A 102,060-nucleotide genomic window follows, 5' to 3' on the forward strand; every position below is an offset into this window, starting at 1 on the left:
CGAGTTCCTCGCTGCGCCAGTTGAGATCCTCACCCACAATGGCATCGTCAGCGGCATGCGCTGCATTCGAATGGAGCTTGGCGCGCCCGACTCCTCAGGCCGTCCACGCCCGGTGCCCGTTGCGGGCAGCGAGTACGAACTTGAGGCCACTACGATCATCCCGGCAATCAGCCAGGAGCCTGACTTCCAGGGCTTGGACTCTCTCCACACAGGCAAGGACTGGCTCAAGGCGGACCCAAACGGTGCCATGCAAGTGCCCGGTGTTTTTGCCGGTGGTGACGACGTCGAATTAGGCTTGGTGACGATAGCTATCGCCCAGGGCCGATTCGCCGCAGAGGCAATCGAAGCCTACATCAGCGGCAAAGCTCTCGATAAGCCCCAGCAGCCGCCCGTGATCACCTCTGACAAGGTCAAGCTCGAGTTCTATCCGCCGCTGCCACGCCATGACCGACAGCACGTTGCGGTTGCCGAGCGCTTACCGGATACGGAAATCGAACTTGGTCTCACCGAGGCCGAAGTCCTTGAAGAAGCCAAGCGCTGCATGTCCTGCGGGATGTGCATGGATTGTGAAACCTGCTGGATGTACTGCACCAACAACTGTTTCGTGAAACTGCCGAAAGGCGAGCACTACAAGGTGAAGATGGAGCTCTGCAACGGTTGCAAGAAGTGCGCCGATGCATGCCCCTGCGGTTATATCGAAATGCACTAATAAACGAAATACACGAGGTGGAGACAGATGCCTACATTCGAAGTGGAAGGAAGAAAGTACGAAGTCGATGAAGACGGCTTTATGCAGGAGCCCGAACGCTGGAGCGACGAAGTAGCGAAGGACTTTGCCCACAGCGAGGGGATCGAGGCGCTCACGGAAGAGCACTGGAAGATGATCCACTACATCCGCGATTACTACGTTCAGTTCGGAATCGCGCCGATGGTGCGCAAGCTCTGCAAAGAGACCGGGTTCCCTCTGAACAAGGTATATCAGTTGTTCCCGTCGGGGCCAGCCAAGGGTGCTTGCAAGCTTGCCGGGCTGCCAAAACCGACCGGTTGCGTGTAGGCCCATGCAGGCGGACGCTATCGTCGAACCATGGTTCGCGAGGACGGTGGAATTGTATCCCGAGTTGACGGCGCGTTTCCTCACCGCCGAAGAGGATCCCTTCCGCAATCCCGTGGGCCACGCCTTGCGGCAAAGCCTTGCCACTCTCGCCAACGAACTCGTTGGCGAGATGGACAAGGAGAAGATCGCAGCCGCTCTCGACGATATCGTGCGCATCCGCGCCGTTCAGGATTTTTCCCCGAGCGAGGCCGTGGGTTTCATTTTTCTTGCGAAGCCGATCATTCGTCGGCTCACAACCTCCGATTACGACTTTTTCGATAGACGGATTGATGAGCTCGTATTGCTGGCCTTCAACGCCTACATGCGGTGCCGGGAGCAACTCGCTGACGTTCGCATCCACGAAGCACAACGTGCGCTCGGCCGATACTGGCACCCGGAACAAGGTTGAGAAATCATGGCTGCCCTTTACTCATTCCTTGCTGTTGCGGTCGTGATAGCGGTCGCCGCCCTGGCGGGACGATCGAGCGAAGGCCGTTTCCTCCTCTACACGGTGATTCCGTACACGGCCGCCGCAATCTTCCTTGGCGGCTTCTGCTACCGTGTAATCGCCTGGGCAATGTCGTCCGTTCCCTTCCGAATCCCTACAACTGCCGGTCAACAGAAGTCTTTGGCGTGGATTCGAAACGCTAAGCTCGACAATCCGTTCACGGGTTTTGCGGCAGTCGGACGGATGGCGGTCGAAGTACTGCTCTTCCGTTCGTTGTTCCGCAACAATCGGTCGCGCCTCGAAGACGGACGTCTGATTTTTGGCGAGAACAAGTATCTCTGGCTGGCAGCACTGTCGTTTCACTGGTCGCTGCTGGTCATCCTGCTTCGGCATTTGCGCCTATTGATCGAGCCGGTTCCTGCTTTCGTCCTCTGGCTGGAGAAACTCGACGGCTTCTTCCAGGTGGGGACCCCAGCGATATACATGTCCGACATCGTTGTGATCGTCGCACTGGCTTACCTCCTGCTACGCCGTTTCCGGGATCCGCTGGTTCGCTACGTGTCGCTCTTCACCGACTACTTCGCGCTGTTTCTGCTTCTTGGTATCGCCATCACCGGATTCACGATGCGAAACATCACCCGGGTTGATGTGGTCTCGGTGAAACAGTTCGCACTCGGAATCGTCTCGTTCCATCCGGCGGTGCCGCAAAACCTCGGCGCAATGTTTCTGGTTCATCTCGCGCTCGTCGCAACACTGGCGGCGTACTTCCCCTTTAGCAAGCTCATGCACATGGGCGGAATCTTCCTCAGCCCAACGCGCAACCTTGCCAACAACAACCGTGCCCAGCGGCACATTAACCCGTGGAACTATCCCGTGAAGACGCATACCTACGCCGAATGGGAAGAGGAATTCCACGACAAGCTGGAAGCAGCGGGTATCCCGCTCGAGAAGGAACATGTCGGAACCTCTCACGCAGATTGAGATAAAACCGCGGCCTCCTCGCGGCGACTGGCAGGATCCGAAAGTCGAGTTCCGCAAGGGTGTGTACTGCTACGCCGCAGCGCCCAAGAACCTGAAGGCACTTGGTCTGCCGAACGCGCGTGAATGGCAGCCCTTCGACGCCGACTGGAAGCTGCCGCCGGACTGGAAAAAGATCATCCTCGACGGGATGCGCGAGCGCATGCGTCGCTTCCGCTCCTTCCGTCTCTTCATGGACATCTGCGTGCGCTGCGGAGCGTGCGCCGACAAGTGCCATTTCTATCTCGGATCGAGCGATCCCAAGAACATGCCTGTAGCCCGCGCCGAGCTGGTGCGCTCGATATATCGGCGCTATTTCACGATGACCGGGCGCATCTTCCGCGGCCTCGCAGGCGGCCGAGAGTTGACCGAGGATGTCATCAAGGAGTGGTACTACTACCTCTATCAGTGCACCGAGTGCCGGCGCTGCTCGGTCTTCTGTCCTTATGGCATCGACACCGCCGAGATCACGATGATCGGCCGTGAACTGCTGAACCTCATCGGATGCAATACCAACTGGGTGCTCGAGCCCGCCGCCAACTGCTTCCGCACCGGCAACCACCTGGGAATCCAGCCGCACGGCTTCAAGGACAGCCTCGAGTTTGCCGCCGATGAACTCGCCGAGATCACCGGCGTACGCGTGGACGTTCCCATATTCCGCAAGGGCGCCGAAGTTCTCTTCGTCATGCCTTCGGCCGACTACTTCGCCACACCGCATTACTACACCCTACTCGGCTACATGATGCTTCTTCATGAGATCGGCCTGGACTTCACCTTCAGCGCCTATGCCTCGGAAGGCGGCAACTTCGGGCTCTTCAGTTCGCACGAAATGATGAAGCGGCTGAACGCCAAGATCTACGACGAAGCGCGCAGGCTGAAGGTCAAGTGGATCCTCGGCGGCGAGTGCGGCCACATGTGGCGCGTCTTGCACCAGTACATGGACACAATGAACGGTCCCGCCGACTTTCTCGAGGTCCCGGTTTCTCCCATCACCGGCACTCGCTTCGAGCACGCGAAGTCAACGCGGATGGTGCACATCTGCGAGTTCACCGCCGACCTCATCCACAACGGCAAGCTGAAACTCGATCCCAGCCGCAATGACCACTGGAAGGTCACTTGGCACGATTCCTGTAATCCAGCGCGCGCCGTCGGATTGTTGGAGGAACCGCGCTACATCATTCGCAACACGTGCCACAACTTCCACGAAATGCCGGAGAACACGATCCGCGAGCAGACTTTCTGCTGCGGCAGCGGCTCCGGGTTAGGCTCCGATGAAAACATCGAGATGCGCCTGCGCGGCGGCTTCCCTCGCGCTAATGCAGTCAAGTACGTGAAGGAGAAGCACGGAGTCAACCTGCTGGCGTGTATGTGCGCAATCGACAAGGCGACGCTGCCGACTCTGCTCGAGTACTGGGTTCCCGGCGTCGAGGTCGGCGGCGTTCATGAGCTTCTTGGAAACGCTCTCGTCATGAGCGGCGAGAAGGAGCGTACGACAGATTTGCGCGGCCAAACACTCGCGCAGGAGGTGGTCCATGCGTGACCGGATACTCATCTCCGTAGGCTTGCTCCTGTTCCTGGCTCTCTTTAGCTACCCGGCCTGGCATGCCGTGTTTGCCGACACGAGCACCGCCGGGCCCAAAATCGAACTTCCGCAAAACGAGAAGACTTGTGTTGCTCCGCGGGAAACCATGCGCGCCGCGCACCAAAAGTTACTGATCCAATGGCGCGAGAACGCCGTCCGCAATGGCGACCTGACCTATACGGCATACAACGGCAAGAAATACCACGTGGGGCTTTCGACCAACTGCATGCAATGCCACCACAACAAGGCCCAGTTCTGCGACAGCTGCCACACCTATGCCGGCGTTTCGGGTCCCTACTGCTGGGACTGCCACGTCGCTCCAACGCTGACTGCGCGGAGGACCCCATGAAGATCACCCGAAAGGAGTTCCTCACGATCGCAGGTCTGGCCGGCGCCGGCGTGGGTGCCACCAAACTGGTTCGCGCCATCGAACCCGCTGAGCCAATGACAGGGTCAAAAGGGAAGCAGTTCGGCTTGGTCATCGATTTCCAGAAATGCCGCAACGATAAAGGTTGCGAACAATGTCTCACCGCTTGCCGGCTCGCCCACAATATCCCTCAAATCCCCGAGCCGGCACATGCGGTGAAGTGGATATGGAAGGAACCGGTCGACAAGGTCTTCCCCTTCCAGCAGAACGACTACACACGGCAGATGTTTTCCGGCCATGTGTTGCCGATCCTCTGCAATCACTGTGCCGACCCTGCCTGCACGCGCGTTTGTCCTACGCAGGCGACCTGGAAGCGACCTGAAGACGGGATCGTCATGATGGACTGGCACCGCTGCATCGGTTGCCGCTACTGCATGGCCGCATGTCCCTACGGCTCGCGCAGTTTTAACTGGGTCGATCCGCGACCCTACATCCATCCCGAAACCGCTGATTTCCCCAGTCGAACCAAGGGTGTGGTGGAGAAGTGCAATTTCTGCGAGGAACGGCTGGCTGTCGGCAAGCAGCCGGCATGTGTCGAAGCCTGCGCCGAGAAGGCGCTCGTCTTCGGTGACTTGAATGATCCGAACTCCCCCGTCCGCGAACTCCTGCGAACGCGCTTTGCGATTCAGCGCCAGCCGGAACTGGGGACGGGACCTTCGATCTTTTACCTGGTGTAAACGACTATGTTCATGCTCGAAAAGGCGATCGTCGGCAGTCGCAGGTACTGGAGTTGGGTGGCACTTCTGCTGGCGGTGATCGGCCTCGCTTTCTCCGCCTATCTCCGTCAGTTCACCCAAGGTCTGGGAATCACCGGCATGAGCCGCGATGTCAGTTGGGGCCTCTACATTGCCCAGTTCACGTTTTTCGTCGGCATTGCCGCCTCTGCCGTGATGGTGGTCCTTCCCTACTACCTGCACAATGTCAAGGCGTTCGGCCGGATCACAATTGTTGGCGAGTTCCTCGCGATCTCCGCTGTGACCATGTGCATGCTCTTCATCTTTGTGGACATGGGCCAGCCGACGCGCGTGCTCAACGTGATGCTGCATCCCAGCCCGCGCTCCATCATGTTCTGGGACTTCATCTCACTCACTGGCTACTTGCTGCTGAATTTCGTGATATCGCTGGTGATGCTTAGCTCGGAGCGCGAGGGCGTCGCCCCGCCTCATTGGATCAAGCCCGTCATTATTCTTTCGATCCCGTGGGCGGTCAGCATTCACACCGTAACGGCCTTTCTCTACAGCGGCCTGCCGGGTCGCGGGTTCTGGCTCACCGCCATCATGGCGCCGCGCTTCCTCGCCTCGGCGTTTGCTTCCGGACCGGCGCTGCTCATCTTGCTCTGCCTTCTGCTCCGGCGTGTCACCTCGTTCGATTGCGGCAGTGAAGCGATTCGAAAGCTGAGCGTGATCGCGACATATGCCATGTCATTGAGCGTCTTCTTCGTTCTGCTGGAAATCTTCACTGCGTTTTACAGCGCGCGCCCGGAAGAGATGGAGCATTTCAAGTACATCTATATCGGCTTGAATGGCGATCGCCATCTCGCCTGGTGGATGACCCTGTCCGTCACGCTCGGCGTAATCGCGCTCGTGTTGCTGCTCGTTCCGAAGCTCCGTAACAACGAGAAACTTCTGGCCGTCGCTGCGGTCTGCGTCTTCGGCTCACTCTGGATCGAGAAAGGCATGGGCCTGATTATCGGCGGCTTCGTGCCTTCGCCGCTCGGCGACGTTACTCGTTATTCGCCCACGTTGCCCGAGTGGACAATCGCAGCCGGCATCTGGGCCATAGGTGCATTAATGATCACCGTCTTCTGCAAGATCACCATATCCGTCCGGGAGGCGAATTGAAGATGGCACAGATCGGAAAAGTGTATTTGGTAGGTGCAGGGCCTGGTCATCCCGAGTTGCTCACCATCAAGGCGGCCGAACTGATCAAGACCGCCGACGTAGTCATCTATGATCGCCTGATCCAGGAAGAAGTACTCGCGCTGGCGCGCCCCTCTTCACAACGCATCTACATGGGCAAGCCAGTCGGCAAACACGACTCGCGCCAGGATGAAGCGAACGAGTTGATGGCGCGAAAGGCACGCGAAGGCAATATGGTGGTCCGCCTGAAGGGCGGCGATCCTTTCCTCTTTGGCCGCGGCGGCGAAGAAGCTGAATACCTGGCGGATCACGGAATTCCCTTTGAGGTGATTCCCGGCGTCTGCTCGGCCCTTTCGGCGCCACTCAGCGCGGGAATTTCGGTTACGCATCGCGACGCGGCTTCCGCAGTGGCTATCGTGACCGGCCACAATGCTGATAGCACCGAGTCGCGCATCGATTGGAATGCCCTCGCGAAAATAGACACCCTCGTTTTCCTGATGTGCGTTCACAATCTTGAAAAAATCGCGGACAGCCTGATCGCCGCGGGTCGTTCACCCGAAACGCCGGCCGCCCTCGTGCAGATGGCTTTCTGGCATGATGAGGCGGCCCTGACCGGCACGCTTTCGACGATAGCCGCGGACGCAAAACGGTCAGGCATCAAGCCGCCGGCCACATTGGTGATCGGCGAAGTGGTTCGTCTGCGCGAGAAATTGAAAACTTCACAACGGGACTTGCAGCGCGTTGGCCACACTTCCGGGCTCCCCGGTCCCGCCCCCGATGAACTCCTTCGTCTAGCAACAGGGAGTTTCGGATCGCAGGTCCTGGGATGGGCTCTCGAGACCGGCATCTTCGACTTGCTGGAAGAAGCGCAGCCTGTTTGCGATGTCGCGTCCGAACTCTCGCTTGACGCGGACGCTCTGAACGAAATCCTGCAATCGCTGGTGGCCCTGCGCCTTCTCGAGTTCCGTCCGGAGGGATATCGCAACCTGGAACTCGCATCGCGTTATCTGCGCCGGCAATCGTCCCAGAGCCTCCACGCAGCCCTGCTCTACCACGTGACACAGTTCTGCCGCTGGGATCGCCTGAGCGAGTTCGCACGCCACGGCAAACGAGCAGGCGATCCAACGCGGCATAGCGAGTTGCGACTGCAGATGGCCGAGTGCCTTGCCGCATTTGCCGCTCCTGCCGTGGCCGACCAGATGGAGCTTCCGACGCTGGCTCCGGTCCTGGTCATCGGTTGGGGCGCGAAGGCCTACCGCGACGTCATTGCGCAGCGGTGGCCCTCGCTCGAAGTCCGCGAATGGAATGTCTTTCGCGACCAGCCTTACCCCGCTATCCCGGGCCGGTACGGAGCCGTGATCCTTTCCGGCGTCCTGGAGTGGTGTGGTGCGGCGGAACTCGAGTCCTTGCTCGGACAGGTGCAGTTCGCGCCGGGTGCACTGTTGTTCTGCCAGGACACGCTGCTGCCCATCGGAGTGCAACCACCGCCGCACGTCTCGTTGCGCATGCTCGCGCTCCAGGTCGCAAATGGCCATTCGCACGCGTGGTCGACTACGCGGTTAACCACTTCACTGCAGAAATTGGGCTTTGCCGTTGAGCAAGGTAAACCCGTACTTGCGGGTTCCGCGCTGATCATCGCGCGCAGCCCGCAAACAGTTAACGCAGCACTAGTCGCTGCATCGGCCGCGGACTGACGCGGCCCAGGAGGATGTATGCCAGAAACAGTATCAGCCGAACAAGTCGCTGAAGATATGTATGCCATGGTTGCCGAATGTGCCGGCAAGCGGAACATCAAGCCCGGAGACCTGATCAAGGCAATGGTGGCGAAGTACGGCGAAGCTGCCTGCAGCCGTGACACCTGCAAGCAGGCTATTCGCATCCTGATCGAATCCAGCCGTTGCGTATACAGCTACCTTGGCGGCTCGTACATTCAGTTGCCGCCCAAGGAGGACGTCGCGAGCTCTAACTGACAGGATGCCACTGGTGAAAATCGTGAACAGTCATCCCTTGCCTCGTCTCATGGTGGCCGGCCTCACTGGCGGCAGCGGAAAGACGCTTGTCTCCATGAGCCTGCTGATCGCCGCGCGACGCTCCGGCGTCCCCGTGTGCGGATTCAAGAAGGGACCTGACTACATCGACAGCAACTGGCTCAGCTGGGCTTCGCGGTGCCGCGCCCGCAATCTCGATTCCTATCTCATGGGTTTCGATCGCGCAGCCGCCTCATTCGAGGCGACCGCCTGCGGTGGGTTCAACCTCGTCGAGGGCAATCGCGGAGTTTTTGACGGGCTTGACGCCGTTGGCACCCACAGCAGCGCCGCGCTCGCCAAGCGTCTCCAACTTCCAGTGATCCTCGTCCTGAACGTGACCAAGGTTACCCGTTCGGCGGCGGCATTCGTGCTCGGTGCTCGCGCCCTCGATCCCGAACTCAATATCGCCGGCATCGTCTTGAACAACCTTAACGGACGCCGCCACGAACGAGTTGTGCGCGATGCGATCGCGTCCGCCTGTGATATCCCGGTGGTCGGCGCGGTGCCCAGACTCGATATCTCCGAACTGGTCCCGGAGCGTCATCTCGGACTGGTTACACCGGAGGAGTTCCCCGTCCTCAGTGCCCTTGAGCACCAGCTCGGAGAGATCGCGTCGCACAATGTAGATCTTGATGCCATCCTGCGAATCGCCGCCACTGCCCCGCCCCTCACGATCACACCACTCCCCGAGACGACTTGCCGCTGCGGTTCCGGATTGAAGATCGCCTATATAAAGGACCGCGCGTTCAGCTTCTACTACGCCGAGAACCTGGAAGCTATCGAGCGCTCCGGAGCACAACTGGTCGAAATCTCAGCGCTGTCGAATTCCGAGCTTCCGCCGGACATCAACGCTCTCTACGTTGGGGGCGGTTTTCCCGAGACGCAGGCTGTGACGCTTCGTGCCAACGAGAGTTTCCTTCGATCGCTGCGGAACGCCGCCGAGCGAGGCCTTCCTATTTACGCCGAGTGCGGCGGCCTCATGCTGCTGTCGCATTCCATTCTCTGGAAGGGGAAGTCGTTTCCAATGGCGAACGTTTTCCCATTCGATGTGCAGGTGCAGTCGACCAAGCAGGGACACGGGTACACCGAACTGCAAGTGGACCACCCAAATCCTTTCTTCGAAATGGGAACGAGTTTACGAGGGCACGAGTTTCACTACTCTCACGTGGTCCTTGAAGGTACAGTGCCCGCAACCGCCTGCGCTGTACGGCGTGGCACAGGGATCGGGAATAACCGCGACGGTCTCATCACGAAAAACGTTTTTGGCAGCTACACCCACCTGCACTCTCTTGCCACACCGGAGTGGGCCAATGGGCTGCTGAAGGCGGCGAGGCGATATGCCGATTCGCATGCCACTCTGGCAGTCGTCTCGGAGAAAGCGTAAAGGCGAAGGCTAACCGTCCTCCTAGTGGGGTGCCGGGTACCAGGTACCGGGTGCCGGGTAAACCTCAGACGGCGTGATACGCCCTCCCCCGGCTCATTCTCTGGAATCAACGACAGTTACGTGGTGAATACTCGTCGCGAATTCGATAGCATTGTTTCCGCGCGATGCTGACCAAAAGTCAATCACGTTCTACCGGCAAAGAACGCGATGGTGAGACCGGGCTGGATTATTTCGGAGCAAGGTATTACTGGTCAAACATGGGCAGGTGGATGTCACCTGATTGGAGCGTTGAGCCAAAGGCCGTGCCGTATTCTGACCTCGCCGATCCACAGACACTTAATCTATATGGGTACGTGCGAAATAATCCGCTTGGCCATCCTGACGTTAATGGGCACTGCCCCCAATGTATCGTCGTGCTGGGGTGGGCTGTCGGAGTCGAACTTGGCCTATGGACTGGTGGCAGCATTTACTTTCACCTGCAGAAAGCGACTGCTGATGCAAAATATCAAGAGGAGACGGGAAGGCTTTACATAGACGCAAACAGGTTTCCGAATAGTCCTGGCTATTCACAACTCGATATCAATTCGCTCGCCCGCCAGACTACACTGAGTCAAGTCCAGACCTTTAAAGATGCGATTCAGGTCGGCCAAGACATCAATTCGATCGCTGGCAAAGGAAACCTGACGAGGGGCTCAGGAACCGCCACGGAAAAAGCAATCGGGGTGGGCCTGAGTACAGGGACTAAGACGGTTAGCGATTTTGTGAAGGATACAACTCCGACGACGCAGAATAAACAGCAAGACACTCAACGGACAGGCCAGCAGCTAAATCAACCGAAACCGACGCAGCCACCTCAGACTCCACCGCCGGTACCACAATCGGCTACGCCGAAACCACCACCACCCGTGTGCATTTCGAAGACGATGTGTTGATGGAGTAACGGAGGTCTCGTAATGTTGACTTTTGGCCGTTCAGGCAATCGATGTCTCGTAATCTTTTCACTATTTATCTGCGTGGTAATCTTTTCGCCTTCCATAATTGCTGCGGCATCGCGGATCATCTTTGGCACGGAGGTTTTGTTCCACGGGATGCTTATAGAGATTCCTCGAGGGTGGGTCCTTGTGCCGAGGGCGTGGCGGAACACCCCCAGTCCCGAGCTGATCAAATTACCAGTCACCCTATTCTCCAAATATCACCTTGGACACATGAGTTTTGCTGCGGAAAGCGACGCGACAAACTTCACCGATGAGAGCCTCGATAAGTGGAAACACGCAGTTGAATCACTCTATGTTCATCGCGGGTATACAGTTCATGGTCCCGATGAAATGAGTGGCGGAGAATCGACCTGTATTGTTGCCCTCGCGTCCGAGACTGAGCCGAATGCAATTGCTTTTTGTTATCTACAGAAGGGCAGGTTCAGTGCATCTTTCCAAGGTAAGAACGATGATCTCGACCAGTTCTTGAGGAGCATTCGAAATCTCAAGGTAATACAAACGTCGCCGGGAACGTAAGGAAACAGGCCCGCTGAGCGAATCAGCAGGCCGTTTCTCATGCAGCGGGATGCGTCTTGGAAATTCGGGGGAAATTCGGGGACAGACGGAAAATTCCCCAATTTCTGCACAACCCATCGCAATCTCACCGTATGACGTTCTTTGCCGGTGAAATGGTTCACTCACTGCACGCAGCCACAGTGGCAGAACTAGTAATGCGATACTCCATCGCATCTAGACTACTTAACTTAAAATTGGGATCACGCAATACGGTTCGAAAATCGAATGAAGGTGTCGGCCCAAGATAGATGCCAACGATGCCCTTAGAATAGGTATAGTGGAACAAGTAATTTGGAGCAGCGTCGAAAACCATCCATAAGTTGTTGTGCAGCACCGAAACGAGCTTTGGACGAAACCTGAGGCGCTTGTAATCTCCGTACGCCGCATCCTTGCACTGTCGAAAGTAGGCGAACGCAAATCCATGGTGGTCCGTCAGACACACTTCGAATTTGTCACTGCAATCCTGCAGTCCCGTACTTCGTGAGCGCGGTGTATCAAGAGTTCCAGTCCGCGTATCCAGGTTTATGGTGGCTCCATTCGATGCAGTAAATGTAGCCAGGAAACCGGCGTGCTCCGATGATCCCGACTGTGCCGTCGCTGCCGAAAGCAGCGTCACGAGCACAAAGAATATTCGTATACTACACTTCATTGGCAACCCCCTGGTATATCGCAGTCGAACGGAGCACCGACAGCTTCTGACATGCGCTTGCCGGCCGAGCTCGTGCCTTGTTCACGCGGCCACGAAATCATAGGCGTAACCGGATATTGTTGCGTCAACGCCTCTCCAAAGTGGGTTTCATGACCTAGCTCATGAAACGTCAAAGTAGTGAGCCCCACGAGCGGAGCCTCATTGCGGGCAGACGCGGCGTTAGCGTAGTCCGACACCGCCTGAGGATTTAGCTCGCTATGACCGGAGAATGAATCTCCTTTCCAGGTGCCACCTGTTCCGCCGCCAGCGCCGCCGTTATTGAAACCCTTGTTCGTCACGTCAAAATGTGTCCCGTTCCAAACAGCCTTGATCTCCTTCCCCGTCATTGACCCAATGACCTTACCCTTCGAGTCTTTGATATCAAATTTGTCCTTGTCATTTAGAGCATTCACGGCCTTGTCATACTTGTTCAATACCCCTTCCAGTTGCTTGCCAGCTTTTGTGCCTGCCGACCCCGTGTTCGGGTCCACATTTACCTTACAAGTCCCATCCTTGTAGTGATCGGCGCAGTGCCCATCCAGGTCGGCACGACTCAGAGGATTGTTCCTTACGTATGAGTACAGGTTCAACGTCTGTGGGTCACCGAACAATGCGTAGGGCACAGTCGTAGGTTTAGCAGCCCAATCGGGCGTCATGAACCTGCCCATATTCGAAGCGTTGTATCTAGCTCCGAAGTAGTCCAACCCGGTTTCGGAATCGCGTTCTTTGCCGGGTAGAACGTGATTGGGTTGACGTAAGCATGGGAAACGAAATCGTGCCCAATAAGGCTTACAGGGTCACAGATTTCTTTTCTTCCCGTTTTGGAACTGCCCGAAAATTTTCCTCATCCCCAACCACCAGCCCTCTTGACCACCCGAGTTACAATGGTTCTGGACACAGTCTTTCCAGCGGCGCCCCCAGTGGGCGCCGCCGCTTTTGGTGCCCTACCCTTCTCGGCCGCAGCCGGCGAGAGGGTGGGGCTGTTCGCTCTTTCACAACTCGTCGCATATCAGGGCACAGCTTCAGCCATGCCGTCTCGTATTCGTATCAGGGCACGGCTTCAGCCGTGCCGGAGGGACCGCAACCCCGCCGGGGCTTCATGCCCGACATCTGTCGTTGTCAGAAGATACGCGTCGCGTCGCACTTGACGCGACATAGCAGGCGTCGCCGTCCTCATCCTTTTTCTTTTACGGAGACTGAGAACGGAGAACGAGGTTTTGCTAATGGCTAATGGCTAATTGCTCACTCGCAAGCCACTAAAAATAAACACACTTTGATATTTTCAGATTTAAGCCCTTGTCCCTCAATATTTTACCGGGAAAATTTCCGTAAAATATTGAAAACAACGATTCGCAAAATAGGGGGGTGGGTACCCTGGGTACCCAGTAACGAGCTGTTAAGCCGGGCCAGCGGCCAGCCGAAGTCTCAGTTTCCTGGCGGTGGCAGGATTGGGCTGCCGGTGGAAACTGAGTTGCCGCGCAGGATGACGTCGCGAGCCTGGATCTCCTCCGGGCGTGTCTTGTGACACCACGCGCACTGGGTCATCTCCGGTTTCTTCTTCTCCACCGCTTTCTTCCGGTGACAGCCAAGGCAAGTGCGGTGCATGGCGTCAACGTAGCTGGGCGCAACGTAGGTCTTGACCTGGATGAGCGACTTCGGGGGAACCAGGTCCTTGTGACAACGATCGCAACGGACGGCGGTGGCGGCGGTTCGCGCCAGGCCGGGAGTGTGGCACTGATAGCAGGCGATGTTGGCACCATGGGGAGAGGCGTGCCAGTCGTGGCGGAAGACGTCGACAGCCTGGTACATCTCGCGATGGCAGGATGCGCAGTCGGAATTTTTGCTGCGCGGCAGGTTCATGTGGTGGCAGAGGACGCACGAGTCCTTCTCGCCGAGGCGCTTCTTGTGCTCGTCATGCTTGAAGGCGACGCCGGTGCCATCCAGGTTGGCATCGATCCAGAGCACTTCTCCGCCGCGTGCACGGTGGGCGGGTGTGGTTTCGATCCCTTGTTTCTGCGCGGCATTGGCGGTTAAGAGGCCAAAGCCAACAGCCGCAGCGACAACCGCCGCAAGCGAATAGACTGTGCGCGCACCAATCGCGTGCACGTCGAGCCAGGTAGTAGTGACCTCGTCGAATTCCGGGAGATGCCTGGGATCGGCCAGTGGATCCACGGGGCGTTGCTCCCAAACGCGGAAGTGCTCCATGATGAAGAGGAAGAGCAGCGTCGCAGCCGACACAATGCCAACGCTGATCGCCACTTCAGTCCATGCAGGAACATAGAAGCCGCCATTGGGCCGCAAGTGCGCCAGACCGCCGGTGTCGATGCGGTTGAAGACGACGCCAAAAACACCGATAGCGGCTCCCGCCCATTGTCCTTCGCGAGTGCGACGCACCTTCGGAATGGAAAACAGAACCAGCGGCACTACGGCTATCACGCAGATCTCGAACCAGAACAGGAACGTTCGAACATCCGCTGCAAACAGGTACAGTCCCTGATGCCGGATCAGCAGATCTCCGAAACGCAGTGCCAGGTACAGTACGAGTACCCATCGCACGGCTCCGGCGAACGAGGCCATCAGGTCCCGCTCCGGCTTGCGGCGATAGAGAAAGGCCGTGAAATGGCTCTCGAAGATGACCATCATCATGCCGAGTGCAATGGCGGAGATGAGGAACAGCAGCGGGAGCACCGGCGAATACCACAACGGCGAGAGCCGGTACGGCATGATAAGGAACAGCGAACCAAGCGAGGACTGGTGCAGGGTCGAGAGGCCGATTCCAAGCAGTACAAGCGGCAATCGCAGCCGCACCAGGAAGCTGCGAACCTTTGCCAGGCGCGGAAACTCCTCAGCCGGGACGGGCAGAAACTCGAGCGACAGAACAGTGAGGTACAGCATGACGCACCAGCCCACCTCGAACAGCGCTGAGCGCGGATTCCAGTAGACCATCATGTGCCAGATGTTCCACGGCAGTCCGAGATCGAAGAGGAGGCTGAACGCAACAGCGGCGTACCCGAGAAAAGCTGTCAGCACGGCAGGACGAACGATGGAGTGAAAGCGCTCGAGTTTGAAGATATAGACAGTCGCGGTGACGATGAAGCCGCCGGCGGCAAGCGCGACGCCACCCATTACGTCGAACCCGACCCACAATCCCCAGGCGTTTCCGTCGCCGAGGTTCGTGGTCGCGCCGAGGCCGAAGTAAAAGCGCGCTGCAGCGACCGCAGCCGCGAGTCCTACCAAAGTCCACAGCAGAAATTTAAGTTTCTGAACTCTGTCCATCCTCGGACTCTTTCTGGCGCTTGATTCGCCGCTCGATTACCCAACTGACGCCACCCATGAGCGCCAGCATTCCACAAAAGACAAACGGGACGCTCTCCATCGCGACCGAGGTAAGCGTCGGCAGGGCCGTCCCAGCGACTGAGGTGTTTCCGGTGAGGAACGACAGATCGACGCCCGAGATGTAGAGCACCGATGAGCCCCCAGCATCGCTTTCTCCCCAGACCTTGTTGAGGTAAAGATCGGGACGCAGTTCGATGCGACGGTGCGCCTCGGCGAGCAGAGCATCGCGATCGCCGAAGATGGTGGCCTTGGCGGGACAGGCTTCCGTGCATGCAGGCTGCTGCCCCTGCTTCACGCGGTCGTAGCACAGGATGCATTTGCGCACGTACGGTACGGCCGCTTCCCAGTCATAGCGGGGGATCTCGTAGGGGCACGCCATCATGCAATAACGGCAGCCCATGCACTTCACCGGGTCGTAGATTACCGGGCCGAACGAAGTCTTCTGCATCGCTCCGACTGGGCAGGCCGACACGCACGCGGGCTCCAGGCAATGGCGACACTGTTTGCGAACGTGCGAGTTGGCGGGACCGTCCACAACCGACGTCCAGTTGCGCGCGGTCAGGCCGTCGCCAACGTCCCATCGTCGCGGAACGTCGGGCGCAAGATGGTTTGTTTTCTTGCACGCGGCTACGCACTCGCCGCAGGCAATGCACTTGGTGACGTCCGTGAGGATCGCTGGCTTCATGAAACGCGGACCTCCTCCGATGCTGTGCCGGTTTTTGCGGTTGACGCTTGCTCTTCCGCAGGCGAAGGAGGCTCGAGGCGCGCCTTGGGAAGCCAGTTTGGCCGATCTTCGTAACCAAGCGTCTCGGCAACCCTGTCTCCACCCCCGACCGGAAACTTCCATGCCACTGCGGTGACGACCTGCGAAATTGGCGCAAGCACGCAATGCGCAATTCGAGTGAACGGCAGCAGCGCCAGGATCAGGTCGGCCGAGTAAACGTGCAGCAGCATGAATTGCTGATAACCATTTGCCGAAAGGCGCGCGTGCGAGCAGACAAACCCTGTGGCAAATGGTACGAGCAGCAGCGCCGGCCAGAGGTACTCCTGCAGCCCGCTCAACTTGCGGGTGGCGGCGGGAATCGCTCGTCCGAGGAGAAGCCCAATGCCGGCTACCAGCGTCGTTACGGTCAGAATGTCGGCGAGGCGCTGCGGAATGGCTCCCCAGGCAAAACCGGTGGAGCGGCGCCACAGGAGTACGTGCGCGGCGGCGAAGAGCGGTACAAGGATCAAGCCAATGTGGAATATCACCGACACGGCGCTGTATACCGGTCGCTTTCGCAGCAGGCTGCGGACTGGTAACAGCCAAGTCGCGGTCTGTAGACGAACGTCTTTCCAGTTGACGATTCGGTCCCAACTGCGGCGGTACGCGCCAGCGACACCCATCACCGTGAGTAACAGGATTCGGGCGAGCCCCAGGACCAGCACGGAGAACGACATCACGAAGAGCGGCCCGCGGCCAAATTCAATCCAAGTCTCCAATCTGTCCCCTCCGAAATGCCTAATCGAAAACGATGGCCTTATAGAGCAGGTCGTGCAGTCCCACGATCTGGCAGTCGATATGGTTGTCTTCCACCAACTCGCGGAGTTGCTTCTTGCAATTCGCACACGGGGCGACACAGTACTTCGCGCCGGTCGCGCGAATCTGCTCGGCCTTCGCGAGTCCGCCCACGGTAGTTCGGTACGGACGTATCTCGTCGATTGACACTGTCCCGCCCCCGCCGCCGCAGCAAATGTTATTTCGCCGGTTCGGCGTCATCTCCACGTAGTCGGAGCAAAACGCCTTGAGCAGTTCGCGCGGCTGTTCGAGGATCCAGCCCGGCCGTGCGATGTTGCAGGGATCGTGGTAGGTAATTCGTTCCGTTATTGCGCCCGGCTTCAGCTTCAGGCGACCTTCCTTCCAGGCCCGGTAGGTGTACTCCATGATGTTGATCACCGGGCGGCCATTCCGGCCCTCGCAGAAAGCCGGGTAGAAATACTTCGCGACGCGCGAAGCGTGGCCGCATTCCCCGATGATGATCTTCCTGGCGTGGAGACGGTCCGCCTCGGCCTTGATCTTCTTTACTACGTGCTCGAGCACCTGGTCGGAATAGAAGAGGCCGTAATTGATGCCATCGTAGTAGCCGGTGCCGATCGTCCAAGTGTCGCCCGTGGCTCGGAACACAGCGGCGTTTCCCATGAGGGTATCGGCTTCCATCATGAAGTCGGAAACGGCGGGGAAGAAAATGTACTCAGCACCATCCTGATCGATAGGAAATGGCACATCGACCCCGCGCTCCTCCTTCATCGAATCCGAGAGGAACTCCAGCGAATCCAGGAGTGCAGGAAGCGGGATCGCGGAAGTGTTGCCCGTCTTTCCTGTCAACTGTTCGCGCACGCTGACGGCCAGGGCTCGCGGCACGATTCCAATCTCCGAAAGTATGTACCGTCCGAGATGCGTGATCAGTGCGTGGTCTACTCCGACAGGACACTCGAAGACACAGCGGCGGCAGGCGGTACAGTTGTAGAACGCTGCGGCCATCTCCTGTACCTGGTCGTCAGTCAGGCCCGGGTCTCCGAGCAAACGGGCACGTAACATGCCGGCCACGGTGAAGTGTCGCCGATAAACGTTCAGCAACAGGCTGGACCGGTAGCATGGCACGTCGTGCGGATCGCCGGTCGCCTGGTAAACCTGGCAGCTCGTGGCGCAGCGCGCGCATTTCGCGATCACCCGAATGTAATGATCGAGGGCGACACGGTAGTTGGTGTGTTTCAGGATCGCCGCGAATGCCTCGAGGAAGCGCCTTGGCCGCTCCTTCACGTCGAAATCTTCGACGTGATAGCGGACCGGCAGCTTCTGCCGGGCGATGACGTCCTGCTTTTTTACGGTTGAGAAGGCCCTTTGCCGCTGCTCTTCGCTAATTCGCTCCATGGCACTATGGCACCCGAGCTGCCTATGCGGAGTGCGAGAGCGGTTCTGGACGAGCGGGCAATGAACGGGAGAAACCGTCTCTGACGCGGATTTCTGCGAACTTGCCAACCGGGCCAGCGCACTTCAAGAAAAGGCGCGATCAAGTCGTTACAACCAAAAACGGTATCCTGCCGCACATGCTGGCGCAAGCTTCCATATCACAGAAGATTGTGATTGAAGCGGGTTCCGCGAATGATAGACAAGTCTGACTCAGACACCAGAGGCCCGGCTTCGAGGAATTCATCATCTGCGGCCCTGGAAGTCCACTGAGCCTGATCTTTCGTCATGGGAATTGGAAGTCGGCTCGTTTTCCAATTTGCGCAGGACAAAGCGACAAGCCGCCTGTATGGATTTTGAGGCGAGCCGACGGGGCGCGCCGAAAAGAGTATAGACAGCTATGACAATGGCCACTACGAGAAACGCCGTTTCATGCATTGAGGCACCTCCCACTGGCCAACATGGCCATGGCAATCAAAGCCTGGAGCGGAAGACCTCGATGCGCATTCAATCCCGCGGATTTCGAAGAACAAGTCTCACGTTAACGGCCGGAACGAGAGATCACGCCGCCTGGACCTTTGGTCGCCGATGAAACTTCCCTGTACCAGTTCGTCCTTGTGGCTGATCTCTCAATCCTGCAAAGTGCTTTAGCGATGTGCCGCGACCGCCGACTCCTTCCAGTGCGGATCGACCTTGCGCTCGTCGTAGCCGACAAAGAGCTGCCGCGGACGAGATATCTTCTGTTCGGAATCGGTCAGCATTTCCTGCCACTGCGCCAGCCATCCGGACATTCGCGGAATCGCAAACAACACCGTGAACATCGCCGGCTTGAAGCCCATCGCTTCGTAGATAATGCCCGAATAGAAGTCGACGTTGGGATAAAGCTTGCGGCTGACGAAGTATTCGTCTTCCAGCGCGATCCGCTCCAGTTCGAGGGCGATCTCCAGCTTACGGTTGATTCCAGTGACGGAGAAAACCTCGCTGGCGGTCTGTTTGATGATGCGTGCGCGTGGATCGTAGTTCTTGTAAACGCGGTGCCCGAATCCCATCAGCTTGAATTTTCCGTCCTTCACCTGGCGAATGTATTCGGCGATGTTTTCTTTTTTGCCGATCTTGTCGAGCATGACCAGCACCTCCTCGTTGGCGCCACCATGCAGGGGACCTGAGAGGGCCGCGGCTGCGGCAGCAGCTGAAAGGTAGGGATCGGCATGCGAACTGCCCGTGCTGCGCATTACGTTTGCGGAGCAGTTCTGTTCGTGATCAGCGTGGAGGATGAAGAGCACGTCAAGTGCGCGGGCAAGCTTCGGATTGGCAACATACTTCGGCTCCACCATCTTCCAAAGCATGTTCATGAAGTTTTCCGTATACGTCAGATCGTTGTCGGGATAGATGAACGGGAACCCGACGCTGTGCCGATAGCCGTAAGCCGCGATGGTTGGAATCTTTGCTATGAGCCGAGCAATCTGGAGCCGGCGGTTCTCGGCGTTCGAGATGTCGCGCGCTTCCGGATAAACCGTGGAGAGTGCCGCGAGGGTACTGACCAGGATGCCCATTGGGTGGGCGTCGTAGCGAAAGCGCTCCATGAAGGTACGGGTCGTCTCATGGACCATGGTGTGATGGGTAATCAGTTCGATCCAGCTCTTTCGCTGCGTTGCATCGGGCAATTCACCGTGGAGGAGGAGATAAGCGACGTCGAGATATGTGCAGTGTTCCGCAAGTTGCTCGATCGGGTATCCGCGATACCGCAGGATTCCGCGGTCTCCGTCGATAAAGGTAATCGCACTTCGGCACGAAGCGGTATTCATGAATGCAGGGTCATAACCCATCAGGCCGAAGTCTTCCGGTGAAGTCTTGATTTGACGGAGATCCATTGAGCGGATCGCGCCGTCCTTGATGGGAATCTTGTACTGTTTGTCTGTTCGTTCGTCGACAACCGTGAGCTGATTGACGTTCATTTACCTTCTCCTTTTCCCGCAGCGGTCGAATGTTCAAGACGTGCAGTTATGATTCCATTCGTGTGGCCTTGGAGAATTACGGCCGCCCGGCGAATTGTCAGGCGAACAAGTCCGGAAAGATAGTGGTGCGCGGACGCTGTGCGCCGAAAATGGCAAATATGTTATGGCGGCTACAAAGACATTTCTGTGCGACGGCTCACAGGAAGATGTTTGGCTTGGGAGTGGGCTTTGGGGGCGTACGGCGCAGCAACTCAGATCAGGCCACTGAACTAGTTGGTGCCGGGAGGGGGGGTCGAACCCCCACGAGGGGTGAACCTCGGCGGATTTTGAGTCCCCCTCCCGATTCTCTCAAGTGCAGCAAACCCACATATTTACAGGCTGCAATGCAAACGGGCTAGTTTGTCTGGTGAGGTTTGGTGAGGGTCTGTTTCGGCCGGTTGGTCACGAATTGGTCACGTTTTACTGCTGATGTTCGTGACCGTCGTGAGCTTTCCCATCCCACTTGTACCCTGGGTCGTTGAAACTCGGCTTCGCGCTTCTCAGCTTCATCTTTGTGAACAGGGCCGCTGCTTCCGAGAGAGTCAGTACGACAACAACAGGTATCCACCATGCATCCGCGAAACTCTCAATCGCACCCGGTTGACGTCCGGGCTTGAAGCCAATCGGCGCCGTCAGAAAGCCGTATGCTCCGGCCAGAACCCAAATTGCGACAAAGATCAAAAAGACAATCAAGCTGCACACGGATACGATTCTGCTGAGGGAATTTATTGTCTCGTAGATGAGATCGCGCAGTTCTTCCAGCGGATCTTGGAATCTTTTCGGCATTAGTGGTCGGGAAGACCACACGGAGTATGCAATCGCGCTGCAACTCATGAGCCATCCGATGAGACCTGAATTGTCTTTGTGTTGAGGATCGCTTACCCAGACTAGCGTTAGCCCAATTGCGAGAATCGCGCCGCCAATGATGAGACGCAAAAGTACTCCAAATGTATCTTGCATGTTGAGCCCCATCTTTCTCGGCTTACTTCAGCCGTTTGACGAGAATTGTCTCGTTTTCATCCTCAACCTTCATGCGGCAACCAGATGAGGTTTCGTAGATTGTCACTTCTGGCCGATAAGAATAGCTATACATATAGGAATACTCGGCTTGCTCCCAAATCTGCCCGTTATCGAGTTTGAAGACCGTTTCGCCCTCCCATCCCTCGAAATCTCCAGTGATGTTGCTCTCGACAGCCGGACTACAAGGGGAAGAGGAGGATGGTACAGGAGCCGTTTTCTTCGCTGGAACAGTGATGTTTCCGTTCTCTGTCTCCTCAATCAACATCCTCGTGTACCGACGAAGCCATCCCGTGAAGGCGAGGCGCTGCGCGGGACTTAATGTCATGACGCCAGTGCTCTTTTGCTCCTCCGGGGTCATGAATTTTTCGATAGAAATTGAACCAGAAGCATTTTGGCAGACGGCGCCCGGTATGATTCCGCACAAACAAAACAGAACAACAGCCACGGCCAAAAACCGAGACATTACCCTATTCTCCTATTCTTGAAAGTACCCCACTCGGAGGCTCCGGTGCGGGGGTGGAGCTTCCTTGTCGCGTGTGGAGTTGGGGGAGCGTCGAACGTGCCGATGATAGGCACGGGAGACCGAGATTTCAAGAAAATCTATTCGATATGGTTATCAAAGTAATTTGAGCAGCCACGGCGGCACGGCGCGGGATTCCGCCTCCTGAAACCGTTGCAGATGGCGGTAGTAGGTCCGCCAGTGCATTCCTTTCGGTTTGAACAGCGGGTCATCAATGATTCCCGTTCCGCCTAGTTTCTCGTGGATGTCTTGCGCCTTGCGTAATGCGCGATAGTGCAGAACTTCCCTCTGGCACGGATAGGTGAGGTGGAGGCACTGCCGGCACGCGAATACCCCCGCACCATAGAGAATCGCGGCGCACCGTCCGCACGCTGGACATCGGAACCATGCACGCTTTCCCCCATAACGACACGGCACCCACTCCACGGCAACCGGATACCGTTTCTCTTGCCATTCGCCAAGCCCGCGCCGTGTTTTGTAGCGCAGCGTGACCGCATCTGGCGAAGCGGAAAGATAGATAAACGCAAAGCGCTCACCGCCTCTAGACCAGTTCACCGAGCCCGACCAACCTGGCCGCAAATAACCCTGCCTCCGTAGCCATCGAACATCGAGCGCGACATATTCAATCGTTGTATCGTGGAGTTGTTGGCGTCCCATTCGTCTTCTCCCGCACACTACCCAGAGAATGAATCGAAATCATTTGCGAACTTAGCCTATTTTTGATCTTTTTGCCTCCTGTCTTCCACGCTAGGATGGGCATGAGCCGGATAGCTGCTGACTGATCATCGGCGGCGACAAGGCGGGGCGCCTTCCCGTCCCCGCCTTCTTTGGCACTCCAAAACCGGGAAGGTCACGGAAGGGTGACTGATGACGGCACGGCGCGGGATTCTGACCCGCAGAAGTGACTTGGTACTCAGGGCGGGTAAGCATTCGGAACCAAAAACTCCGGGCAACTGGTTCACGATGCTGCTCGGGTATCCGACACCAATCGGAAAGAGTACGCTTCCCCAACTGGCGCTAGACAATTCCCACTCGAGGTTTCTTAGGAAGATGTGCGGAGGGGTGGATCCTCGGTTGGAGCAGAAATTTGCACGGCTGGTGCTTGTGAGTCTTCACTACATCCGAGAGGCCGGTGCCGACGGCGCGCGCCCAACAAAGAAGATGAACGGGCGCAAGACAAGCGAACTAGTTCGGAATGTTCGGCGTTCGCGTAATTCTGCACTCAACGCGGCTGAGGTACTCTTGGGACAGATCGAGCGCTTAATCCCACTCTTGCCGGACATTCCAAATCCCCCTATCGAGGAGCTGGCTAAGTTCGCGAAGGAAATGAATCAACTCGCAGACCGGCTCGAATCTCAACTGAGGCAGAACCATGGGTCCCGCTCTCGCCGAAAGCCTCGGCCCGAAAACATTGAAATCGTGGACCTGGCGGACTTTGTTCATCGGATGACCGGACGAAGGCACTGGGATCCACTTTCGCGATTGATTTCCTTCGCACTCTGCGACCCGCAGTTCGACGCGGAGCGACTTAGGCACTTGTTTAAGTACCACACGCGCTTGAACACAAGCATACAGCTGCGACCGGACCGGAGAATTTGGGGCGCGAAGTCTGCGCCGACTTCTTCCATGGAAAAACAAAAGGACTAGCTGCAACTCCAAATTACTCCACTAGATTAGTTGCACGGTTTGACTAGATTCGAGTGAGAAAGGAACAGCGCCCGTTCCGGGTCAAGGAAAGCGGACGCTGTAGGTGAATCTAGTGACCGTATTAGAAAACAGTTCCCCACGTGTTGCAAGCCGTCGTTTATCTCGCGTGCTTGCTCTCCTCAGTCGCGCATCGCGTCAATTAGACTGTGCTTCTCAATCGGCGCCCGACCGATACAACAGAGATCGTCTTTACAGCCTCTCAACCGGGCTGCGCGAACTGAGCATCCCGTTGTACCGTCTCGCCTCCACGCTGGAGAAAGGAGGTGAGGACTAGTGGGCGAGCTATGGCGCAATTACCCGGCAGCGCTTCCCCTGTGCACTCCGCAAGGGGCGCCAAAGAAGCATTCAAAGCGTATTCCGCAGGCTGACATTTTCCTGAAATTGTTGCGCGCAAGACGTGTAGAGGGAAGACCCGTTCAGCTTCCTGAAATTCGCGATTTGGGAATTTATCAATACACAGCCAGAGTATTCGAGCTACGCGAGCGCGGACACGTCATCGAGAACCAACTTGAGCGGGTTAATGGTCAGGTTCATAGCTGCTACTTTCTTACGCACGATGCGGAGGAGGATGCACGATGATGAGCGCAACCGTGCTTCCCTCACCTCCTACTCAATCCGAACGACAAACAACCGTACGCCAGATGTGGGAAGGGGGACCGCTGCGAAGCTGGTCCTCTATCAAATCCTCGAAGGCACCACTCGGATACAAGAACGGCTTTGTGGGTTCCTACGTCTGCGCAGTATGCCTTGAGCCGTGCGACGGAGTTTACCTCATCCGGGAAGGCTCTAGGTGGCTTTGCGGGCCATGTAAAGCGGAGGTCTGCTCCCGATGAAAGAACCTTCGCACGATGCAATCGAGTGGCGGGAGTATCCCCGCATTCTTCCCGGTGAGTATCGGGCATATTGCCGATGGAGCAAGCGCTACAAAGACCCTGGGTTCCGGCGCTGGCTCTGCCTGTTAGGTTGGGACGTTCTCAGCCCTGACCTGCTGCGCGTGATTGCCCGCGTTCCCCTGTGGTTCTCGCTTGGCAGTGGAGAGAAACCGCAGGCGTCTCGCCGGGGCCATTACCTGAAAGAGTGGACCCGGGCAAACGGGGCGCCACCTGTTCGCGGTGACCGTCTCTCTCCCCGCGTCTTCGTTCACAGAATGGCAACCGTTCAGATTGGCGATACCGACAGCCCTGCTCCGTATTCAGTAGTAAAGCGCATCCTCGAATGGGAAACGGGGCGCGCCGGTTCTCCGGGTCACTCGTTCAGCAAGTCACACAATCAAGAAGAGCAAGCGAATAGGCCCGACAGATCAGAGGGTTTCAGGGAATGATTGTCAATTCGCTGGCTTCGGCCCGAGCCGGGGTCGAGGGTGCAACTCACTCCAGCGCACACCCAAGGGGCGGGCCTGTGATTAGGCCCGCCAAAGGCAAAAGCGGAGGATTCAATATCCGCCGCGTCCTTCTAACAGATTGATTGTAAACGAGCTACAAAGGTGCGTGACTTACACGTGACCGATATACAGGAGCATGATGCAGGCGAAATCGACACCGAAACGGCTATTCCGGCTGAAAATGGCGGCCGAGTATCTGAGCGTGAGTCCGTGGAAATTGCGCCGTTTGATTTCCGATGGGAAACTGCCTGTGGTTCAGGATGGTGAGGGCGGGCCTTTCCTATTGGATGTGCGCGACTTAGACGGATTCGTAGAGCGAAACAAGTCTTTGATTTCCTTTTGATTTTTCGGGGAAATCAAATCGCTATTTTCTTGACATCTTGCCTAGCGTTACGTAAGATGAGTGCATGAAGAAAAACCCAGCAGCACAGGCACTTGGGAAACTCGGAGGAAAGGCGCGGGCCAAGGCCCTGACCGCCTCCGAGCTTTCCGAGATCGGCAAAAAGGGGGCACAGGCGCGGAAGAAGAATCTCACAGCCGCGCAGCGCTCCGAGATCGCACGGAAGGCCGCACAAGCCCGCATAGCGAAGTACGGCCAACAGCAACGAAAGGAGAAACAGTCATGAGGAAGAAAAAGGGAGAAGGGTGCATCTACCAGAGACCCGACTCCCCTGTTCTGTGGATGAAGTACTCCCGCAATGGTAAGACCTTTCGTGAATCCACGAAAACTGACGATCCCGATAAGGCCGGGAAGATGTTGAAGCGGCGCCTTGCCGAGATCATGACCGGAACCTTTGTGGGACCGAAGACTGAGCGCATCCGAGTCGATGAATTGGCCGATGATTTCCTCCGCGAATATCGGATCAATGGCCGCAAGAGCCTTGCCGATGTCGAGACGCGCTGGAATGCCCATCTAAAGCCATTCTTTGGCGTCCTGAGAGCCGTTGAAGTTGCGAGCAGTGTTATCGCTCGTTACGTCGATGCGCGCCAGCAGGAAGGCGCCAGCAACGCGACAATTAACCGCGAATTGGCCGCATTGAAACGGATGTTCCGATTGGGAATGTTGGCAACTCCTGCGAAGGTGCTCCGCCTCCCTGCTTTCCCCAAACTGAAAGAGAACAACGTGCGAAAGGGGTTTCTCGAGGATTCCCCGTATCGGAAGTTGGTAGAAGGTTCTGAACTGTGGTTCCGTACCCTTGTCGAGTGTGGCCGCACTTACGGTTGGCGCGTTTCGGAACTGTTGGGCCTCCGCAAACGGCAGGTCGATTTGGCGCAACGTGTAATCCGCCTGGAACCGGGGACAACGAAGAACAGCGAAGGCCGCGAAGTGATCATGACGGATGTTGTTTACACGTTGCTAGCGGCGTGCGTGATCGGCAAGAAGGCCGACGATTTTGTGTTCACGCGGAAGAACGGAAAGCCTGTCCGCGATTTCCGAAACACTTGGGAGAACGCTTGCGTGCGTGCGGGAGTTGGAAAGATCGTTTGCGCTCGCTGTTTTGCTCCCAAGATCTCGGGCCAGCATTGCCCGAAGTGCAAAGCGAAGCACTCGAAGTACACGGGCCTCATCTTCCACGATCTCCGCCGGACCGCAGCACGGAACCTCCGCCGCGCTGGAATCGCGGAAGGTGTGATCATGAGCATTGGCGGATGGAAGACTCGCTCCGTTTTCGAGCGCTACGCAATCGTGAGCCGGACGGATATTGCCGATGCCATGCGGAAACTCCAACAGACTGAAAAGGCCCTTGAGATAAGTCACGAATTGGTCACGTTGCCCACCTCACAGAAAAGTGACCAACTTGCAGCGGCGCCAGCCGTTATGCAGAAGTTCCACACTGCCTGATGTTTAGGTGGTGCCGGGAGGGGGGGTCGAACCCCCACGAGGGGTGAACCTCGGCGGATTTTGAGTCCGCTGCGTCTGCCAGTTCCGCCATCCCGGCAAAAGGAAGGCATATTCAGTATCGCACAAGAGGAGTGGGATACAAATGCCCTGAACGCACCTCAAACTCAGGCACCGCGGGGCCCCTGCAAAAGCGGAGGCGGCGGACGGCAACTCGGGAGATGCCTTTTCGGCTCGAAAGAAGGATGAAAAGGAGAGTAAGCGGGAAGAGCGGTTTTCTACAGCACCATTCCCTGAGTCTCGTGGCGTGCTCGATCCTGGTTTCGTGGATTTTGTTGTATCGCGTGTTCGACTCGAAAACTCATTGGGGCTCGTTTTTTGGAAATGCGATTGCCGACTGGACCGGGGTACTCGTGATGGTGTTGGCAACCAAGCACCTGTATGAAAGCGGGTCTGAAGAGAGTAACGAACCGCCGGCCGGATTCTTTCCTGCCGCATTCCGCATCGTGCAGAAACATTCGCTGACGATTTTTCTGGTCATGACGGGAGCGGGGTGGATCTTGCTTTTCATGAGGTCGGATCCGACGGGTAAGTGGGGCCAGGTTGTCAGCAACATAGTGTCTGAATGGACCCAACTGCTGGGACTCGTACTTCTCACCAAGAAATTACGAGAGTGGCACTCGAAGGAGAGCAAACCCTAGTTTTTTCGTCGTTCATTCCTCGTCCTTCGATAGCGATTACAAATGGCTTGCGCTACGAAGACGAAGAACAGAACAGGAGAAAGAAGCCATTCAATCTTTTAGTATCTGGCGCGAAATCACCATACGCTGGATTTCGCTGGTGCCTTCGCCGATGGTGCAGAGCTTGACGTCGCGGTAGAACTTTTCTGCCGGATAATCTTTGATAAAGCCGTAGCCGCCGTGGATCTGGACGGCTTCGTTAGCGACGCGCACGGCGACCTCGCTGGTATAGAGCTTGGCCATCGAAGACTCGAGCGTAGTCTTCTTGTGATTGTCCTTGAGCCAGGCGGAGCGCAGGGTCAGGAGCCGCGCCGCGTCGATCTCGGTAGCCATGTCTGCGAGTTTCCATTGGATCGCCTGGAATTCGCTGATGGCTTGGCCGAACTGTTTGCGCTGCTTGCTGTACTTGAGCGCCGATTCGTAAGCGCCCTGCGCCATACCGAGCCCGAGCGCGGCAATCGAGATTCGCCCGCCATCGAGGACCCGCATGGCGTCGATAAAGCCCTGACCTTCCTGCCCGAGAAGGTTTTCGGCAGGAATCTCGCAATCTTCGAAGATCAGCTCCGAGGTGTCACTGGCACGCAGGCCGAGTTTGTTCTCTTTCTTTCCCGGCCGGAAGCCCTTGGTTCCCTTCTCCACTATGAACGCGGAAAGACCATGCGTATGGGCGGCTTTGTCGGTTACGGCGATGACAACGTAAACGTCCGCGTGAGCGCCGTTGGTGATGAAGGTCTTGGTTCCGTTGAGCACCCATTTGTCGCCCTTGCGAACGGCCGCGCAACGAGCGCCGCCAGCATCCGAACCGGAGCCGGGTTCGGTCAATCCCCATGCGCCAAGAAATTCTCCGCTGGCGAGTTTCGGAACGTACTTCTGCTTCTGCGCCTCAGTGCCGGCGATGAAGATGTGATTCGAGCAAAGCGAGGTATGGGCCGCGACGATGATACCGACGGAACCGTCTACCCGTGAGAGCTCTTCGACGGCAATCACGTACTCGATGTATCCCATTCCGGCGCCGCCGTACTCGGCCGGAAAGATAACGCCCATGATGCCCATATTTCCGAGTTCTTTCACAATCTCGGACGGAAAATGCGAAGCTTCATCCCACTCCAGAACGTGCGGCCCAATTTCGCGCTCCGCGAACTCGCGGATACTCTTTCGCAGTTGTTGCTGCTCATCATTCAGTTGAAAATCCATACGGGCAGGCTCCGGGCGAGAATTCTTACAGCTAATGGACTAATAAGAAGAACTAATACTTATATCATACCTAGGCGCAGACGGAACCCTCGGTAGATAAGAATCTCGGCGCCGCGCAAACGAAGATCGAGCGGTATCAGCTATTTCGCAGTATGAGGGAGGATAGGCAGACGGCGAGGATGAAGTATTGTATCGATTCCCAGATTGTGCCGAGTTTTCTGCTAGAACGAGCGCGTTTCCCAAACCTTGGCGCGAACGCGGCTGATCAGGGCATTGTCGTCCAGAAGGCGTTTTTCCTGCTTGAACGAATAGACCTGGGACCCATTAACCTCGATCGCAAGGTCGCCCGAGGCCCAAGCCATGCGCGGTTGCATACCCCGCATGATCAGCATCTTGCGAAGACGCTTGGCGGTGCTGCGAAGGTTGAATTCCCAGAAGCAACGGCGAATGGTGATTTGGTGTGTGGCCATTTTGCTGTCTCCCCCACCTATGCGGAGCGTAGATTTTTAGCCCACCACGGGAAGAAGCTACATCAACTTCCGATCAGAAAAGAGTAAAAAATCCGGCGGGATAATTACGAACGTAATCGCGCGATCGGGCAATCTGGTAATCGGGTTGAGGAAGATAGAGAGCCCGCCATGCATCGTTTTTCCGTTACGCGAGTTCCAGATTACCCGTTTAAACGCAGGGTGGGGTCCAGTTGGCGATCCGGCTGTTGGCTTCCGCTTCACGCTTGATGTGGCCGAGCAGGTGGTGAACTCCTTCTTCAATCAAGCTTTTGGCTTTGGGACCGAGGAGGAGCAGAGGTGCACCGGAGTATTGCTGCAGCGTGCGAATTTCGGTGTCGTCGTTGGGTAGGAGTTTGAAGATGAACCATTGCTCTCCGGAAACGCCGCTGCCACTGGCCCGCCAGTGAATCAGGATAGGCTTCTCGGCTTCCACAATCTCGGGCACAAGCGTATAGGGTATCGGCTTATGCAGTTTGATCCGAAACCGCGACCCCGCGGTCCACGGCTCGCCTCTAACCCATTCCGCCGAGTCGATCGCTTCGCGATCGAACTGAGGCCATCGGCGTATGTCCTGAATGGCCAGCCACACATCATCCGGATGACAGTGAGCAATTACGGAATGATCAATTTGAATGGACATGTAACTACAGTTGCACGTCGCCGTTTGTCAGTTGCTTATGCATACTTCAATCTTTGCAAACCCACACGGAGAGCGACTTCTAAATATAGTGATGCTTGATACCTTGAAAAGGACGAAGAATTTTGCGATCGCAAACTGCGGCCAATTCACGCATGCGCGCGCGCGCCGCAAATCGCTTCGACCGCTTCCAGGGCCCGTTGACAGTCGGCGCGGTTTACGTCGCAATGAGTTACGAAACGCATCAGTTCGCGATTCACGGCACCAGCCAGGACATTGTGCTCGGCGAGTCGCTTGGAGAACTCCTGCGCGGTAACACCGGTCCCACTTATGTCGAATACGAGGATATTCGTCTGAACGGTCTTCAAGTCGATCTTGATGCCGGGAACTTTCGAAAGACCTTCCGCGAGGAACTTGGCGTTGTCATGGTCTTCATAAAGACGTGATGGAGATTTTTCGAGCGCGATCAGGCCGGCAGCGGCCAGGATTCCAGCCTGGCGCATGCCGCCACCGAGCGTTTTGCGGACAGAACGCGCACCCGTGATGAACTCTTTCGAGCCAACCAGGAGGGAGCCGACTGGCGCACCGAGTCCCTTGGAGAGACAGAACATCACCGAATCGAACTTACGGGTGAGTTCGGCGACGGGTTTGCCAAGCGCAGAGGATGCGTTGAAGATGCGAGCGCCATCAAGGTGGACCTTCAAGCCGATCTCATGAGCGTGGTCGCAGACGTCGTCCATGACCTCCTGCGGAATGCACACTCCGCCCGCCATGTTGGCCGTATTCTCCAGCACGATAAGACCCGTCGGCGCGTAATAGTAAATCGGCGGCGAAATCTTGGACTGGATGAGGTCCCACGTGAGGTAACCCTCGGGCGAGTAGATAGTGCGGGGTGAGCAGGCGCTGAACAGCGACATCATGCCCATCTCGTAGTTGTAGACGTGGGCACGCTGCTCGCAGATGACTTCCTGCCCGGGCCGCGTGTGCAGTTTGATGGCAATCTGGTTGCCCATCGAGCCGCTAGGAACAAAAATCGCGGCTTCACGACTGAAAATCTCGGCGGCACGAGTTTCCAGACGATTGATCGTAGGATCTTCGCCGTAGACGTCGTCGCCGACCTCGGCCTCGGCCATCGCATGTCGCATCTCGTCGGTGGGAAGCGTAACGGTGTCGCTACGCAGATCGATCTTGTGAGGTTTGAACTTGGGAGAATTTGCACACGGAATACCGGTCATCGGGGCCTCTCATGGAAAGATTAACGCAAAGAACGCTGCGGACGCTGAGAAAACTAATCGACGAGGAAGCGGGAGAAGACTTCATTGGATAGGAGGCGTCCGCGGTCTGTGAGTCGAAGCCAGTTCTCATCGGTTGAAAGCAGGCCTGATCCCGTCAATTCGCTGATTTGTTCGCGATAGCGGTCGACGGCGTCGCGGCCAAAGTCGTTCGCGAGGGTGTTGAGATTCACTCCGCGGTTCAGGCGAAGACCGAGGAAGAAGGTTTCTTCCAGAGCATTCTTGTCGGCTACCTCAGTGAGGGTGAGTGGGGCACCGGCGAGGAGCGCGTCAATGTTATCGCTGGTGGCGAAACGAACGGCCGTGTGTGACGGATCCGGGCGAGAAGCGCAGAGCATCGAGTGAGCATCGACGCCGAAACCGAGGTAGGGCTGACGAAGCCAATATTTGAGATTGTGGCGCGAAGCGTGGAAAGGGAGCAAATGGGCCTTTGACTCCGCGCTTTCTTCGCTACGCTCAGGATGACACGTCCCAGGGTTAGGAGCGAATTTCGTGTTCCGCGCAAAATTGGATATCTCGTACTGGTGGATTCCGGCGACCTTCAGGGTTTCGCAGGCTTTCAGGTATAAGTCGGCGACGAGGTCGTCGTCAGGGACATGGTGGGCGTGGTATCGGGTGCCACCGGCGATGAGTTCACGGCCCAGGCGGGAATCCTCATCGACTTCGAGCATGTATACGCTGACGTGCGGAACGCCAGTCGCAATCGTCTGCGCGAGCGAGTAGTCCCAGGATTCAGCGGTCTGGTGCGGCAGCCCAGCGATCAGGTCGAGCGAAATTTCCGCGATCCCGGCCGCTCGCAAGTTGGCAATATCAGCAAGCGTGATCTCGCGAGTGTGTAGCCGCCCTACCGAGCGCGACTCCTGGTCAACAAAGGACTGCATTCCGAGAGACACACGGTTTACGCCTGAGTCCACGAGGACTGTCAGGATTTCCGGCGATAGCGTGCCGGGAGCGACCTCGACCGTGATCTCGGAACCGGGCAGCACGTCGAAGTTGTCGCGGACTGAGCGGAACAGGGTTACGAGCTGGTCGGGAGCTAAGACGCTCGGGGTTCCGCCGCCCAGGTAGACGGAATCGACCTCACGTTCAAACCTGCCGCCCATCTCCTTCGCGACCTGCTCGGCTCGCGCCAGTTCTCTTTCCATGTACCCGACATAGCTGTCGAACAGTGGGCGCGAGAACACCCCCGATGCGAAGTTGCAGAACGAACACTTCGTCCGGCAGAACGGAACCGAGAGGTAAAGGCCGAGGGGCATAGGAACATCTTAAATCGGGCAATCACGCCACCGGGCCCGAATCGCCCAATGGCGCGATTCCTTATCTGCTGCGACCAAAATGCCGTTTCCACGTCTAAAATAGGAACGGATGGCCATTCAAGAGGAAGAGGTACTGGGGAAAGCGTACGACAGCCGCCTGATGAGGAGGCTGCTCAAATATCTGAGCCCCTATAAACCCCAGGTGGTTGTTGCGCTTACGGCGATCATCCTGAAGGCCGGGTGCGACGTACTTGGTCCCTACCTGACCAAGACCGCTATCGACAAGTACCTGTCCAGCAACGCCGGTTCCGGCAACTCCTTCCTCGACCCGATTCTCAGTTCCAAGCCGATGGTTGGCATCGCGCAGATTGGCTCGATGTACATCGGGCTGCTCGCTGCCGGGTTCCTGTTCGACTTCCTGCAGACTTACTTCATGCAGTGGACTGGGCAGAAGGCGATGTTCGACCTTCGCGCCGAGATATTCCGCCACCTGCAGCGGATGCACATCGGCTTCTACGACAAGAACCCTGTTGGGCGCCTGGTGACGCGGACGACGACCGACGTGGACGCGCTGAACGAGATGTTCACCTCGGGTGTGGTCTCGATCTTTGAGGACATCTTCGTACTGGCGGGGATTCTCGGGATCATGCTGTACATGGATTGGAAGCTGGCGCTGATTACCTTCTCGGTGCTTCCGTTCATCTTTATCGGGACAAAGATTTTCCGCGACAAGGTTCGGGACAGCTACCGGCGCATTCGCGTGGCAATCGCGAAGATTAACAGCTCGATGCAGGAGCACATCACAGGCATCGTCGTACTACAGCTGTTCAACCGGGAGCACAAGGCTTACAAGAAGTTTGAAAAGGTGAACCAGCAGCACATGGACGCGTTCAAGGACGCGATCATGGCACACGCGGTGTACTACCCGGTGGTGGAAATCCTCTCGTCGGTCGCAATTGCGATGGTGGTCTGGATAGGGGGCAATGAAGTTGTCCGCCACTTCCAGGCGATCTTTCACCCGCAGCCTGGCGGCATACCGGTGCACTACGCGCAGCCGTGGCTGTTGCTGCGGGACCCCAAGTATGACGTTATAGCAATGGGGACAACTCTCGGCGTACTGGTCGCCTTCATGCAGTACGCGCAACGTTTCTTCCGTCCGATCCAGGACCTCAGTGAGAAGTACAACATTCTGCAGTCGGCGATGGCGTCGGCGGAGCGCATTTACAAGTTGCTCGATACCAAGGCGGAAATCGTCTCGCCGGCGGTGGTGAAACGCGCGGAGGGGCCCGGTCGAATCGAATTCGATCACGTGTGGTTCGCCTACCGGAAAATGCCGAAGGACGGCGAGGAGCCTGGGCAGTATGTAGTTGTGCCGCCCGTGGTCGCTCCGGAACTGGACGTGCAGAGCGAGCATGCGATCCAGGAGCGCTCCGACGAAGAGTGGGATTGGGTGTTGCGCGACGTCTCGTTTGCGCTCGAACCGAGTGAGACCGTGGCCATCGTTGGCCACACGGGAGCGGGCAAGACCACTCTGATTTCCCTGCTGCTTCGCTTCTACGACGTCCAGAAGGGCTCCATCAAGATTGACGGCATCGATATCCGCGAAATGGACTTGACGGAGCTTCGCCGCCGCTTCGGCGTGGTGTTACAGGACCCATTCCTCTTTACCGGAACAGTGGAAGAGAACATTCGCCTAGGGTCGAGTTGGATTCCTGACGAATCCGTGGAAGAGGCTGCCGAGGAAGTGAATGTTGCCGACTTCATTCGCTCGCTGCCGGACGGATTCAAGTCGAAGGTGCGGGAGCGCGGATCGACACTGTCCACCGGCCAAAAGCAGCTCATCTCTTTCGCCCGAGCGCTGGCGCACAATCCGAAAATCCTCATCCTCGACGAGGCCACATCGAGCGTCGACACGGAAACCGAGTTCCGCGTTCGCGAGGCCCTGACGAAACTGGTCGAGGGCCGGACCTCGCTCATCATCGCTCATCGCCTCTCCACGGTGCAGCGCGCGGACAAGATCGTCGTGATGCACAAGAGCAAGGTCCGCGAGATGGGCACGCACCAGCAACTGCTCGCGCAGCGCGGGATTTACTACAAGCTCTACCAACTGCAGTACAAAGACCAGGAGATACCGATCATCCCCACCGAGCCTACCGTTCAGCCCGGAGCGGTTGTGGGCGACGACTAGGAGTAGTTCCCAGTTCCAAGTTCGTTCCTCGTTCTTCGAAAACCCTGACGATTTTCGGTGTGGGTTTTGACGAAGAACGAACACCCTCTTCAGCACACTGGGAACCGAGGACTGGCAACTGGTTCTCTGTTATCCTTCCCCCATCCATGCGCGTACTGATCTCAGCCGGAGAAGCTTCAGGAGAGATGTATGGTGCGGGGCTGATCGAGGCCCTGCAGAGGCTGGCTGCTTCCCGGGGCTTAGGGTCCATCGAGTTCTTCGGCCTCGGCGGAGACCGCATGCGCAAGGCTGGATGCGAAACCGTCATCGAAGCCAGGGACGTAGCGGTAGTCGGCATCTTCGAGGTCGTTTCGCACCTTCCTTCCATTTATCGCCGATTCCACAAGCTGGTTCGTGAGGCGGAGCAGCGACGCCCCGATCTCGCGGTCCTGATCGACTTCCCGGATTTCAATTTTCGGCTAGCGAAAGAACTTCACCGGCTGGGAATCCCGGTCATTTATTATGTCTCGCCCCAACTCTGGGCCTGGCGTTCCAGGCGCGTCGAACTTGTAAAGAAATACGTGCGGAAGATGCTGGTCATTTTCCCATTCGAGGAGCAGTGGTATCGAGAACGCGGGGTTACGGCAGAGTTTGTGGGTCACCCGCTGGCAGGAACCGAGGCAGCGGGTGACGCCGCGGCGGAGAGTTCACAGATTGCCCTTTTGCCGGGCAGTCGCCGAAAGGAAATCCGGTTCAATCTGCCGTTGATGCTGGACGTTGCCGAGAGCCTGGCGCCGTCCTACAAATTCGTTCTTCCGGTCGCCTCCACTGTGGACGATACCTTTCTCTATTCCATCGTTCGCCGACACTGGAGCTGCGAAAACCCGACATCAAAGATCACCTTATGTCGAGACGTTCGGATTGCCTTGACGCAATCCCGGGCGGCGGTGGTGGCTTCGGGGACAGCAACGGTCGAGGCGGCGGTAATCGGGACGCCGTTCGTGATGGTCTACCGCATGGCGCCCCTCAGCTATGCGCTTGGCACCAAGATGGTGAACGTTCCCTTTTACGCGATGCCGAATCTGATTGCGGGGCGACAGGTCGTGCCGGAACTCGTGCAGGAGAACTATATTGCGGAAAAGGTTGTCGCGGAGTTGAGTGCGATCCTCCCCGACGGCCCTCAGAGAGAGGGTATGCTGGAGGGACTGGGCGAGGTTAGGAGAAGGCTGCGCGGGTCCGATCCCGGCAATAGCAATGCCTTCGAGAGAGCAGCAGCGGCCGTACTGAACGCAGTAAACGGCACCCTCCGAAGTCGCGCATCGACCAACGGGAGTGCTTGAGACTCCTCGATCCGCCAATCCATTTTTCGCCTAATTTGTCGCGGCGTACATTGGCGCTGTATTCGGCCTGTTCGCGTTCGTTGATTTTCTTGTCTAAACTTTGTCAGGACGGCAACTCTGGTGACCTCGTTGGGGTTCAGAGCTTAGTAGCCCAGGAACAGTTGCACGAGGATTACTGCAAACGCATCTTTTAAGTAGGAATCCACATCAAGTACTATTTACAGAGACAATCAGGAGTTTTAACCGGATGAAACAAGCACGACGTCCCTTGGGGCGTGCTGTCTTGGTGGTCTTTGCCTTAATAGCCGGTCTGTTCTTGTCGCTGCACCTGGCAGCGGCTCCCGATAAGGCGAAGATCCAGATCGATGACTATGTCATCGACGCCGCGGTCAATCCCGCCACGCACCATCTTTCCGCCCACGCCAAAGTCCACTTCACGGCACTGGAAGACCTCAGCGTCGCAGTTTTCACATTGAACAACGGGTTGAAGCCCACGAAGGTAACCGACGACCAGGGTCACACGCTTTCCGCCGAGCGCGTCACGCAGGATTCGACAATTCGCGTGATGTTTCCTAACGGCATGATGAAAGGCCAGTCGGCGACGCTCGACTTCGATTACGAAGGCGCATTGATCTCCGTCGAAGACAGTCCGGTACAGGGCCTCAAACTCGCGTACATCGGTGATCCGGTCAGCTATCTCCTCTACCCCGGCGCGTGGTTTCCGATGACCGGCTATGGAACGGACCGCTTCAGCTCCGTGATCAATGTCAGCGTGCCTGCCGGCTACACCGTGATTGGCAGTGGCGGATCAACTACTGCTGGGGCGGCAGTCACGACCGCAATCAAGCCGGTTGAGTCCGCGCCTGAAGAGAAGGCTCCCGCACTGACACGTCGCACCAAGGAACCCGCCAAACCCGCCAAGCAGACGCGCAAGCCTCCGGTTCGCGGACGAAAAGCCCCCGCGAAAACTGGGGAGAAGCAGGCAGAGAGCCTTCCCACGGAAATTCCTGGCGGGCAGAAGTTCACCTTTGCATGGACGAAGGCGAGTTTCCCGGGGTCTATCTTCATCGGCAAGTTCGTTCACCAGCACTTCTCGGAGGCTGGCGCGACGATCCACGTCTACTTCCTGCCGGATAAACAGAATTTGGCCTCGACCTACGCCGACACGGCATCTCGTGAAATGTCGTTCTTCACCACCGTCTACGGCATTCCGCCTTCACCGACATTGAAGATCGTGGAGATACCGGACGATACCGTGCCGGTGGCATGGGCACCACAGATTGCGGCACTGTCAACGCGGGCCATCAGCCAGAAGGTTAACTACCGTTTGCTGGCGAACACGATTGCTCACCAGTGGTTCGGAGTCGACGTGAGCCCGGCGACTGAAAAGGACTGGTGGATCATGGATGGAGGTGCCCGTTACTCCGAGGAACGCTACGTCGAGTTCGCGGCGGGAAAGGCCGGCGGGCAGGAAGTCGTAAAGGATATGTCGGTCGGTGCGCTCGCGTATGAGAGCGTTCCGCTTGGCCAGGTGGCAACCCTGAATCCGTTCGACCCGGTCTTCCAGTCGCTCGTAACCGACAAGGGCGGCATGATCTTTCACATGCTCCGCTACGTGGTGAACGAGAACAACTTCGACAAGATCATGCGAACGTTCTTCCAGGAGTACGCCGGCAAATCGGTGACTACTGCGGACTTGAAATCAGTCTGCGAGAAGGTTACGGGCCAGCAGATGACCTGGTTCTTTTCGCAATGGCTCGATTCGACAGGCGCGCCTGAATTCAAGAACAAGTACACGATCTACCGCATCGCCAAAGGATTCCGTGTGGTCGGCGAAATCTCGCAGGATCTCGACCTCTTCCGCATGCCCGTACAATTGAAGATCGAAACGGACGGCAAAACCGAGCAGAAGACGATCGACGTCGTCGGCACGAATTCCAGCTACTCGGTGGAAACATTTGGCCGTCCGAGGAAGATCACCATCGATCCCAACGATCACGTGCTGAAGAATTCGCCGGACCTGCGTCTTCGAACCGCGATCATGCGCGGACAGCAGTTGGTCGCGCAGGGGAACCTCGCGGAGGCGTTGCGCGAATTCCAGAAGGCGCTCGACATCAATCGAAACAGTTCGCTGGCTCACTATCGTATCGCCGAGGTCTTCTATCTGCAGCACAACTACCAGGCCGCGGCAAACAGTTATCGCGACTCGCTTAACGGCGACGGGGATCCGAAGTGGACCGAGGTTTGGAGTCACATCCAACTCGGCAAAATCTTCGATATCACCGGCCAGCGCGAACGCGCGGTAAACGAATACCGGCAGGCCCTGCAAACCGGCGACAACACGCAGGGAGCACTCGATCAGGCTCGGCAATACATCCAGAAGCCGTTCGAGCGCGAGGAGCGCAGCGGAGACTAATGCTGTAGATAGTGAATTGCGGAGCGCGATTTCTGCCCCATTCCGGCTTTGCTCGGAGTGGGGCTTTTTTCTTGAGTATTACCAATATCAGGCAGGTGAAGCTCCGGGCACTGCTCCTTCACTTCGCACTCCAGCATATCCTGCACGAGCAGGTCCCAGCCGACAAAGCCCGTGAACACATGATTCGGAGACTGTTCCGGAGTTGGCGCCAATCCTTCGCCGGTTTCGGCGTCGTAGCACTCGTGCATCGAACCCCATTTCTTGATGTCCGCAAGAACCATTCGGCCAAGCTTCGCGGCCAACAGCGAGGCCTGCTCGTTGAAGCCATAACGCCTGAGCGCGATGAAATCGAGGTAGTTTGCATTGATCCAGATTGGTCCCTGCCAATTCGAATATGGCTTGATCATGCTCACGTTGTTGTAGTCTGGATCCCGTTTCGAGAGGCTGCGAATCCCATAGGGCGCCCACATTTGATCGGGCGACAGCAGGTAGCGGCGAATCATCGCCTTCGCGCTCTGTTGCGGCAGGATGTCTTCGATGAGCGGCACGAAATCGGAATAGGTAACGCGCCGAACTGGCTCGCCGTTATCGCGACGGATATTAAAGAAGATCTCGTCTTTTTCGAACCACAGGTGCTTCAGCATCGCGGCGCGAAGCGCCTCAGCCTTTCGGTGGTATTCCGCGGATTCTCTTTGCTTTCCCAGTTTTTCCGCAAGCCAAGCCATTGCTTTGTATTCGCGGAATTGAAATGTGCAAAGATCCACCGCAAGAATAGCGTTCTGGTCTTTCGGATCATTGGTTAATGCGACGTTGTTGTCGGCACCTGATTGGATTGCGTTGTTCCAGAAAAACAGTCCCCACTTGGGGTCGAATTGCGTCTTTTCGCGGTAAGCGATGATCCGCTGTAGTTGACCCCAGATCGGCGCGACCCACCCATAATCGCCGAGTCTCTCCGATGCTATGACCGCGCCCTGCGCAAGGAAGGGCTTCATTGCAAACTTTCCCATCAACGGCTGCGGACCCTCGGTCGTGACTCTTCCCGCTACGTACCCGTCCTGATCGATGGCATCGGCAAAGTTCAGCACCCAGTATTTCAGGTACTTCGCTTTCCCCCGGCTTTGGTCTGCAAGGTGGACGCCGATGAAGAACCCGTCCCAGTCCCACATCTGTTTGTAATACCCGGCCGGAATCAGGTAGTCGTACTTGATGAAGCCCTCGGCGGGCCTGATCGATTGCGGCTCTAGTTTGGCGTAAGCAGAACTCACGTCCGCGAGTAAGTGTTTCAGATCGGGGGGATTCCGCTGCGGTTGCGCGAGCGTTATAAGTGGAAGCAGGACGAAAATCGCCGGAAGTGTGCGCATTTAGGTGCCAAGTATGCCCCTGAGGGTTAAGGAGAGTCTAGACCGCACAATCCTTTGCATCTCCCTGTAACTTCTCGATAGCGTGCGGCACTGCGGCCCACACCGCCGCAAGGCTCTCGACTGCGCCAGCGGGACTGCCGGGAAGATTGATAATCAATGTACGTTTACGGATACCGGCAACTGCTCGCGAAATGATCGCAGTCGCAAGTTTCTCGCGGCTCGCCGCTCGCATCGCCTCCCCGAAGCCCGGGAGAACCTTCTCGACGACTCGAATCGTGGCATCCGGTGTGACATCCCTGGGAGAGACGCCGGTCCCACCGGTCGTCAGCACGAGGTCGGCTTCGCCGAGATCGGCAACATCCGTCAGGTTCTGCGCAATCTGGTCCTCGTCATCTGGCAGGATGACCGCATGCAAGACATCAACTTCATGTTCGCGGAGCCATGCCGCGAGCGCCGGACCGCTTATGTCGACCCGCTCGCCGCGTGATCCTTTGTCGCTAATGGTGAGAATGACAGCTTTCATTGAGCTTCGTTTTATGCGGCACGCCCCGCCCGGTAAGCACGAGGATTCAATCCGAACTCGTTCCGGAATGCGCGATTGAAATTCGAGACATCTCCGAAACCGGAATCGAGAGCGATGTCGAGAATTCTTGATGGTTCGACCCTGATCCGTGCGGCAGCATCGCGCAGCCTTGCCCGGCGGACATATTGGTGTGGTGTAAGTCCCGTTATTTGCTCGAAAACGCGCAGAAAATGATAGGGACTGAGTCCCGCTTCGCACGCCAGTTCTTCCAACGTATGTGTACCGGTCGGCTCAGCATTGATCTGCCGTACGGTCCGCGTCACTCGGGCCTCGGAACTTAGAGGCACTCTTACGTTGTCATAAGGGTATCCATTCGCAATGCGTGCCGCTGTAGCGGCGAGAGTCAGAGCAATCTCTTCCCAGTCACCTTCGATAGATCCCAACAGGTTTGAGACTGTCTGCGCGAATAGCAGAGAGAATTGACGCATGGGCGGCAGCCGCTGAATGCCGAATCGGGCATGATGAATTCCCGAATCATCTCTCACCAACTTGTCGAAGAATTCCGGGTCGAAGCGGAACGCGATGCAGCGGTCGCCAGCGGCGTGTCGATGATCGCATTCGAAGCATTGGCCCGCATTGCCGAGCAGCAGCGAACCCGGAGTCATCAGTGCGCGTCCGGATTCGGACCGGTACTGAAAGGTTCCGACCACCACCATCGCGATAGATACGTGTGAATGCAATTCCTCGAATGGACGATCGTCTGGGCCGGAGTTACAGACCACATCTTCTACAACCCAGCCTCCACCTTCCGCCAGCACGCGCCCTCTGACGCCGCCTGCACCGCCGGTCCGCTTGCGATCCGCTAGAGCTTGTTCGACTTCGACCGCAATTTTCGCCAAGAATCGCTCCGTCTTGAGATCGTATAAAGCTTTTGATGAACCAAGATATCAGGGAGAACCAAGGATTAAAACACAGCCAGCGACATCCTGTGGGTGCGATGAAGGAAAACGGAAATGACAACCTTGAAAAAGAACATTAATTTTCTATCGGCCCTAAGTGCGCCGGGCCGTTCGATCGAAATACCGGAATCAGTCGACGCTTACGGCTGGCTGATTGGGGATTGGGAACTTGAAGTTTTCGATTACCGGGAGGACGGCAGCGTCCGGCACGGCAATGGCGAGGTCCACTTCGGCTGGGTTCTGGAAGGTAGAGCCGTTCAGGACGTTTGGATCATGCCACGCATTGCGGAGCGCCGCGCGGAACTCGGCAAAGAGGGGAATCGTTACGGGACGACACTGCGGGTCTGGGATGCCGAGATCCAGGCATGGCGCGCCACGTGGATCAATCCAGTCACAGGCCGAAGTGACGAACTTCTCGGACGTCGCGTTGGCAAGGACATTATCCAGATCGGGACGCACCAGGACGGCAGACCTATTCGCTGGAACTTCACAGAGGTGACGGATGATTCCTTCCGATGGACGGGTGAAGTGCTCACTTCGGATGGACAGACGTGGAAACTAGAAGCTGAGTTTCACGCAAAACGAATAAAGTAGATGAGGTGCGCGGCCTGCGCCTGCCGCGCACCCTATATCCCTAGCTCAGTTGGTCTCTCGGATGCACAAAGCTATCGGTCTGCATCAATTGCGCTATTTTCGGACAGCTCCCATCCCCGTTCGAATGTTCTGCCCGGAACTGCTCTTCTTCGGTAGATCCGGCAAGCGCCGTCGTTGAAACCGCTCTCCCGGCAATCACTTGTGTGACTTCGTCGAAGTAACCGGTTCCGACGAACTGCTGGTGCTTCACCGCGCGATAGCCGTGCTCTTTCTCGCCGGCAAATTCCCGCTCCTGCAGCTGCGCATAGGCCGTCATTCCCGTTTCCTTGTAGCCCCGTGCCAAGTCGAACATCGCGTGGTTCAGCGAGTGGAACCCGGCCAGCGTGATGAACTGGAACTTGTAGCCCATCGCGCCGAGTTCGCGCTGGAACCTGGCAATGGTGGAGTCGTCGAGTTTCTTCTTCCAGTTGAACGACGGCGAGCAGTTGTACGCCAGCATCTTGCCCGGGTGCTCTTTGCGAATGGCCTCTGCAAAGCGCCTCGCCTCATCGAGGTTAGGTTCGGCGGTTTCGCACCAGAGGAGATCGGCATAAGGTGCGTAGGCCAACCCGCGCGCGATAGCGCACTCGATCCCGCCACGGATGCGTACGAAGCCTTCGACAGTGTGCTCGCCAGTGGCAAATTCCTTGTCGCGCTCGTCGATGACGCTCGTAAGCAGTTTTGCGCTGTTGGCGTCAGTTCGCGCCACAAGCACCGTCGGCACTCCCATCACGTCCGCGGCCAGCCGCGCGGCAATCAATTTCTGGACGGCCTCGACGGTCGGAACCAGAACCTTGCCACCCATATGCCCGCACTTCTTAGCCGAAGACAACTGATCTTCAAAGTGAACTCCGGCGGCTCCAGCCTCGATCATCGCCTTCATCAATTCGTATGCGTTGAGACATCCGCCAAAGCCCGCCTCGGCGTCGGCAACCAGGGGCGCGAACCAGTTGATACCGTTCTTCCCTTCCTGGTGCCAAATCTGGTCAGCCCGAATCAGTGCATTATTGATCCTCTTCACGAGCGCCGGAACACTGTCGCATGGATATAGGCTCTGGTCGGGGTAAACCTGCCCCGCGGTATTGGCGTCGCCCGCCACCTGCCACCCACTGACGTAGATGGCCTGCAGCCCAGCCTGCACCATCTGCACCGCCTGGCCGCCGGTCATGGCGCCCAAAGCGGCCACATAGTTCTCTGAATGCATAAGGTTCCACAGACGCTCGGCGCCGTGTCGCGCCAAGGTATGTTCAATTTTCAGAGTGCCGCGCAGGCGCTCCACCTCCTGCGCGGAGTAAGGCCTCTCCACGCCGTTCCATCTCGGGTTGTAGCGCCAATCGCGCGTCAGGTCGTTCTCTTTTGCACCCATGAGCTTTACCGCCTCCGCAGGTAGTAGATGCTAGTTGCATGAAATTCGCGAGCGGACTAGTCCGAAACGGACGAGTCGTCCGGGGCGGCCCCAGGCAGCCAATTGAGCCGCTCCGCAATCCTACTGTCACCGACGCTTGGCCTGGCCGGTGCTTATAATTTCGTCGCGGAATATGAAGACAAGAGAACAGGCTCTTCTCGCGGATCTGAAGCAGGACCTTTGGGATCGCAGGATCGCGCGGGGCATGTCGCTACTGGAAAAAAACCTGCCGATGCTCGTTTCGTTGGGGCCAGAGCAGCCTGACGCCGGCGCGCTCCTCGGCTATCTTGCCCAATGGATCGACCTCGGCTTCGACAATCGCGAACTACTCGCCCGAGTTCTAGTCAAATTTCAGACGCCTGTTCGCGCTCAACTCAAGCTTTGCGACTACCTGCACCTGCGCATGGCCGAGGGTCTCCTCGCAATGGCCGGCGAATCGTTCGAGGCGGCCATAGCGCATTTCGATTTTGTGCTCATGGTAGGTGAAGAAATCGAAGACAAGGAAACCCTGGCCATCGCCGATTTCTGGAAAGGGCGCTGCCTTCGACGAAAAGGCGAATACGACCTGGCACTCACCTGCACCGTACGCGGCTGCGAACTTGCAAACTCTCTCGGACATCCGAAAATGGCCGCCGTAATGCGTGTCCTCGAAAGCTGGCTCGTTTTTCAGAAGGGCGTCCCGCAAGAGGCATTAAAAATCCTGCAAAGCGCCGAGGCCGTCCTGGCTTCTACCGACGACTACATCACCCTCGGTAACATACATTCTTCCTATGGCCGTATTGCGCGACGCGAGGGCCGCTATCACCAGGCGATCGACCATTTCACCCGGGCCATCACCGAGTACAAGAAGCGTGACCCGGAGCATCGCAACGTCGCTCGTTCGCTTGCAAACCTTGCGTTCGTCAAACGTCTGATCGCGCTCGAACTCCTGCGGAAGCTCGACGCAGAGATCAGGCGCCGCAAGTCCGGCACTGCGAAACCCAAACCGCCGAGTTCCCGTAGCCATCGCAAACAGAGGTTTGAGGAGCTTCGCGAGGAAGCATTCAGTCACCTGGCGGAAGCCAGAGAAATTTACGCAAGACGGCCTAACCATCACGGCCTCGGAACGGTTCACCTCAATATCGGGTATCTCTATCTCGATACGGGAGACCTGGAGCAAGCGGAAAACGAAGGAACTGCCGCCTTCAAACTCGGCGACGAGACAAAGGATTTGATAATAATGGCGCGCGCCCGCCTGCTGCAGTGCATGGTAGAAAACGCCAAAGTCGAAGAAGAAATCGGGGGAGCCGCTGATCCTGGTGCTCATGCGCGCTCGGCAATGGAATTCGCAGCCGATGCAGTAGAACTCTCCAAGCGCACCCAAAATCGCCGCCTTCTCGCGAACTCCTACATCTGGGAAGGGCTTACGCACTGCAACTCCTATTTCGAGAACCTCGAAGCCGCAAGGCGGTCGTACGACACGGTGATGAAGTTCCTGAAGGACTATCGTCCAGACTATATGCGTGAAGACCTTCAGAGACTGAAGCGCCGCGCCTTCGAAGCTGGCACCGTGAATTCCACATTGCGCGCATGGTCGCAGGGATCGCTCGGCGACAAGACCTTCCAACAGGTGACGGAAGAATTCGCGGAGCTGGTGATTCCGAAAGTCTGGGAGCGCGAAGGCCGCAAGGTCTCGCGTGTGGCCTCGCGGCTGTCCATCTCGCCCAAGAAGGTTCGGCGAATTCTCAACCGAACGGGCCGAAAAAAGCCCGGAAATCGATAGAATTTCCGCTCTCCCTTCGAATGTCCATTACCTTCGTAACGGCCCTCGTACCTTCGTGACTACCTGACCTCACCCCACCCTGGCATAGAATCGGGTTCGTTCCAGGGGGGACGACGAACGTGTCGTTGTAATTTTCGGGGCAGCAGTTATGAAGAACATCTACAGGAAATTCGTCGTGGTAGCCGTAGTGATTCTGGCGATGGCCCTGATGCGGCCGGCCCAGGCTGAAGACCGCAAAGTCAAGACGCAGATCGAGCCGGTTTATCCGGAACTTGCAAAGTCCATGCACCTGACCGGCACGGTAAGAGTTGAAGTCACAGTTAACGAACAGGGCACCGTGAAGGACACAAAGGTCGTCGGCGGCAACCCCGTTCTAGCCGATGCCGCCGTCAAAGCCGTGCAGAAGTGGAAGTTCGAGCCTGGTCCGCAAGAGACCAAGCTGCTCACCTTCGATTTCAAGGGAAACTAAAAGTTTAATGGCCCACTGACGCCTAAGAAGTCAGGAACGAAACGCCAGCCGAAATCAGGGCTGGCCTTTTCGTTTTTGCGATGCTCGGCAATCTGAACATATGCCTGTGACGAACTGCATAGAGAGGTCATCGGCGGATCTCTAGAATTTCAATGTTGATAAGTTGCTGCGACCGAAGGTGGACTATGCCGATCCGCACCATTATCGAGCCTTTTCGCATTAAGAGCGTTGAACCGATCCGCTGGACTACGCGCGAGGAACGCGAAAAGCTGCTTCGTGACGCGTACTACAACCTCTTTCTTCTCCCTGCCGATGACGTCCTGATCGATCTGCTCACCGACTCTGGCACCGGCGCAATGTCCACCTACCAGTGGGGTGCCATCATGGAAGGGGACGAGAGCTACGCCGGGAGCAAAAGTTACGACCGCTTCCGTGACTCTATCCAGGACATATTCGGATACAAGCACGTCATTCCGACGCACCAGGGACGCGCCGCAGAACGGATACTGTTCAACGTGATGGCGAAGCGCGGCCAGATCGTACCTAACAACACGCATTTTGATACCACCCGCGCGAACCTCGAGTTCGTCGGCGGAGTGGCGCTCGACTTAGTCATTGCAGAGGGCAAGCAGCCGAGCCTGAGGCACCCGTTCAAGGGCAACATGGATGTCGCGGCCCTTGAGCAGGTGATCGAACGCGAAGGTCGCGAGAAGATTCCGCTGGTCATGCTGACCGTGACCAACAACTCCGGCGGTGGTCAACCAGTGTCCATGGGGAATGCGAAGGCAGTCAGCGCGGTATGTCGAAAGCATGGCATCCCCCTGTATTTTGACGCCTGCCGCTTCGCCGAGAATGCGTATTTCATCAAGCTTCGCGAACCCGGCTATGAGAACAAGACACCGAAAGAAATCGCGCAGGAGATGTTCCGCCTCGGCGACGGATGCACCATGTCAGCCAAGAAGGACGGCATGGCCAACATTGGAGGATTTCTATGCACGAACGACGACATCCTGGCGCAACAGGAAAAGGACCTGCTGATTCTGACCGAGGGCTATCCGACCTACGGTGGCTTGGCCGGGCGCGACCTTGAGGCCATCGCCGTAGGCGTGCAGGAGGCACTCCATGAAGATTACCTGCGGTATCGAATAGCCTCGACTGCATATCTCGGCAATCACATTGCCGAACACGGAGTGCCTATCGTGCAGCCTCCCGGCGGACACGCCATCTATCTCGACGCGCGCGCATTTGTTCCGCACATCCCGCTTGAGCAGTTTCCCGGTGTTGCCCTGGCAAATGAACTGTACCTCGAAGGGGGAATCCGCTCGGTCGAAATTGGAACTCTGATGTTCGGCAAAGCGGCAAAAATGGACCTGGTCCGACTCGCGATCCCGCGGCGAACCTACACGCAGAGTCACATCGACTATGTCATCGAGGTCATTCTCGAGGTCTGGCGCAAGAGGAACGAAATTCGCGGACTGAATATCTCTTATGAACCGCCCTTCCTCCGGCACTTCACGGCACGATTCGAGCAGATGCCGGTTTCGGCAACGGTTGCGGGACATCCGAAGTAGCCATTCGCAATACAAAAAGAGAGGACCCATGGCCGATGACACCAAGACTCTCCTGACCATTCGGGGCAGCAAGTTTCTCGTCGGTATTCTGCTTGCGTGGGTCCCTATTGTGGTGATCATCGTCCCCGTGTTCTTCGAGGTTTTTCGCGGAATCACCGACCAGAAAGCTACCGGTCTCGGCGCCGTTGCAGGGGGATTCTCCGAAGCTTTCGTCACATTCGGCGTCGTCACCTTCGTTGCCGCCCAAGTATTGGCGATCATCCTTCTCATCCGCAGTGTGGGTATTGGCAAAACCGTTCAGAGTGTATTCGCGATCCTCTCTATTGGAATTTGCGCCACCATGCTCGCGGCAACGGGGCTGTTCTTCTGGATAATGTTGTTCGTGATACCGCGTTTGCACAACCGGTAACGCGCGAATTCGCCACCAAGGTCGGGCAATCTCATGCAATCGCCTTAGCCGACTGGTATCGGTTTACGAAACTTTTCCGCCACAACGTACTCTGCCTGTATGGAAGCATACTTCGCGGAGGTATTCGTGAAGTACATTGCATCTCTGTTTGTATTTCTGGGCAGTGTGGTTGCGAGCGCCCAGGTCCCCCATTTCAAACATGTCGTGGTTGTCGTGGAAGAAAACCACTCCTACTCGCACGTGATTGGCAATCCGGCAATGCCCTACCTGGACCATTTGGCAAACATGTACGGCCTGGCGAAGGATTATTACGCCAACAGACATCCCTCGATCGGCAATTACTTCATGCTGACCACGGGCAAGATCATCACCAACAACGACGGATACACAGGAGTGCTGACCGGAAGCAACGTGGTTCAGCGGTTGCTGACGGCAGGCAGGAGTTGGAAGGTTTACGCCGAAAGTCTTCCTTACACCGGATACATCGGCGGCGATCGCTTCCCATATCTCAAACACCACAACCCGTTCGCGTACTTTTCAGACGTCCGCAACAGCAGCACACAAAGGTCGCACATTGTCTCGACCACGCACCTGAGCACTGATCTCTCCAACAACGCGCTTCCGAATTATGCGTTCATCGTGCCGAATGTTCTGCACGATGCCCACAATTGTCCATACGGCGGGACGTGTTCCGAGAACCTGAAACTCTCAGTAGCCGATTCGTGGCTGAAGACGCACATCGCTCCCATTCTTGCCAATCCGTCGTTCAAGGCCAGTGGCGTTCTGGTGATCGTGTTCGACGAATCGACCACGAGCGATACAGCTCATGGTGGCGGCCACGTTGCGGCGGTAGTCGCAAGTTCGCAGTCAAAAATGGGATATCGTTCAACCACGTTCCATCAACATCAGTCGGTGCTCAAAATGACGTGCAGTGCGCTGAGCCTAAGTTCCTGCCCTGGAGCTGCGGCATCGGCCAGCCCAATGTCGGAATTCTTCAAGTGATTGACTGCCATTGCGGCTGAAGAACCGGGAGTTGAAACCCAGGTTACACTAGAAATGGAAGCAGTCAATCCACCGGCGCCTTCAGCAGGCGCCGTTTTCATTGCTCGCTCTTTCTTAAGCTATTTGTCGGTCTGGGGTTGGGTTCAAGCCGCGAGTCTCTCTTCCCTTTCTGGCGACTGCTCTTCGAAATCGAGCAGCAACTCGCGAAGCCGCCGCCTGGCCTTGAACAGCTGCGACTTCGTATTCCCCTGCGTACAGCCCAGAATCGCAGCAATTTCCGAGTGTTCGAAGCCCTCAATGTCGTGTAGCACGAACATGATGCGATATCCCGGCGGCAAAGAATTGATGGCATGCTCGAGTTCGATGCGCTCAACGGAATGGGTGAGATGCCGGTCCTCGACATGGAATCGCTCACCTTCGAGCGGCTCGCCATCGTCATAGGTCAGTTCGGTGTCAGCATTCTCCGTCGGGGTGGTCTTGCACCGTCGGAAGTACATAAGGACAGCATTTACGGCGATACGGTGCAGCCAGGTGGAGAATAGGGAGTCTCCCCGAAAAGTGTTGATACGTCGGAACGCACAGAGAAAACTCTCCTGCAGAACGTCTTCGGCTATGAAGGGATCCTTGATCATGCGCAGACAAAGAGCATGAATTCGGTTGCGATACTTTTTGTAAAGGATTCCGAACGCTTCGATATCGCCCGCGCAGGCGCGCTTCACGATTGCATTGTCGTCATCGCGTTTTGGCTTTTGTATGACATGGTTGGAATTCACTCCACCCGCTCCTTCTGAAGAATCTTCGTCGTAAGACGCGATTTCCCAGGGGAGGTTCTGCACGTCAATATGTGCCTGAGTCACTGGGCCTGAAGAAACTTGAAAAATGTCAGGGGCGCCATTCGGATGGCACCGAAGCGCCAGCAGCCGCATTAAAGCTGGCAGCCGCATCTTCCGGCGAATCGAAGACTTCGAAGATTGTGGCAAGCTTGGTGATTTGCAGCAGGTCGCGCACACGCGTCGTAAGATTCGCCAGCTTGATCGATCCGTAGCCGCTCCGTGCCGAAGTGTAAAGCGACATGAGGACCCCGACGCCGGAGCTATCGACATACGTAACTTGCGCGAGATTCAGGACGACATTCGGGGATTCGGCCAGAAGCTCCTTGACGTGCTGACGAAGGGCAGCACTTTCGTCGCCGAGCACGATGCGGCCAATACAGTTAACAATCGCGATATCACCCAGGTAGCGGGTTGCAAGCTGAAGCGACATAACAAAACCTCCGGTCGAGAATTCTGAATCAATCTGCTGCGATCGACGGTTTCGACAGGCAAGCGGCCGCGAGCACTTCAACAGTCGTGTTGTAGTCGGGCACACCGCTGGCGTCGAGGCGTCCGGCCGGGATGATCTTGTTGACCTCCGGCCAATGCGCCTGCAGACACCCTGGGCGAATGCGATCAATGCGAACGCGCCCACGGAACTCGCCAATGTTGTTGCGCAATGTTATCTCGTCGCCGTTCTTCAGGCCGAGACGGTCGGCGTCCTCCTGCGCCATGAAGATATCTTGGCGGCGAGCACCTGTGAGTGGATCCTTGTCGGCATGAATGATGCTGTTGAACTGCTTGCCACGGCGAGTGCCCAGAAGGAAATGCCCTTCGGGGACTTTCTCGTCTGGTAGAACGACCGCGGAAAAATGGCCGAGGCCGTCGGGCGTGAGGAACTTGTCAACGAGGAGTCGCGGGCCACCGTACTGGAAACTGTCGCCCTTCTTCTTCATGTTCGCGATGCCCTTGTATGTTGGACATACACGATCAATCTCGTCCCGGATGTCCTGTGTGTCGCGCCATTGGAAGAATTTGCGGGCGCGCTCAGGATCGAGTTTGCGCGCCACTAGAACCGGAATCTCCCATTCATCTTTGGCCTCTTCGACGCGTGGGCCAGGAATTTCCGGACTATAGATGATGCGGCGCTCGGTGCTGGTTTCCGTGCCGCCACCGCGTTGCTCGTAACGGGTCTTCGCAGGAAGAAGGACCACGGTGTCGGCCGGATCGACGAACATGGTCGGGTTGACGACGATGTCCTGGTGGATTCGCAACTTGATGTTAGCGAGAGCATCGTGAACGAGATTGGGCTCAGGCAAAGTCTGCTTGAAGTTGCCGCCGCTCTGCCACAAGGCATCAATTTCGCCACGGGAGGCGGCGAGCACCATGTGCGCGGCGCTCAGACCCTTCCATGCCGGAGGCTGGAATCCCCACATCAGGGGATCGGCGAATTTCGTTGCGTTCTCCTCGGTTACAGGCGAGCCCATGACGTAAGCGCCGGGCATGGCGCCCATCTCAGCACCGCCCTGGACGCCGCTGTGTCCACGAATTGGCATGAGTCCGGTGTGACGACGCCCGACGTTTCCACGCGCAAGTTGCAGGTTCACGATGGCCTTCACGTTGTCGGTGCCATAGGAGTGCTGGGTGATTCCCATGCTCCAGACGGCGATCGCAGAGGTTGCTTTGCCGAACATTTCGGCAAAGCGAAACATGTCGGCGCGAGTAAGACCGGAGCCGCGTTCCAACGTCTCCCAGGAGAGCGGGCGGACCTTGGATTCAAGATCCTCCCAACCGACGGTCCGCTGGTAGATGAAGTCGCGATCTACCCAGTCGTTATCGATGAGGTGCTTGAGAACGCCATAGAAGAACGGGATGTCGCCGCCGGCGTGGATTTGAAAATAATCGTCGGCAATCCTGGTGCCGAACAGGGCGCTCTCGGTAACGGAGGGAACCCAGTATCGCTTCAGGCCCGGTTCCTCGTAGGGGTTGATGACGACTACCTTTGTACCAGCCTTCTTCGCATAGTAAAGATACTTAGTCGTGACCGGTTGATTGTTCGCGAGGTTGGTGCCGATGAGGATTAACAGGTCGGTGCCAACCCAATCCGAGTAGGAACAGGTAGTAGCGGCACAGCCAACCGTGGCGCTGAGTCCGACAGTACTGGGAGCGTGGCAGATGCGGGCGCTTGTGTCGATGTGGTTAGTGCCAATAAAACGAGCGACCTTCTGGTGGGCGTAGTAGGCTTCGTTGGTCAGCCCGCGCGAGGTGAGATACCAGCCGACACGGTGCGGATCGATGGTGCGGAACTGGTCGGCAATAACCGTCGTCGCTTGGTCCCACGAAACGCGGCGAAAACCTTTCTCGCCCTTGCGACGAATCATGGGAACCGGAAGGCGCCCCAGATTGCGTAACTCACCTTCATTCTTATCCTGCAGACGACTGGCATCCTCAAGAAGCCGATAATCCATGGCTGCCATAGTGTTGAGGCGCAGCAATTTCAGACGCAACGAACAGAGATGAATGCCCTTCATCGTCCAATCGCGCATCCCGGTGGTGCCGAGCGAGCAACCATCGCAGCAACCGTTCTTCAGGATGCGTAAGGCATAACCGAGATTGTCGCGGTTCTCCCACGCGATCTCGGCGATTTCCTTGTAAGCGTTTGGGTGCTGCTGGTGAAGACCATATGGGACGAGACTCACCCAACTTTTCCGGTCGAAAGCTTTGCCTGCACGCGATTCAGCGTGCTCTTCCATCACATCAGCTCCTGGGTGGGGTTAAGAGCTATACGGGTAGCCGGAGTGTCTAATGTGTAGACCGCCATTTCTTCTACCGGAAGCTCCACCCCACAGTGCCGCATACGATAGCGGAATTGGACACAATTAACAACTGGCTTGTATCGGATTCTGAATGCCAAAACTGAAGTTTCAGTGAAAATGGTCTTTCGTCAAAGGCGGCGGATTTGGCGACGGGGAGTGATCGTAACGAGCCCCCTTTAGGCGGTCCGATTCGCCTGTCTCTTGAGATTGCGCCAGTAGAAATACGCGGGTGTACCCAGCAGCATGATAGCGATTCCACCCAACGCCTGAACGGGTCGCTCCCAGAATGTGTTCAGGGCCCATGCGCCGCAGATTACACAATAAAGAATCGGAACCCAGGGATAGCCGGGACACTTGTAGTCGCGTGGAAGATCGGGCCGGGTGCGGCGGAACACGAAGATAGTAGAGGCAGCCGCCGCGTAAGCTATCACGCTAATGAACATCGCGTAGGTAAAGAGTTCGTCGTAGCGCCCGAGCAGCACCAGTGCGCATGACCAAACACATTGCAGGACAAGGCTGAAGACCGGCGTATGCCAGCGAGGATGAACTTCAGCGAGTTTCTGAAAGAAGATACCATCCCGAGCCATCGCATAATAGACGCGCGCTCCGCTCATGACACACGCGGCCGCAGCGCCGAATGCTGAAACGGCAACGAGCATTCCCATGAGGCGTCCGGCGGCGGGAAAGAAGAGTGTCTGCGCTGCCGCTTCTGCAACCGTGGGCTGCTGCGAAATCGCGCTGAGGGGCATCGCATACAGATAAAGGACATTGGCGCCCACGACCAGGGCACCGATGATCAGTACGGACAATATCAGCGATCGCGGTACGTTCCGCTCCGGCCTCTTGACTTCCCCAGCCACCCAGGTGATGTAGACCCATCCATCGTAGACCCAGAAAACCGCGATCAGCGCGACGCCGAAGCCACTGAGCAGTGTCCGGCTGTCGTAATGCTCGATTGGCGTGTGCGTGAAATTCGACCAGTTCCCGTGACCCAGGGCGAACCCGAGGAGCAGAAACGCACCGAGCGCTCCAAATTTCACCCAGGTCGCCAGATTTTGCAGGAGCACTGCGGGGCGCAGTCCGATGATGTTGATCCAGGTCAGAAAAACGATGGCCGCGATCGCGACGACGTGTCCGCAGTTGAGAGTGAAACCTAAGATAGTGATGATCGGGCGCGATGCATGAAGCTGAGGAATGATCGCCCCCATGTAATAAGCAAAGCCGACGGAGATGGCGGCGAGACTGCCGCAGACGTTAATGGAAAAAATCATCCATCCGTACAGAAAACCGACCAGTTCGCCGTAAGCTTCTCGCAGATACACATACTGTCCACCCGCGTCGGGAAACATCGACCCGAGTTCCGCAACGGAAATCGAAGCGAGCCAGGTAACAACCATGCCAGCGAGCCAAGCCCCAATAAAAATGATGGGGATACGGGTGGCGGCCGCTACCTCGTTGGACGTGAGGAAAATACCTGTTCCGATCGTGCCACCCACTATCAGGAGCACGGCGTCCGGCAGCGACATGGCCCGAACAAGCCCCGCCTTTCGTTCGGGACGGGTGTTCCCCGCCACGGGCTTTGACGCTGCTTCGCTATAATTCATCGGGTTCGTTGCAAGGTATTGCAGTATGACACGTGACGTCAATAAAGATAAGAAAACCGGGCGGAGTGATCTTGTGATGAATCCGGCGATCGAGTTCGCCTCAACCTTACCTTCCGAGTACTACACCGACCCGAAGTACCTGCAGTTGGAACGGAAGAACACCTTCTGGCGAACGTGGCAAATTGTCGGCCGATCCGAACAGGTCTCCAAGGCAGGCGACTACTTCACGGCAAATCTCTGCGGTGAGCCGCTGCTGATTGTTCGCGACACGGAGAACACGTTGCGTGGGTTCTACAACGTGTGCCGGCATCGCGCCGGCCCGCCGGCAGAAGGATGCGGTTCGCGGAAAGTCTTTCGCTGCGGATATCATGGATGGACGTATGGGCTCGATGGGCGGCTGTTGAATGCTCCCGAAATGGACGGGACCAAAGATTTTCGATTCGAGGACTTTCGGCTGCGGAGCATTCGAGTTGAGGAATGGGAAGGCCAGGTATTCGTTAACCTCGACGACAACGCGGAGTCCCTACCTGAGTCGCTGCGAGAGTTGCCGAACCAGGTCATGAAATTCAGGTTCGGCGAAATGAGACTGGCCGGTCGTCGCGACTATCACATGCGGTGCAATTGGAAGGTATACATCGACAACTATCTCGAGGGTTATCACCTGCCGAGTGTGCACCCGAGCCTGAACCGTGAACTCGATTACAACGCCTATGTCACAACACTTTTCGAGAGACACTCGCTGCAGACCAGCCCGATCCGCGGCCCTGAAAATCAGGTGTCAGTGGAACGCCGCTACAAGCAGGCCGACGGCGACATGGCAGCTGAATACTACTGGATTTTCCCAAACTGGATGTTGAACTGCTATCCGGACAACGTTTCGCTCAACATCGTGCTGCCGACTGGCCCGGAGACGTGCGTCGCCATTTTCGAGTGGTACTTCCTGGCGGAACGGATCTCCGCGGCAGAGGAGACGATCAAGTTCAGCGACGAGATTCAGTTGGAAGATGGTCGCATTTGCGAGACCGTGCATTTGAATTTGAAGTCGCAATCCTATGCCCGTGGGCGCTACAGTGTGAAGCAGGAGAAATGCCTGCATCATTTTCATCGGTTGTACGCGAAAGTGATGGGCCTGGCGTGAAAACCCGCTCCGGGCTTGCGATTACACACGCTCACGTGATATTCATCACTGCTGCAGCGTTCTCACGGCGTAAGGTGTAATCTGCCGTATTACGGTCGACAGCAAGCGCTCGGTAGACTCGTATTTGCGGGGAGGTAATTCCTGTGTCGAAGCGACAACGCACATCGGCCGCACTAATCATCTTCGTACTGCTCACCACTATCTCAACCATTCTCGTCGCGCAGTCGGCTTCGGACTACATCGTGAAAGTTCCCGTGGCGGACATGCATTCGGCTCCATCGGATGACTCCGATGTGGTCTCGCAGGCAATCCTCGGCAGCAATGTGACGGTCCTGAAAGTAAATGGCGATTGGGCTAAGGTTCGCACCGACGATCAATACACCGGGTGGATGCCACTGAATGCCATGGTACCGAAGTCGGGAGCACCGGCCTATGGAGGTTCCGGCAAAATGGCACAGGTCACGAGCGTGTTCGCGCACATCTATCGCGAAACAGATGTGACGAAGCATGCGCCACTTTTCACTGCACCGTTCGACAGCCACATCGCAGTCATCGATGCAATGAACGGCGATGCACGGTGGTTGAAGGTGCAACTGCCGGATGGGACGGTTGGGTATGTTCAGCGCGGCGATGTGACTCTGGACCCCAAAGTTCTGACTATTCCCGAATCGATCGACTTGGCGAAACGCTTTCTCGGGCTCCCGTATACGTGGGGCGGAAGCTCTTCTTATGGTTACGATTGCTCTGGATTCACTCAGATGCTGATGCGAAGCCGCGGAATCATTATGCCGCGCGACGCCGATTTGCAGGCAGCATGGAGCGGAGTAATGACAATCAAGCGGGACGAACTCAAGCCCGGCGATCTGTTGTTCTTCGGCAGCAGTCCGGATCACATAACACATACAGGGATGTATATCGGCAATGGCGAATTCATACATGCCACGACCCACGACCATCCGGTAGTGCAAATCAGCCGTCTAGACGATCAGCCGTGGACGCGAATTCTCGTGGCAACCAGGAGGGTGAAATGAATCGGCGAGAATGGATGAAGACGACCGCGACAGCGGGCGCAGCGGTGGCACTGGGCAGCGGCTTGGATGCGGAGGCGTTGGGAAAAACCATGCAGAGTTCGGGAGGAACGAAGTTCGAGACACAGATTCGGCGCCTCAAGACACGTCATACGTGGACAACGACCATGTCGGCGAGCGACTTTCGCGACACCCTCTTTGTGAATCTCACCCGGGATGGAGTAACCGGCACAGGCGAAGGCGCTCCGATCGTTCGGTATTACGAAGACGCCGTTGGTGGACAAAAAGCGCTGGAATCCGTGCGCCAGTTGTTGACGGAAGCGGATCCATGGCAGTACGCGAAAGTAATGGATCAGCTGAATCACCGCATCCAGGGCCAGTTCGCAGCAAAGGCGGCCGTTGATATAGCACTGCTCGACTGGGTTGGGCAGAAACTCAACATCCCTCTATATAAGTTTTTCGGGCTCGATGCGAAAGATGCACCCATCACCACGTTTTCAATCGGAATCGATACACCGGAGATTACCAGACAGAAGGTACGTGAAGCCGAGCAGTACCCAGTCCTGAAAATCAAAGTAGGGTTGAGCACCGACGAGCCGACCATCGAGGCGGTGCGCAGCGTGACGAAAAAGCCGTTACGTGTGGACGCCAACGAAGGCTGGACGGATAAGGAAGAAGCGGTCCGTAAAATCAATTGGCTCGAGAGTCAGGGTGTGGAATTCATTGAGCAGCCAATGCCCGCGGCCATGCTGGAAGAGACTCGCTGGGTACGAAGCCGGGTGCATCTGCCGATCATCGCGGACGAAGCGTGCCTAAACATCGCCGTGATCCCGAAACTCGCAGACGCGTATGACGGCGTCAATGTCAAGTTGGACAAGTGCGGCGGGATGCAGCAGGCGCAGCGCATGATCCAGATCGCGAAATCACTCGGGATGAAGACGATGCTCGGGTGCATGGTCTCGAGTTCCGTGAGCGTAACCGCCGCGGCACATCTCTCACCACTGGTGGATTACGCCGATCTCGATGGCAACCTGCTGATCGCAAATGATCCATATTCCGGTGTCAAAGTGGAACATGGAAGGCTGATCCTTCCGGATCGTCCAGGATTGGGATTGAAGCCAGTCTAGTCGCCATCCTTCAAGGTTGCAGGCACAAGATGCAATGCTGCAATCCAGACAGTTGGGGAAAGCACCATCGCACCGACGCTACGAGTGTCTACATAGGTTTGACGCGACTAAATGCAGTTGTTAGTATTCAAGAGCGGGGTGGAGCAGCCTGGTAGCTCGTTGGGCTCATAACCCAAAGGTCGGTGGTTCAAATCCACCCCCCGCAACCACTTAGGAGTTGGCGACCCCACACAGCCCCACAGTGAATCTGGGGATTTTGGAGTCCAAAGCATGACAAAGGGCTGCACCAGGGCAGCCCTTTTGCTTTGTCCTGGGAATTGCAGGATTCAAACTGCTTGTCGAAGGACCATCCGCACGACTTTGCCATTCACGTTTGGACCCCATAAACGCCTTGCCGGAGGCAATCCATCGCTGAACTCCCATTGGAGCCCCTCGTGCGTCTACTCGTCAGACATTGTCACGCTATTTGGCACGATTTGGTTCGTTCTGTCGCTTTCCACTAGAGTAGAATCCCCGCACTGCTTCCAGGAGTGGGGATTGGGACTTACCAGTGGAACTCGACTGGGCCCTTATGAAATCGTGTCGCCTCTCGGCGCCGGCGGCATGGGAGAAGTGTATCGTGCGCGCGACACCCGGCTGGACCGCACGGTCGCCATCAAGGTTCTTCCGTCTCACCTCTCTTCCGATTCTGCGTTGAAACAGCGCTTCGAGCGTGGAAGCTCACGCAATCTCTTCGCTTCAGCATTCGCACATCTGTACTCTGCACGACGTCGGCTCACAGAACGGTGTCGACTTTCTTGTCATGGAGTACCTGGAGGGCGAAACGCTGGCTGACCGGCTGAGCCGAGGTCCGCTGAAGATCGGTGAGGTATTGAAGATTTCGACGGAAATCGCTGACGCGCTGGAGAAAGCGCACAAACAGGGGATCGTTCACCGCGACCTGAAGCCGGGCAATATCATGCTCACAAGGTCCGGGGCCAAGCTGTTGGACTTCGGACTGGCGAAGCCGACGGCAGCGATCGCGGCGGGTAGCGCTGGGAATACGGCGCCGAACACGCCAACGGTGAGCGTGGCAGCGCTGACTTCACCGGCATCGCCGCTGACGCAAAAAGGTTCGGTGGTCGGAACTTTCCAGTACATGGCACCCGAGGTGCTCCAGGGAGCGGAGGCGGATGCTCGCAGCGACATTTTCAGCTTTGGATGCGTGCTTTACGAGATGATCGCAGGGCATCCCGCGTTTGAAGGTAAGACGCAAGTTTCCGTGCTCGCGGCAATTCTGGAGAAGGATCCGGAACCTGTGGCGTCTCTCCAGCCATTGACCCCACCCGCATTGGAGTTCTGCATCCGCACCTGCCTGGCGAAAGAGCCCGATGCTCGTTCCCAGACGGTCCACGATGTGAGCCTGCAACTGCAATTCGCGATGCAAACGGCGGCAGTTCTTCCTGCACCTTCGGGAATGAGGCGGGTACCGCAGGTTGTGCTTGCGGCAGGAGCGGCTTTGTTGCTGATGATGACGGCGGCCCTTGCATACTTTGCGATGCCCCGGTCGCAAACTCTGCCGGTGCTGAGGACCTCGATCGTCGCACCTCCAGGCGCCTTGTTCGACGCGACCGGAGATTTCAGCGCGCCTCCCGCAATCTCGCCGGACGGCAAGACACTTGTATTCGGCCTGCAATCAGGCAACGGAGGCCGGAAATTATACGTGCGCTCCCTCGACCAGGAGGACGTGCGCCCGCTGGAAGGAACGGAGGGAGCAACTTTTCCGTTCTGGTCGCCCGACAGCCGCTCTATCGCATTCTTCGACGGCGGGAAGCTGAAGAAAATGCCGGTCGACGGCGGACCCGCGACCGAACTGGCGGTCGCCCCAAACGGGAGAGGTGGATCTTGGGGAAGCAGAAACATCATCATCTTTGCTCCCGACTTCCGCAGCGGACTGATGCAGGTCAGCGCCGATGGCGGAACTGCTACACCGGTCACGACGGTCGACTCTTCGTTACACAGCACACACCGCTGGCCCGTATTCCTCCCCGACGGAAAGCACTTCCTGTTTTTTGCCAACAATCACTCCGGTGGAATCGCCGAGAAAAACGGGATTTACTTCGGCATGCTGGGTAACGCTTCGGTGCATGAAGTAGTCGCAACCGATGCGGGCGCACTGTACCGCTCCGGATACCTTCTATTTCACATGGGCAACCGTATGGTGGCTCAGCCGATGGATCCTGAATCCGGCAAACTCAGCGGCAACGCGCTACACGTGGTCGCCGGTATTACGACCGATATTGCCGTTTGGCGCATGCTGGCTACCGCTTCGGATACCGGTCTGATGGTATATGGCAGCGGCGGCGGGACGGGTGGAACCATTGACCTGACGTGGTATGACCGCTCAGGCGAGTCGCTGGGAACGATTGACCGTGGCGTTTTTCGTGAGCCACGTCTCTCTCCGGATGGGCGCGAATTGGCAGTCGCGGAGTTCGTTGATAACCAGAACCAGATTTACTCTTTCGATGTGGCACGCGGCGTGAAGACCAGAATTACCTTCGACAATGCCGCCCATATCGCGCCGGCGTGGTCGCCCGATGGGAAGACGATCGCTTACTCCGCTATATCAGGAAATGCGCAGGTCGGATGGACGATTTTCGCCAAAACGGTCCAGGGCGCGAGTTCGCCGAAGCTGATTGTGCCGTACACGCCGGGTTCACAGAAAAACAATGGAGTCCCTGAATGGGTGCCGGGCAGCAACTATCTTCTGTATCACGCCGCGACAGGGCCGGCGGGGCAGAAGATCATGGCCGCGCCGCTGGTGGGCAACTCGAAACCGTTCACCGTTATTGCGCCGCAGTCGCCCCACGGAAATATTCGGAACTACCGTGTGTCACCGGATGGGAAGTGGATTGCATTTGAGTGCGACGACGGTGGGCAACCCGATATCTATGTCTCATCGTTTCCCAGCAACGGCACGCGAACACAGATTACCAGCGGTGGAGGTCTCTATCCGGTCTGGCAGCACAACGGAAAAGACCTTTACTACCTCGATCCCCACACCCTGATGATCACCGAGGTGCCGGTGACTGCCACCGGCGCGGAATTTCAGTTCGGTACGCCCAAGCCGCTGTTCCGCGTGCAGACAGCGGCTACCGGAAGCTTTGTATATGACGTCACGCATGACGGAAAGAAGTTCGTGATCACGTCCGCGCCGCCATTGGCCAACGTGCCGTTGACACTCATGACGAATTGGCCCGGGCAGCTGAAGCAGAAATGACACTCGTTGCGGATACCAAACTCGGGCCCTATGAGATTGTCGCCGCTCGGCGCCGGCGGCTTGGGCGAAGTGTACAAGACGCGCGACACGTGACTGGAGCGCGCGGCCGCAATCAAGGTGCTGAATTCGGCGCTGGTGGCATCATTGCCGTCGGAGGTCCGCGAGACCCCGCGGGTTGTTTACCGTCCTTTGAGGATGCGAATTGAAAAATCCGGTTGGTCAATATCCGCGCACTACGCGATTTGCGATCTTTCCGACCCCCTCGATTTCGACCTCGACGACATCTCCTTCGTGCAAGAATCTTGGCGGGTTGCGTGAGAAGCCGACACCTGGCGGCGTGCCAGTCGCAATAATGTCGCCCGGATGGAAGCTGAAACTCTTCGAGAGATACGAGATCAATTGAGGAATGTTGAAGATGAGCTGTTTTGTGCTCGAATCTTGCATAAGCTCACCATTGACTCGCGTTGTGACACGCAGGTTCCCAGGGTCCGGGACTTCATCTCGCGTTACCAGGCAGGGGCCATTCGGGGAGAAAGTGTCACACGATTTGCCTCGCGTCCATTGACCATCCGCGAATTGCCACTTTCGAGCGGAGACATCGTTGAAAACGACGTATCCCGCGATGCACTCCATGGCATCCGCTTCGGAAATGAAGTGCGCTGTGCGTCCAATCACTACCCCCAGCTCCCCTTCGAAATCTACTTGGGCATCCTCTGCAGGGAGTTGAATCGGGTCGTACGGGCCAGAAAGACTTGAGGTGAATTTCGCAAAACACAGCGGCGTGGTCGGAACCGCCTGTCCGGCTTCTTTCGCATGGTCCAGGTAATTAAGACCGATTGCGACAATTTTCCGTGCTGCTACCGGATAGTCCAATTCAGCTTCTGTGAGCAACAATGCCTGATTGTCGTAACCCAATTCCCGAACGAAGTCGGATGCCACCGGTCCGGCCTCAAGTAACGCGAGCGTCGAATGGAACGGCGCAATGTCGTATCCGCGTTTTGCCGCCGCGCTCGCGACATCGACAATTCGTCCGTCAACCACCAGGCCCAAACGGCTTCGACCTTTCACTCGGAATTGCACAAGACGCATAAAGCTCCCCAAAATGTTAATATGCTTGACTTCCGACAAAAGGAAACTATAAATGTCGTTTTATTAAGCAAACAAGTATGAAACGCATGTGTTTCACCCTAAATCGGTCATGAAATCTGCCTTTCCAATAGATCGCTTCGAAATTTTCGCCGAGGGATTCGATCATCCTGAGGGTCTCGCCTTCGATCGTGACGGGAACCTCTGGGTCGGCGGCGAACTCGGCCAGATCTACTGCGTCGATGCAAAACGCAAAATCACCTTAATCACAACCCTCGGCGGCTTCAATCTCGGACTTACCTTTTCGGCCGGTCAGGATTTGTATGTTTGCAACTCCAAACTTGGTGCGCTGGTTCATCTCAATCGGTCGGGCAAAGTCCTCCGCTCGTGGGAGAGGGTGGGCCGCTATCGTCTCAGGACGCCGAATTTCGCCGTCTTCGACCGCCACGGAAATCTTTATTTCAGCGACTCTGGTGAGTGGCGAGCCAATGACGGGTTGCTTTTCGTACTACGGCCCAGTGGAAAGATCGAACAACTGCTTGAAGGCCTCAAATTCCCAAATGGCCTTTCCCTCAGCGCGGATGAGAAAACACTCTTCGTCGTCCAGAGCACCGCGGACAATGTTCTGGCTGTTCCCATCCCTTCGCCCGCCAAAGTTGGCAGGCCTCGAATCCATGCGGGCGGGCTGCACAACGTGCCGGATGGCGCGGCGCTGGATGCTGCTGGGAACCTCTACGTCACCTGTTACGCTTCACATAACATTTATCGCGTGACGCCAAGCGGAAAAGCCTCTCTCTTCGCCGAGGACCGCGAAGGCACTATGCTCGCCAGTCCTACAAACATCGCTTTTGGCGGTCCCGGTTTCGACGAAATGTACTTTGCCAACCTTAGCCGCTGGCATATCTGTCGTCTCAAAGCAGGCATCAAGGGACAACCGCTTGCAAACCAGCGCTAGCTGGCTGGAGTTCTCATGAAAATTACCGATATCCGTTGGACACGCGCATTCATTCCGATCGAAGCGCCGCTTCGATATTCCGTCGGTTCACACCCCGGATTCTCTCGCATCATCATCGAAATCGAAACCGATGAAGGCATTACCGGGCTTGGCGAGTGTTACACAGGAGCAACTCGCACCGGCCAGCTGGAAGACCTCAAGCCACAGCTCATCGGCGAAGATCCCATGAACCTGGAGCGGATCCGATGGAAGGTGGCGGCTCCCAGTTCAGTTAAACTTTTCGGCTTCGCGCTCGGCTTTGCCGGAATCGAATTCGCTCTTCTCGACATCCAGGGCAAGGCTCTCAACCGTTCCGTTTGCGACATCCTCGGCGGACGTATTCGCGATGAGGTTCCATTTGCCGCTTACCTTTTCTATCGGTATGCGAACGAACAGGGTGTCGGCGAGATTTCGAACGCAGAGCAGATGGTCGCATTCGCAAAAGACCTCGTCCAGCGTTATGGCTTCAAAACTCTGAAATACAAGAACGGTGTACTGCCCCCGGACGACGAAATCGACACCTTCATTGCGTTGCGCCAGGCCTTCCCCAAGCATCGCATCCGCCTCGATCCCAATGCCGTCTGGACTGTGACTACGGCGGTTGACGTGGCGCGACGTCTCCATGACTACAACATGGAGTACCTGGAAGATCCCGTGTGGGGTATGCGTGCCATGCAGCGCGTGAACGCGAAAGCGCCGTGGGTTACGTTGGCATCGAACATGTCGGTATTCGCCTTTGAGGACCTCGCTCCGAACATAATGTCCGATGTTCTAGACGTCGTACTCCTCGACCCGCACTGGTATGGAGGTATCCACCGCGCCAAACTCGCCGGCCAGATCTGCGAAGCCCTTGGCGTGGATGCAGGCATGCACAGCGGCGCCGAATTCGGCATCTCGCAGGCGGCGATGATCCACCTCGCCGCTTGCCTGCCGAACCTCGTGCTCGCGGCAGACTCACACTACCACCACCTCACCGACGACATCATCGAGGGTGGCAAACTGGAATTTAAGAACGGCTGCATGAAAGTCCCAACCGGACCGGGCTTGGGTGTGTCGCTCGATCGCGACAAACTGGCTCGTTACCACGAATTGTCGAAGAAGCAGGAAATGGGCGCGTGGACCGATGACCCCAATCGCCGCGGGAAGGTGATCACGCAGCCGAAGTGGTAGTTATTCGCGGTCCATCTACTGCAAGGGAGAACCAACCATGAAGATCGACCTGACCGGCAAGGTTGCTGTCGTAACTGGCGGCGCCATGGGTATCGGCGAAGCGAGCGCACGCAAACTGGCGTCAGCAGGAGCGTCGATTGCCATTCTCGACGCGGACGCTTCGGCCGGAACCAAAACCGCAGCCGACATAGGTAAGAGCGGTGCTGCATGCAATTTCTTTCACTGCGACATGAGCAAGTCCGAGCAGGTCGAACACGCAATCAGCGGCGTCGTTGCGCGATATCACTCCATCGACATCGTCGTGAGCAATGCCGGGATCCAGGCTTACGGCGATGTCATCACAACCTCGGAAGCGGACTGGGACCGACTACTTGGCATCAACCTGAAAGGCTGTTTCCTCGTTTCGAAATTCGCTGTTCCCCACATGCTGAAGAAAGGCGGGGCTGTTGTCGTGATCGGATCTGTCCAGAGCTTCACCGCTATTCAGAATTCTGTCGCCTATGTCACGTCCAAGCACGCTCTGCTCGGACTCGCCCGCGCGATGGCGTTGGATTACGCAAAGAATGGTATCCGCGTGAACTGCATCTGCCCCGGCGCAATCGACACGCCCATGCTCCGCTGGGCGGCCAGCCTGTCTCCTGACCCGGAGTCCGTGATACGAACCTGCGATCGCATGCACGCTCTCGGTCGCATCGGCAAGCCGGATGAAGTTGCGGATGCTGTGCTCTATCTTGCCTCGCCGATGTCTTCTTTCATTACTGGCGCTTCACTCCTGGTTGACGGCGGAATGCTTGTACCCACCGGCGGAATGGGATTCCAGGAAGGTGGCACGGGAGCAGCGACACACGAATGAAACTCCAACGTAAAACCGCAATAATTACCGGCGCCGCGGCCGGCATTGGAGCAGCTTCCGCGACGCTTTTTGCGTCGGAAGGTGCAAACGTTGTTGCCGTCGATCTCGACGGCTCAAGGCTTGACGATCTCGCTAAACAGATCACCACATCTGGCGGCGAGTGCCTGGCAGTTCGTTGCGATGTGAGCCAACGAGCCAATGTGCAAAGCGCGATCCAAGCGGCTATCGATCGTTATCGCCGGATCGACATCCTCTTCAACAATGCCGGGATCGTTCCAGTCGGCAAAATTGACACGACGGAGGAAGCCGAGTGGGATCGCGCCATGGCGATCAACGTCAAGAGCATGTACTTGTTTTGCCACGCCGTGATTGTCCATTTTCGACAAAACGGCGGCGGCGTGATTCTCAACACCGCTTCGGCGACAGTACTCCGCACTGTTCCAGATAGAGCCTGCTACACCGCGACGAAAGCCGCCGTCCTTGGACTCACGAAGTCCATGGCTCTCGATTATGTCCGCGACAACATTCGCGTGAACTGCCTGTGTCCCGGCACTATCGATACGCCCTCGCTCGCTCAGCGCATTGCCGCGCTTCCGGACCCCATCGCTGCGAGAAAGACCTTTATCGCGCGCCAGCCGATGGGCCGCTTCGGCACGGCCGAAGAGGTTGCCCGCGCCGCCCTCTACCTCGTTTCCGACGAGGCCACCTTCATTACCGGTACCGCATTCCCAGTGGACGGAGGCTTCGGTCTTTAGATGCCGCGCTGCGAAGCCGCTCCCGTCGACTGGAAGAAGCGCCGGGCGTTCCGGCTCTCAAATGGAACCATCGAGATCACAGTTCTTATCGGTGGCGGACATATCGCGGACGCCCGTCTCTGCGGTTCTCCATACAACATGGTCTACGAGTCACCGTGGCAAACTATTGACCCCCACACATTTTCTGAGAGGGAGCACGCGGCACGATACGGGGAAGGCGCGGTCGGAAAATTTCTTTCGGGCTATACCGGCCATGCGTACGCCCTCGGATACTTCGGCATGCCGGACGAAGAAGAAGCCGCAGCCGGACTCCCGCTCCACGGAGAAGCCGCCACCTCAGAGTGGACTGTCCTTGGTTCCGAGGCAAGCGAGTCCGGCGCGTCGCTATCTCTGGAGATCATGCTTCCGCACTATCACTTGCGCGCCACCCGCGGGCTTTACCTCACAGCCGGAGCCTCGTCCGTATTGATCGAAGAGCGTGTCACGAATATTGGCAAGGACTCGCAGGACTTCCAGTGGGTCGAGCACGCGACATTCGGCCCACCGTTGTTCAATAATGGCGAAGCACGTCTCTTCCTTTCGACAACGCGGGGCAAAACGTGGCCACTCGGTTATGAAGGTCACGAACTGCTGCCTTCGGATTTTGAATTCTCCTGGCCGGCTCTTCCCGCACTGAATGGTGAAAGTGTCGATCTGTCGCAAGCTTTTCCTCGCACTGGAACCGGTTTCGTGGCTTCGTTGCTTGTGGACCAGAGACGATCGAGTGGCTTTGTTGCGATCCATAACCGACGATTGGAACTGGCAGCGGGATATGTATTCGATCCTCGGATGTTTCCGTGGGTCGCGCTTTGGGAAGAAAACTGCTCTCGGAATTACGCTCCCTGGGATGGAGTCACGCGCGCACGGGGTGTGGAATTCGGCACAAGCCCAATGCCGCTTGGACTGAAGCATGCGCGTGAGATGAAGACTCTATTCGACACGCCAACGTTTGCCAGCATTAGCCCTGGGGAAACGATGGCAACCGCCTATCATCTGTTTGTGACCACACTCTCCGGCGAGTATTCAGAAATTGATGTGACGATCTCCCCCCACAATCTGGTGCTGCATGACACAACCGATCGAACGCTCGCGATTCCAGTAAGCAGGATGCCGACCATGCGTTCTTAGTCTCACCGAGGCTTTTGCCAAAGCCACTAGGGACGGGACCACGTTATCTGGGGTCGGGTTGAACATCCGTCACGCTCGCCCACGTCACTCAAATATCTCTATCGAATTTGATCGGTCGATACCGATCGCGGAGCAACACTAAGGGCAGAAGGTCGAGCACTTCGTTCTGCCCTTTACCCTCTGCCCTTTGACTTCGTTTCCGTGCCGCTTTTCCCTTGGCCGTTTTGCTGTTTATACACTGACCGGTTGCTTCACTTCCACCGCCACCGGCGTGAACCAGTTGTACTTATCCGGCCTCGATCCATCGAAGATCCCGAAGAGCTCGTTCTTGATCTGCTTCGTGATCGGCCCGATTTTGCCGTTGCCGACCGTGATCTTGTCCACTGACCGTATGGGTGTAATTTCCGCTGCAGTGCCCGTGAAGAACACTTCGTCGGAGATGTACAGCATCTCGCGCGGAATCATCTGCTCGATCACCGGGATCCCGAGATCCTTCGCCAGGTCGATGACCGAATCGCGAGTAATACCAGGCAGCACCGAGTTCCCCAGCGGTGCCGTCAACAGCTTCCCTCTCCGAACAACGAACAGGTTCTCGCCCGAACCCTCGCTGACGTAACCATTCACGTCCAGTGCAATGCCCTCGACATAGCCGTTCACGATCGCTTCCATCTTGATCAGCTGCGAATTCATGTAATTTGCGCCGGATTTTGCCATCGCAGGCATCGTGTTCGGCGCCAGCCGCGTCCACGACGATACGCACACATCCACGCCCTCGTCTTCCGTGCCACCCAGGTATTTGCCCCACGGATAGTTCGCGATATAAACCTCGGTCGGCGAATTGAACGGATTCACGCCCGCCTCGCCGTATCCACGCAGCACGATTGGACGTATGTAGCACGGCGCAACACCGTTGACCTTCACCACGTCCACCATGCCCTGCACCAGTTCGTCCCGTGTATACGGAACTTCGATGCGGTAAATCTTCGACGAATCAATCAACCGCTGAATATGCTCTGCCGCGCGAAAAATCCCGGCGCCGCTCGGACGCTTATAGCAACGCACGCCCTCGAACAGTGACGAACCGTAGTTCACCACGTGAGCCATGACGTGCAGCTTCGCATCGTCCCAGGCTATGAGTTTTCCGTTGTGCCAGATCTTCTCGGTCTTCTGGAGGGGCATGGACGCTCCTTAATTCTGCGGGGATGCGCTCACCCCGCGCCCGCGTCCACCCGAAGGGCGCACGAATACGGGGGAGACTTAAGAATTATAACCTAGTAGTCGGGGACGCTCTGCAGTTGAAAGCGCCGGCGCCTGCGAGCAGTTCGGAGCGCCTCCGCATCGCCGGACACGATGCTCTGCCCAATGTAGACCGGGCGAGCGAAGCTCGCCTATTCTCCACTCCCAACAAAAAAAGAGCAGACGGGCTACCAGTTCCGTCCTGCCCTCTGCCTTTTATTGCCGTTTACTTCGCCGCCACACTCGCCGTCGTCACAGGTGCTTTCGGCACATGGAAGTACACCTGCTTATTTGCCTCCATCAACGGCATGGCTCCAAACGGCTTCGAATAATCGTTCCGCGCATTCCAGAACAGGAACCCGATCCCGCCACGCGCATTCGACGTCTTCACCTGCGTCAGGATGTAATCGACAGAATACGTCTTCGTCCGCCACCCGAAAGCCTGCAACCACGGCCGCAGCACCACTCCCGAACCCGCCGTGATTTTCACGAACCGGTCCATCGACTCGCCAATAAAATGCTCCGGCGCATCTCCCGGCTGGGCAATCCCATCCATCCCGAAGAAGTGCGACGGATAAATCATCGGCGAGATCACGTCGCAGTGCTTCGCCATCCTCACGATGTCCTGTCCCGTGTGGCTCAAATCTACGGTCCGCTGCCACGCCATCACCCCGAACACGTCGAGCGAAAACAGTACGTGCTTCTGCTTCAGCGCCTCATGCGCCTTGGTCAGGAAATCCTCAATCACGTCCGCGCGTTGCCACTTTGGATGCTCCGTCTCGAACATGAACTTCGCATCCTTCTGATCGCCCTCCGCCGGGAAGCGCACATAATCGAACTGGATCTCGTCTGCCCCGCTATCAGCCACATACTTCGCCAGAGCAATGTCGTAGTTCTGCACTTCGTTGTGCGACGGATCCGTCCAGACCTGTTTCCCGTTCTCCTTCCAAGGCAGTCCCGTCTTCCGAGACTTCACCGCCAATTGGGGATGCTGTGTCGCAATATACTCGTCCCGGAAGATCGCGATGCGCGCGATAGCGTGCATTCCAAGACTGTGCAGGTAGCGAGTGAACTTCGGCAGGTTACGGATTGGAACATGCTTGTTGTGCGGCGCCAGCGGATTGTCGAACGGAATACTCAGCAGACCATCGCTATCTTTAATATCGAACACGACCGCATTTCCGCCCGCCTGTTTCCACCGCTGAATGATCTTCAGCCCGTTTTCGCTGCCGGCCATCACGCCGGTCAAATAGATCGCTTTTACCTCGTAATCCTTGGGAACCGGCACCGACTTCTCCACAATCGGCTGCGGCTCAATTCCCGGGATGATCACCTTTGTGCCGGGTTTCGGGAACAATCCTTTCAACCGCGGGTTCGCCTGTCGCAACGCCGCCTCGAACTCCGGTTTCGTCATGTACTTCGTCTGCGGCAAATACGAATACAACAATCCCGGGATCGTCTCGCCCTTCGCGATCGTATGCAGTTCCGCTCCCGGCGGCACGATGATGGGCGTCTCCGCCTGCGCGGGCGCGGCCGTACCTTTCCTTTTCGCATCCTTCGTCGAAAGCACATCACCGTGAGCGGCGGGAGTATGCAGCGCTGACACTTCCTGTTTCTGCGGCTGTCCCGACCCCGACCGCGAAATCGCCGCATGGCCCATTGAGTAGAGCGAAACCGCGGCCAGCACAAGGACGCCGGCCAGAATCGTCACCGTCGACAACTTCTTCCGTGGCATTAAGTTTTATCCAGAGATGATGCTGGGTGGATACTACCACGGCCTGCTTCAACTCTAATCAGCACTGAGGCACCAAGTAGTACATGAGTTGTATTTCGTCTTTCGTAACTTGCTAACAGCGCCAACCCCAGCGTCGTATCACCGCTTCCGCGAAACATTCCTTCAGCATCTAAGTAATCAGTGTGGGGGACAAGAGTTGCTAACTTTCCCGTTCGAGCAACTCTAAAGCCGCTGGTTCCATCTCACCGACTCAGTATCTGGGAATACCAGAATGCTGGGCCCCGCACGCCGCTCTTGATGAGCGCGACATATGAAGACCGGACTTAACGCTACTCTTGATCCGAATCGTCGGTCCACCGAGGCCCAGGACTTCGAGGCGGCATTACGTCGGCGAATTGTTGGACAGGAACTCGCCGTCGAAAAAGTCACCGAGATCTACCAGATGTTCCTCGCATCCCTCAACCCTCCGAACCGTCCCGTGGGCAATCTTCTGTTTCTTGGCCCAACCGGTTCGGGCAAAACTCGCGTCGTCGAAGCCATGGCCGAATCCCTCTTCGGAGACGCGCGTGCGGTCGTCAAAATCGACTGTGCCGAGTTCCAGCACTCGCACGAGATCGCCAAGCTCATTGGTTCTCCCCCCGGCTACCTCGGCCACCGCGAAACCCATCCGCTCCTCACCCAGGAAGCGCTCAACCAGTGGCACACGGAAAAGCTCAAGCTCTCGCTCGTTCTCTTCGACGAAATCGAGAAAGCTTCCGACGCTCTCTGGCAGCTCCTGCTCGGCATCCTCGACAAGGCTACGCTCACCCTCGGCGACAATCGCCGGGTCGACCTCTCTCAGTGCGTTATCGTAATGACCTCGAACCTCGGCGCCGCCGAGATGAACGAACTCATCAACGGTACTATGGGATTCTCTCCCGTGCCCGCCGTCTTCGACACCAAGCTCGACGAGAAGATCAATCGCACTGCCGTCGAAGCCGCGCGTCGCAAGTTCTCGCCCGAGTTCATGAACCGCATTGACAAAGTTGTCGTGTTCAAGACGCTCCGCTCCGAGCACCTCGGCCAGATCCTCGAAATCGAACTCGGCATGGTCCAGCAGCGAATCCTGCAGGCCACCGGAAACAACCAGTTCGTCTTTACCTGTACGCCAAAGGTCAAGCAGTTTCTGCTCACCGAAGGCACCGACCTCAAGTACGGCGCCCGACACCTTAAGCGTGCGATCGAACGTTTCGTGGTCTTCCCGCTCGCCAACCTCGTTGCCACCGGACAGGTCAAGCTCGGCGACTTCATCCGCATCGACATGGACTCCAGCGGCGAGATGACTTTCGTGAAGGAAGCCGAAGGTGCGCTCGTCCCGGTGCTGCTCGAGAAATACGGCCCCGAATTCGTCTCCCAGAACTCAGCCGCCCGCGCCACCCGCAGCGTCAGCCGCCGCGAAGCCGCTGGCGGAGGCTCCCTCCTCGACCACAAGTGATCCGCCGGTGCCCACATCTGCCTCAGTTGGCGGATGTGGCCCTGTTCTTCTTCGTTCTTCGGTTCTCCTGATCTTCCGTTCTTGGGTTGCTCTCCTCTCCCCAGAGCTCCTAAAATTCGCTTAAACCGAATTCCGCATCTAACATTCAGGTCCTTTTTACATTGAGATCCGGCGTGTTCGTCTCTTAGGCGAACAAGGAAGAGACATGAGACAGCAACCGATACTTACTCGCGTAATGGCCGTACTTTTGGTCACGTGTTTCCTCGCGTCAGAGACGATCGCGGCTATCCACAACCCCGAGCTGCCAAACCCGGGCAACGCTCCGCTCTCCAAGCAGGAACAGGAAAAGATGGGTGAGCAGGCCGCGGCGGAGGTCTACAAGCAGATGCCGGTGCTGCCCGACAACAGCCCCGAGACCCAGTACGTCCGCCAGCTCGGCCAGCGCCTCGCTGCCCAGATTCCGCCGCAGTACAGCTGGCCTTTCCGCTTCCACGTCATTCCCGAGAAGGACATCAACGCCTTCGCGCTTCCGGGCGGCGAGATGTTCGTCAACGTCGGCGCAATCACCGCGGCCAAGAACGAGGCACAGCTCGCCGGAGTCATGGCTCACGAAATGTCCCACGTCTACATGATGCATTCCGCCAAGCAGATGGGGAAAACCAGCACGCTTGAGGGTCTCGCTGGACTTGCCGGAGCAATCCTCGGCGGCTCCAACAGCATTTGGGCCGGACTGGCCCGCGCCGGCATCCAGATCGGCGCCGGAGCGGTCGTGCTGAAGTATTCGCGAGCCGATGAAGGGCAGGCCGATGCCGTTGGCGCCATCATCATGTACAAGGCTGGCTTCAATCCCATCGAACTGGCAAACTTCTTTGAGACGCTCGCGCAGCAGAGTGGCGGCGGCCCGCAGTTCCTCAGCGACCACCCCAATCCGGGCAATCGATACCAGGCCATCAAGGACGAGGTCGCCAACTGGCCCACTAAACGCTTCCAGGACAACAGCCAGGCGTTCCTGAATGCCCGCAATCAGGCACAACGCCTGAAACTCTATACCGCGCAGGAAATCCAGGCTGGGGCGAAGTCCGGCCAATGGTCGCAGTTGAACCAGCAGAACGGAGCAGTCTTCACCAATAATCCCGGCGCACCGCCGGTCGCGACTCCCGCGTCGCAGACCCGGCCGATGGGCAACTTCCCGACCTCCGACATTCGTCCGAGCGGGAACTTCAGGAGCCTGAACCTGAACTTCATCTCTATGAAGTATCCGGACAACTGGCAAGTGATCGGCGATCAGCAGCAGCAACAATCGGTCACGATCGCGCCGCCCGCGGGAGTCTCCGGCAACGAGATCGCGTATGGAGTCGTGATCAACGGCGCCGCGCCGCCTAACGGCCAGAGCATGAATCTCGACCAGATGACCAGCGAGATCATCCAGAGTCTGCAGCAGGGTAACCAGGGGATGCAGGCGATCGGCCGGCCGCAGACGATCAACGTCAACGGCCTTCGCGGCCGCTCCGTAGACCTGGCCTCGACCTCGCCGATCCAAGGCCCGAACGGTCAGCGCCAGGGCGAACGCGATTGGCTCGTCACGCTCCCACGCAACGACGGATCAGTCGTCTTTCTAGTCTTCATCGCGCCGCAGAACGACTTCGACAACCTGCGACCGACCTACGAGAACATGCTGAGGAGCGTGAGGCTGGATTAGAACGGTTCTTAATGCAGGCCGCTAGTCGGATGTCGCAGCGGTGCTGGCGTCTCTCGAGAAAGTGTCTTTCCCGAGTCTGAGATTAAGCTCCTCGAGTTCACGCAGATAGTGATCCCGCTGCTCTGGAGTGAGGCTGATCGACCGGAGAAGCTCTTCAATTTGCGCCTTGGCCGCGATTAGTTCCCGTCTGCTCTTCATAGCACCTATGTGACTATCCACTTATGCCACATCAGTGCCATCGTCCGCAATATGCCCGATCAGTTTACTGGCAAATGGCGCTCATTGACCGATTGGGGGCTTTCTAGAACCTGGCAGCCGTTATTTCCTTAATCCCACAGTCTAGGGGTGGGAACTTCATGCGACGCAGAATGTCTTGGAATCGCGGATCGGAGCGAAGAGGGTCGAGAGCAGGATCAGCCTTGAGCTGTTGCATGTCGCCGTCCTCGACCTTCAGGCCTTTTCGGCGGGATCCCGCAGGTGCTGCCGAAAGTCAATTCACCTTACGACGAGAGTTGTCCTGCACTAGGCATTTATGAACACGAGCTGTACTTCGCGAGCATGCGGCCCGGAGGGTGCGGGGGATCCGACTTCTACGTCTCGCATCGGCGAGACCGGGCGGGAGGACTTCGGTTCGGATGCGCCCGTGAGGATCTGGGCATACCGATCTCTACTTCACGACGCGGGAGAAACTGAAACCGCAGGTTCCAAAGTAGCTCGCGTACTGGAAGCGCAGCCTCTCGCCTGTCCACCCTTCCCGTCTCTGCGGTGGCTACCCTACTCGCGCGCCATCCAGCGCGAAGGGTGGGCAGTCCCCGCCACAGAATTCACACGACCGTAATCTTCCATTAACAATCAAGACCTACCATTGAACTCAGAGGTGGCTTATGGTTTACCTCACCATCGCCATCGTTGTCCTCGCGGTCGCCCTCTGGAAGATTTCGTCCCTTACCGATCCCCACCACACCTTCTTCGTTTCCTTGCTCCCTATGCTCGACCTCGAGCACTCGGCCGGAGTCGCCTGCGACTTCGAGTTGGACCATAGGACCGACCGTAGGGCGGCCTGAGTACGAATTCGTTCCCATTTTGGAACTCCCCGGAAATTCTCCTCATCCCCAACCGCCGAAATCCTTGACCCCACGTTGTACAATTGTTCTGGACACAGTCCATCGAGCGGCGCCCAAGTGGGCGCCGCAAGCTTTTGCGTCCTACCCCTGGGTGCTCCATCCTGGCCGTCTGTTAGGGTGGGTAGTTCTCTCTAAGGATGCGGCGCTTCTCGGCGCAGAACAACGTGGAACTGAGAACCTAAATCCGGGTACCGACCCGTTCGTGTTCTCAAGTCCCCGAAGGACGAAGCACGAGAAGCGAAGAACGCTCTTTGACATCCCGACTCGTCGCGGCGGTACACGGCCGCGGCCGACGCCCTCCCAGGACTGTGAAACTCCTGGGCTACCCCCAGTCGTCCTTCGGAATCGGCGCACTTGCTGTTGCTATTGGCTATTGGCCAAATTGCTTCCCGCCTTGGAGGATGGCGGATCGCGTTCTTGCGGTGACCTGCGCCTTACAACCCCTTTACGTCCGATAACACGCGCCCAAATCACGTTTTTCCGAACGTAAATCCCTGGAAAGAAAGAATATAGCTGGATTTTTAGATTTAAGTTCTTTGCTCTCACTGAGATATCAGGAAAATTTCCGTAACTGTTGAAAACTAAAGGAGGACAAAAATAGGGGGTGGCATCAGCGAAAAAAGCAATAACTCACTACTCCTGTTTCTCAATCAGCCAGCCGAGCCATTCCGCAAACCGTTCCCAAAGCGAGCGATTCTTCCACCGCTCGTACGTTTGCCGCTGCGACTTTGCGAGGTCCTGGTTAAACTGCTGCTCCAGTGTCGCGGCCAGTTGCGGGTCGAGTACTGCGAGGTTGACCTCGTCGTTCAGACCGAAGGAGCGGTTGTCCATGTTGGTGGTTCCGACGATGCTCCACAGGTCATCTACGACCATGATCTTCGCGTGAATCATCGAGGGCTGATACTCGTAGATCTCGACGCCGGCCTGCAGCAGCGGGCCGTACGATCCGCGGCTCGAACTGCGGGTCATAAGGTGATCGCTCTTGCTGCCCGGAACGAGAATGCGCACGGTGACGCCGCGCTTGCGGGCAGTCAGCAGATCCCGCGTCAGGCTCTTATCCGGGAGAAAGTACGGGGTAGTGATCTGGATGCTCTTGTGGGCGCTTGCCATCAGCGTCTGGAAGAGCACGCGCGCCGGGGTTGAACCCCCCTCGGACGGCGAACTCGGCATTACCAGGATTGTGGTCTCCCCTGCTTCGGGTTCCGCGGGGAAGAACTTCTCGCCGGCGATCAACTCTCCCGAAGCTTCAAGCCAGTTCTCCAGGAAGACTCCCTCAATGGAGCGCACCGCTTCTCCGCGCACGCGAAACATCTCGTCGCGCCATCGCGGATGCTTTGGCGGCCGATCGTAGTACCAGTGATCGGCAATTCCCGCTCCGCCGACGAACGCCGTTGCCGCATCGACGATCAGCACTTCGCGGTGCGTGCGATTGTTCGACTTCATCCAGGTGTTCCAGCGCAGCGGGTGATAGAACTCCATCTTTCCGCCAGCCTTGCGCAGGTCGTTGAAGTACCGCTTCGGCGTGGAGAAGCTGCCCATTGCGTCGACGACCACCCGAACCTGAACTCCCGCGCGGGCGCGGTCCGTGAGCACCTGGAGCACCTGGCGGGAGACATCGCCGCGATGGAAGATGTAGGCCTCCATGTTGATGGTGGAACGCGCGTTGCGAATGGCGTCGAGTTCGGCAGCGTAGAAGTGGTCGCCGTTGGGAATCGGGTCGATGGAATTGGAGTGAGTGATGCGCGCTCCGGTCATCGCCTGCAGTTCGTGGATGTAGAGATCGGAATCGAGCGGAGCGGTGGGAGCGGCGGTCAGCTTATAGTCAGGCCCGGGCGCGAACAGGGCCGCGATGATCCAGCCCAGGATTAGGAGAATGGCGACAATCGCGACCGTCCGCAGCACACGCGAGCGGTCGAATTCCTCCCGGAGCTTGGCATCGAATTCGGTCGATGGCTTCGGCAGCTCGGCGAGGGAGGACTTCTGCGGTTTCGGCCGCCGCTTCGGCTTCGTAGGCACCTGAAGTGAGATGAGGGCAGAGAGGTGGGGAGATGTAGCGGCGAACAGCAACGGCAAAACGGCAGAACGACAAAACTGAAGGCCGCGAAGTTCGCGGCCTTGAACGTCTGAAAATGCTGGATTTCTATCCCGCCTTTTCCAGCATGGCCAGCGAGACGTCGCGTTTCTCGACCATTTCGCGAGTGACCTCGAACTCTTTCACCTTCTTCTGGCTGGGCAGGTGATACATCAGGTCGAGCATGAGTTCTTCGAGGATCATGCGGAGGCCGCGAGCGCCGACCTTGCGGTTGAGGGCTTCGTGGGCGATGGCGTGGAGGGCGTCGTCGGTGAACTTGAGCTTCACGTTCTCGAACTCGAACAGCCGCTGATACTGCTTGGTGATAGCGTTGCGCGGGCGCGTGAGGATTTCGACGAGCGCGGCTTCATCGAGATCGCTGAGGATGCCGACGACGGGCATGCGGCCGACGAACTCGGGGATGAGGCCGAACTTGATGAGGTCCTGCGGTTCCGCCTGCGCCAGCAGTTCGGTGTCGCGCTTGTTGGTGGTTGGAACCTGCTTGGCGTCCTTTTCCTCTTCGGCGCGGAAGCCCATGGCTTTCTTGCCGACGCGGCGTCCAATGATGCGTTCGAGGCCGACGAATGCACCACCGCAGATGAACAGGATATTCGTGGTATCGACTGGGGTGAACTCCTGGTGCGGATGTTTGCGTCCGCCCTGCGGCGGAACGTTTGCGACGGTGCCTTCGAGAATCTTGAGGAGCGCCTGCTGGACGCCTTCGCCGCTGACGTCGCGAGTGATGGACGGGTTCTCGTCCTTGCGTCCGATCTTGTCGATCTCGTCGATATAGATGATTCCGGTCTGGGCGCGGCTGACGTCGCCGTCGGCGGCCTGGAGCAGCTTAAGAATAATGTTCTCGACGTCTTCGCCGACGTAGCCGGCTTCGGTCAGCGTGGTGGCATCGACAATGGCGAAGGGAACGTCGAGCATCTTGGCCAGCGTCTGCGCGAGGAGCGTCTTGCCGGTTCCGGTGGGTCCGATGAGCAGGATGTTGGATTTCTGGAGCTCGATTTCGCTGTTGCGCTGCCGGTTCATGAAGACGCGCTTGTAGTGGTTGTAAACAGCCACGGCGAGCTTCTTCTTGGTCTGCTCCTGGCCAATCACGTATTCGTCGAGGAAGGTTTTTACCTCCTGCGGCTTGGGTAAGTGCGTGGGCGACGGACCGGCGGCGGTTTCGGTGCGGTCGTCTTCCAGGATGGAGTTGCAGACGGCGACGCACTCGTCGCAGATATAGGCGCGCGGATAATCGCTCGGGGATGAAATGAGCTTGGCTACGGCGTCCTGCGATTTGTGGCAGAACGAGCAGCGTAGAACTTCGTCTGAACCGGACCTCGATCTCACAGAAGACTCCTAACCACAATGCGCTCCCCGTAAAGCGCTCTTTCCCGGGGTCCTTAGGGCCGATCAAGAAAGCCCTTGCAACAATGTTCGACTCAGCTTACTCCAACTACAATCCAACAAAAGACCTAGTTACGAAAAACGGTGGTTACCAAGGTTACATGTTCCCTCGGGAGTAACCTCGGGGGCTGAAGCTTGCTTTCCACTTACTCGGTGCGGCACGGCCGAAGCCGTGCCCCTTCCCGCTAACCCTTTGCTGCAGGCCCAAAGGCCTGCTCCACCCACGACCAATCAACCGAAGCCTACTTATGCTTGTAGATGATCTCGTCGATGATGCCGTACTCCTTGGACTGCGCGGCGTTCATGATGAAATCACGCTCTACGTCCTTTTCTACCTTTTCCAGCGGCTGATTGCAGTGCTTCGATAACAGGCTGTTTGTGATCTCCCTCATACGCAAAATCTCGCGGGCGTGTATGTCGATGTCGGTGGCCTGACCGGAAAGCCCTGACATGAGGGGCTGGTGAATCAGGATGCGAGAGGTCGGAAGGGAGAACCGCTTGCCGGCAGCGCCTCCGGCCAGGAGAAGCGCGGCCATCGAGGCGGCCTGTCCGATGCAGATGGTCGAAACGTCGGGCCGGATGAACTGCATGGTGTCGTAGATGGCCATTCCCGCGGTGATGGAACCGCCCGGCGAGTTGATGTAGAGCGAGATATCCTTTTCCGGATCTTCGGCTTCAAGAAAAAGGAGTTGCGCGATCACCAGGTTGGCGACGTTGTCGTCGATAGGAGTACCGATGAAGATGATGTTCTCCCGGAGCAGACGGGAGTAAATGTCGTACGCGCGCTCGCCCCTGCTGGTTTGTTCGATCACCATGGGCACAAGCATAGGTTCGGCTCCTTTGGCGCCCTGAGCAAGTGGTTCAGGGCTGGTAAAGGCCCGCTAAGCGGGCCGGCGATATAGGAAGTCGAGGGCTTTATCGTTCCGAATTCTGGTGCGGATTCTATCCAGACCACCATTTTCCGTCAAACGGTGACGGACCTCGTCGAGCGGTTGCTGCGACTGGCGGGCAACGGCTTCGATTTCGCGATCGACATCGGCATCTGGAACTTCAATCTTTTCGGCGTCGGCAATCTTATCCAAAATTAAAGATGCTTTCACCTCACGGCGCGCAGCTTCACGCTGACCTTCACGCAGGCGACCCCAGTCCATTTTGCGCAAGTCCTCGACCTTCATTCCCTGGGCGGCCAGGGCACGCATGCCACGCTCCAGGCGAGTGTCGACTTGGCTTTCGACAAGCGACTCGGGGATTGCGAACTCATAACGATTGACGAGGTCTTCGACGAGCTTGTCCTTGGCTTTGTGCTCCGCCTGATGATCCTTTTCGGCCTGCAGGCTTTCGCGAATGCGAGTACGGAGCTCCTCGATCGTGTTGAGTTCGGCGCCGAGTTCCTTCGCGAATTCGTCGTTGAGTTCTGGAAGGGACTTCTTCTTGAGACCCTTTACCGTGACCTTATAGTGGACGGTCTTGCCGGCGAGGCGCTGGTCGCCATAGTCGTCGGCATACTTGACGTCGAAGGTCTTCTCTTCCCCGGCCTTCATGCCGCGGAGGTTCTCGGTGAATTCAGGAATGGTATTGGCACCGGCGATCTCGACGAGGACTTCGGGAATGTCGACGGGCTTGGCACCTTCTTCTTCGGAGGTTCCGGTGAAGCCGGCTTGGGCGAAGTCGCCGTCCTGGAGGGCCCGGCCTTCGTCCATGTTCTCGTATGTGGCGTGCTGCTCGCGGAGATTGTCGAGAGCTTTCTGGACGTCGTCATCGGTGACGGTTGTGTCTTCTTTCTCGGCACGGAGTTCCTGGTAGCCGGGGACATCGAACTCGGGAAGGATCTCGAACGAGGCCTTGAAAGTCAGCGGCTCGCCTTCGTGCATATGCAGATCGACGATCTTGGGCTGGGAGACAGGCGAGAGATTCTGTTTCGCGGTTTCCTGGCGCAGGTAACGCGGCACGAGCGACTCGAGGATCTCCTGGTTGACGTCTTCGGAGAAGCGTTGGCGAATGATGGACGCAGGCACTTTGCCCTTGCGGAAGCCGGGTACCTTGGCGAAGCGGGAGTACTTGGCGAGAACAGCGTCGCGCTCTTTCTGGACGGTCTCGGCGGGGATTTCAACGGAAATCTCGCGGAGACAAGGGTTAGTAACTTCGGTATTCGTATCGGTTGTGGTCAAGGAAAAGCCTTCAGGAAAAAGTTCCGTGCCGGAAAGGTTCCGGCGTCAAGCTGCGAGGTGCTGGCCCACAGGTCAGGATCCATACAACTTGGCAAAAGAACAGTTTAAGAGACCGGATGGAAAGCGGTCAAACGGCGAGGAAACTCGTGACTGACGGTTGCTGGTTCAAGGTTCTTGGTTCTTCCGGGGCGATTGAGTGCTGGATTCCTCTTCTGTAGTTGGATGGGCCAGAAAAGACCGCTGTTGGCGGGGGAACTTGCGAATCGGGGAGCAGTTTGCGAATTGAGGAAGTCCGGAGAGAGCTGTCTGGGGCCTGTGGTGCCCACATCTGCTGACTGCGGCAGATGTGGGGCACGGGGAAGACGTGGGACACGGACTGGCTTCTATATGGGAGAATTCAGGGATGGTGAAGATCGTTTGGGAGTTCCAGGTAAGACCGGGGCGAGAGGAAGAGTTCGAGCTCTTCTACAACGGCGAGGGTTTGTGGGCGATGCTGTTTCGCAAGAGTCCGGATTATTTCGGGACGAAGCTGATGCGGGATATGAATGCTCCGGGCCGGTATCTTACGGTGGATAAGTGGGATTCCCCGCACGCGTTCCCGGAGTTCAAGAAGACGGTGGAGTTCGAGTACAACGCAATCGATCGGAAGTGCGGGGAGTTGACGGAGAGTGAGAAGCTGGTGGGGGTGTTTGAGGAGATTTAACGCAGGTCCCAGGTTTCGCTCAGAACCGGCTCACCACAGAGACACCGAGGCACACAGGAACTCAGTCATAAAAGCCCAATGAACAAAGGCACGGAATCGAATTCCGTGCCTGTTCCATTTGCAGTTATTGTCAGAGTCTCTGTGCCTCTGTGCCTCTGTGGTGAATTGTCCTACGTTCCACCACTCACTATTTCTTTTCTCCGGCTTTGAATTCGGTCCAGGGGCCGGCTTTCATGTCGGTGAGATAGGGCTTCTGCCAATTGTATTCAGGGTGGGCCTGCAGGAATTTTGAGGCAATGAAATCGGCGCCGCAGTTGTGGCCGCGGCGGGCGACGAAGCTCATGTTCTTTTCCATCGACGCGTCCATGGCCTTGCCCTGCACGGTGCCACCCGGATGGAATTTGCCCCAGCCCCACTGGGGAATGCCGCGGGGCGAATCTTCAACGTGCCCGCAAAGGGTGCGCTCGTCGGGATCGATCTTCTTCTCGAAGGTGTCGTAGTGGTCGGCAAGGAACTGTTGCGCCAAAGCGGCATCGATTTTCCCTTTGTTCTTCGTCATCAGTTCGTCCCAGCGGATATGTCGTGCATTCGGGGAGGTCGACTTGTCATTGACGTCGAACTCGGGAGCTTCGTCGCGAATCAATTCGGGGTCGCTGGGGAAGTTGGAGCCGACGAGATAGCCGTCCTTCGTCCGCCAGACGCGATGGTGTTTCAGTCCCTCTTCGAATCGGGCAGCTTCGCCGGTCTTGTAGTCGGCGAGCAGCCAATCGTTGGCGTAGCCGCCATTGTTGCCGTCGAGCATGATCTTCACGTAGTCGTCGATCGAGGTTGCGTACTGGATGGCTTTGCGCGAGCGCATGAACTCTGGCTTGCCATTGGGATCGAAGCCTTCGAACTGCGTGATGGTGGTTTCAGTGACCGCAAGGCCGGCGTCATTGACGACGAAGTCGTCGTCGCTGGTGATGATGCCCGGAAAGCCGTCCATCAGCATGTGGTGGCCGGACTTGGGAACGATGTCGAAGATGATGCGCCAGCGCGCGCCGGGAATGACACTGGTCCAGTTGTTGTGCGCGATGACCGGCTTGCCGTCCTTCGTGTAGGAACCTGTAGCGACAAAGGCGGAGCAATTGCCGGGCGCGACAAGGCCGGGCGTGAGTTCGGCGTGCTGCTGCTTTTCAAGCCACGGAATGTAGTAGTCGGGGATCTCTTCAAAGGCGTTGAGCGCGACGACGTCGTAGACGTCCATGTTCACGCCCTTGTCGTGGAGGCCGTCGGCGATGCCCTGCAGTTCCTGCCGATACTCCTCGTCGATGTGCGGCCAGAGGATGTTCTTCGCGGTGTCACGGAAGAAGTTCCAGTCGCGCTTGGTGCGGCGTGTGTCCTGGAAACGAATTGCTTCGAAGGCGTCCTTGATTTCAGGCGCGAGCAGAGTGCCGTGCTGGTAGCCGATGTCATGAGGAGCGCCCTGGAGATGGACGTAGATCCAGCCGCCTTTTTCGAAGCGCCATGCGTTCTTGAAGACGTCGTTGTTTTGCGATTTCGGAGCGCTGGCGCCTACGAGGAAAAGTGCGAGTCCGCATAGGCCAAGGGTCGCAAGCACACTAAGAAGACGAGATGACATGGTTCCTCCGAGAGGGGAGAAGTTTAGTTCGGGAAAGATGGCGAAGACAAGAGCTTCGTCGATGGTGGCTGGTCGCTGGTGGGTGAATCCACGTTTGCGAAAGCGCGCGGATGTGGAGACGTTAAGTTTCGTGGTGCCCACGTCTGCTGACTGCGGCAGACGTGGCGCACCGGAAAACGCGAGTGGATCGCTACTTCTTGTACGAATACACCAGGATCATAAATGTTCCGGGCTTGATGCTGGGGCGGCGCTGACCTTCGGCTGGTGGGCCGAATTCGGCCGTCGCCAGGTAGATGGTGTGCGTCTTCGGATCGAGTTCCATAGTACGGGCGCCGCGCGCGGTCTGCACGTTCTCGACGACTTCGTACTTGCCGTTCTTTTCGCCGACAACCGTTAGCGTTCCTTCCCCGTTGGAGGCGAACGCGTAATTCAGTCCGGGATCGTAACGATCGGCGTCGGTGCCGCCGCCGGTGGGAACGCTGGCGATTTCTGCGCCAGTTTTGGCGTTGAGGATGATCATCTTCTTGTCGCCGCACACGGCGAACAGGCGATCGGTTTTCTCGTCGAGGGCCAGGCCGGATGGCTCCTGGCAGCCGTTCAGTTTCCAGGTATTGACCTGCTTCCAGGTTTTGCTGTCGACGACGCCGATCTCGCCCTTGTCTTCTACGTTGACGTAGACGTGCGAACGATCGGAGGCGGCGAATTCCAGTTTGCCGCCGAGAGGCACGTCGGCGACGACTTTCAGGGTTGAGGGATCGATCGCCATCATGTCATGGCTGCGCCCGTTCATCACGATCACGTGCTTCGAGTAACGATCGTAGATGATGGCATCGGGATTTTCGCCGACCTTGATATCGGTTTTCTTGGCGAGCGTTTTCAGGTCGAACACGGTGACGGTTCCGGCGCGTCCATTGGTGCAGAAGCCGAGGCCTTTGTCCTGCACGAGAGCGGTACCGTGGGCGCCTTCGGTTGGGATTTCGCCGATTTGCTTGCCGTTGGAGGCGTCTATGACGAGCACCTTGTCATTGTGCGCTGCGAAGAGGCGATGGCCGACTGGATCGTAGAGCAGGTAGTCCCAGAAACCTTCGCCGCCGAGCGTCCACTTGGCGGTCTGCTGATAGTGCGTCTTTGAAGTTTGCGACACGGCCGAAACGGCCAAGAGCATCAGGACGATGACGAGGGTCAGCTTTTTCATCTCAATTCCCTTCTTTTGAATGGCTCAAGTAATAGTGAACGGCGGGGGTGATGATGAGCGAGAGCACCATGGAAATGGCTATGCCGCCAATGACGGCGATCGCAAGGGGTTGGAGCATTTGCGAACCGGCCCCGAGAGCTAGCGCCAGCGGGAGCATTCCCGCGGCGGCGGCGAGAGCGGTCATCGCGATAGGGCGTAGACGGCGGCGGCCGGCGAGGATCATGGAATCGAAGGCGGACATGCCTTCGCGCCGAAACCTGTAGTCGGCGTCGAGGAGAAGGATGCCGTTCTTGGCCACGATGCCGACGACCATGATGAGTCCCATGAACGAGGCAATGTTGAAGGTTGTGGCGGTGATGAGCAGCGCGAAGAACACGCCACCGGTGGAGAGAAGCGCCGATGAAAGAATCGCTAGCGGTGCGGCGAAGGTACGGAATTCGAACAGCAGGACAATGAAGACGAAGACGATGGCGAGCAGAAGCACGAGCATGAGGTCGTGGAAGGATTTCTGCTGCTCTTCGTACTTGCCGCCGTAGACAACGTGGATGGTCGAAGGCAGGTGCATGTCGTTGACGGTCTTCTGCACGGCGGTGATGGCGCTCCCTAGGTCTCGGCCTTCGAGACGTGCGGTTACGGATACGAGGCGCTGGAGATTCTCGCGGCGAATTTCGGTTTGGCCGGGGAGTTCCTGCATGGAGGCCAGCGAGCCGAGAGTTGCGGTGCGGCCGCTCGCGCTCACGAGCAAGGTGTTCTTCATCGCGTCAAGCGTGGCACGGTTGGCCTCGGGAAAGCGCACGCGGATGGTATAGGCGCGGTCATTGGCGATGACGGGAGTGTCTGCGGGTTCGCCCTGGAGAATGGCAGTCGCGTCGGTTGCAACTTCTTGCGGAGTGAAACCGGCGCGCGCGGTAACTAGCGGATCGACGGTGAAGGTGACAGCCGGGCCGCTGATGGTGTTCTCGATTCCGTTACGAATGTCGACAACGCCCTGGATTTTGCCGATGGAGTCGGCGACCTTCGGCGCCCACTCTCGAAGTTCGGCGCCGTTCGGGTCGAAGAGCTTGATGAAGACGTCCTCGGGTTCGTTGGAGAGATCACCGATCATGTCCGAAAGGACTTCGACGAACTCAACATCAATGCCAGGTTCCTCGCGCGCAACGCGACCGCGCAGTTCGTCGATCACCTCATCGGTGCTGCGGCTGCGCTTTTGTTTGAGTTTTACGGCGAAGTCGCCACGATTGGCCTCGGTGACGGCCGCTAAACCCAGTTCGAGGCCGGTGCGGCGGGAAAATCCCTGGACTTCAGGAGTCTCGCGAATCATCTGCTCGATGTGGTTGAGGATGCGATTAGTTTCGGCGAGCGAGGTGCCTGGGGGAGTGAGGTAATCGAGAATGAAACCCCCTTCGTCCATGGCGGGAAGAAGATCGGTGCCGAGCGCCTTGTAACAAACGAACGAGACGACGATCAGGACAGCGCTGAAGATAGCTATCCAGCGCGGACGGTTCAGCGCGAAGCGCAGGCATCGCTCGTAGAAGTCGAGCAGGCGCCGCATGTGATGCGACATCGCGGCGTTTTCGGCGGATTCGAGTTGGTCGGCAGTAAAGGGGCCGTTTGCAGGCGTCTCAGAGGTGTGGACACCAATCAAGTACTGACTGAGAGTCGGCGTCCAGGTGAGGGCAAGCGCAAGTGAGGTTAGCAGCGAAACGGAAACGGTAAGGGCGAGGGCGCGGAAGAATAGCCCGGTGACGCCGGTGATGACAACGAGCGGGAGGAAGACGACGATCGGCGTTATGGTGGAGCCGATGAGTGGTGCGGTGATCTCTTTCAGCGCGCTACTGATGGCTTCCGGACGACCCTGGCCGGCCTCGCGATGCAGCGCGACATTCTCAACCACAACGATGGCGTCGTCAATGACGAGGCCGACGGCAGCAGCAAGACCGCCGAGTGTCATCAGGTTAAAGCTTTGTCCTAGCACTTTCAGGAAGATGAACGTCACGACAACCGTAACCGGGATGACCATGGCGGCGACGATCGATGTTCCCCAATCGCGCAGGAACAGCACCATGATGAGCGAGGCCAGGGCGATGCCGATGAGGATGGCGTCGCGCACGCTCTTGATGGATTCGTTGACAATCTCCGACTGGTCGTAAAAAGGCGCGATTTTTATTCCGGGAGGGAGGATCTTCTGGATGCTCGCGACTTCGGCGTGGACTTCGTTGGCGACCTCGACGGTGTTGCTGTCGTACTGGCGGGTGACGTTGAGCAGAACAGCGGGTTTGCCGTTCGCAGTGACAATCGTATAGAGCGGCTTGACGCCGCGCTCGACGGTGGCGACGTCGGCGACGCGAACGGGGATTCCGGCGTTGGTGACTTTGACGACGATCTGGCCAAGTTCAGCGGGATCTTTCACCTGGCCGTTGACGAGCGTGAGGTAGAGTTTGTGGTTCTGCTCGATCAGACCGGGCGAGTCGATGAGATTGGTGCGTTGCACCGCATCGAGCAGGTCGTTGACGGTGACGTTAGCGGCAAGCAACTTCGCCGGGTTGGGGCTGATGTCGAACTCTGGCTGCTGGCCGCCCTGGACGACTACCGTCGCGACGCCATTGAGACGGTTGAGGCGCGGCTTGAGTTCGTACTCGGCCATCTCCCAGAGCTGCGTTTGCGGCACCGTATCGGACGTGAGGCTGTAACCGATGATTGGAAAACTGGCGAAGGTGAGGCGATTCGTCGTGATGACAGCAGTTGCAGGGAGTTCTTGACGGATATGCGAGAGCGCCGCGTCAACCTGTTGCAGTGCAGTGATCATGTCCGTGTGCCAGTCGAAGAACAGGTCGACCTCGGCTTCGCCGCGGCTGGTGATGGAGCGTACCGACTGCAGGCCGGGAACGCTGTTGACGCCTTCTTCGATGGGACGGGTGATCGTAACCATCATCTGGTTGATGGGCATCACGCCGTTATCGACGCCGATGACTACGCGCGGGAAGTTCGTTTGCGGAAAGACGGAGATGGGAACCGTCGTTCCGGCGTATACGCCAGCGATGGCAACCGCGATGATGACGAAGATGATGGACTTGGAAAAGCGGGTGTACCAGTAGCGGTCGTCGCCGGGTTTCGAGGTTCGGATTTCGTGGAGCCAGTCGCGAAACGCCATCGCTATTCCTTCTCCGTGGCGGCGGGACTCGGTTTCGCCGGCTGCTGTTCCGCAACTTTGACTTGCGTGTTGTCGGGAAGGCCGTAGGCGCCAACAGTGATGACCGTCTGTCCGGCGTTGAGGCTCTTCGTGATCTGCACTTCGTCGCCACTGGTCACGCCGGTTTGCACGACCGTCTTATGGGCGCGGTTGTCGCTGCCGACGACCATTACCGTGGTTTCGCTCTCCGGCGTCTTGAGGATGGCCGACTTGGGAATCACTATGGCATCGTTGATCTTGCGGGCGACCATGCGAACCTCAACGCTGGAGCCGGGGCGAAGCTTGCCGGATTTGTTAGGGGCTTCCACCCAGACTTCGACAGTCGTACTGCCCGGGTCGAGTGCGGGGCTGACGATGGTAACTTTCGCAGGAACGTTGCCGACTTCGGGCGCGGAGATGGTGGCGGAATCGCCGACGTTCAGCAGCGCCGCCTGCTCTTGCGGGATGTGAGCGCGCGCGATCACCGAAGAGGTGTCCATTACCGTCATCAACGGCTGGCCGGCGGGTGGAGTTTCACCTGCGTAGAGTGGGCGGTCCGTGACAATGCCGTTGATGGGGCTTCGGATTTCCGTGTAGCTCAACTGCGCCATCGAGCCCTGGTATTTGCCCTGCGCGGAAGAGAGTTGGCCCGCGGCCGCCTGGGCAGCAACCTTGTTTCCGAACGCTCGCAGGGCCGCAAGATGCTGGTCGGCTACCTGAGATTGCTCGCGTGCTTGCGCGAGTGCGACGGCGGCGGAATCGAGGTCCTTGCGAGGAAGAGCGCCCTGTTCGAAGAGCGACTTTCGGCTGTCGTAGAGTTTCTGCTGGGCATCGAGATTTTCCTTCGCGGAGCGGGCGTCGCCTTCGGCTTTCAGGAGATCCTCGGGCAAGGTGGCGCGCGTCGTGGTCTCATAGCTCGCCTGCGCCTGTTCGAGAGCGCCCTTGTTCTCGGTAACTGAAGCGGCGATGTCGCGGTTCTCGAGGACGGCGAGCAGTTGTCCCTTGTGAACATGCGCCCCGCGGTTCACGTAGAACTTGCGCACGGGCGCGACAACCTTTGGCGTAATTGCGGCCTGGTTCTTGGGATAAAGAACGGCTTCAGTGCTGATGACCTGCTCAATGGACGTCTTGCGTGCGGTCGCGGTCTGAACGGTGACGACCGGCTCCTGTTCTTTCTCCTGGCTGGAACAGCCGATGAGCGCCGCCGACGCGGCGACGCAGGCGATTACTGCTCCGGTGAGTAGTGTTCGCATTCCTAGAATGTCCCCGTGAGCGTCTGCAGAGTAGCGAGCGCGACGCGATAACGAACCATGCCGTCTTCGTAGCTGTTGCGTGCCTGGACGAGCGTGTTCTGGGCGTCGACGACTTCGAGCGCGGTAGCTTCCCCGCCCTGGTAGCGCAATGTTGTTAAGTGCAAGCTCTCCGTCGCCAGATCCGCGGTTTGCTTCAGGATATCGAGTTGCGAAAGCGCGGTCTGCGCTTCGCTATAGAACTCACGGAGATTCGCCAGCGCCTGCCGCTGCGCCGCGTTCAGTTCGACCTGGGCGAGATCGCGACGAAGCTGCGCCTGCTTGACCTTGCTCTGCGTCGCGCCCCAGTTGAAGATCGGAAGATTGAGGCTGGCCGAAACCTGGTACCCGAGATTGTTGATTGCCCCGCTTTGCGTGGCATAGTGCAACGCATCGATTCCATAAAAGTAGTCCACCGAAAGCGAAGGGAGATGGCCGCCGAGGGCGGATGCGACTTCCTGGTGCGCGGCGCTCATGGTCGCCGCAGCCGCCTTCAGTTCTGGATTGTTGTGCGCGGCGAGATCCTGGGCGTGAGCGAAATCCGGCAGCGCGGGCGTTTGCTGAAGATCGTCGACAAGCTGGTACTCGGGAGTGTACTTGGCGAAGACCAGGACGGCGAGATCGAGCCGTGCTTTCTCTTCCGCGAGACGCGCTTCATGCAACTCGCGTTCGCGATCATTGGCCTGTATCTGCGCCTTGATCACATCCGCATGGGCGACTTCACCGCCGCGTTCGAGTTTCTGGCTCAGATCGAGGAAGCGCTTTGCCTCGTCGGCCGCGGCTGCGGCATTCTGCGTCTTGCGGCCGGCGACAACCTCGGTGTAGAAGGCGCGGGTCACAGTGGCAACGAGTCCGCGGACCGCAACCTCCTGGTTCGCACGTGCAGCGGCTTCGAGGAAACGTGCGAGGCGATAGTCTGCGATGGTGGAGAAACCGATGCCTTCGTGAACCACACCTTGACTGATGTATTCGCGAACACCATTTGCCGCGATGAAAACACCCGTATCGGTTCCATTAGGCTCAGTGTAGATCGCGCCGGTCTGGTAAGAGACATTGGGAAGCAAAGCGGCGCGCGCCTGGACGCGATTTTCGCGGGCGAGTCCGGCCTCGGTTACGGCGGCGCGGAATGCCGGAAGATTGGCCTTCGCCAGGCGGATAGCGTCGGCCAAAGTCAGCACCGCCGAGGTTGGAGCGGTTTGTCCGGAACTCGCTGTGATATTGGTTTGGGACCATGCCGATCCCGCGCAAACAACCAACACACATAAGAGAAGATGACGGAGCACGATCACCTCGCTCGAGAAACGCCTGATTATTTCAGACAAAGGCTGAATGGAATCTGAAATTTAGGGGCACTGGGGTGCCGCCAAGACATCGCATCCAACCGGCCGGCCTGGCGCTGTGTCTTGACATTTCCTTACAATTCCCGCGCAAAAGACGGGTTATAGCCTTTGAGCAATCGCTCGGCGACAGACACAATCCAAACAAAACAGAGCCGCGGAGGCGGACTCGAGGGAGTATTACGTGAAGAAATTTGTACTTAGCATGATTGTCAGCGGTGCACTTGCAACGGGACTCACGGCGGCCCCCATTCCGGCCAAGGCACAGGACCAGGATGCTCAAACGACGCAAGCGAGACAAATGCCCTCGCCAGACGAAGTTATGCAAAGGCTCGGCGAGAGATTGAACCTGACGGACAGCCAGAAGGAGCAGCTCAAGCCGATCATCCAGGATCGCCAGGAAAAGATGCAGGCGCTGCGGTCGGACACTTCGCTCCGACGCGGGCAGAGAGCACGCAAGATGAAGGGAATTCTGGAGGATAGCGATAAAAAAATTAAGGCCATCCTTACGCCGGATCAGCAGAAGCTATATGAGGCAATGGAGCAACAAATGCGCGAGCGCCGCAAGGAGCGCAGGCAGAACCGCGGCAGTGAGTAGTGGTTTCCAGCTGGTGTTTAGCCCCACATCTTCTGACTACGGGAGATGCGGGGCACCGAGCCGTCAGATGTAGCCGTAATGGCTGAAGCCATGCTTCTTCACAGCACTTCGGCGAGGCGCCGGATACCTTCGCGTATCTGGTGCTCAGTCATGCGGGAGTAGCCCAACAGCAGACCCGGGCGCGCCGGCCGGGAAAAGTAATAACCCGAGATGCCATAAACGCCGACCTCGTGCGCAGCCGCTTGTTGAACTAACTGGGGCTCATCCCCGCGAGCGGCTGGCCACAAGACAACGTGCGAGCCAGCGCCGTCACCGGAAACTTCCACACGATCCGCCAAATGATGGTGGATCGCGCCGAGCAGTGCTTCGCGACGCTTCGCATTCCTTCGCCGCAAACGGCGAAGGTGGCGCTCGTAAAGTCCGGAAGCAATGAATTCCGCCAAAGCTTCCTGCTCGAGCGTAGCGGAGTGGCGATCGGCCAGCCACTTTGCCGAGAGCAGTGCTTTGACCAAAGACTTGGGCGCGACCAGGTAACCTATGCGCAAAGCGGAAAAAACCGTCCGGGAAAAGGTGCCGACGTATACAACGCGGCCTTCGGTATCGAGCCCTTGCAGCGACTCGAGCGGCTGGCCGTCGTAGCGAAATTCACCGTCATAATCGTCTTCCACAACGACGGCGTTGCGTTTGCGCGCCCACCCCAGCAGGGCGACTCGTCGCTCAAGCGGAAGAATGGCGCCGGTTGGAAATTGGTGAGAGGGAGTAACTACGACCATGCGCGCATCGTTCGACAGCCTCTCGGGATCGAGACCCTTGCTGTCGACACGTACGGGCTGGAGACGCGCGCCGGCAGCGACAAGACTCAGCCGCGTACCCTGGTACATGGGATCTTCAACCGCGACTTGGTTGCCACGCTCGATTAACACACGGGTGACCAGATCGAGAGCTTGCTGAGATCCGCTAACCACAATGACCTGCTCTGGATCGCTGACCACGGCGCGCGAGCGACGAAGATGGGCGGCGATGGCTTCACGCAGCTTATCGTTCCCGCCGGGGTGGCCGTAATCGAACGAACGGATCGAGGCGGCACGCAATTGCTTCAACAGGATGCGGCGCCAGGCTTCGAAGGGGAAGGTGTCGAGATCGCTGCGTCCGTAAGCGAAATCGTAACGACAAACGGATAGGCTCCTGGAAGGAACGCGCATGCGCGCATTGGACTTTGCGGCGGCAGAACCGAAAGATGACAAACGGACCTTGGCGAGCCGCTCGGCGCTGTGGGTCCGTTTTATATGTACCGCTTCCGAAACGTATGTTCCTGAGCCGGCGTGTCCGGTGGCGAAGCCTTCGGCGAGGAGTTGTTCGTACGCAAGCAGCACAACGGTACGGGACACACCGAGTTCTTTGGCTAGCGAGCGCGTGGCGGGAAGACGGTCGCCCGGGCGGAAGTTGCCGGAGAGGATCTGCCGCCGCAGCGAGAGGTAGATCTGCCTGAAGAGTGGCCCGCCGGATTGCGAAAGTGGTATCACGAGATAATCCAAATGTGGACCTTTGAAAATACCATGCCGGCTTCGTATGCTGGTGAAGATTTAGGCGAAAGGGCAAGCACTGTCCGGAAGACTTCGGATGCTCAGCGGGAGGATCATGATTACCACGGAACGCAGCCAGCTGCGGCGGCTACCTAACCGGGGTTCGCACGAAACGGAAACCATTCACCGCATACTCGATGCCGGATTCCTGGCACATGTCGGGTTCAGCGTGGACGACCAGCCATTCGTTATTCCAACGCTGTACGGGCGCGAAGGGAATCACCTTTTCCTGCATGGGTCTGCGGCAAGCCGCATGTTGAAGACTCTGGAGAAGGGCGTTCCGGCGTGCGTCACGGTGACACTGGTAGACGGCCTGGTGTTGGCACGGTCGGCCTTTCATCATTCGATCAATTACCGGTCCGTGGTTGCGTTTGGAACGTGCCGTAGCGTGGCGGAAACGGGCAAGGCTCACGCGCTGAACACAATTTCCGAGCACCTGATTCGTGGGCGGTGGAATGAGGTTCGGCCACCGAATGAAAAAGAACTGCGCGCGACCACCGTGCTGCAATTCGAGATCGAAGAAGCGTCTGCGAAGGTGCGGACGGGACCACCGGCGGACGACGAAGAAGACTATGCCCTGCCGGTATGGGCCGGAGTGCTGCCTCTACGGTTGGTGGCTGAAACTCCGGTCCCGGACACACGAATGACAGGTCAATGTGACGTCCCCGACCACGTCAAGAGATTCCAGCAGAACCATGACTGAGCAAAGCGAACGCAAAGGAATAGTGAATGATTCCGTACAGTGATTTTCCCGTGGTCGAGTTTCGTCGGTACACGATCAGGGACGGCGAGAGGGAGAATTTTGCGAAGTATTTTGACGCCTATTTCCCCGAGGCAATGCAGCAGTTGGGAGCGATTGCCGCAGGGCAATTCTGCGAGCGTGACAATCCGTCATACTTCACCTGGATCCGCGGGTTTCACAGCATGGATGAGCGTGCGAAGGCAAACGCCAACCTGTATTACGGCCCGGTGTGGCGGGAACACAGGAATTTGATGAACGGCCTGATGACGGACAGCGACAACGTTCTGCTCCTGCAATCGGTCGATCCGGGATGCGGCATTGCTGTATTGCGAGCGGTGGATCCGGTGAAGGAGGCAACTGGGATGAGAGGGGTTGCAGTCGCACAGATATTCCCGATCAAGCCGGGAACTTTGAAGGCGTTCATGCAAAAGGCGGAGAACCAGTTCTCCAGCTATGAATCGACATCGCTGCGCGGCGCCGGACTTTTCGTCACCAGCGACATGCCGAACAATTTCCCGCAGCACCCGGTGCGATCGGACGGTCCATTCGTTGTATGGTTTGGAATCGCGCAAGACGATGAGGTGGCGGATCGGTTTCGGGAAGCAGCGGAGAAGGTAGCGAAGGCGATGGAGGGTACGAATCTTCTCCTGGGTGAACCGGAAGTTGTTATTCTCGAACCGACCTCGCGCTCGCGGATGCGATGGCTGCCGGAATGGAGATAGTCATGCCAGCAAATTCACAGGTTTCGAATGGAGCGATTGCGATTGGGCGTCCGGAAAGAACGGAAGCGGCGCCGTATTACTTCACGTACATCGACAAGGTTCAGAGTGACGATATCCTGCCCTTCCTCGCCAGCCAACTGGAGAGCGCCGGGAGTTTCCTGGCGGGCATCAGCGAAGAGCAGTCGTTATTCCGTTACGCGCCCGGGAAGTGGAGCATCCGCGAGGTGCTGAACCACGTGAACGATACAGAACGTGTGTTCGCGATGCGCGCGATGTGGTTCGCACGAGGATTTGAGACGCCGCTGCCAAGCTTCGACCAGGAAATTGCCGTCCCCGGTGCAAAGGCCGATGCCGTTGTGTGGGCGGATCACGTTGAAGAGTTCAGGCGCATTCGGCTGGCGAGTATTTCACTCTTTAAGAATTTGCCGGCTGCCGTGTGGATGAAAACCGGAATCGCCAGTGATAACCGGTTCACGGTGCGAGCCCTGGCGTACATTGCGGGCGGACACGTAGAACATCATCTGGGGATACTGCGCGAACGCTATCTTTCGAAATGATCGCCGCTAGTGTGTAACGTCGCCGTGTACTTCAGAGTCTGTGACTTGTGGCAGACCCAACTGCGGCCGTCGTTCTCAGCCTTGAGCAATATCGGGTGATTCGGGTTGGCCCACTCTGGATAGATTATGGGATGACGATTAATAAGATGGTCCGCCGCCGAGTACGATTCTACGGCTCGGCAGTTTACAACAGGAGGATCATCGCATGCATATCGCATCCATCGGCATCGATCTGGGCAAGACTGTATTTCACCTGGTAGCACTTGGAGAACGCAACAAAGTTCTGTTGCGAAGAAAGTTCTCACGCTCTCAGTTGCTGGCCTACACCGCCAATCTACCCTCCTCGTTGATCGGCATGGAAGCGTGCGCCACATAGTACTGGTAGGACTTGTTTACGCCGTCTTTATATACCGAGGTACAGTTCTCGTCCTGATTCGAAGTGTTCGTCATCGTGATTTTGATATACACGTCGGCGTTGCTGGGTACTTCGGATTTGTCAGCAATGATCGATATTGAGGAAAGTGCGCTTGGCGACTGCGCATGGATGGTCGTCACGGCGACAAGCAGGGTCAGGCACAGTAGGGTACGTTTCATGGCAGCACTTTACGCTTTTCGCAACGCAAGTTTCACCTTAGTTGGCGTGAACAGGGGATTTATCACTCACTATTTGCCATCGTTCGCGTCGGGAGCACCAAGGTATATGTCTCGCGGTACCGTCGAATCTACGTAAAGACGAATCATTCCAGCGTCCTCTTCAACCGCTAGCTCCCAGTCCTTTTTGGGGCCATCGTGACGTGGAAAGTGCGGCGTGAAGTTGTGCAGCACTACAACTGGGCGGCGGGACGAGTTCTCAGTTTTGAAATCCCATCTGTCTGACACTTCCTGCGGAGCAACACCTGCCTTTTGATACCGCTGCACGTAGGTTCCATCCGAGCGGAGTGCCAACCTTTCATCGCCGTTGTCGTGTTGCCCTGAATAGGCACCGACAACGCGTGACTTACCGACGCTTGGCTTCGATTGACAGGCCCAACAGACAAACAGGAGCAGCAACGCGCAACCAGCTATCCCGAAGTCTTTATGTCGCATATCCAAGATTCTAGGCCTAACTTGGCTCGGCACCAGAGATTGTTGGCAGTAGCAGAGATTTATCGTCAACAATCCGTTACTTTGCACCGCAGGGCTTTTCGGGCAGCGCGGCTTTGTCGGGCGACCACAAGGGGTCAAAGTTCACCCCTATTCGGATTTTCACGATAGCGGGTACTCCATCTTTTTGGAATGGTTCAAACTTCCATCGCTGAACTGCATGCAGGGCGTTCTCATCTAATCCGTACCCCAGCCCACTCATCACCCTTAGTTTTCGTACGCACCCATCGGTTCCCAGTGTTCCTTCCAAGATGAGTGTTCCTTTGACTTTGAAGAAACGAGCGGCTTTCGTGTATTCGGGGTCTGGGAAATAAACGAGCCGTACTGGCGTCACCAAACTGGTTGTTCTTCCAGCTGGACTGTCATGATATTGAACCACCCGTGCAGACGCATGTTCCTGCGCCAAAACTGTCAACGGAAGCAGTAGAGCAATAGCAACAGAGCCAATACTGCGCTTGTGCATGACGCACTTTACCTCGGATAGTTGGCGATATCAGACGTGCCTGTTGAAAAAGTCCTTTTTCGTCCCGGATGTCGAAAATCAACACCAATTATGGTGACCAGAACTGTCTAGAAAATCGAGAATCGTTTATAGGGCATCCTGACGCGATGGGTTTTTAGGTCCTTCCGACCCGAAATGAGTTTTTCAACGGCACAGACCTTCTCATAAATTAACAAGACTGGGAAGACGAGGTGCACAAGTCTCATTAATGGGTGATAAGGGGAATTCTCTCGTGAGTAGCTGGCGGTATCGTTACTGTCCGAGTTTGCTGGGCTGGTGCAGTGCTGCGGCGAGTTCAGGCTGGCCGGAGTCGATGTAAGCGGCGCGCAGATGCTGTTGGATGATGGCCAATTCGGGCGCGTGGGTCTCCTGCGCCATGCTGAGCGCACGTTGCAGAACCTTGACGGAATCGCTGTACTCGCGGCGGCGGAGTCGAACGTAACCGAGCGTGTCGAGAACGCCGGGATCGCCGGGCGCGAGTTCGACGGCGCGTTGCGCGAGTTGGACGGCGCGATCAAGGTCGCGGCCACTCTCGGCGTAAATCCAGGCGAGGTTATTCGCGGCGATGGAACTGCGGTCTCCGGCGCGAACGGCTGCGTCATAGTGCACGATGGCGGCGGCTTTGTCGCCGCGCTGCTCGGCGGCCGCTCCTGCCAGGACCTGTGCAATCCCGGGCACGGTCGCCGCATAGCGGGAGGCGTCGCGCTCATCGCCCGAGTCGACAAGAATTCGGGCAAGTTGCAGGGCTGCCGACGAACGCGAGGGGTCGATCTTCAAGGCGGTTTCGAGACAGCGCTTCGCGTCGGCATTCCAGCCGTGCTCGGCGAAGAGACGTCCGGAAATTTCCAGTAGCGTCGGTGACTTCGGATCCTGGAGAGCGATCTTCTCCATACTCAGTAGCATCTCGCGTTTGATATTGGCGCCGCTATAAGTGCGCACGAGCGCGTTGACGGCAGCCTCCGATTTTGGATCCTGCAGGAGCGCTTTCTGGAACGCAAGCAGCGCTGCACCGGAGTTGTTCTTAGCGAGTTCGATTTCGCCATGAAGAAGATCCGGCAGAGGCGAATCTGGCGCGGCAGCCTGGGCACGATTGGCAATTACTTCCGCTGAAGCGAAGTCGTGTTGCGCGATCAGCACTCGCCCGAAGATGAGGAGCCCTTGCAAGTTAGCGGGTTCCTCGCGAATAACAGGAATTACGTCTGTCTCCGCTTTCTGCAAATCGTGGCGTTGCAAGTTGAGTCTTGCCAGTGCGAGCCGCGTGGGAACATGCAAGTCGTCGTCATCGAGCGCGCGATTCCAGGCGGTTTCGGCGCCAGCAGTATCTCCTAAACGGAACAGCAATTCGCCCTTCACGTATTCGGCCGGGGCCGAGTCTGGAGCAAGATGCAGGGCGGCATCGAGATGGGAGCGCGCCGAAGGAAGATCCTCCGCGGCGATCGCGATCTCGGCGTCGAGGATCTCGCGCGTGGCGGGATCGATGTCGTTCCGGAAGATTTGAAGATGTTTGCGTGCGAGCGCGACTCGATCTGTTGATGCTGACTGTTCAGACGAGTCCGCTTGCGCCAGGTCCGATTCGATCAGCCGGGAGATCATGCGGGCGCGAATCTTTCGATCGAGTTTGGCTTGCGAATCTGGAACGTTGAGGGCGGCGAGATATCCGGTCTGCGCTTTGTCGGCGCTGCCGGTCGCCAGCGCGAAATCGGCCGCGGAGACCTTGAACTTAGGACGCAGCGCGTCGACGTGGCGAAGGACGGTTGTGGCTTCGTCGAGGCGCGCAGTCCGTTCGAGAAACTGGGCGAGCCGCAGGTTCGTCACCGGAGAGTCATCAACCTGCACGGCCTTTCGATAGGCTTCCTCGGCTTCCTTGACGTGTCCGACGGTTTCCTCGAGACGGCCGAGGCTCATCCAGGGGTCGGGACTCTTCGGTTGCGCGTGAGCGGCACGCAGAAGGACAAAGCGCGCTGTGTCGGTTTCGCCATTGCGGTGCAGCAGGTCGGCGAGCGAGAGGGCCACATTGATGCGGCCGGGATCTTTTTCCAGAACGTCTTCAAAAGCGTTGCGAGCAACGCCGACATCGCCCCGTGCGGACGCGGCCTCGCCGAGAAGCGCGAGCGCATCCAGATTTTCTCCGTTGTGATGAAGAACCGCCTCGGCCTGCTCGGCGGCACGCTCGGGAGAACCGGATAGCAAGTACATCTCGCCCACGCGGAGACGCGCCTTGCCATGGTTGGCGTCGAGTTCGATGGCACGATTGAAGGCGGAGAACGCCTCTCGGGCGCGGTCCAAGGCGAGGAAAGACTCACCGATCCGGAACTGCAACTCGGCCAAGGTGCTACGGTCGGACTTCGGCGTCTTCTCAACCTGGGCTTGGTACAGTTGAAGAGCTTTGTCCGGGTGGCCCTGCTGTTCAAGATGGAGGCCACGATCCATCGCTCTTTTCGAATTCGAGCAGCCCGAGGTAAAGCTCAAGAGACAAAGAAGGAAAGGGAGGACCGTGACGCCGGAGATTCTGAACATGCGATTGGCAGTCTAAAAGGCATACTGCTCGACTGTAATCAAAGATGCGCAGGGTGAAAAAGGTGTTGTAAAGCGGCGGCCTCAAACAGTCGAGACCACCGTGTGGTTCCACGATGGCCTCGGCCGTTCTGGGGGAGAAAAGATGATCAGGCCATTCCTTCAACATTAATGAGTTCGGCGACAAGAAATTTGTTGGCCGGGCTTGCCAGTTCGGCTTTTTCGCAGCGCTCGACGTACTGCTGTGTCCAGAACGTGTGTTCATAATCGAGGTGCAGTATGAGTTCTGGGACGTCGGGCAAAATCATTCCGCAAAGAACGCAGTATTGAGGAACCGTGCCGTTTGTCATGATTTCGGGCCAATCCGGGCGCTTAGCAGAGCCGTCCGGTTCCTTTCTTCCGGATAATTTCGTCGTACACCTACGTTGTACGCGGGTTTGCGGTGACGATGAAGATGCTGGATCACACTCGCTTGTGATACCCGTCACAGTGGGTGCGCGGTCGCGCCTTAGGCGGTTGCCTGCCGTAATCTAGTGAATCTCAGCCTCGAGCAGCGGCGGCGCCTCTTTCGGCGGGGCGGTCCTCAAATTTGCGCTTCAACCGAAGGATCGGCGATTCGAAGAAGTACCAGGAGAGAGTCGCTACCACAAAGGCAGAGGCCCAGTCGATGGCGATTTGCGACCAGCCTTGCAGATCGTACCCGGGGAAATGGCGTAGGAATCTTTGCGCGCTGTTACTTGCGGCAATCGAGAAAACCGCCATGTGGGAAAGATAAAGAGCGTAGCTTATCTTCCCCGTATAGCGTAGGGGTGCCCACGTAAAAATCGCGCTCGCGGATCGTCGGACTCCGCCTGGTCCGATCGGAGTCGCACACAACGCGACCAGGCCTGTGCAGACAACGCCGAGGAGCGAATATCGAGCCACATTCTGAAGTAATTGCGACGCACTGAGTTCCACAGTCACCAGCGCGACAAACGCAGGAACAGACCAAGTCAGCAGTTTCGCGCCGTAATCGAATTTACGTTCCACAGAAAAGATTGCCAGCAGGATTCCGAAGCAAAGAGTGTCGAAGTGACAGAAGGTCAGCAGCATTGGAGCATCCGGTTCGCGGAAGAGATAAGAAGAGAAACCGCGCAGCACCGGCGAGATGAGGATGGTAGCCAGACAGAACAGTTTCAGCGAGCGAAGGCTGAGTTTCCGGACGAGGAACGGCCAGAGGAGGTAGAACTGCTCCTCGATTCCGAGTGACCACGCGGGTTCCAGCCAGTCGGGTACGGCATTCCAACCGAATAGGGCGATGAAGATGTTCTGGGTGAAGGTGAATAGGCAAATCCAGGCGGGGCCGCTGGCGTATGTATGGAAAACTCCGGACCGCTCCAGCACGAAGACGGACGCCAGGACGACGTAGTACAGAGGCCAGATGCGAAGAATTCGACGCGCGTAGAAGTTCGGGAAAAATCCTCGAGAATCGCGCGTTGCCAAGAGGATCCTCGTGATCAGGAAGCCTGAAAGCACGAAGAATAAATCGACGCCGGCCCATCCGAACTGGATCAGGAAATCCTTCGTGCCCGGAAAGCGAGTGTGGGCGATGAGTACAAGCAGCACGGCGATTCCGCGGACTCCGTCCAGCGCGGGAATGTGATCGGGCGCAGAGGTGGGAAAGCGCGAAGCCATGGGCAACTGCGGTTAGCTTACGTTCTCAACGTAAGTGCCGCAAGAAAATAGCCGAATGGTAAATGGTAGAACTGAAGGACCTGCAGCCCGATCAGCTCAATTCCACCAGTTCGGTCATGCGCTTCAGTTGGCCGCAGGCGGCGTAGATGTCGCGGCCGCGCGGGCGGCGGATGAAAGCGGGAATACCGGCGCGGATGAGCACCTGCTGGAAAGCGAGAACGCGATCTTCGCTTGGAGTCTTGTAGGGGATACCGGGGCCGGGATTCAGTGCGATAAGGTTAACCTTGGCGCGAAGGCCACGGAGCAACTCGACCACCTCGCGGGCGTTCTGCGGAGAGTCGTTATCGTCGCCTAGTAAAACGTACTCGAACGTGAGGCGCTCGCGGTTGCGCAGAGGGAACTCTCTTGCGGCGGCGATTAGTTTCTCCAGGTTCCACTTCTTGTTGATCGGCATCACGCGTGTGCGGTCGGCATCGTTGCTGGCATTCAGAGAGATGGCGAGTTTGGGCCGCACCGGTTCCCGTCCGAACTCTTCAAAACGCGGGAGGATTCCCGAAGTCGAAACCGTCATGCGCGACTCCGGGACGCAGACGCCTTCGACGAGCAGGCGCACCGCTTTGATGAAGTTATCGTAGTTGAGGAAGGGCTCGCCCTGTCCCATGAAAACGAGGTTGATACGTTCGCGCTCTAGATCGACACTGTGATCGTTCAGTACGGCCACGATCTGTCCGACGATTTCACCGGCCGTCAGGTTTCGCTGAACCTTCAGCAGCGCCGTCATGCAGAACTGGCAATTCACAGCGCAACCGACCTGGCTGGAGAGGCAGATGGTGGCACGAGCGAATCGGCGAGTTCCCTGCTCTTCGTCTCCTGCCTCCGTGCCGTCTCCGGCTTCGCCGCCGTCGCCTTCGGGCATCCAGACGGATTCGACGCTTTGACCGTCGCTGAAGCGGATGAGGTAGCGGACGGTGCCGTCGATGGACGTAAAACGGTTCTCGATTTCGGGTAGGCCGGCGGTGTAACCCATCGCCTTTAGGCTCTCGCGAAAGGAAACCGGGAGCGTCAATATCTGGTCTATACTGCTACGCCTCTGGCGATAAATGGCTTGGAAAAGCTGCTTCCCCCGGTAAGGGGGCTCCCCTGCGGCCTCGGCAATGCCTGTAAGTTCTTGTAAATCAAGGCCTAATAGTTCGAGTTGTGGAGAATCGGTCATGCATCCAAAGAAGTGTCCAAAAGGGGCCGACCGGGTGAAACTCCCCGTTTGTTAGATTCTACTGGTCGGACCGGATTCATCCAACCTAACGTGACCTCAGGAGCAATGATGAACGCAGTGGCATGGGAACGGACGTTGCGGGACGAACTCCGAAATGTTCGGCGAACGTCACTGCCCAACGGGCTTACGGTCGTCACGGAACGCATGGATCACTTGCGTTCGGTTTGCATCGGCATCTGGGTTCGCACCGGATCGCGGGACGAAGCTCCCGAAATCAACGGAATCTCGCATTTCCTCGAACACATGGTCTTCAAGGGCACAAAAACACGCTCGGCGGAGGGGATTGCTCGCGAGGTGGATTCCATCGGCGGGAACCTCGACGCCTTCACCGCGAAGGAATGCGTCTGCTTCAACATCAAAGTTCTGGATGAGCATCTTGCGCAGGCAATGGATGTGCTCAGCGACCTGGTGCTGGCGCCGGTATTCGCGGTGGAAGATATCAACAAAGAGAAGGGTGTGATCATCGAGGAGATCAAGATGGACGAGGATAGTCCAGACTACCTCGTACACGAGATCTTCACGCAGAATTTCTGGAGGGATCATCCGCTCGGCAAGCCAATCCTCGGGACCAAAGACACGGTCAAGCGATTCGACAGGGAGATCCTGCAGGAATCGTATGCAAAACGGTTTACGCCCGGGAACCTGATCGTATCCGCTGCCGGAAACCTGGAACACGAACATTTCGTGTCGCTGGTGGCCAAGAACTTTGAGAGCCTGGTTCCCGGCTCCAACGGTTTCCATAATGGCACGCCGAAGACGCATCCGCGCATCATGATGCGAAACAAGAAATCGCTTGAGCAGGTGCAGATCTGCATGGGCGTGCCTTCCTATCCCATCTCGCACCAACGGCGCTACTCGGCTTACGTGCTGAACACCCTGCTGGGTGGGGGCATGAGTTCCCGATTGTTCCAGAACATTCGCGAGAAACAGGGCCTGGTCTATTCGATCTTCAGCGAATTGAATCCGTTCCGCGATACCGGGTGCCTGGCGATCTACGCCGGAACTTCGCGCGAGGCAGTACCAAAGGTTGTCGCCAGTGTCATCTCGGAATTCAAGCAGGTGAAGGAAACGCCGATCGACCAGGAAGAATTGGATCGGGCGAAGGCACAGTTGAAGGGCAACCTGCTGCTCAGCCTGGAGTCTTCGACGGCGCGGATGTCGAACCTGGCGCGGCAGGAGATGTACTACGACCACTTCTTCGGGATCAACGAGATCATCAAGAACATCGACGCCATCGGCCCAGACGATGTTCTCAATGTTGCACGAGAGTTCTTCCAGCCGGACAGCATTGCCGTGACGGTGCTCGGGAACTTAAATGGCCTGAAGCTGTCGCGCGATGTGCTGGAGTGCTGAGAAACCCGTTCCCAAGTTCTCCATTCCTGGTTCTCAGTTTCTCCGTTCTCCGTTAATGCAAAATTCAGCTGCGGCGAGTTTCGACGAACCTCGACACCCTTTGACGATTTTTGGGGTTTGAGGGTGACAAAAAGTGTCAAATCGGAAACTTGGGCGAGGGGGGACTCGCAATTCTCAGTCTCCTTCCTGCTCGGCGATTTACGCACAAGCATTTGAAATTAAAAAGGTTCCTGGTGATCGGGATCACGGCCCTTTGGCGGTTCGGGCGGTTTGGGCCGGGGATTGCAATACTCAAAGACGTTGCAACTCCTGAGGGTTGGCAACGGACAATTTTGGCAACGTACCTGGGGGAGGGTACAAGCCAAGGGGCGTCGGCTTCGGCCGACGCCCTTTCGATTTTGAAATTATTAACGCAGGACGCGGAGGGGAAGTTAGCCAGGAAGCCCTTTGATAGGGACCCAACCAACCGCAATCAGCCCAGTGTGCCCAGTTCCCCGATTATCGATTCTTCGGTCGCAGTTTGACACTTTTTGGTTATGGAGCATGACAAATTCTGTCAGTCTGGGGCAAGATTCAGGAGTGCCGAAAGTCCTGTCCGGCGCTTGGTTACCAGAGTAATTACCTAGGTAAGTACCTGATTGGAGAGCAGATACGGCGGTCTGGCGGGATTGTGGCCGATTGCAGTCGGGACATGGAATGTCGGGTGCACGTTCTCCCTAACGCAAGGGTCACAGACTACAACTCAAAATCAAGATTTCTGGGAGAAAGATTGAACATGCGCAAACAGAAGGGCTTCTCGCTTATCGAACTGCTGATCGTGGTCGCGATCATTCTGATCATCGCCGCGATTGCTATTCCGAACCTCCTGCGTTCCCGTATCGCGGCCAACGAAGCTTCGGCCGT

At 57.4% G+C, this 102,060-nt stretch carries 86 protein-coding genes, 2 tRNA genes and 1 pseudogene (1 of these 89 cut by a window edge); 44 read left to right on the plus strand and 45 right to left on the minus strand.

Annotation, left to right across the window (positions count from 1 at the left end; genetic code table 11):
• The 12 genes from ROO76_03290 to ROO76_03345 form a co-directional block, all read left to right on the plus strand.
• Positions 1 to 709, plus strand: partial view of an NAD(P)-binding protein gene (locus ROO76_03290; GenBank protein MDT8067171.1) — the 3' portion only. Its footprint begins 956 nt before the window's first position; 709 of the gene's 1,665 nt are visible here — the last part of the coding sequence; its start codon lies beyond the left edge, outside the window; the stop codon is at positions 707 to 709.
• A 27-nt stretch (positions 710 to 736) separates the two neighbouring features.
• Positions 737 to 1,054 (plus strand): TusE/DsrC/DsvC family sulfur relay protein, encoded by a 318-nt coding sequence (locus tag ROO76_03295; GenBank protein ID MDT8067172.1) that lies wholly within the window; start codon positions 737 to 739, stop codon positions 1,052 to 1,054.
• Between the two features lie 4 nt (positions 1,055 to 1,058).
• Positions 1,059 to 1,502 (plus strand): RsbRD N-terminal domain-containing protein, encoded by a 444-nt coding sequence (locus ROO76_03300; GenBank protein MDT8067173.1) that lies wholly within the window; start codon positions 1,059 to 1,061, stop codon positions 1,500 to 1,502.
• Positions 1,503 to 1,508: 6 nt separating this feature from the next.
• Complete coding sequence (gene dsrM, locus ROO76_03305; protein MDT8067174.1) at positions 1,509 to 2,522, plus strand: sulfate reduction electron transfer complex DsrMKJOP subunit DsrM; 1,014 nt, start codon at positions 1,509 to 1,511, stop codon at positions 2,520 to 2,522.
• Complete coding sequence (locus ROO76_03310) at positions 2,497 to 4,098, plus strand: (Fe-S)-binding protein (protein MDT8067175.1); 1,602 nt, start codon at positions 2,497 to 2,499, stop codon at positions 4,096 to 4,098. Before dsrM ends, ROO76_03310 begins: the two co-directional genes overlap by 26 nt.
• Positions 4,091 to 4,489 (plus strand): sulfate reduction electron transfer complex DsrMKJOP subunit DsrJ, encoded by a 399-nt coding sequence (gene dsrJ, locus ROO76_03315; protein ID MDT8067176.1) that lies wholly within the window; start codon positions 4,091 to 4,093, stop codon positions 4,487 to 4,489. The genes ROO76_03310 and dsrJ overlap by 8 nt, the downstream gene beginning before the upstream one ends.
• Positions 4,486 to 5,244: a 4Fe-4S dicluster domain-containing protein gene (locus ROO76_03320; protein MDT8067177.1), complete on the plus strand. Its 759-nt coding sequence runs from the start codon at positions 4,486 to 4,488 to the stop codon at positions 5,242 to 5,244. The genes dsrJ and ROO76_03320 overlap by 4 nt, the downstream gene beginning before the upstream one ends.
• A 12-nt stretch (positions 5,245 to 5,256) precedes the next feature.
• Positions 5,257 to 6,408 carry an NrfD/PsrC family molybdoenzyme membrane anchor subunit gene (gene nrfD, locus ROO76_03325; GenBank protein MDT8067178.1) on the plus strand — a complete coding sequence of 384 codons (1,152 nt, stop codon included), beginning with the start codon at positions 5,257 to 5,259 and terminating at the stop codon, positions 6,406 to 6,408.
• Between the two features lie 2 nt (positions 6,409 to 6,410).
• On the plus strand, positions 6,411 to 8,120 hold the full coding sequence (gene cobA / locus ROO76_03330) for a uroporphyrinogen-III C-methyltransferase (GenBank protein ID MDT8067179.1): 1,710 nt from the start codon (positions 6,411 to 6,413) through the stop codon (positions 8,118 to 8,120).
• 18 nt (positions 8,121 to 8,138) lie between these two features.
• Positions 8,139 to 8,396, plus strand: coding sequence for a hypothetical protein (locus ROO76_03335; GenBank protein MDT8067180.1), 258 nt, complete (start codon positions 8,139 to 8,141; stop codon positions 8,394 to 8,396).
• 13 nt (positions 8,397 to 8,409) lie between these two features.
• Positions 8,410 to 9,837, plus strand: a complete 1,428-nt coding sequence (locus ROO76_03340; GenBank protein MDT8067181.1) for a cobyrinate a,c-diamide synthase — start codon at positions 8,410 to 8,412, stop codon at positions 9,835 to 9,837.
• 164 nt (positions 9,838 to 10,001) lie between these two features.
• On the plus strand, positions 10,002 to 10,769 hold the full coding sequence (locus ROO76_03345) for an RHS repeat-associated core domain-containing protein (protein MDT8067182.1): 768 nt from the start codon (positions 10,002 to 10,004) through the stop codon (positions 10,767 to 10,769).
• A gap of 1,263 nt (positions 10,770 to 12,032) precedes the next feature.
• On the opposite strand, the gene ROO76_03350 is transcribed toward ROO76_03345, so the two are convergent.
• The 10 genes and pseudogenes from ROO76_03350 to ROO76_03395 form a co-directional block, all read right to left on the minus strand.
• Positions 12,033 to 12,566 (minus strand): hypothetical protein, encoded by a 534-nt coding sequence (locus tag ROO76_03350; GenBank protein ID MDT8067183.1) that lies wholly within the window; start codon positions 12,564 to 12,566, stop codon positions 12,033 to 12,035.
• Between the two features lie 51 nt (positions 12,567 to 12,617).
• Positions 12,618 to 12,797, minus strand: a pseudogene (locus tag ROO76_03355) (RHS repeat-associated core domain-containing protein).
• 703 nt (positions 12,798 to 13,500) lie between these two features.
• Positions 13,501 to 15,351: a Ni/Fe-hydrogenase cytochrome b subunit gene (gene hybB, locus ROO76_03360; GenBank protein MDT8067184.1), complete on the minus strand. Its 1,851-nt coding sequence runs from the start codon at positions 15,349 to 15,351 to the stop codon at positions 13,501 to 13,503.
• Entirely contained in the window at positions 15,329 to 16,096 is a 768-nt protein-coding gene (locus tag ROO76_03365; protein ID MDT8067185.1) for a 4Fe-4S dicluster domain-containing protein, read from the minus strand. The genes hybB and ROO76_03365 overlap by 23 nt, the downstream gene beginning before the upstream one ends.
• On the minus strand, positions 16,093 to 16,893 hold the full coding sequence (locus ROO76_03370) for a hypothetical protein (GenBank protein MDT8067186.1): 801 nt from the start codon (positions 16,891 to 16,893) through the stop codon (positions 16,093 to 16,095). The genes ROO76_03365 and ROO76_03370 overlap by 4 nt, the downstream gene beginning before the upstream one ends.
• A 19-nt stretch (positions 16,894 to 16,912) precedes the next feature.
• Complete coding sequence (locus tag ROO76_03375) at positions 16,913 to 18,322, minus strand: (Fe-S)-binding protein (GenBank protein MDT8067187.1); 1,410 nt, start codon at positions 18,320 to 18,322, stop codon at positions 16,913 to 16,915.
• 683 nt (positions 18,323 to 19,005) lie between these two features.
• Positions 19,006 to 20,313 (minus strand): citrate synthase, encoded by a 1,308-nt coding sequence (locus ROO76_03380; GenBank protein MDT8067188.1) that lies wholly within the window; start codon positions 20,311 to 20,313, stop codon positions 19,006 to 19,008.
• 459 nt (positions 20,314 to 20,772) lie between these two features.
• Positions 20,773 to 21,138 (minus strand): hypothetical protein, encoded by a 366-nt coding sequence (locus ROO76_03385; GenBank protein MDT8067189.1) that lies wholly within the window; start codon positions 21,136 to 21,138, stop codon positions 20,773 to 20,775.
• A gap of 196 nt (positions 21,139 to 21,334) precedes the next feature.
• The gene (locus tag ROO76_03390) at positions 21,335 to 21,697 is read right to left on the minus strand and encodes a hypothetical protein (GenBank protein MDT8067190.1); all 363 of its coding nucleotides are present in this window, start codon (positions 21,695 to 21,697) and stop codon (positions 21,335 to 21,337) included.
• A 291-nt stretch (positions 21,698 to 21,988) separates the two neighbouring features.
• On the minus strand, positions 21,989 to 22,549 hold the full coding sequence (locus ROO76_03395; protein ID MDT8067191.1) for a hypothetical protein: 561 nt from the start codon (positions 22,547 to 22,549) through the stop codon (positions 21,989 to 21,991).
• A 2,838-nt stretch (positions 22,550 to 25,387) separates the two neighbouring features.
• On the opposite strand from ROO76_03395, the gene ROO76_03400 reads away from it, so the two are divergent.
• Positions 25,388 to 25,606 carry a hypothetical protein gene (locus ROO76_03400; protein MDT8067192.1) on the plus strand — a complete coding sequence of 73 codons (219 nt, stop codon included), beginning with the start codon at positions 25,388 to 25,390 and terminating at the stop codon, positions 25,604 to 25,606.
• The gene (locus ROO76_03405; protein MDT8067193.1) at positions 25,603 to 26,823 is read left to right on the plus strand and encodes a tyrosine-type recombinase/integrase; all 1,221 of its coding nucleotides are present in this window, start codon (positions 25,603 to 25,605) and stop codon (positions 26,821 to 26,823) included. The genes ROO76_03400 and ROO76_03405 overlap by 4 nt, the downstream gene beginning before the upstream one ends.
• Positions 26,824 to 26,831: 8 nt before the next feature.
• On the opposite strand, the gene ROO76_03410 is transcribed toward ROO76_03405, so the two are convergent.
• Positions 26,832 to 26,920 (minus strand) — tRNA-Leu (locus tag ROO76_03410).
• A gap of 145 nt (positions 26,921 to 27,065) precedes the next feature.
• Between ROO76_03410 and ROO76_03415 the strand changes: the two genes are divergently transcribed.
• Complete coding sequence (locus ROO76_03415) at positions 27,066 to 27,521, plus strand: hypothetical protein (protein MDT8067194.1); 456 nt, start codon at positions 27,066 to 27,068, stop codon at positions 27,519 to 27,521.
• Positions 27,522 to 27,611: 90 nt separating this feature from the next.
• On the opposite strand, the gene ROO76_03420 is transcribed toward ROO76_03415, so the two are convergent.
• The 5 genes from ROO76_03420 to ROO76_03440 form a co-directional block, all read right to left on the minus strand.
• On the minus strand, positions 27,612 to 28,754 hold the full coding sequence (locus tag ROO76_03420) for an acyl-CoA dehydrogenase (protein ID MDT8067195.1): 1,143 nt from the start codon (positions 28,752 to 28,754) through the stop codon (positions 27,612 to 27,614).
• Positions 28,755 to 28,975: 221 nt separating this feature from the next.
• Positions 28,976 to 29,224, minus strand: coding sequence for a hypothetical protein (locus tag ROO76_03425; protein MDT8067196.1), 249 nt, complete (start codon positions 29,222 to 29,224; stop codon positions 28,976 to 28,978).
• Positions 29,225 to 29,432: 208 nt separating this feature from the next.
• Complete coding sequence (locus ROO76_03430) at positions 29,433 to 29,903, minus strand: hypothetical protein (GenBank protein MDT8067197.1); 471 nt, start codon at positions 29,901 to 29,903, stop codon at positions 29,433 to 29,435.
• A 146-nt stretch (positions 29,904 to 30,049) separates the two neighbouring features.
• The gene (locus ROO76_03435) at positions 30,050 to 31,135 is read right to left on the minus strand and encodes a GntG family PLP-dependent aldolase (GenBank protein MDT8067198.1); all 1,086 of its coding nucleotides are present in this window, start codon (positions 31,133 to 31,135) and stop codon (positions 30,050 to 30,052) included.
• Positions 31,136 to 31,188: 53 nt separating this feature from the next.
• Positions 31,189 to 32,448, minus strand: a complete 1,260-nt coding sequence (locus ROO76_03440) for a coproporphyrinogen-III oxidase family protein (protein MDT8067199.1) — start codon at positions 32,446 to 32,448, stop codon at positions 31,189 to 31,191.
• Between the two features lie 109 nt (positions 32,449 to 32,557).
• Between ROO76_03440 and ROO76_03445 the strand changes: the two genes are divergently transcribed.
• The 3 genes from ROO76_03445 (at position 32,558) to ROO76_03455 (ending at position 38,371) form a co-directional block, all read left to right on the plus strand.
• Positions 32,558 to 34,636: an ABC transporter ATP-binding protein gene (locus ROO76_03445; GenBank protein ID MDT8067200.1), complete on the plus strand. Its 2,079-nt coding sequence runs from the start codon at positions 32,558 to 32,560 to the stop codon at positions 34,634 to 34,636.
• A gap of 146 nt (positions 34,637 to 34,782) precedes the next feature.
• Positions 34,783 to 35,955, plus strand: a complete 1,173-nt coding sequence (gene lpxB, locus ROO76_03450; GenBank protein ID MDT8067201.1) for a lipid-A-disaccharide synthase — start codon at positions 34,783 to 34,785, stop codon at positions 35,953 to 35,955.
• Between the two features lie 247 nt (positions 35,956 to 36,202).
• Entirely contained in the window at positions 36,203 to 38,371 is a 2,169-nt protein-coding gene (locus tag ROO76_03455) for a M1 family aminopeptidase (protein MDT8067202.1), read from the plus strand.
• Here the strand turns inward: ROO76_03455 and ROO76_03460 are convergent.
• Genes ROO76_03460 through ROO76_03470 form a run of 3 tightly spaced genes read right to left on the minus strand, consistent with a single transcriptional unit; the run spans position 38,368 to position 41,154 of the window.
• Positions 38,368 to 39,732, minus strand: a complete 1,365-nt coding sequence (locus ROO76_03460) for a trehalase family glycosidase (protein MDT8067203.1) — start codon at positions 39,730 to 39,732, stop codon at positions 38,368 to 38,370. The two genes, ROO76_03455 and ROO76_03460, sit on opposite strands and share 4 nt — an antisense overlap.
• Positions 39,733 to 39,769: 37 nt before the next feature.
• The gene (locus tag ROO76_03465; GenBank protein MDT8067204.1) at positions 39,770 to 40,255 is read right to left on the minus strand and encodes a MogA/MoaB family molybdenum cofactor biosynthesis protein; all 486 of its coding nucleotides are present in this window, start codon (positions 40,253 to 40,255) and stop codon (positions 39,770 to 39,772) included.
• Positions 40,256 to 40,266: 11 nt separating this feature from the next.
• The gene (locus ROO76_03470) at positions 40,267 to 41,154 is read right to left on the minus strand and encodes an AraC family transcriptional regulator (GenBank protein MDT8067205.1); all 888 of its coding nucleotides are present in this window, start codon (positions 41,152 to 41,154) and stop codon (positions 40,267 to 40,269) included.
• A gap of 114 nt (positions 41,155 to 41,268) precedes the next feature.
• Here ROO76_03470 and ROO76_03475 point away from each other — a divergent pair, with 114 nt between their 5' ends.
• On the plus strand, positions 41,269 to 41,808 hold the full coding sequence (locus ROO76_03475) for a hypothetical protein (GenBank protein ID MDT8067206.1): 540 nt from the start codon (positions 41,269 to 41,271) through the stop codon (positions 41,806 to 41,808).
• 40 nt (positions 41,809 to 41,848) lie between these two features.
• Here ROO76_03475 and aceA read toward each other — a convergent pair whose 3' ends face one another.
• Complete coding sequence (gene aceA, locus ROO76_03480; GenBank protein ID MDT8067207.1) at positions 41,849 to 43,213, minus strand: isocitrate lyase; 1,365 nt, start codon at positions 43,211 to 43,213, stop codon at positions 41,849 to 41,851.
• 172 nt (positions 43,214 to 43,385) lie between these two features.
• On the opposite strand from aceA, the gene ROO76_03485 reads away from it, so the two are divergent.
• The 5 genes from ROO76_03485 (at position 43,386) to ROO76_03505 (ending at position 48,465) form a co-directional block, all read left to right on the plus strand.
• A complete protein-coding gene (locus tag ROO76_03485) occupies positions 43,386 to 45,014 on the plus strand; it encodes a tetratricopeptide repeat protein (protein ID MDT8067208.1) in 1,629 nt (542 codons plus the stop codon).
• A 148-nt stretch (positions 45,015 to 45,162) separates the two neighbouring features.
• Positions 45,163 to 45,483: an energy transducer TonB gene (locus ROO76_03490; protein ID MDT8067209.1), complete on the plus strand. Its 321-nt coding sequence runs from the start codon at positions 45,163 to 45,165 to the stop codon at positions 45,481 to 45,483.
• Positions 45,484 to 45,668: 185 nt separating this feature from the next.
• On the plus strand, positions 45,669 to 47,054 hold the full coding sequence (locus ROO76_03495) for a tryptophanase (GenBank protein MDT8067210.1): 1,386 nt from the start codon (positions 45,669 to 45,671) through the stop codon (positions 47,052 to 47,054).
• Between the two features lie 28 nt (positions 47,055 to 47,082).
• Entirely contained in the window at positions 47,083 to 47,463 is a 381-nt protein-coding gene (locus tag ROO76_03500; protein ID MDT8067211.1) for a hypothetical protein, read from the plus strand.
• 126 nt (positions 47,464 to 47,589) lie between these two features.
• A complete protein-coding gene (locus tag ROO76_03505; protein MDT8067212.1) occupies positions 47,590 to 48,465 on the plus strand; it encodes an alkaline phosphatase family protein in 876 nt (291 codons plus the stop codon).
• Between the two features lie 143 nt (positions 48,466 to 48,608).
• Here ROO76_03505 and ROO76_03510 read toward each other — a convergent pair whose 3' ends face one another.
• The 4 genes from ROO76_03510 to ROO76_03525 all read right to left on the minus strand — a co-directional run bounded on the left by ROO76_03510 (position 48,609) and on the right by ROO76_03525 (position 53,697).
• Positions 48,609 to 49,238, minus strand: coding sequence for an RNA polymerase sigma factor (locus ROO76_03510; protein MDT8067213.1), 630 nt, complete (start codon positions 49,236 to 49,238; stop codon positions 48,609 to 48,611).
• A 109-nt stretch (positions 49,239 to 49,347) separates the two neighbouring features.
• Positions 49,348 to 49,728, minus strand: a complete 381-nt coding sequence (locus tag ROO76_03515; protein MDT8067214.1) for an STAS domain-containing protein — start codon at positions 49,726 to 49,728, stop codon at positions 49,348 to 49,350.
• Between the two features lie 28 nt (positions 49,729 to 49,756).
• Positions 49,757 to 52,030, minus strand: a complete 2,274-nt coding sequence (locus ROO76_03520) for an FdhF/YdeP family oxidoreductase (protein ID MDT8067215.1) — start codon at positions 52,028 to 52,030, stop codon at positions 49,757 to 49,759.
• Between the two features lie 239 nt (positions 52,031 to 52,269).
• A complete protein-coding gene (locus ROO76_03525; GenBank protein ID MDT8067216.1) occupies positions 52,270 to 53,697 on the minus strand; it encodes an amino acid permease in 1,428 nt (475 codons plus the stop codon).
• 25 nt (positions 53,698 to 53,722) lie between these two features.
• On the opposite strand from ROO76_03525, the gene ROO76_03530 reads away from it, so the two are divergent.
• The 5 genes from ROO76_03530 (at position 53,723) to ROO76_03550 (ending at position 60,249) form a co-directional block, all read left to right on the plus strand.
• On the plus strand, positions 53,723 to 54,835 hold the full coding sequence (locus ROO76_03530; protein MDT8067217.1) for an aromatic ring-hydroxylating dioxygenase subunit alpha: 1,113 nt from the start codon (positions 53,723 to 53,725) through the stop codon (positions 54,833 to 54,835).
• A gap of 143 nt (positions 54,836 to 54,978) precedes the next feature.
• The gene (locus ROO76_03535; GenBank protein ID MDT8067218.1) at positions 54,979 to 55,866 is read left to right on the plus strand and encodes a C40 family peptidase; all 888 of its coding nucleotides are present in this window, start codon (positions 54,979 to 54,981) and stop codon (positions 55,864 to 55,866) included.
• Positions 55,863 to 56,990 (plus strand): dipeptide epimerase, encoded by a 1,128-nt coding sequence (locus ROO76_03540; protein MDT8067219.1) that lies wholly within the window; start codon positions 55,863 to 55,865, stop codon positions 56,988 to 56,990. Before ROO76_03535 ends, ROO76_03540 begins: the two co-directional genes overlap by 4 nt.
• 132 nt (positions 56,991 to 57,122) lie before the next feature.
• A tRNA-Met gene (locus tag ROO76_03545) sits at positions 57,123 to 57,199 on the plus strand.
• A gap of 503 nt (positions 57,200 to 57,702) precedes the next feature.
• Positions 57,703 to 60,249, plus strand: coding sequence for a protein kinase (locus ROO76_03550; GenBank protein MDT8067220.1), 2,547 nt, complete (start codon positions 57,703 to 57,705; stop codon positions 60,247 to 60,249).
• 219 nt (positions 60,250 to 60,468) lie between these two features.
• On the opposite strand, the gene ROO76_03555 is transcribed toward ROO76_03550, so the two are convergent.
• Entirely contained in the window at positions 60,469 to 61,338 is an 870-nt protein-coding gene (locus tag ROO76_03555) for a fumarylacetoacetate hydrolase family protein (protein ID MDT8067221.1), read from the minus strand.
• A 109-nt stretch (positions 61,339 to 61,447) separates the two neighbouring features.
• Between ROO76_03555 and ROO76_03560 the strand changes: the two genes are divergently transcribed.
• The 5 genes from ROO76_03560 to ROO76_03580 are packed head-to-tail and all read left to right on the plus strand — an operon-like array spanning position 61,448 to position 66,274.
• Positions 61,448 to 62,290 carry an SMP-30/gluconolactonase/LRE family protein gene (locus ROO76_03560; GenBank protein ID MDT8067222.1) on the plus strand — a complete coding sequence of 281 codons (843 nt, stop codon included), beginning with the start codon at positions 61,448 to 61,450 and terminating at the stop codon, positions 62,288 to 62,290.
• A 15-nt stretch (positions 62,291 to 62,305) separates the two neighbouring features.
• Positions 62,306 to 63,499, plus strand: coding sequence for an enolase C-terminal domain-like protein (locus ROO76_03565; GenBank protein ID MDT8067223.1), 1,194 nt, complete (start codon positions 62,306 to 62,308; stop codon positions 63,497 to 63,499).
• Between the two features lie 37 nt (positions 63,500 to 63,536).
• Positions 63,537 to 64,352, plus strand: a complete 816-nt coding sequence (locus ROO76_03570) for an SDR family oxidoreductase (GenBank protein ID MDT8067224.1) — start codon at positions 63,537 to 63,539, stop codon at positions 64,350 to 64,352.
• Positions 64,349 to 65,107: a glucose 1-dehydrogenase gene (locus ROO76_03575; GenBank protein MDT8067225.1), complete on the plus strand. Its 759-nt coding sequence runs from the start codon at positions 64,349 to 64,351 to the stop codon at positions 65,105 to 65,107. The genes ROO76_03570 and ROO76_03575 overlap by 4 nt, the downstream gene beginning before the upstream one ends.
• A complete protein-coding gene (locus tag ROO76_03580; protein ID MDT8067226.1) occupies positions 65,108 to 66,274 on the plus strand; it encodes a hypothetical protein in 1,167 nt (388 codons plus the stop codon).
• A gap of 231 nt (positions 66,275 to 66,505) precedes the next feature.
• On the opposite strand, the gene ROO76_03585 is transcribed toward ROO76_03580, so the two are convergent.
• Together ROO76_03585 and ROO76_03590 are read right to left on the minus strand one after the other, a co-directional pair.
• On the minus strand, positions 66,506 to 67,453 hold the full coding sequence (locus ROO76_03585; GenBank protein ID MDT8067227.1) for a branched-chain amino acid transaminase: 948 nt from the start codon (positions 67,451 to 67,453) through the stop codon (positions 66,506 to 66,508).
• Between the two features lie 283 nt (positions 67,454 to 67,736).
• Positions 67,737 to 69,245: a putative glycoside hydrolase gene (locus ROO76_03590; protein ID MDT8067228.1), complete on the minus strand. Its 1,509-nt coding sequence runs from the start codon at positions 69,243 to 69,245 to the stop codon at positions 67,737 to 67,739.
• Positions 69,246 to 69,555: 310 nt separating this feature from the next.
• On the opposite strand from ROO76_03590, the gene ROO76_03595 reads away from it, so the two are divergent.
• Positions 69,556 to 70,719 (plus strand): AAA family ATPase, encoded by a 1,164-nt coding sequence (locus ROO76_03595; GenBank protein ID MDT8067229.1) that lies wholly within the window; start codon positions 69,556 to 69,558, stop codon positions 70,717 to 70,719.
• A 205-nt stretch (positions 70,720 to 70,924) separates the two neighbouring features.
• On the plus strand, positions 70,925 to 72,418 hold the full coding sequence (locus ROO76_03600; GenBank protein ID MDT8067230.1) for a M48 family metallopeptidase: 1,494 nt from the start codon (positions 70,925 to 70,927) through the stop codon (positions 72,416 to 72,418).
• A gap of 21 nt (positions 72,419 to 72,439) precedes the next feature.
• Here the strand turns inward: ROO76_03600 and ROO76_03605 are convergent, their stop codons facing one another.
• Entirely contained in the window at positions 72,440 to 72,616 is a 177-nt protein-coding gene (locus tag ROO76_03605) for a hypothetical protein (GenBank protein MDT8067231.1), read from the minus strand.
• A gap of 686 nt (positions 72,617 to 73,302) precedes the next feature.
• Between ROO76_03605 and ROO76_03610 the strand changes: the two genes are divergently transcribed.
• Complete coding sequence (locus tag ROO76_03610) at positions 73,303 to 73,482, plus strand: hypothetical protein (protein ID MDT8067232.1); 180 nt, start codon at positions 73,303 to 73,305, stop codon at positions 73,480 to 73,482.
• Positions 73,483 to 74,175: 693 nt separating this feature from the next.
• Here the strand turns inward: ROO76_03610 and cls are convergent.
• The 4 genes from cls to tig form a co-directional block, all read right to left on the minus strand.
• The gene (cls, locus tag ROO76_03615) at positions 74,176 to 75,558 is read right to left on the minus strand and encodes a cardiolipin synthase (protein MDT8067233.1); all 1,383 of its coding nucleotides are present in this window, start codon (positions 75,556 to 75,558) and stop codon (positions 74,176 to 74,178) included.
• Positions 75,559 to 75,682: 124 nt separating this feature from the next.
• Positions 75,683 to 76,957: an ATP-dependent Clp protease ATP-binding subunit ClpX gene (gene clpX / locus ROO76_03620; protein ID MDT8067234.1), complete on the minus strand. Its 1,275-nt coding sequence runs from the start codon at positions 76,955 to 76,957 to the stop codon at positions 75,683 to 75,685.
• Between the two features lie 299 nt (positions 76,958 to 77,256).
• Positions 77,257 to 77,841 carry an ATP-dependent Clp endopeptidase proteolytic subunit ClpP gene (clpP, locus tag ROO76_03625; GenBank protein MDT8067235.1) on the minus strand — a complete coding sequence of 195 codons (585 nt, stop codon included), beginning with the start codon at positions 77,839 to 77,841 and terminating at the stop codon, positions 77,257 to 77,259.
• Positions 77,842 to 77,895: 54 nt separating this feature from the next.
• Positions 77,896 to 79,182, minus strand: a complete 1,287-nt coding sequence (tig, locus tag ROO76_03630; protein MDT8067236.1) for a trigger factor — start codon at positions 79,180 to 79,182, stop codon at positions 77,896 to 77,898.
• 403 nt (positions 79,183 to 79,585) lie between these two features.
• On the opposite strand from tig, the gene ROO76_03635 reads away from it, so the two are divergent.
• On the plus strand, positions 79,586 to 79,885 hold the full coding sequence (locus ROO76_03635; GenBank protein MDT8067237.1) for an antibiotic biosynthesis monooxygenase: 300 nt from the start codon (positions 79,586 to 79,588) through the stop codon (positions 79,883 to 79,885).
• A gap of 187 nt (positions 79,886 to 80,072) precedes the next feature.
• Here ROO76_03635 and ROO76_03640 read toward each other — a convergent pair whose 3' ends face one another.
• From ROO76_03640 to ROO76_03660, 5 genes are all read right to left on the minus strand, one after another.
• The gene (locus ROO76_03640; protein ID MDT8067238.1) at positions 80,073 to 81,506 is read right to left on the minus strand and encodes a C45 family peptidase; all 1,434 of its coding nucleotides are present in this window, start codon (positions 81,504 to 81,506) and stop codon (positions 80,073 to 80,075) included.
• A 190-nt stretch (positions 81,507 to 81,696) separates the two neighbouring features.
• Positions 81,697 to 82,701 (minus strand): cytochrome D1 domain-containing protein, encoded by a 1,005-nt coding sequence (locus tag ROO76_03645; GenBank protein MDT8067239.1) that lies wholly within the window; start codon positions 82,699 to 82,701, stop codon positions 81,697 to 81,699.
• 1 nt (position 82,702) lies between these two features.
• Positions 82,703 to 85,852 carry an efflux RND transporter permease subunit gene (locus ROO76_03650; protein ID MDT8067240.1) on the minus strand — a complete coding sequence of 1,050 codons (3,150 nt, stop codon included), beginning with the start codon at positions 85,850 to 85,852 and terminating at the stop codon, positions 82,703 to 82,705.
• 2 nt (positions 85,853 to 85,854) lie between these two features.
• Positions 85,855 to 87,123 carry an efflux RND transporter periplasmic adaptor subunit gene (locus ROO76_03655; protein MDT8067241.1) on the minus strand — a complete coding sequence of 423 codons (1,269 nt, stop codon included), beginning with the start codon at positions 87,121 to 87,123 and terminating at the stop codon, positions 85,855 to 85,857.
• A gap of 2 nt (positions 87,124 to 87,125) precedes the next feature.
• Positions 87,126 to 88,442 (minus strand): TolC family protein, encoded by a 1,317-nt coding sequence (locus tag ROO76_03660; GenBank protein ID MDT8067242.1) that lies wholly within the window; start codon positions 88,440 to 88,442, stop codon positions 87,126 to 87,128.
• A 238-nt stretch (positions 88,443 to 88,680) separates the two neighbouring features.
• On the opposite strand from ROO76_03660, the gene ROO76_03665 reads away from it, so the two are divergent.
• Complete coding sequence (locus ROO76_03665; protein ID MDT8067243.1) at positions 88,681 to 89,094, plus strand: hypothetical protein; 414 nt, start codon at positions 88,681 to 88,683, stop codon at positions 89,092 to 89,094.
• Between the two features lie 98 nt (positions 89,095 to 89,192).
• Here the strand turns inward: ROO76_03665 and ROO76_03670 are convergent, their stop codons facing one another.
• Positions 89,193 to 90,617 (minus strand): PLP-dependent aminotransferase family protein, encoded by a 1,425-nt coding sequence (locus ROO76_03670; protein ID MDT8067244.1) that lies wholly within the window; start codon positions 90,615 to 90,617, stop codon positions 89,193 to 89,195.
• Between the two features lie 115 nt (positions 90,618 to 90,732).
• Here ROO76_03670 and ROO76_03675 point away from each other — a divergent pair, with 115 nt between their 5' ends.
• The 3 genes from ROO76_03675 to ROO76_03685 are packed head-to-tail and all read left to right on the plus strand — an operon-like array spanning position 90,733 to position 92,698.
• Positions 90,733 to 91,380 (plus strand): pyridoxamine 5'-phosphate oxidase family protein, encoded by a 648-nt coding sequence (locus tag ROO76_03675; protein MDT8067245.1) that lies wholly within the window; start codon positions 90,733 to 90,735, stop codon positions 91,378 to 91,380.
• Positions 91,381 to 91,406: 26 nt separating this feature from the next.
• Positions 91,407 to 92,141 (plus strand): NIPSNAP family protein, encoded by a 735-nt coding sequence (locus ROO76_03680; GenBank protein ID MDT8067246.1) that lies wholly within the window; start codon positions 91,407 to 91,409, stop codon positions 92,139 to 92,141.
• 2 nt (positions 92,142 to 92,143) lie between these two features.
• The gene (locus tag ROO76_03685; protein MDT8067247.1) at positions 92,144 to 92,698 is read left to right on the plus strand and encodes a DinB family protein; all 555 of its coding nucleotides are present in this window, start codon (positions 92,144 to 92,146) and stop codon (positions 92,696 to 92,698) included.
• A gap of 321 nt (positions 92,699 to 93,019) precedes the next feature.
• Here the strand turns inward: ROO76_03685 and ROO76_03690 are convergent, their stop codons facing one another.
• The 7 genes from ROO76_03690 to rlmN form a co-directional block, all read right to left on the minus strand.
• Positions 93,020 to 93,292: a hypothetical protein gene (locus ROO76_03690; GenBank protein ID MDT8067248.1), complete on the minus strand. Its 273-nt coding sequence runs from the start codon at positions 93,290 to 93,292 to the stop codon at positions 93,020 to 93,022.
• Between the two features lie 69 nt (positions 93,293 to 93,361).
• Entirely contained in the window at positions 93,362 to 93,784 is a 423-nt protein-coding gene (locus tag ROO76_03695) for a hypothetical protein (protein ID MDT8067249.1), read from the minus strand.
• 76 nt (positions 93,785 to 93,860) lie between these two features.
• The gene (locus tag ROO76_03700; GenBank protein MDT8067250.1) at positions 93,861 to 94,304 is read right to left on the minus strand and encodes an energy transducer TonB; all 444 of its coding nucleotides are present in this window, start codon (positions 94,302 to 94,304) and stop codon (positions 93,861 to 93,863) included.
• A 291-nt stretch (positions 94,305 to 94,595) separates the two neighbouring features.
• Entirely contained in the window at positions 94,596 to 96,773 is a 2,178-nt protein-coding gene (locus ROO76_03705; protein ID MDT8067251.1) for a tetratricopeptide repeat protein, read from the minus strand.
• 233 nt (positions 96,774 to 97,006) lie between these two features.
• A complete protein-coding gene (locus ROO76_03710) occupies positions 97,007 to 97,207 on the minus strand; it encodes a hypothetical protein (protein ID MDT8067252.1) in 201 nt (66 codons plus the stop codon).
• A 190-nt stretch (positions 97,208 to 97,397) separates the two neighbouring features.
• Positions 97,398 to 98,531: an acyltransferase gene (locus ROO76_03715; protein ID MDT8067253.1), complete on the minus strand. Its 1,134-nt coding sequence runs from the start codon at positions 98,529 to 98,531 to the stop codon at positions 97,398 to 97,400.
• Positions 98,532 to 98,622: 91 nt separating this feature from the next.
• On the minus strand, positions 98,623 to 99,744 hold the full coding sequence (gene rlmN / locus ROO76_03720) for a 23S rRNA (adenine(2503)-C(2))-methyltransferase RlmN (protein ID MDT8067254.1): 1,122 nt from the start codon (positions 99,742 to 99,744) through the stop codon (positions 98,623 to 98,625).
• A 105-nt stretch (positions 99,745 to 99,849) separates the two neighbouring features.
• On the opposite strand from rlmN, the gene ROO76_03725 reads away from it, so the two are divergent.
• Both ROO76_03725 and ROO76_03730 read left to right on the plus strand, forming a co-directional pair.
• On the plus strand, positions 99,850 to 101,157 hold the full coding sequence (locus ROO76_03725) for a pitrilysin family protein (GenBank protein MDT8067255.1): 1,308 nt from the start codon (positions 99,850 to 99,852) through the stop codon (positions 101,155 to 101,157).
• 775 nt (positions 101,158 to 101,932) lie between these two features.
• Positions 101,933 to 102,060 (plus strand): prepilin-type N-terminal cleavage/methylation domain-containing protein (locus ROO76_03730; protein MDT8067256.1); only part of this gene is annotated, 128 nt, incomplete at its 3' end.

Source organism: Terriglobia bacterium (assembly GCA_032252755.1).
In the GTDB taxonomy this organism is placed as follows: domain Bacteria; phylum Acidobacteriota; class Terriglobia; order Terriglobales; family Acidobacteriaceae; genus JAVUPY01.

Bases quoted from the DNA above. Each gene is read 5' to 3' on its own strand.
- ROO76_03515 (MDT8067214.1), bottom strand. From the start codon at position 49,728: ATGTCGCTTCAGCTTGCAACCCGCTACCTGGGTGATATCGCGATTGTT.
- ROO76_03495 (MDT8067210.1), top strand. From the start codon at position 45,669: ATGCCGATCCGCACCATTATCGAGCCTTTTCGCATTAAGAGCGTTGAA.
- ROO76_03415 (MDT8067194.1), top strand. From the start codon at position 27,066: ATGAAAAGGAGAGTAAGCGGGAAGAGCGGTTTTCTACAGCACCATTCC.
- ROO76_03460 (MDT8067203.1), bottom strand. From the start codon at position 39,732: ATGCGCACACTTCCGGCGATTTTCGTCCTGCTTCCACTTATAACGCTC.
- aceA (MDT8067207.1), bottom strand. From the start codon at position 43,213: ATGGGTGCAAAAGAGAACGACCTGACGCGCGATTGGCGCTACAACCCG.
- ROO76_03715 (MDT8067253.1), bottom strand. From the start codon at position 98,531: ATGGCTTCGCGCTTTCCCACCTCTGCGCCCGATCACATTCCCGCGCTG.
- ROO76_03295 (MDT8067172.1), top strand. From the start codon at position 737: ATGCCTACATTCGAAGTGGAAGGAAGAAAGTACGAAGTCGATGAAGAC.
- ROO76_03465 (MDT8067204.1), bottom strand. From the start codon at position 40,255: ATGAAAGCTGTCATTCTCACCATTAGCGACAAAGGATCACGCGGCGAG.
- ROO76_03655 (MDT8067241.1), bottom strand. From the start codon at position 87,123: ATGCGAACACTACTCACCGGAGCAGTAATCGCCTGCGTCGCCGCGTCG.
- ROO76_03345 (MDT8067182.1), top strand. From the start codon at position 10,002: ATGCTGACCAAAAGTCAATCACGTTCTACCGGCAAAGAACGCGATGGT.
- ROO76_03455 (MDT8067202.1), top strand. From the start codon at position 36,203: ATGAAACAAGCACGACGTCCCTTGGGGCGTGCTGTCTTGGTGGTCTTT.
- ROO76_03485 (MDT8067208.1), top strand. From the start codon at position 43,386: ATGAAGACAAGAGAACAGGCTCTTCTCGCGGATCTGAAGCAGGACCTT.
- ROO76_03650 (MDT8067240.1), bottom strand. From the start codon at position 85,852: ATGGCGTTTCGCGACTGGCTCCACGAAATCCGAACCTCGAAACCCGGC.
- ROO76_03310 (MDT8067175.1), top strand. From the start codon at position 2,497: ATGTCGGAACCTCTCACGCAGATTGAGATAAAACCGCGGCCTCCTCGC.
- ROO76_03600 (MDT8067230.1), top strand. From the start codon at position 70,925: ATGAGACAGCAACCGATACTTACTCGCGTAATGGCCGTACTTTTGGTC.
- ROO76_03300 (MDT8067173.1), top strand. From the start codon at position 1,059: ATGCAGGCGGACGCTATCGTCGAACCATGGTTCGCGAGGACGGTGGAA.
- ROO76_03580 (MDT8067226.1), top strand. From the start codon at position 65,108: ATGCCGCGCTGCGAAGCCGCTCCCGTCGACTGGAAGAAGCGCCGGGCG.
- dsrJ (MDT8067176.1), top strand. From the start codon at position 4,091: ATGCGTGACCGGATACTCATCTCCGTAGGCTTGCTCCTGTTCCTGGCT.
- ROO76_03635 (MDT8067237.1), top strand. From the start codon at position 79,586: ATGGTGAAGATCGTTTGGGAGTTCCAGGTAAGACCGGGGCGAGAGGAA.
- ROO76_03320 (MDT8067177.1), top strand. From the start codon at position 4,486: ATGAAGATCACCCGAAAGGAGTTCCTCACGATCGCAGGTCTGGCCGGC.
- ROO76_03365 (MDT8067185.1), bottom strand. From the start codon at position 16,096: ATGAAGCCAGCGATCCTCACGGACGTCACCAAGTGCATTGCCTGCGGC.
- ROO76_03400 (MDT8067192.1), top strand. From the start codon at position 25,388: ATGAAGAAAAACCCAGCAGCACAGGCACTTGGGAAACTCGGAGGAAAG.
- ROO76_03390 (MDT8067190.1), bottom strand. From the start codon at position 21,697: ATGACATTAAGTCCCGCGCAGCGCCTCGCCTTCACGGGATGGCTTCGT.
- ROO76_03430 (MDT8067197.1), bottom strand. From the start codon at position 29,903: ATGTCCATTCAAATTGATCATTCCGTAATTGCTCACTGTCATCCGGAT.
- ROO76_03335 (MDT8067180.1), top strand. From the start codon at position 8,139: ATGCCAGAAACAGTATCAGCCGAACAAGTCGCTGAAGATATGTATGCC.
- ROO76_03565 (MDT8067223.1), top strand. From the start codon at position 62,306: ATGAAAATTACCGATATCCGTTGGACACGCGCATTCATTCCGATCGAA.
- ROO76_03725 (MDT8067255.1), top strand. From the start codon at position 99,850: ATGATGAACGCAGTGGCATGGGAACGGACGTTGCGGGACGAACTCCGA.
- ROO76_03440 (MDT8067199.1), bottom strand. From the start codon at position 32,448: ATGCCCCTCGGCCTTTACCTCTCGGTTCCGTTCTGCCGGACGAAGTGT.
- ROO76_03445 (MDT8067200.1), top strand. From the start codon at position 32,558: ATGGCCATTCAAGAGGAAGAGGTACTGGGGAAAGCGTACGACAGCCGC.
- ROO76_03420 (MDT8067195.1), bottom strand. From the start codon at position 28,754: ATGGATTTTCAACTGAATGATGAGCAGCAACAACTGCGAAAGAGTATC.
- nrfD (MDT8067178.1), top strand. From the start codon at position 5,257: ATGCTCGAAAAGGCGATCGTCGGCAGTCGCAGGTACTGGAGTTGGGTG.
- ROO76_03585 (MDT8067227.1), bottom strand. From the start codon at position 67,453: ATGCCCCTCCAGAAGACCGAGAAGATCTGGCACAACGGAAAACTCATA.
- cobA (MDT8067179.1), top strand. From the start codon at position 6,411: ATGGCACAGATCGGAAAAGTGTATTTGGTAGGTGCAGGGCCTGGTCAT.
- ROO76_03490 (MDT8067209.1), top strand. From the start codon at position 45,163: ATGAAGAACATCTACAGGAAATTCGTCGTGGTAGCCGTAGTGATTCTG.
- ROO76_03375 (MDT8067187.1), bottom strand. From the start codon at position 18,322: ATGGAGCGAATTAGCGAAGAGCAGCGGCAAAGGGCCTTCTCAACCGTA.
- ROO76_03590 (MDT8067228.1), bottom strand. From the start codon at position 69,245: ATGCCACGGAAGAAGTTGTCGACGGTGACGATTCTGGCCGGCGTCCTT.
- ROO76_03605 (MDT8067231.1), bottom strand. From the start codon at position 72,616: ATGAAGAGCAGACGGGAACTAATCGCGGCCAAGGCGCAAATTGAAGAG.
- ROO76_03405 (MDT8067193.1), top strand. From the start codon at position 25,603: ATGAGGAAGAAAAAGGGAGAAGGGTGCATCTACCAGAGACCCGACTCC.
- ROO76_03610 (MDT8067232.1), top strand. From the start codon at position 73,303: ATGGTTTACCTCACCATCGCCATCGTTGTCCTCGCGGTCGCCCTCTGG.
- ROO76_03695 (MDT8067249.1), bottom strand. From the start codon at position 93,784: ATGCGACATAAAGACTTCGGGATAGCTGGTTGCGCGTTGCTGCTCCTG.
- ROO76_03575 (MDT8067225.1), top strand. From the start codon at position 64,349: ATGAAACTCCAACGTAAAACCGCAATAATTACCGGCGCCGCGGCCGGC.
- ROO76_03645 (MDT8067239.1), bottom strand. From the start codon at position 82,701: ATGAAAAAGCTGACCCTCGTCATCGTCCTGATGCTCTTGGCCGTTTCG.
- ROO76_03675 (MDT8067245.1), top strand. From the start codon at position 90,733: ATGATTACCACGGAACGCAGCCAGCTGCGGCGGCTACCTAACCGGGGT.
- ROO76_03380 (MDT8067188.1), bottom strand. From the start codon at position 20,313: ATGAACGTCAATCAGCTCACGGTTGTCGACGAACGAACAGACAAACAG.
- ROO76_03570 (MDT8067224.1), top strand. From the start codon at position 63,537: ATGAAGATCGACCTGACCGGCAAGGTTGCTGTCGTAACTGGCGGCGCC.
- ROO76_03710 (MDT8067252.1), bottom strand. From the start codon at position 97,207: ATGACAAACGGCACGGTTCCTCAATACTGCGTTCTTTGCGGAATGATT.
- ROO76_03435 (MDT8067198.1), bottom strand. From the start codon at position 31,135: ATGACCGGTATTCCGTGTGCAAATTCTCCCAAGTTCAAACCTCACAAG.
- dsrM (MDT8067174.1), top strand. From the start codon at position 1,509: ATGGCTGCCCTTTACTCATTCCTTGCTGTTGCGGTCGTGATAGCGGTC.
- ROO76_03525 (MDT8067216.1), bottom strand. From the start codon at position 53,697: ATGAATTATAGCGAAGCAGCGTCAAAGCCCGTGGCGGGGAACACCCGT.
- ROO76_03595 (MDT8067229.1), top strand. From the start codon at position 69,556: ATGAAGACCGGACTTAACGCTACTCTTGATCCGAATCGTCGGTCCACC.
- ROO76_03385 (MDT8067189.1), bottom strand. From the start codon at position 21,138: ATGCCGAAAAGATTCCAAGATCCGCTGGAAGAACTGCGCGATCTCATC.
- clpP (MDT8067235.1), bottom strand. From the start codon at position 77,841: ATGCTTGTGCCCATGGTGATCGAACAAACCAGCAGGGGCGAGCGCGCG.
- ROO76_03555 (MDT8067221.1), bottom strand. From the start codon at position 61,338: ATGCGTCTTGTGCAATTCCGAGTGAAAGGTCGAAGCCGTTTGGGCCTG.
- ROO76_03520 (MDT8067215.1), bottom strand. From the start codon at position 52,030: ATGGAAGAGCACGCTGAATCGCGTGCAGGCAAAGCTTTCGACCGGAAA.
- ROO76_03690 (MDT8067248.1), bottom strand. From the start codon at position 93,292: ATGAAACGTACCCTACTGTGCCTGACCCTGCTTGTCGCCGTGACGACC.
- lpxB (MDT8067201.1), top strand. From the start codon at position 34,783: ATGCGCGTACTGATCTCAGCCGGAGAAGCTTCAGGAGAGATGTATGGT.
- ROO76_03500 (MDT8067211.1), top strand. From the start codon at position 47,083: ATGGCCGATGACACCAAGACTCTCCTGACCATTCGGGGCAGCAAGTTT.
- ROO76_03680 (MDT8067246.1), top strand. From the start codon at position 91,407: ATGATTCCGTACAGTGATTTTCCCGTGGTCGAGTTTCGTCGGTACACG.
- ROO76_03475 (MDT8067206.1), top strand. From the start codon at position 41,269: ATGACAACCTTGAAAAAGAACATTAATTTTCTATCGGCCCTAAGTGCG.
- ROO76_03395 (MDT8067191.1), bottom strand. From the start codon at position 22,549: ATGGGACGCCAACAACTCCACGATACAACGATTGAATATGTCGCGCTC.
- ROO76_03640 (MDT8067238.1), bottom strand. From the start codon at position 81,506: ATGTCATCTCGTCTTCTTAGTGTGCTTGCGACCCTTGGCCTATGCGGA.
- rlmN (MDT8067254.1), bottom strand. From the start codon at position 99,744: ATGACCGATTCTCCACAACTCGAACTATTAGGCCTTGATTTACAAGAA.
- hybB (MDT8067184.1), bottom strand. From the start codon at position 15,351: ATGGACAGAGTTCAGAAACTTAAATTTCTGCTGTGGACTTTGGTAGGA.
- ROO76_03540 (MDT8067219.1), top strand. From the start codon at position 55,863: ATGAATCGGCGAGAATGGATGAAGACGACCGCGACAGCGGGCGCAGCG.
- ROO76_03685 (MDT8067247.1), top strand. From the start codon at position 92,144: ATGCCAGCAAATTCACAGGTTTCGAATGGAGCGATTGCGATTGGGCGT.
- ROO76_03560 (MDT8067222.1), top strand. From the start codon at position 61,448: ATGAAATCTGCCTTTCCAATAGATCGCTTCGAAATTTTCGCCGAGGGA.
- ROO76_03425 (MDT8067196.1), bottom strand. From the start codon at position 29,224: ATGGCCACACACCAAATCACCATTCGCCGTTGCTTCTGGGAATTCAAC.
- ROO76_03530 (MDT8067217.1), top strand. From the start codon at position 53,723: ATGACACGTGACGTCAATAAAGATAAGAAAACCGGGCGGAGTGATCTT.
- ROO76_03705 (MDT8067251.1), bottom strand. From the start codon at position 96,773: ATGGATCGTGGCCTCCATCTTGAACAGCAGGGCCACCCGGACAAAGCT.
- ROO76_03700 (MDT8067250.1), bottom strand. From the start codon at position 94,304: ATGCACAAGCGCAGTATTGGCTCTGTTGCTATTGCTCTACTGCTTCCG.